At 59.5% G+C, this 114090-nt stretch carries 102 protein-coding genes and 1 pseudogene (2 of these 103 only partly in view); 64 read left to right on the top strand and 39 right to left on the bottom strand.

All coding sequences use genetic code 11. The features are described 5' to 3' along the window. On the bottom strand, positions 1-317 hold the 5' portion of the coding sequence (uvrA, locus tag RSF91_RS05105; RefSeq protein WP_332567395.1) for an excinuclease ABC subunit UvrA. It extends 2725 nt beyond the left edge of the window; only the first 317 of its 3042 coding nucleotides appear in the window; it begins with the start codon at positions 315-317; the stop codon falls past the left edge of the window. A gap of 226 nt (positions 318-543) precedes the next feature. Here uvrA and RSF91_RS05100 point away from each other — a divergent pair, with 226 nt between their 5' ends. The 6 genes and pseudogenes from RSF91_RS05100 (at position 544) to RSF91_RS05075 (ending at position 6865) form a co-directional block, all read left to right on the top strand. Next, positions 544-1719: an MFS transporter gene (locus RSF91_RS05100; RefSeq protein WP_332567431.1), complete on the top strand. Its 1176-nt coding sequence runs from the start codon at positions 544-546 to the stop codon at positions 1717-1719. 121 nt (positions 1720-1840) lie between these two features. Then, positions 1841-2404 carry a single-stranded DNA-binding protein gene (gene ssb / locus RSF91_RS05095; protein WP_332567394.1) on the top strand — a complete coding sequence of 188 codons (564 nt, stop codon included), beginning with the start codon at positions 1841-1843 and terminating at the stop codon, positions 2402-2404. Between the two features lie 313 nt (positions 2405-2717). Further along, positions 2718-3434 carry an FHA domain-containing protein gene (locus tag RSF91_RS05090; RefSeq protein ID WP_332567393.1) on the top strand — a complete coding sequence of 239 codons (717 nt, stop codon included), beginning with the start codon at positions 2718-2720 and terminating at the stop codon, positions 3432-3434. 178 nt (positions 3435-3612) lie between these two features. Then, entirely contained in the window at positions 3613-4095 is a 483-nt protein-coding gene (locus RSF91_RS05085) for a pilin (protein ID WP_332567392.1), read from the top strand. Positions 4096-4121: 26 nt separating this feature from the next. Continuing rightward, positions 4122-5825: a PglL family O-oligosaccharyltransferase gene (locus tag RSF91_RS05080; RefSeq protein ID WP_332567391.1), complete on the top strand. Its 1704-nt coding sequence runs from the start codon at positions 4122-4124 to the stop codon at positions 5823-5825. 113 nt (positions 5826-5938) lie between these two features. Continuing rightward, positions 5939-6865 (top strand): annotated as a pseudogene (locus RSF91_RS05075) (IS5 family transposase). Between the two features lie 227 nt (positions 6866-7092). On the opposite strand, the gene moaC reads toward RSF91_RS05075, so the two are convergent. Next, on the bottom strand, positions 7093-7566 hold the full coding sequence (gene moaC / locus RSF91_RS05070) for a cyclic pyranopterin monophosphate synthase MoaC (RefSeq protein WP_332567390.1): 474 nt from the start codon (positions 7564-7566) through the stop codon (positions 7093-7095). 200 nt (positions 7567-7766) lie between these two features. Here moaC and RSF91_RS05065 point away from each other — a divergent pair, with 200 nt between their 5' ends. Continuing rightward, positions 7767-9398, top strand: coding sequence for a M48 family metalloprotease (locus RSF91_RS05065; RefSeq protein ID WP_442878805.1), 1632 nt, complete (start codon positions 7767-7769; stop codon positions 9396-9398). Here RSF91_RS05065 and RSF91_RS05060 read toward each other — a convergent pair. The 3 genes from RSF91_RS05060 to RSF91_RS05050 all read right to left on the bottom strand — a co-directional run bounded on the left by RSF91_RS05060 (position 9357) and on the right by RSF91_RS05050 (position 11187). Further along, entirely contained in the window at positions 9357-9707 is a 351-nt protein-coding gene (locus tag RSF91_RS05060) for a phage holin family protein (protein ID WP_099740057.1), read from the bottom strand. The two genes, RSF91_RS05065 and RSF91_RS05060, sit on opposite strands and share 42 nt — an antisense overlap. A gap of 116 nt (positions 9708-9823) precedes the next feature. Further along, positions 9824-10297: a hypothetical protein gene (locus RSF91_RS05055; RefSeq protein ID WP_332567388.1), complete on the bottom strand. Its 474-nt coding sequence runs from the start codon at positions 10295-10297 to the stop codon at positions 9824-9826. A 134-nt stretch (positions 10298-10431) separates the two neighbouring features. Further along, complete coding sequence (locus RSF91_RS05050) at positions 10432-11187, bottom strand: TerC family protein (protein ID WP_332567387.1); 756 nt, start codon at positions 11185-11187, stop codon at positions 10432-10434. Positions 11188-11664: 477 nt separating this feature from the next. Between RSF91_RS05050 and RSF91_RS05045 the strand changes: the two genes are divergently transcribed. Further along, positions 11665-12081 carry a DUF3717 domain-containing protein gene (locus tag RSF91_RS05045; protein ID WP_332567386.1) on the top strand — a complete coding sequence of 139 codons (417 nt, stop codon included), beginning with the start codon at positions 11665-11667 and terminating at the stop codon, positions 12079-12081. A gap of 103 nt (positions 12082-12184) precedes the next feature. Here the strand turns inward: RSF91_RS05045 and RSF91_RS05040 are convergent, their stop codons facing one another. The 3 genes from RSF91_RS05040 to purB form a co-directional block, all read right to left on the bottom strand. Further along, positions 12185-13138, bottom strand: a complete 954-nt coding sequence (locus RSF91_RS05040; RefSeq protein WP_332567385.1) for a LemA family protein — start codon at positions 13136-13138, stop codon at positions 12185-12187. A 62-nt stretch (positions 13139-13200) separates the two neighbouring features. Continuing rightward, positions 13201-13761: a YaeQ family protein gene (locus RSF91_RS05035; RefSeq protein WP_332567384.1), complete on the bottom strand. Its 561-nt coding sequence runs from the start codon at positions 13759-13761 to the stop codon at positions 13201-13203. A gap of 143 nt (positions 13762-13904) precedes the next feature. Then, complete coding sequence (gene purB / locus RSF91_RS05030; protein WP_332567383.1) at positions 13905-15284, bottom strand: adenylosuccinate lyase; 1380 nt, start codon at positions 15282-15284, stop codon at positions 13905-13907. Positions 15285-15463: 179 nt separating this feature from the next. Between purB and RSF91_RS05025 the strand changes: the two genes are divergently transcribed. After that, positions 15464-16081, top strand: coding sequence for a glutathione S-transferase family protein (locus RSF91_RS05025; RefSeq protein ID WP_099739426.1), 618 nt, complete (start codon positions 15464-15466; stop codon positions 16079-16081). A gap of 342 nt (positions 16082-16423) precedes the next feature. Here RSF91_RS05025 and glnE read toward each other — a convergent pair whose 3' ends face one another. Then, positions 16424-19213, bottom strand: a complete 2790-nt coding sequence (gene glnE / locus RSF91_RS05020) for a bifunctional [glutamate--ammonia ligase]-adenylyl-L-tyrosine phosphorylase/[glutamate--ammonia-ligase] adenylyltransferase (RefSeq protein WP_332567382.1) — start codon at positions 19211-19213, stop codon at positions 16424-16426. Between the two features lie 183 nt (positions 19214-19396). Here glnE and RSF91_RS05015 point away from each other — a divergent pair, with 183 nt between their 5' ends. From RSF91_RS05015 to RSF91_RS05000, 4 genes are read left to right on the top strand one after another with little or no spacing between them, the layout of a single operon-like run. After that, the gene (locus RSF91_RS05015) at positions 19397-23473 is read left to right on the top strand and encodes a YhdP family protein (protein WP_332567381.1); all 4077 of its coding nucleotides are present in this window, start codon (positions 19397-19399) and stop codon (positions 23471-23473) included. Further along, positions 23470-24285 carry a carbon-nitrogen hydrolase family protein gene (locus RSF91_RS05010; RefSeq protein WP_332567380.1) on the top strand — a complete coding sequence of 272 codons (816 nt, stop codon included), beginning with the start codon at positions 23470-23472 and terminating at the stop codon, positions 24283-24285. The genes RSF91_RS05015 and RSF91_RS05010 overlap by 4 nt, the downstream gene beginning before the upstream one ends. Continuing rightward, entirely contained in the window at positions 24282-26357 is a 2076-nt protein-coding gene (locus RSF91_RS05005; protein WP_332567379.1) for a two-component system sensor histidine kinase NtrB, read from the top strand. Before RSF91_RS05010 ends, RSF91_RS05005 begins: the two co-directional genes overlap by 4 nt. 5 nt (positions 26358-26362) lie before the next feature. Further along, positions 26363-26992, top strand: coding sequence for a response regulator transcription factor (locus RSF91_RS05000; protein WP_332567378.1), 630 nt, complete (start codon positions 26363-26365; stop codon positions 26990-26992). Between the two features lie 64 nt (positions 26993-27056). On the opposite strand, the gene RSF91_RS04995 is transcribed toward RSF91_RS05000, so the two are convergent. Together RSF91_RS04995 and RSF91_RS04990 are read right to left on the bottom strand one after the other, a co-directional pair. Next, complete coding sequence (locus RSF91_RS04995) at positions 27057-27713, bottom strand: OmpA family protein (protein WP_099739415.1); 657 nt, start codon at positions 27711-27713, stop codon at positions 27057-27059. Between the two features lie 199 nt (positions 27714-27912). Further along, positions 27913-28083, bottom strand: a complete 171-nt coding sequence (locus RSF91_RS04990) for a hypothetical protein (protein WP_332567377.1) — start codon at positions 28081-28083, stop codon at positions 27913-27915. Between RSF91_RS04990 and mltA the strand changes: the two genes are divergently transcribed. Next, a complete protein-coding gene (gene mltA, locus RSF91_RS04985; protein ID WP_332567376.1) occupies positions 28082-29257 on the top strand; it encodes a murein transglycosylase A in 1176 nt (391 codons plus the stop codon). The two genes, RSF91_RS04990 and mltA, sit on opposite strands and share 2 nt — an antisense overlap. Positions 29258-29402: 145 nt before the next feature. Here mltA and RSF91_RS04980 read toward each other — a convergent pair whose 3' ends face one another. Beyond that, a complete protein-coding gene (locus RSF91_RS04980) occupies positions 29403-29915 on the bottom strand; it encodes an Lrp/AsnC family transcriptional regulator (RefSeq protein WP_332567375.1) in 513 nt (170 codons plus the stop codon). Positions 29916-30112: 197 nt separating this feature from the next. Between RSF91_RS04980 and RSF91_RS04975 the strand changes: the two genes are divergently transcribed. The 5 genes from RSF91_RS04975 to RSF91_RS04955 all read left to right on the top strand — a co-directional run bounded on the left by RSF91_RS04975 (position 30113) and on the right by RSF91_RS04955 (position 39898). Beyond that, entirely contained in the window at positions 30113-33691 is a 3579-nt protein-coding gene (locus RSF91_RS04975; protein WP_332567374.1) for an indolepyruvate ferredoxin oxidoreductase family protein, read from the top strand. 364 nt (positions 33692-34055) lie between these two features. Next, positions 34056-34388: a preprotein translocase subunit YajC gene (gene yajC, locus RSF91_RS04970; protein WP_332567373.1), complete on the top strand. Its 333-nt coding sequence runs from the start codon at positions 34056-34058 to the stop codon at positions 34386-34388. A gap of 172 nt (positions 34389-34560) precedes the next feature. Beyond that, complete coding sequence (gene secD / locus RSF91_RS04965) at positions 34561-36462, top strand: protein translocase subunit SecD (protein WP_332567372.1); 1902 nt, start codon at positions 34561-34563, stop codon at positions 36460-36462. A gap of 11 nt (positions 36463-36473) precedes the next feature. After that, positions 36474-37430 (top strand): protein translocase subunit SecF, encoded by a 957-nt coding sequence (gene secF, locus RSF91_RS04960; protein WP_332567371.1) that lies wholly within the window; start codon positions 36474-36476, stop codon positions 37428-37430. Between the two features lie 56 nt (positions 37431-37486). After that, entirely contained in the window at positions 37487-39898 is a 2412-nt protein-coding gene (locus RSF91_RS04955; protein ID WP_332567370.1) for a DUF1631 domain-containing protein, read from the top strand. 86 nt (positions 39899-39984) lie between these two features. On the opposite strand, the gene dprA is transcribed toward RSF91_RS04955, so the two are convergent. Together dprA and RSF91_RS04945 are read right to left on the bottom strand one after the other, a co-directional pair. Next, entirely contained in the window at positions 39985-41178 is a 1194-nt protein-coding gene (dprA, locus tag RSF91_RS04950) for a DNA-processing protein DprA (RefSeq protein ID WP_332567369.1), read from the bottom strand. 14 nt (positions 41179-41192) lie between these two features. Continuing rightward, positions 41193-42380, bottom strand: a complete 1188-nt coding sequence (locus RSF91_RS04945) for a LysM peptidoglycan-binding domain-containing protein (RefSeq protein ID WP_332567368.1) — start codon at positions 42378-42380, stop codon at positions 41193-41195. 204 nt (positions 42381-42584) lie between these two features. Here RSF91_RS04945 and def point away from each other — a divergent pair, with 204 nt between their 5' ends. From def to RSF91_RS04905, 8 genes are all read left to right on the top strand, one after another. Next, complete coding sequence (gene def / locus RSF91_RS04940; RefSeq protein WP_332567367.1) at positions 42585-43097, top strand: peptide deformylase; 513 nt, start codon at positions 42585-42587, stop codon at positions 43095-43097. 26 nt (positions 43098-43123) lie between these two features. Next, entirely contained in the window at positions 43124-43621 is a 498-nt protein-coding gene (locus RSF91_RS04935) for a hypothetical protein (protein ID WP_332567430.1), read from the top strand. A 142-nt stretch (positions 43622-43763) separates the two neighbouring features. Next, entirely contained in the window at positions 43764-44729 is a 966-nt protein-coding gene (fmt, locus tag RSF91_RS04930) for a methionyl-tRNA formyltransferase (RefSeq protein ID WP_332567366.1), read from the top strand. Beyond that, positions 44726-45496 (top strand): AzlC family ABC transporter permease, encoded by a 771-nt coding sequence (locus tag RSF91_RS04925; RefSeq protein ID WP_332567365.1) that lies wholly within the window; start codon positions 44726-44728, stop codon positions 45494-45496. The genes fmt and RSF91_RS04925 overlap by 4 nt, the downstream gene beginning before the upstream one ends. Continuing rightward, the gene (locus tag RSF91_RS04920; RefSeq protein ID WP_332567364.1) at positions 45493-45825 is read left to right on the top strand and encodes an AzlD domain-containing protein; all 333 of its coding nucleotides are present in this window, start codon (positions 45493-45495) and stop codon (positions 45823-45825) included. The genes RSF91_RS04925 and RSF91_RS04920 overlap by 4 nt, the downstream gene beginning before the upstream one ends. Before the next feature lie 219 nt (positions 45826-46044). Next, positions 46045-47238, top strand: coding sequence for a phosphoglycerate kinase (locus tag RSF91_RS04915; RefSeq protein WP_332567363.1), 1194 nt, complete (start codon positions 46045-46047; stop codon positions 47236-47238). Between the two features lie 306 nt (positions 47239-47544). Next, positions 47545-48024 carry a Crp/Fnr family transcriptional regulator gene (locus tag RSF91_RS04910; RefSeq protein ID WP_332567362.1) on the top strand — a complete coding sequence of 160 codons (480 nt, stop codon included), beginning with the start codon at positions 47545-47547 and terminating at the stop codon, positions 48022-48024. Positions 48025-48167: 143 nt separating this feature from the next. Beyond that, positions 48168-48851, top strand: coding sequence for a hypothetical protein (locus RSF91_RS04905; protein WP_332567361.1), 684 nt, complete (start codon positions 48168-48170; stop codon positions 48849-48851). Positions 48852-48874: 23 nt separating this feature from the next. On the opposite strand, the gene RSF91_RS04900 is transcribed toward RSF91_RS04905, so the two are convergent. Further along, positions 48875-49432 (bottom strand): adenine phosphoribosyltransferase, encoded by a 558-nt coding sequence (locus RSF91_RS04900; RefSeq protein WP_332567360.1) that lies wholly within the window; start codon positions 49430-49432, stop codon positions 48875-48877. 113 nt (positions 49433-49545) lie between these two features. On the opposite strand from RSF91_RS04900, the gene RSF91_RS04895 reads away from it, so the two are divergent. Genes RSF91_RS04895 through RSF91_RS04880 form a run of 4 tightly spaced genes read left to right on the top strand, consistent with a single transcriptional unit; the run spans position 49546 to position 52512 of the window. Next, on the top strand, positions 49546-50547 hold the full coding sequence (locus tag RSF91_RS04895) for a KpsF/GutQ family sugar-phosphate isomerase (RefSeq protein WP_332567359.1): 1002 nt from the start codon (positions 49546-49548) through the stop codon (positions 50545-50547). Next, positions 50547-51107 carry a KdsC family phosphatase gene (locus RSF91_RS04890; RefSeq protein ID WP_332567358.1) on the top strand — a complete coding sequence of 187 codons (561 nt, stop codon included), beginning with the start codon at positions 50547-50549 and terminating at the stop codon, positions 51105-51107. Before RSF91_RS04895 ends, RSF91_RS04890 begins: the two co-directional genes overlap by 1 nt. Beyond that, on the top strand, positions 51104-51724 hold the full coding sequence (lptC, locus tag RSF91_RS04885) for an LPS export ABC transporter periplasmic protein LptC (protein ID WP_332567357.1): 621 nt from the start codon (positions 51104-51106) through the stop codon (positions 51722-51724). The genes RSF91_RS04890 and lptC overlap by 4 nt, the downstream gene beginning before the upstream one ends. Positions 51725-51726: 2 nt before the next feature. After that, positions 51727-52512, top strand: coding sequence for an SDR family oxidoreductase (locus tag RSF91_RS04880; RefSeq protein WP_332567356.1), 786 nt, complete (start codon positions 51727-51729; stop codon positions 52510-52512). A gap of 99 nt (positions 52513-52611) precedes the next feature. On the opposite strand, the gene RSF91_RS04875 is transcribed toward RSF91_RS04880, so the two are convergent. Then, complete coding sequence (locus RSF91_RS04875; protein ID WP_332567355.1) at positions 52612-53136, bottom strand: RNA recognition motif domain-containing protein; 525 nt, start codon at positions 53134-53136, stop codon at positions 52612-52614. Positions 53137-53367: 231 nt separating this feature from the next. Next, the gene (locus RSF91_RS04870; RefSeq protein ID WP_099739370.1) at positions 53368-53736 is read right to left on the bottom strand and encodes an RNA recognition motif domain-containing protein; all 369 of its coding nucleotides are present in this window, start codon (positions 53734-53736) and stop codon (positions 53368-53370) included. A gap of 497 nt (positions 53737-54233) precedes the next feature. Between RSF91_RS04870 and RSF91_RS04865 the strand changes: the two genes are divergently transcribed. From RSF91_RS04865 to RSF91_RS04840, 6 genes are all read left to right on the top strand, one after another. Further along, positions 54234-54803, top strand: coding sequence for a TMEM165/GDT1 family protein (locus tag RSF91_RS04865; protein WP_332567354.1), 570 nt, complete (start codon positions 54234-54236; stop codon positions 54801-54803). Between the two features lie 215 nt (positions 54804-55018). Then, on the top strand, positions 55019-56182 hold the full coding sequence (gene metX, locus RSF91_RS04860) for a homoserine O-succinyltransferase MetX (RefSeq protein ID WP_332567353.1): 1164 nt from the start codon (positions 55019-55021) through the stop codon (positions 56180-56182). Further along, positions 56179-56763, top strand: a complete 585-nt coding sequence (gene metW, locus RSF91_RS04855; RefSeq protein WP_099739363.1) for a methionine biosynthesis protein MetW — start codon at positions 56179-56181, stop codon at positions 56761-56763. Before metX ends, metW begins: the two co-directional genes overlap by 4 nt. Positions 56764-56999: 236 nt before the next feature. Further along, on the top strand, positions 57000-58541 hold the full coding sequence (locus RSF91_RS04850) for a methyl-accepting chemotaxis protein (RefSeq protein WP_332577349.1): 1542 nt from the start codon (positions 57000-57002) through the stop codon (positions 58539-58541). A 113-nt stretch (positions 58542-58654) separates the two neighbouring features. Further along, positions 58655-60148 carry a M20 family metallopeptidase gene (locus RSF91_RS04845; protein ID WP_332567352.1) on the top strand — a complete coding sequence of 498 codons (1494 nt, stop codon included), beginning with the start codon at positions 58655-58657 and terminating at the stop codon, positions 60146-60148. A gap of 132 nt (positions 60149-60280) precedes the next feature. After that, the gene (locus tag RSF91_RS04840) at positions 60281-61147 is read left to right on the top strand and encodes an alpha/beta hydrolase (protein ID WP_332567351.1); all 867 of its coding nucleotides are present in this window, start codon (positions 60281-60283) and stop codon (positions 61145-61147) included. A gap of 16 nt (positions 61148-61163) precedes the next feature. Here the strand turns inward: RSF91_RS04840 and RSF91_RS04835 are convergent, their stop codons facing one another. From RSF91_RS04835 to RSF91_RS04825, 3 genes are all read right to left on the bottom strand, one after another. Further along, on the bottom strand, positions 61164-61898 hold the full coding sequence (locus tag RSF91_RS04835) for an SOS response-associated peptidase (protein ID WP_332567350.1): 735 nt from the start codon (positions 61896-61898) through the stop codon (positions 61164-61166). A gap of 4 nt (positions 61899-61902) precedes the next feature. Beyond that, positions 61903-62643 carry a 16S rRNA (uracil(1498)-N(3))-methyltransferase gene (locus RSF91_RS04830; RefSeq protein ID WP_332567349.1) on the bottom strand — a complete coding sequence of 247 codons (741 nt, stop codon included), beginning with the start codon at positions 62641-62643 and terminating at the stop codon, positions 61903-61905. Between the two features lie 106 nt (positions 62644-62749). After that, positions 62750-63856, bottom strand: a complete 1107-nt coding sequence (locus tag RSF91_RS04825) for an aminoglycoside phosphotransferase family protein (protein WP_332567348.1) — start codon at positions 63854-63856, stop codon at positions 62750-62752. Between the two features lie 243 nt (positions 63857-64099). On the opposite strand from RSF91_RS04825, the gene RSF91_RS04820 reads away from it, so the two are divergent. From RSF91_RS04820 to rsmA, 3 genes are all read left to right on the top strand, one after another. Then, positions 64100-66445, top strand: coding sequence for an LPS-assembly protein LptD (locus RSF91_RS04820; protein WP_332567428.1), 2346 nt, complete (start codon positions 64100-64102; stop codon positions 66443-66445). A gap of 14 nt (positions 66446-66459) precedes the next feature. Continuing rightward, positions 66460-67890, top strand: coding sequence for a peptidylprolyl isomerase (locus RSF91_RS04815; protein ID WP_332567347.1), 1431 nt, complete (start codon positions 66460-66462; stop codon positions 67888-67890). 103 nt (positions 67891-67993) lie between these two features. Next, positions 67994-68755, top strand: a complete 762-nt coding sequence (rsmA, locus tag RSF91_RS04810; RefSeq protein ID WP_332567346.1) for a 16S rRNA (adenine(1518)-N(6)/adenine(1519)-N(6))-dimethyltransferase RsmA — start codon at positions 67994-67996, stop codon at positions 68753-68755. Positions 68756-68818: 63 nt separating this feature from the next. Here the strand turns inward: rsmA and RSF91_RS04805 are convergent, their stop codons facing one another. Next, positions 68819-70186 carry an aspartate aminotransferase family protein gene (locus RSF91_RS04805; RefSeq protein WP_332567345.1) on the bottom strand — a complete coding sequence of 456 codons (1368 nt, stop codon included), beginning with the start codon at positions 70184-70186 and terminating at the stop codon, positions 68819-68821. A gap of 332 nt (positions 70187-70518) precedes the next feature. Then, entirely contained in the window at positions 70519-70773 is a 255-nt protein-coding gene (locus tag RSF91_RS04800; RefSeq protein WP_332567344.1) for a DUF2061 domain-containing protein, read from the bottom strand. Between the two features lie 198 nt (positions 70774-70971). Here RSF91_RS04800 and RSF91_RS04795 point away from each other — a divergent pair, with 198 nt between their 5' ends. From RSF91_RS04795 to RSF91_RS04785, 3 genes are read left to right on the top strand one after another with little or no spacing between them, the layout of a single operon-like run. Further along, a complete protein-coding gene (locus RSF91_RS04795; RefSeq protein ID WP_332567343.1) occupies positions 70972-71484 on the top strand; it encodes a GNAT family N-acetyltransferase in 513 nt (170 codons plus the stop codon). Positions 71485-71510: 26 nt separating this feature from the next. Further along, on the top strand, positions 71511-72068 hold the full coding sequence (locus tag RSF91_RS04790; RefSeq protein WP_332567342.1) for an NUDIX hydrolase: 558 nt from the start codon (positions 71511-71513) through the stop codon (positions 72066-72068). A gap of 60 nt (positions 72069-72128) precedes the next feature. Beyond that, a complete protein-coding gene (locus RSF91_RS04785; RefSeq protein ID WP_332567341.1) occupies positions 72129-73031 on the top strand; it encodes a DMT family transporter in 903 nt (300 codons plus the stop codon). Between the two features lie 104 nt (positions 73032-73135). On the opposite strand, the gene RSF91_RS04780 is transcribed toward RSF91_RS04785, so the two are convergent. From RSF91_RS04780 to RSF91_RS04760, 5 genes are all read right to left on the bottom strand, one after another. Beyond that, positions 73136-74119, bottom strand: coding sequence for a Bug family tripartite tricarboxylate transporter substrate binding protein (locus RSF91_RS04780; RefSeq protein ID WP_332567340.1), 984 nt, complete (start codon positions 74117-74119; stop codon positions 73136-73138). 65 nt (positions 74120-74184) lie between these two features. Beyond that, positions 74185-75393 carry a tricarballylate utilization 4Fe-4S protein TcuB gene (tcuB, locus tag RSF91_RS04775; RefSeq protein WP_332567339.1) on the bottom strand — a complete coding sequence of 403 codons (1209 nt, stop codon included), beginning with the start codon at positions 75391-75393 and terminating at the stop codon, positions 74185-74187. A 3-nt stretch (positions 75394-75396) separates the two neighbouring features. Beyond that, on the bottom strand, positions 75397-76836 hold the full coding sequence (gene tcuA, locus RSF91_RS04770; protein ID WP_332567338.1) for an FAD-dependent tricarballylate dehydrogenase TcuA: 1440 nt from the start codon (positions 76834-76836) through the stop codon (positions 75397-75399). Positions 76837-77061: 225 nt separating this feature from the next. Further along, on the bottom strand, positions 77062-78444 hold the full coding sequence (locus tag RSF91_RS04765; protein ID WP_332567337.1) for a GntP family permease: 1383 nt from the start codon (positions 78442-78444) through the stop codon (positions 77062-77064). 313 nt (positions 78445-78757) lie between these two features. Continuing rightward, complete coding sequence (locus RSF91_RS04760) at positions 78758-79696, bottom strand: LysR family transcriptional regulator (RefSeq protein WP_332567336.1); 939 nt, start codon at positions 79694-79696, stop codon at positions 78758-78760. Between the two features lie 53 nt (positions 79697-79749). Here RSF91_RS04760 and mnmA point away from each other — a divergent pair, with 53 nt between their 5' ends. Further along, entirely contained in the window at positions 79750-80880 is a 1131-nt protein-coding gene (gene mnmA / locus RSF91_RS04755) for a tRNA 2-thiouridine(34) synthase MnmA (RefSeq protein WP_332567335.1), read from the top strand. Here the strand turns inward: mnmA and RSF91_RS04750 are convergent. From RSF91_RS04750 to RSF91_RS04740, 3 genes are read right to left on the bottom strand one after another with little or no spacing between them, the layout of a single operon-like run. Then, positions 80874-82070: a transcriptional regulator gene (locus RSF91_RS04750; RefSeq protein WP_332567334.1), complete on the bottom strand. Its 1197-nt coding sequence runs from the start codon at positions 82068-82070 to the stop codon at positions 80874-80876. The two genes, mnmA and RSF91_RS04750, sit on opposite strands and share 7 nt — an antisense overlap. 18 nt (positions 82071-82088) lie before the next feature. Continuing rightward, positions 82089-83963: a sensor histidine kinase gene (locus RSF91_RS04745; RefSeq protein WP_332567333.1), complete on the bottom strand. Its 1875-nt coding sequence runs from the start codon at positions 83961-83963 to the stop codon at positions 82089-82091. A 60-nt stretch (positions 83964-84023) separates the two neighbouring features. After that, complete coding sequence (locus RSF91_RS04740; protein WP_332567332.1) at positions 84024-84716, bottom strand: response regulator transcription factor; 693 nt, start codon at positions 84714-84716, stop codon at positions 84024-84026. Positions 84717-85003: 287 nt separating this feature from the next. Between RSF91_RS04740 and RSF91_RS04735 the strand changes: the two genes are divergently transcribed. Continuing rightward, positions 85004-85696: a TerC family protein gene (locus RSF91_RS04735; protein WP_332567331.1), complete on the top strand. Its 693-nt coding sequence runs from the start codon at positions 85004-85006 to the stop codon at positions 85694-85696. A gap of 69 nt (positions 85697-85765) precedes the next feature. Here the strand turns inward: RSF91_RS04735 and RSF91_RS04730 are convergent, their stop codons facing one another. The 4 genes from RSF91_RS04730 to RSF91_RS04715 all read right to left on the bottom strand — a co-directional run bounded on the left by RSF91_RS04730 (position 85766) and on the right by RSF91_RS04715 (position 91181). Beyond that, positions 85766-86191, bottom strand: a complete 426-nt coding sequence (locus RSF91_RS04730) for a barstar family protein (protein ID WP_099739304.1) — start codon at positions 86189-86191, stop codon at positions 85766-85768. Between the two features lie 142 nt (positions 86192-86333). Continuing rightward, complete coding sequence (locus tag RSF91_RS04725; RefSeq protein WP_099739302.1) at positions 86334-86753, bottom strand: ribonuclease domain-containing protein; 420 nt, start codon at positions 86751-86753, stop codon at positions 86334-86336. Between the two features lie 210 nt (positions 86754-86963). Then, complete coding sequence (gene putP, locus RSF91_RS04720; RefSeq protein ID WP_332567330.1) at positions 86964-88454, bottom strand: sodium/proline symporter PutP; 1491 nt, start codon at positions 88452-88454, stop codon at positions 86964-86966. A 165-nt stretch (positions 88455-88619) separates the two neighbouring features. Further along, on the bottom strand, positions 88620-91181 hold the full coding sequence (locus RSF91_RS04715; protein WP_332567329.1) for a penicillin-binding protein 1A: 2562 nt from the start codon (positions 91179-91181) through the stop codon (positions 88620-88622). Positions 91182-91402: 221 nt separating this feature from the next. Here RSF91_RS04715 and RSF91_RS04710 point away from each other — a divergent pair, with 221 nt between their 5' ends. Together RSF91_RS04710 and RSF91_RS04705 are read left to right on the top strand one after the other, a co-directional pair. Further along, positions 91403-91897, top strand: a complete 495-nt coding sequence (locus tag RSF91_RS04710; RefSeq protein ID WP_332567328.1) for a glutathione peroxidase — start codon at positions 91403-91405, stop codon at positions 91895-91897. A 324-nt stretch (positions 91898-92221) separates the two neighbouring features. Next, the gene (locus RSF91_RS04705; protein WP_332567427.1) at positions 92222-93118 is read left to right on the top strand and encodes a pirin family protein; all 897 of its coding nucleotides are present in this window, start codon (positions 92222-92224) and stop codon (positions 93116-93118) included. A gap of 205 nt (positions 93119-93323) precedes the next feature. Here RSF91_RS04705 and RSF91_RS04700 read toward each other — a convergent pair whose 3' ends face one another. Next, positions 93324-93734, bottom strand: a complete 411-nt coding sequence (locus RSF91_RS04700) for a winged helix-turn-helix transcriptional regulator (protein WP_332567327.1) — start codon at positions 93732-93734, stop codon at positions 93324-93326. Between the two features lie 167 nt (positions 93735-93901). On the opposite strand from RSF91_RS04700, the gene RSF91_RS04695 reads away from it, so the two are divergent. From RSF91_RS04695 to RSF91_RS04685, 3 genes are all read left to right on the top strand, one after another. Beyond that, positions 93902-94909 carry a zinc-dependent alcohol dehydrogenase family protein gene (locus RSF91_RS04695; RefSeq protein ID WP_332567326.1) on the top strand — a complete coding sequence of 336 codons (1008 nt, stop codon included), beginning with the start codon at positions 93902-93904 and terminating at the stop codon, positions 94907-94909. A gap of 537 nt (positions 94910-95446) precedes the next feature. Then, the gene (locus tag RSF91_RS04690) at positions 95447-96307 is read left to right on the top strand and encodes a DUF6216 family protein (protein WP_332567325.1); all 861 of its coding nucleotides are present in this window, start codon (positions 95447-95449) and stop codon (positions 96305-96307) included. A 304-nt stretch (positions 96308-96611) separates the two neighbouring features. Further along, the gene (locus tag RSF91_RS04685; RefSeq protein ID WP_332567324.1) at positions 96612-97274 is read left to right on the top strand and encodes a hypothetical protein; all 663 of its coding nucleotides are present in this window, start codon (positions 96612-96614) and stop codon (positions 97272-97274) included. A gap of 749 nt (positions 97275-98023) precedes the next feature. On the opposite strand, the gene RSF91_RS04680 is transcribed toward RSF91_RS04685, so the two are convergent. Then, positions 98024-99088: a sensor histidine kinase gene (locus RSF91_RS04680; protein WP_332567323.1), complete on the bottom strand. Its 1065-nt coding sequence runs from the start codon at positions 99086-99088 to the stop codon at positions 98024-98026. Positions 99089-99612: 524 nt separating this feature from the next. Here RSF91_RS04680 and RSF91_RS04675 point away from each other — a divergent pair. The 8 genes from RSF91_RS04675 to RSF91_RS04640 all read left to right on the top strand — a co-directional run bounded on the left by RSF91_RS04675 (position 99613) and on the right by RSF91_RS04640 (position 106510). Next, the gene (locus RSF91_RS04675) at positions 99613-99996 is read left to right on the top strand and encodes a VOC family protein (protein ID WP_332567322.1); all 384 of its coding nucleotides are present in this window, start codon (positions 99613-99615) and stop codon (positions 99994-99996) included. Between the two features lie 228 nt (positions 99997-100224). After that, on the top strand, positions 100225-100467 hold the full coding sequence (locus RSF91_RS04670) for a hypothetical protein (protein ID WP_332567321.1): 243 nt from the start codon (positions 100225-100227) through the stop codon (positions 100465-100467). Positions 100468-100630: 163 nt separating this feature from the next. Continuing rightward, positions 100631-101242: a class I SAM-dependent methyltransferase gene (locus RSF91_RS04665; RefSeq protein WP_332567320.1), complete on the top strand. Its 612-nt coding sequence runs from the start codon at positions 100631-100633 to the stop codon at positions 101240-101242. 77 nt (positions 101243-101319) lie between these two features. Beyond that, on the top strand, positions 101320-102096 hold the full coding sequence (locus RSF91_RS04660) for a hypothetical protein (protein ID WP_332567319.1): 777 nt from the start codon (positions 101320-101322) through the stop codon (positions 102094-102096). Between the two features lie 85 nt (positions 102097-102181). Continuing rightward, positions 102182-103021: a tRNA-uridine aminocarboxypropyltransferase gene (locus tag RSF91_RS04655; RefSeq protein WP_442878803.1), complete on the top strand. Its 840-nt coding sequence runs from the start codon at positions 102182-102184 to the stop codon at positions 103019-103021. A gap of 173 nt (positions 103022-103194) precedes the next feature. Continuing rightward, entirely contained in the window at positions 103195-104151 is a 957-nt protein-coding gene (locus tag RSF91_RS04650; protein ID WP_332567318.1) for a transporter substrate-binding domain-containing protein, read from the top strand. A 59-nt stretch (positions 104152-104210) separates the two neighbouring features. After that, entirely contained in the window at positions 104211-104972 is a 762-nt protein-coding gene (locus RSF91_RS04645) for a sterol desaturase family protein (protein ID WP_332567317.1), read from the top strand. Between the two features lie 440 nt (positions 104973-105412). Then, the gene (locus RSF91_RS04640; RefSeq protein WP_332567316.1) at positions 105413-106510 is read left to right on the top strand and encodes an acyltransferase family protein; all 1098 of its coding nucleotides are present in this window, start codon (positions 105413-105415) and stop codon (positions 106508-106510) included. A gap of 6 nt (positions 106511-106516) precedes the next feature. Here RSF91_RS04640 and RSF91_RS04635 read toward each other — a convergent pair whose 3' ends face one another. Then, positions 106517-107185 (bottom strand): DUF924 family protein, encoded by a 669-nt coding sequence (locus tag RSF91_RS04635; protein ID WP_442878802.1) that lies wholly within the window; start codon positions 107183-107185, stop codon positions 106517-106519. Between the two features lie 325 nt (positions 107186-107510). On the opposite strand from RSF91_RS04635, the gene RSF91_RS04630 reads away from it, so the two are divergent. Further along, on the top strand, positions 107511-107993 hold the full coding sequence (locus RSF91_RS04630) for a DUF1439 domain-containing protein (protein ID WP_442878801.1): 483 nt from the start codon (positions 107511-107513) through the stop codon (positions 107991-107993). Positions 107994-108059: 66 nt separating this feature from the next. Here the strand turns inward: RSF91_RS04630 and RSF91_RS04625 are convergent, their stop codons facing one another. Further along, positions 108060-108872: a substrate-binding domain-containing protein gene (locus tag RSF91_RS04625; RefSeq protein ID WP_332567314.1), complete on the bottom strand. Its 813-nt coding sequence runs from the start codon at positions 108870-108872 to the stop codon at positions 108060-108062. Positions 108873-109035: 163 nt separating this feature from the next. On the opposite strand from RSF91_RS04625, the gene RSF91_RS04620 reads away from it, so the two are divergent. From RSF91_RS04620 to RSF91_RS04605, 4 genes are all read left to right on the top strand, one after another. Then, positions 109036-109914, top strand: coding sequence for a LysR family transcriptional regulator (locus tag RSF91_RS04620; protein ID WP_332567313.1), 879 nt, complete (start codon positions 109036-109038; stop codon positions 109912-109914). Between the two features lie 51 nt (positions 109915-109965). Continuing rightward, positions 109966-110682: a glutathione binding-like protein gene (locus RSF91_RS04615; protein ID WP_099739269.1), complete on the top strand. Its 717-nt coding sequence runs from the start codon at positions 109966-109968 to the stop codon at positions 110680-110682. Positions 110683-110817: 135 nt separating this feature from the next. After that, entirely contained in the window at positions 110818-111873 is a 1056-nt protein-coding gene (locus RSF91_RS04610) for a pirin family protein (RefSeq protein WP_332567312.1), read from the top strand. A gap of 104 nt (positions 111874-111977) precedes the next feature. Beyond that, complete coding sequence (locus tag RSF91_RS04605; RefSeq protein WP_099740042.1) at positions 111978-112463, top strand: FKBP-type peptidyl-prolyl cis-trans isomerase; 486 nt, start codon at positions 111978-111980, stop codon at positions 112461-112463. Positions 112464-112667: 204 nt separating this feature from the next. Here the strand turns inward: RSF91_RS04605 and RSF91_RS04600 are convergent, their stop codons facing one another. Next, complete coding sequence (locus tag RSF91_RS04600; protein ID WP_332567311.1) at positions 112668-113585, bottom strand: phosphoribosylaminoimidazolesuccinocarboxamide synthase; 918 nt, start codon at positions 113583-113585, stop codon at positions 112668-112670. A gap of 444 nt (positions 113586-114029) precedes the next feature. Between RSF91_RS04600 and hpf the strand changes: the two genes are divergently transcribed. Next, positions 114030-114090: the 5' portion of a ribosome hibernation-promoting factor, HPF/YfiA family gene (gene hpf / locus RSF91_RS04595; protein WP_332567310.1), read on the top strand. 299 nt of this gene lie beyond the right edge of the window; the window shows 61 of its 360 coding nt (coding positions 1-61); it begins with the start codon at positions 114030-114032; its stop codon lies beyond the right edge, outside the window.

Here is a 114090-nt window from a genome sequence, read left to right as displayed (position 1 = left end):
AGGCCTTCGATCAGATCGACATCGGGCTTATCAAGCCGGCCCAGAAACTGGCGCGCATAGGCCGAGAGGCTTTCCACATAGCGACGCTGGCCTTCTGCATACAAGGTGTCAAAGGCCAGACTAGACTTGCCCGAACCCGACAGACCCGTAATCACCACCAGCTGGTTGCGGGGGATGTCGAGGTCAATGTTCTTGAGGTTGTGCGTGCGTGCGCCGCGAATGGCGATACGTGTCTGCGCGAGCGAGCGGCCCAGGTACAGGCTGTCGTCGGTTTCGACGGTCTTGTGAGCAGGGGACGAATCAGGCTTCAGGGACACGGGCGCTCCAGGCGGGGAAAACTCTCCATGATAGTCAGACGAGCCTGCTCGTGACTAGAGGATTCAGGTTCACGGACAATCTACAGTTCTATTTCTTCTCTTTTGCTCAGCAGTGATTTAGTTAACGTGGGCATAAGACTCCGACTCTTGGCAAAATTTGAGCGTGAAAAAAATCAATACATCCCCTAGTGCGGGCACGCAGGGCGCGGAAAAATCCTCTACCACCATGACTTCTCTGGAGCGTCGCTCAAGCGGCGCGCTGGCGCTGATCTTTGCGTTGCGCATGCTGGGTCTGTTTCTGGTTCTGCCCGTCTTCATGCTGGAAGCGCGTAAATACCCCGGCGGCGATGACCCGGCCATGATCGGCTTGGCCATGGGCCTGTATGGGCTGACGCAGGCCCTGTTTCAGCTGCCCATCGGCCTGGCGTCAGACCGCTTTGGCCGCAAGCGCGTCATCGTGGCCGGTCTGCTGGTGTTTGCCGCGGGCAGCTTGATGGCCGCCATGGCCGATTCGCTCACCGGGCTGATGGCCGGTCGCGCCATTCAGGGCGCAGGTGCCGTGTCCGCTGCAGTGACTGCGCTGCTGGCTGACCTGACCCGCGATGGCGTGCGCACCAAGGCCATGGCCATGGTGGGCGGCAGCATCGGGCTGATGTTTGCGCTGGCGCTGGTGCTGGCCCCGCTGCTGAATGCATGGATTGGGCTGTCGGGCATTTTTGGCCTGACTTGCGCACTGGCCATGGCTGGAGTTGCTGTGGTGCTGTGGGTGGTGCCGCCCGAGCCTGAACAGCATGCCAATGCGCCCAAGCGCAAGTTCAGCGACTTGCTAGCCCACCGTGACCTGCTGCGCCTGAACTTTGGCGTGTTCATCCTGCACACCGTGCAGATGTCCATGTGGGTGGCCGTGCCCACCATGCTTGTGCAGTCCGGGTTGGTCAAGGAGCAGCACTGGCATATCTATCTGCCAGCGGTGCTGCTGTCTTTTGTGGCCATGGGCATGCTGTTCTCCATGGAGCGCAAGGGCAAGCTGCGCAAGGCTTTGTTGGGTGCCATCGGTCTGGTGCTGCTGGTGCAGATTGGGCTGGGCATGCTGGCCGCCAGTGGCACCATACCCACCATCTGGTGCATGGCGCTGCTGATGTTCCTGTTCTTCTGCGGCTTTAACGCATTGGAGGCGACCCAGCCCAGCCTGGTGTCGCGCATGGCGCCTGCGCCGCTGCGTGGTGCAGCTCTGGGGGCTTACAACACGCTGCAGTCGCTGGGCTTGTTTGCTGGCGGCGCCATTGGCGGTGCCGTGGCCAAATGGGCGGGTGTACCGGGGCTGTTTGTCATGACTGCCGTGCTCACGCTGCTGTGGCTGGTGGTCAGCCTTCCGCTGCGCCCCGTGGGCCGCCATGGCTGACAGGCGTGACGGGCATAGGGTAATCCCGTGCTCGGCATACTCCGCTTGGGGCAAAATGCGCACTCCATTGGCTCGGGACTCATCATCAATCGCCCGAGCCACTTTTTGAAAAGGCAAATTTATGGCATCCGTCAATAAAGTCATCATCGTCGGTAATCTGGGCCGCGACCCTGAAATGCGCAGCTTTCCCAGCGGCGACCAAGTGGCCAACGTCACCATCGCCACGACAGACCGCTGGCGCGACAAGAACACCGGCGAAAACCGCGAAGCCACAGAATGGCACCGTGTGACCTTCAACGGCCGCCTGGCTGAAATCGCCGGTCAATACCTGCGCAAGGGCAGCCAAGTCTATGTAGAAGGCAGCCTGCGTACCCGCAAGTGGACCGACCAAGCCACCGGCCAGGAACGCTACGCCACAGAAATCCGCGCTGACACCATGCAGATGCTGAGCAGCCGCCAGGGCGGTGGCCAGCCACAAGGTCAAGGCGGCTACGGCAATGACGACGGCTATGGCGAAAGCAGCTACGAAGCTCCCCGCCGCGCGGCACCTGCCCCTGCACCCATGCAGCAGCAACGCCCCGCTCCGGCACCCATGCAACAGCGCCCAGCGCCCGCCCCCATGGCCCCCCCTCCTCAGCGCGCAGCGTCGGGTTTTGACGACATGGATGACGATATCCCGTTTTAAGCTGCTTCAGCACTGGCTGAATCACTGACAAACAAGGCCCGCTATTCGTAAGAACGCGGGCCTTGTTGTATCTAACTGCTTGAAGCTGTCAATGCATGGCAGGAAAACCGGCACGTTTTCTGCTTACAGAAGCCCCGTTGAGAAAATCAATCAGAACCCCCGATCCCATCTAATTCGTGCAATAAGATGTGACATGCGATAGCGTTTCACCAGCGTTACGATTGGTGACTTTGTGCGCAATCGCACGTACAGTGTGAACGGTCCCAGCCAGTGCAGCCAAGTAGAACTTGGCGTTTCCTCAGGAGCTTCGAGCATGCCAACTTTGGTCATCTCAATCGATGGTGCTGTTATCAAGGAAGTGCAGCTCACTAAGGAGCGCACGACCTTGGGTCGTCGTCCCTACAACGACATCGTGATCGAAAATCTGGCCGTCAGCGGCGAGCATGCCGTGATCATTCTCGCTGACGGCAAAGTCAGCATCGAAGACCTGCGCAGCACCAATGGCACTTATGTCAATGGCCGGGCCATCCAGAAGCAGCCATTGCTCAATGGCGACCTGCTGGACATCGGCCGCTACAAAATTCGCTTTCTTGACACTGTGATTGCCGACCCAGATGTACCCGCTGCTGCGGCCATCAAGAAAGTACTGGCTCATATTTCTGAAGAAGCTGATAGCGACTACGCCAAACTGGCCACGCCCTCAGGCTTTGGTGAGATTTCAAGCTTCGCCTCCACCATTCAGGGCTCTCTCTCCGCACTGCCAGAGCGCCATGCCGTGATTCGCATGCTCAGTGGCAGCTTGCAAGGCAAAGAAGTTCCACTCTTCAAGGTTGTCACCACGCTGGGCAAACCTGGCGTAGCCATCGCCTCCATCACCCAGAAGCCCCACGGCTTTGTGCTGACCCAGCTTGAAGGCGCCAGCGAAGACCTCAAGCTCAATGGGCAAGTGGTGGGCCCGCTCTCTGTGCCGCTGCTCAATGGCGATACGGTGGACTTGGCAGGCAGCTCTATGCGCTTTGTCGTGGAGTGAAAATCTCTGACATTTGGGCTGACAAATTTGTCATCTTTGCGGTCAGAGGCGCCAAAAATGTTCCCCGGTTTTCGTTGAATGTAGCCAAACGTGTCAAATTTTGGTTGCTTGCAACTAGCGTAAAAGTTGGCACGGTGATTGCTTAATTAAAAGTACTTCACCAACCTAGGAGTTTTTCATGAAGCGCTCTATTCAAAAGGGTTTTACCCTGATCGAACTGATGATCGTTGTGGCGATTATCGGTATTCTGGCTGCCGTGGCTCTGCCTGCTTATCAGGACTACACAAAGAAAGCAAAAATGGCTGAAGTGATTCTGGCTGCATCAGGTTGCCGCACGAACATCACTGAAGTTTTTCAAAGTGGTTCGGCTTCGAACGCTCCGGCCGCTAATGGTTGGGGTTGTGAAAGCGCCTCTTCCACCAGCAAATATGTCGCGTCTGTTTCCACTGATACCAATGGACGCGTTAGCGTCCTTCCCCAAGGTTTTGGTGATTCCAATATCGATGCTGTAGCTGTAGTACTTGAGCCACGTAATGCGGCAGGTACAGCGTTGGCTCCTTCAGATATGCCCACTCAAGTAAATCAATGGGCATGCGGTACTTTGAAGGCTAACACTGGCTTGCTTAAATTCCTGCCAGGATCATGCAAGACATCGTTCTAATTTTTAAATAATAAAAAAAGCGTGCTTTGCACGCTTTTTTTATTGAGATTTTACAAATGATATATTTTATAGGGGTAACTGCACTTGGGTGGCTTATTCCGAATCATTATTATCCATGGACATCTGCTTGGGGTGATGGGGTAGCAATTTTTGGAATTTTATTTGCTTTGTTTGGAATTAGTGTAAATAGGAATCATGATTTTTATATCTCGTTGAAATTAATTGTTTTTTTTATTTTGTGCTTTTTCATGATCGTTGCTCAATTTTTGTTTGGGAAAATTGTGTATTTCGGTGACGCTTGGATGAGTGCTTTTTATATATTTATATGGCTATCTGCGGTTTTTGTGGGAAATTATATTGCATATCCTATATTTAATAAAAGTGAAGTAATTGATTACGTACTATCAACTTGGATAATTTCTGCAATATTTTCTGTTGGTGTTGCGTTGGTGCAATGGACGGGTGTTTATAGCCTTGGAATTTATGGCGTAGAAATGCCATTTGGCGGAAGGCCATATGCAAACTTGGCTCAGCCAAATAATCTTTGTACATTGTGTTTTGTTGGTTTGTGTAGTCTTTTTTGGATGCATCAAAAAAATGTAGTCAAAGGAGTTTTTTTTTGGATAGGAATCATTTTTTTAATTTTTGGAATGGTGATGACACAGTCGCGTACAGGCTGGTTGCAGATAACTTTACTGGTTGTTTTTGGGTGGGGGGTGCGAGGTAAGGTAGCCTTGAAAATAAGCCGTTTTCAGCTATCGGTAATTGGAGTTGGTTTTTTATTGCTTACCATAGTATGGCCTAACCTATGCGATGCATTGTTTCTATCAACAGGGAGATCGCTTGAGGAGCAAGTAAAACCAGGATCACGCTTGTCGTACTGGTGGTCAATGCTGGATGCTATTAGCCGTGAGCCATTATGGGGCTATGGTTGGAATCAAATTGGTATGGCGCAGCAGCGAGTGGCATTAGATTATCCTGTTGCGGGAGAGTTTTTCGAGCATTCTCATAATTTATTTCTTGATTTTATTTTGTGGAATGGAGTTCTTGTTGGGGGAGGACTCGTTCTAATTTTGATTTCGTGGTTTTTAAAGCATATTTGGATCTGCAAAAACCCAGGCGTCATATGGATGTTAATTTCTCTATGTGGAATATTTGTACATGGAATGCTTGAGTATCCTTTGGAGTATGCTTATTTTTTGATTCCAGCTGGTATTATTATGGGTATAGCTGATGGATTGTCGCCAGACGGTAAAGGTGCTTCATTGAAAATTAATTGTCGGATTTTTTTGTTTCTTCCAATTTTTTTAAGCATTGCATTCTTAATAACAGCTAAAGATTATCTTAAATCAGAAGAGAGTTACAGAACTTTACGAGTGGAATCTGCAAGATTGGGGGTGGATGGAGTAAGTCAAGCTATACCAAATTTAAATGTTCTTACTCAGTTGGATGCATTTTTGAAATTTATTCATACAGAAGCCACTCCGGAAATGACTGAAAATCAATTAAAAAATATAAAAGAGGTATCCGAAAGATTTGGTTATCCACCTGTTCTTTTTCGCTATGCATTAGCATCTGGAATTAATGGGGACTCATCAGCTGCCAAAGATACATTAAACAAAATTTGTCATATTCACGGAAATTTACGCTGTGCAGAAGCACGTGAGAATTGGATTATTCTTCAGTCGAAATATAAAGAATTAATAGATGTGGAATTTCCGAATTATTGAGGTGATTTTTTAATAATTGCTGGTGCGGGATGATTGCGAACGTTCTTGGACGTTGTTGCACTACAGGGGCGTTGTTGCACAAATCGACGCTGCGCAAGCGGTAGGCTAGCTGCATGAGTCAGCCACGTAATCCACGCTACCGCACGACCAACTGGAAACAATACAACGCAGCCCTTAGAGCCCGTGGTTCGTTGACGGTTTGGCTGGATAAGCGCATGGCTTGGTTTGCCGCAGCCAGCGGCAAACGCGGGCGTAGCCCGAAGTTCTCGGATGCAGCCATCCAATTTTGTTTGACGCTCAAGAACCTGTTTGGCCTAGCGCTCAGGCAAACCACGGGATTGGTGCAATCGATGCTGCAACTGAGTGGGCTTGCATGGTCGGTGCCTGACTTCAGTACCCTGTGCCGACGGCAACTCGATCTGAATGTTCAAGTGCCCTACACACGCAGCCAAGCGGGGCTGCACTTGCTGGTGGACTCCACAGGCATCAAGTTCTTGGGGGAAGGTGAGTGGAAATGCAAAAAGCATGGATCTGAGCACCGTCGTCAATGGCGCAAACTGCACATTGGCATAGATGCCCAGACCTTACAGATTCGGGCGATCGCTGTGACGTCCAACAATGTGAGCGATGCATCAGTGATCCCTGATTTACTTGCACAGCTACCTGCAGATGAGGTGCTCAAGAGCATGGCAGGTGATGGGGCCTACGACACGCAGCCGGTCCATGAGGCTGTGATTCGCCGTGGTGCGATCCCGATTATTCCGCCACGCAAGAATGCTCGAATGCGCAAAGGCTCTGCCTTTGTGCATCGCAACGCGGCAATAGCTGCATGCAGGCGGTTTGGGCGAAAGATATGGAAAGTCTGGAGCGGCTACCACCGCAGAAGTTTGGTGGAAACCAAGGTGAACTGCATCAAGCGCCTGGGCGAGCGTGTGATGTCCTGAACCTTTGAACGCCAAGTGAATGAGCTGCATATCCGGGCAGCCATACTGAATCGATTTACTGAACTGGGCCGCCCTCAGACGGTGGCCGTGGCATAGCCACGGCTGGGGTTGGGGTGGTTCGCCTCAAACTGGAGTTATGCAACAGCGCCGGCTGCCCGCAAACGGTCACTGTGGCATAGCTGCGTCTGGGGTCAGGGGAATCTAACCTCGACCGGATTTATGCAACAGCGCCAATCTCCATCGGAAATTCAAGTCAAATCAGCCGCTAGCACAATCCTAGAAAACGTAAGAAGCTATCAAAATTGCTCAGCATGCTGCAAGCTTCAAACCGTCCAACTCCCAGACTTCCCCCCATGCTTCTCTAGCACCCGAATCCCCCCCATCACCATCCCCGTGTCCACAGCCTTGCACATATCGTAAATAGTCAATAGGCCGATCTGCACGGCGGTCAGGGCTTCCATCTCTACGCCGGTCTGGCCTGTCAGCTCAACGGTAGCGGTACAGCGGATGGAGCTGGATTCGGGCTCCAGCGCAAACTCCACGGCCACGCGGGTCAGGGCCAGAGGGTGGCACAGGGGGATAAGGTCACTGGTCTTTTTGGCGGCCATGATGGCGGCGATGCGGGCGATGCCCAGCACGTCTCCTTTTTTGGCGGTGCCGTTTTGCACAATGGCCAGCGTCTCGGGCTTCATGGTGATGCGGCCTTCGGCCACAGCCACGCGGTGGGTGGCGGGCTTGGCGCCTACGTCGACCATATGGGCCTGGCCTTGGGCATCGAAGTGGGTGAGAGAGGACATGTGGACTTTCCTGTGAGGGCTGCTCGCAAGGGGCAGCTCAAATATCTGGGGGCGCACACCACGGCATGCGGGCTTTACCCGGCTGTAACAGGCCGTCATGCGGCGGTGCGAATCAATCAGGGCATCATAGTGGGGTGTTGAACGGCCGGCAGTTCAGAACCCTGAATGCTGGCAATGTCGTGATTGCCATGCCAACTTTGATGCAAAAATTGCCTAAATCCCATGTGTTTAAAGCGCTTGCAGCTTCTATTTTGATAGCTGTTCAGTGCGCTGTGCCTGTGATGTCCTCGGCGCAGGCCGCAGGTTTGCCGACGCTGGGCGATGGCGCGTCGTCGCTGACCACGGGTGATGAGCGTCGGTTGGGCGATTCCATCGTCAAGGAGTTGTACCGGGACCCGGACTATCTGGACGACCCGGTGCTGCAGGAGTATGTGGAGGGCATCTGGCTGCATTTGCAGGATTCTGCGCGCAAGAATGGCGAGCTGTCGCCAGAGCTGGAGGAGCGCTTTGCCTGGACGCTGCTGCTGGGCAAGGATAGGCAGGTCAACGCCTTTGCGCTGCCCGGTGGTTATATGGGCGTTTATCTGGGCCTGATTGGCGTGGTGAGTAGCGGGGATGAGCTGGCATCGGTCATCGCGCACGAAACCAGCCACATTACTCAGCGCCATATTGCCCGCATGATGGCGCAGCAGGGCAAGCAGACGCCGCTGATGCTGGCTTCCATGTTGCTGGGCGCTCTGGCGGCCACGCGCAGCCCAGATGCGGCCATGGCCATCATGATGGGCGGGCCGGCCGCCATGATGCAAAACCAGCTGAATTTCTCACGTGCCATGGAAAGCGAGGCGGACCGCATGGGCTACAGCCTGATGTCGCCCGCTGGCTTTGCGCCCCAGGGTTTTGTGAGCATGTTTGGCAAGCTGCAGCAGGCCAGCCGACTGAATGACAACGGCAGCTGGCCTTATCTGCGCAGCCACCCGCTGACGACGCAGCGTATTGCGGACATGGATTCACGCATTTCACCCGGCAAGCGGGCTACTGAACCCGCACCCACTCTGGAGCACGTGATGATGGCCGCGCGGGCTCGCGTGATTTCTAATCCCGGTGCAGAGGTGCGTCGGCAGTGGGCCACTCTGCCGCGCTCTGGCAGCTTTGCGGGATTGCCGCAGGCGGAGCAGGTTACGCAGTTGTATGCCGCCACGCTCAGCGCCATGTATTTGCGCGACTGGGCCATTGCACGCGAGATGGTGCAGCGCCTGCTGACGGCGACAGCGGGCAATGCGCAGGCGAATATTCAGGCCAAGTGGCTGAATGCCGAGCTGGAGTTCAAAGCCGACAATGCGCAGGCTGCGCTGGCCGCCTTGCCTTTGCAGTCCAGCAGAGCACCTCAAGCGGCTCCCAAAGTTGCAGCCAGCGGCAATCTGTCGGGGCCGAGTCTGGCGACCATTGATGTGGTCGAAAGTGTGGCCCCGCGCAGGCCTGAACTGCTGCTCAAGGCGGATATTCTGCTCAAGCTCAATCAGGCTGGCACCATTGCCAGCCCGCTTCAGACCTGGGTGACAGATCATCCGCGTGATGGCGGTGCATGGCAGATGCTGGCCCGCGTGTGGCGCAGTCAGGGGCAGGAGCTGCGTGCGTTGCGCGCAGAGGCCGAGGCGCAGGTGGCGCATTACGACTACGCAGCAGCGGTGGATCGCTTCAAGGCGGCGCAGGATCTGGCCCGCAAGGCAGGGGCCAAGGCCGATTACTTTGACGCGTCCATCATCGACACACGTCTGCGTGCCGTGAATGAATTACTCAGAGAACAACTGAGCGACAAGGCGATCAATAAGTAGGCCCAGCCCCGAGTAGATCAGCGCGCCCAGCATGGCCGCCCAGAAGCTGGTGACGTGAAAGCCGCCCAGCATGCCTGAGGCCATCCAGAACATCAGGCCGTTGACCACCAGCAGGAACAGGCCCACGGTGATGATGGTCACTGGCAGGGTCAGGATGACCAGAATGGGGCGAATGATGGTGTTGAGCAGGCCGATGACCAGCGCAGCAATCATGGCTGAGCCAAAGCTCTGCACCTGCACGCCACTGTAGACATAGGTGAGCCCGAGCAGCGCTGCAGCACAAAGAAGCCATTTGACGAGGATTTTCATGCTGACCAGCATAGCAGCAGGCTGTTTCCGCAACCTGCGCGTGCCCTGAAACGGCATGAAAAAAGCCTTGCGAGGCTTTTGCCACGCAAGGCTTATATATAGAGCGGTTGGCGCTCTTAAATCGAGAGCGAATCGTCGATGACAAAGCCCATCATGGCGGCAATGGCTGCCATGGTGCCAGGCAGATTCCAGCGGTTGCCTGTGGCGCCAGCTTGTGCGCCTTGCTTGACTGGAGCGGCTTGCATCACTTCTTGCTTGGGGCGGCGTGCATCGATGATTTGTGCGGCGCCGTGTTCCTGTTGCAGCTCGGCAACCAGCTCAGTCAGCGGGCCCTTGGCCAGCACAGGAGTGACTTTGCCACCGGCAGTGGCCATCACGGGCATCAGGGCTGTAAACAGCTTGTCTGCCCATTTGCCACGCCAGTTTTCGCGGGCGCGGTGGCTGACCCACTTGCTCACTCGATGGGTCATGCGCGGAGCACAGGCCACCAGCAACCAGTGAGAGGAAGCCGCCTGGCTAGACCCCGCAAGCGCCTCGAGCATTGGCTGGGCGTATGTGGCGTCATCCACGTAAACAATGATGGGGTTCAAAGTGCGTCCTAACTGGAACGAAGGTTGAAAGATGCGGCATATCTGCAGAGAGAGATGCCGACTTGATAAGTTTGTGATTCGTGAAGATGCAGACAGTTCCGCAGAGCTTCACGAATTTTCAGGCATTAGCTGAATTAGTGAGCAGCAGGTGCTGGGCGGCGGCTGGCAATGAACTTGCCCAGAGCCAGCACCAGCAGAGCGCCGCCGATGTGAGCGGACCAGTACAAGGTTCTGGAGATATCAGCCAGGCCTTGTGCGTCAGTCGTGCCCAGCTTGGGCATCCACAGCCACTTTTCAGTGTTCACGAAGACAGGGTCGGTCACAAACATGCCGCCAGCAATCCAGCCCAGCAGCATGCCGCCGGCCACGATGATCATGGGGAAGCGCTCCATCAGCGTGATAACCAGCTGCGAGCCCCAGACGATGATTGGCACCGAGATCAGCAGACCCAGAACGATCAGCAGCATCTGGTGTTCGCCCGAGCTTTGTGCGGCGCCAGCAATGGCGATCACGTTGTCAACGGACATGACCAGGTCGGCAACGATGATGGTCTTGATGGCGGCAAACAGACGGTCGCTGCCTTCGATGTTGTCGTGACCTTCGTCATCAGGAGCAATCAGCTTGATGCCGATCCAGATCAGCAGGATGGCACCCACAACCTTCAAGAACGGCAGGGCCAGCAGCACCATGGCAAAGGCGATCAGGATGATTCGCAGCACGATGGCACCTGCGGTGCCGTAGATGATGCCCTTGCGGCGTTGTTCGGGAGGCAGCTTGCGGCAGGCCAGAGCGATAACGACTGCGTTATCGCCGCCCAGCAAGATGTCGATGATGATGATCTGGCCCAGCGCGATCCAGAAGGGCGTGTGGGTTAGAAAGTCCAAGTCCATGTGTTGTTTTCCTCGTTGTCCAATGTATCGGAGCTAGTGTGGAGTGAACGCCCCCACTTGCCACCGCTGCCAATTGACCGTTGCGACGTAAGTCAAGGAGCTATCCGGGCGAGGAAAAACCTGGCTCGGGGAGTCACTTTGATCGACCGTCACGGGTCCATCAAAGGTCTTGCTCAACTGCAGCATGACTGCAATCCGAATGGCCGGAAGCGTGAAGCTTCGTATTGACGACCAGTTCGCTGTCAGCACCCTATTGCGGTTCTGACTGAGCTACTCCCCTTCGAAGCATGGGATTTCAACACAGCACGCAGGTGAAGGCAAGCCTCAAAACCCAGGTAGTTCACAGGTTTTATAAATTGAAGGGCTTTCGCAGCCATTGCTGCAGGCCACTTACTTGCTATCGCAACAGGAGCAACCTTGCCGGGGCAAGCCATGGGGCAGCGGCTTATGATTCCTGCGTCCAAGCGTTTTCCCTCCATGACTGCCATTCACATTACTGACATCGAAGCTGCCATCAACTACTGGCGAGGTCGCGCCCCATCACCCGATGGCGTGCTGCTGGCGCCAGAGGTGCGTGCGCTGGCCGAGGTGTATGCGCTGATGATTCATGCACGCGAGCATGAGGTGGCTGTGGAAGGCTTTCCGACCTATGCCATGGCGGCCTGGCTGGTCTGGTTTGACACCATGCCCGATACGCCTTGTATTGCCATCTGCTCCACCAGTCAGGGCGATGAAAAATGCAAGGGCTGCGGCCGCAGCTTTGATGAGGTGCAACTGTGGACGGCCATGGAGCCCGCCGAGAAGCGGGTGGTGTGGCGACGCATCACTCTGGAAGCTGATTCATGGCGTTTTAACCGCTATGCCGAGCGCGCCGCCGAGCGAAAGTCCCGTTAAAGCGAATCACACGCCCCAGCCCACCTGAGGTGGGCGTTGGCGGGCTATGCAGCAGGGGCAACCAGGCGGCGTAACGGCGTATCAATAGCCGTGTTCTTGGCTTTTATTGAGGCTGAGGGCTGGATGTGCGGGCCAGCCAGTCCTGCGCGGGCTGCCATTGCTGGCTGCCTGCGGGTGCAACCTGTGTGCTGTCTGCGTTAAGGCTGCCGTCGGTCAGCAGTTGCTCAAGCTGGGCCTGATCTACTGGGCCTTGGGGAACCCCGCCGGATTGAACATAGAAAAACTGTGGCGGTGTCTGTTGCAGGACCTGGATGGGGGCAGCGGCCGTAATGGACTCACCCACTTCCACTGCTGGGTCTGTGGATTGTGCCACGGATTGGAGGCGCTCTTGCAGCACGCGTCCCGCCTGTACCGTGCCAGCGGCCAGTGCGCGTGAGCTGTCGGCCAGCTTGTTGCCCGCACCTTGCAGCAGTTGCTGCAGGCGCTCGGTATCACCCGTTTTGAATTCGCGCAGTGTGTTGACCTGGGCGACGCCGGAGTGGTCGAACTCCAGATAGGGCGCTTCGCTGAAGCCCATGAGGCCCGCGACAAACACGGTGGGAACGCTGGCGCGAGCGGTGTTGTAGTCGCGCACGGATGCGTTATAGCGCTCGCGGGCATCGAGAATGGCTTGCTCGCTGCTCTGAATACTGGCGGCGAGATTGTTGTATTGGTCGTTGGTGCGCAACTCTGGAAACCGCTGGGCCAGACCCTGGATGCTGGAGAGCACCTGCCCCGCCTGAGACCATGCCTGGCTCAGTCCCTGGGTGTTGTCGCCCGAGATTTTCAAGTGGGTGAACTGCTCGAAGTCCTGGTAGTTTTTGACCAGGTCAATCAGCTGGTTGATCAGCGAGAGTTTGCGGCTGACGGCCACTTCCGTATTGGAAGAGGCTTCGCGCAGGCGCTGGCCCAGAGCCTGCAGGCGGTTATAGGCCTTCAGCGCAACAAAGGCCAGTGCAATGAGAACAAAGAGCGCTATCCAAAACAAACTAGCAAGAAAGCTGAAGAAGCCCGACATGGTTTTCCCTGTGGCAGATGAAGCCGCAGAGCTTAGCGGAGTGCGCTGTTTGTGGCTAGATGTTACTTCCAGCGAACAGGTTCGACGAACACCGTGCCCAGATTGCTGGACAGCGTTAGCTGGCCTTCCTGAATCGTGGCTTGCAGCTGCATGCTGCGCTCGGCCAGAGAGCCTAGTTGCTGGGCGATTTCGGAGTCGATGTAGTGAACTTCTAGCTTGCTCTGGCGAGCTAGTTTGCCTTCCAGGCCTTTCCACCAGATGTGGGCGGCGTGGTTAAACGGGTAGACCAGCATGTGGTCGGACTTGTTGCAGGCCTTGGTGATGGGCTTTTCATCGGGCTGGCCCACTTCGATCCACAGGCGCTTCTGGCCGGTGTAGTCGGTGATGTGCACATCGGGATCGTCCGGGTCGGACAGGCCAATGCCAAAGCCCAGCGTGCCGTCGCCGTTGCACAGGTCTTGTAGCTTCCAGGCGTTGAGCGCCAGGGCGACCAGGCGGACCATCATGCGGTCGTCGGTCTCGCTGGGGTGGCGTGCCAGCGTCATGTTGTGGTCGGCGTAGTAGCCGTGGTCAATGTCGGCAATCGACAGATTGACTTTGAAAATGGTGGACTTGATGGCCATGGCGGTGAGCAGTGCTGCCCGCAGGCAGTCCTTTTAAAACTATCAAAAACAAGAGCTGCCAGCGCCAGTTAATCTTGGCTTTGGCAGCTCTTTAATGCTGAAGCGCTGTTATATCAAGCGCTAGCAGCTATCTTTTTTGCGACTTAGACGCGCTTGGCTAGCTCGGCAGCCTTGCCGATGTAGGAAGCAGGGGTCATGGCCAGCAGGCGATCTTTGTCGGCCTGAGGAATTTCCAGACCGTTGATCAGGCGGTGCAGGTCTTCGGCCTGCACGGTCTTGCCACGGGTCACTTCCTTGAGCTTTTCGTAAGCGCCTTGCACGCCATAGCGGCGCATCACGGTCTGGATGGGCTCGGCCAGCACTTCCCAGGCGTGGTTCAGGTCGTCCTGCAGGCGCTCTTCGTTGAGTTCCAGCTTGTTCAGACCGGTCATCAGCGAGGCGTAGGCCAGCGTGGTGTAACCGAAGGCCACGCCGATGTTGCGCAGCACGGTGGAGTCGGTCAGGTCACGCTGCCAGCGGCTGATCGGCAGCTTTTCTGCCAGGTGCTTGAGCATGGCGTTGGCCATGCCCAGATTGCCTTCGCAGTTCTCGAAGTCGATGGGGTTGACCTTGTGCGGCATGGTCGAAGAACCGATTTCACCAGCCTTCAGGCGCTGCTTGAAGAAGCCCAGGGACACATAGCCCCAGATGTCGCGCGACAGATCGATCAGGATGGTGTTGGTGCGGGCCATGGCATCAAACAGCTCGGCCATGTAGTCATGGGGCTCGATCTGGATGGAATAGGGCTGGAAGTTGATGCCCAGGCCCTTGGGCTCGGCTGCTTCCACCACGTTCTGGCTGAAGCTTTCCCAGTCAAATTCGGGCCAGGCCGACAGGTGGGCGTTGTAGTTGCCCACGGCGCCGTTCATCTTGCCCAGAATCTTCACGCCAGCGATGTTGGCGGCAGCCTTTTGCAGGCGCACGACCACGTTGGCGATTTCCTTGCCCACGGTGGTGGGCGATGCGGTTTGGCCGTGGGTGCGGCTCAGCATGGGCACGTCGGCGTACAAATGGGCCATATCGCGCAGCTTGGCGATGATGCCTTCGACGGCGGGCAGCAGCACGGTGTCACGACCGACGCGGATTTGCAGGGCGTGGCTGGTGTTGTTGATGTCTTCGCTGGTGCAGGCAAAGTGCACGAATTCGGCAGCGGCTTGCAGTTCTGCGCGGCCGTCAAACTTGGCCTTGATCCAGTACTCCACGGCCTTCACGTCGTGGTTGGTGGTCTTTTCGATGGCCTTGATGGCATCGGCATCGGCTTCGGAGAAGTTGGCAACCAGTGCGTGCAGATAGTCACGCGACTCGGCGGACAGGGGTGCGAACTCGGCAAAGCCGGCATCCGACAGGGCGATGAACCAGGTCACCTCCACCTGAACACGGCGGTGCATATAGCCGTATTCGCTCATGATGGGACGCAGTGCAGACAGCTTGGCGGCGTAGCGGCCGTCCAGCGGAGAAATGGCGGTGAGGGAGGACAGGTTCATGGTGGCGCAATTGTAGGTGCGCGGCATCAGTCGCACGCGGTGCTGGGTTGCTCGGCTGCCATGACTGTGATGCTGGTAACAGAGGCTGGAGTCGCCCCGGCGGCACATGGGCTGCGCATAGAATCGACCTCATCACCCGGCCCAGCGGCCGGAACCCTATGTGCCATGGAACAGCTGCTATGAAACTGATCGGCTCCACTACCAGCCCCTATGTGCGCAAAGCTCGCGTTGTGCTGGCTGAAAAGAAGCTCGACTATCAATTTGTCGAAGAGAACCCCTGGGAGGTGGAACTCTCGCCCGGCACCGGCAACCCGCTGGGCAAGGTGCCGCGTCTGGTGATGGAGGGCACGGAGGCCATGTTTGACTCCCGCGTCATCGTCGAATATCTGGACACTCTCTCGCCCGTGGGCAAGCTGATTCCGGGCTCAGGCCGTGAGCGCGCCGAGGTCAAGACCTGGGAAGCGCTGGCCGACGGCATGCTGGACGCCGCCATTCTGATGCGGCTGGAGGCGACCTGGCCCGGTCGCACCGAGGAGCAGCGCAGCCAGGCCTGGATGGACCGCCAGATGGACAAGGTCAAGGCGGCGCTCAAGGTCATGTCTCAGGGATTGGGCGAAAAGCCGTTTTGCTGCGGTGGCACGCATTTGACGCTGGCCGATATCAGCGTCTGCTGCGCTCTGGCCTGGCTGGATTTCCGCTTCCCTGAGCTGGACTGGCGCACTGACCACCCGAATCTGAACACCTTGCTGACCAAGCTGGCAGCGCGGCCCAGTTTTGTGAATACCGTGCCCCACTGAGCGTTGAGCGCACCCAAAGAAAAAGGCCACTTGTCAGTGGCCTTTTTGCTGCGGAATAAAAAAGCTGCGAAGCATCCCGAAACGAATTAAGAGAGGGAGGGAGGAGAAGCGCTCCGGGGATTCTCAATGGGCAGACCCAAGGGCTTCGCAACTGGAAATTGGTGGATGCAGACCTTTTAACTTCATTGCACTTGTCTATCAGATAGAGACACTGTTGCAGAAGTTCCAGCCCTGATGGGTTTCATTTTTGTAACAGTTTGACGCTGACTGTAGGTTTTTCTTGATGAAGTCTGCCAGTGGGCAGAAAAAAAGCACTCACATCCCTCCAATCGCTTGGCTTTTCTACGTGGGCAGCGTGGCAGCCTCACCGCGAAAAACGGTATTCCAGAGCTTGAGCACCGCTTCGCGCTGGGGTTTGGCCAGCTCAGGCTCCAGCTGGCCGGATCGCTCGTCGAGCCGGGCTACGTGCTGCAGACGGCGCAGCTCTCGGTAGGCCTTGGCGGCTTCGTAGCCCACGGTTTGGGGCAGCAGGCCCGCATCTTCGGCGCGTTGCAGCAGGGCGATGTTGCCGACGTTGGCAATCAGCTCTGGGTGAGCGCCGGATTGCGACAAAACCAGGTACTGCACGGCAAATTCCGCATCCACCATGCCACCGGGGCTGTGCTTGACATCAAACAGGCCGCCGCGCACCGGGTGGGCGCTGCGCACGCGTTCGCGCATGGTTTCAATTTCGCTGCGCAAGGCGACCGGGTCACGCGGCGCGGTGATGACGGCCTCGCGCACAGCGTCAAAGCGCTGGTGCAGGTGCAGATCGACAACGGGCTCGCCTGCGGGCGAGGGGAAATCTCGGCTGCCCAGTACAAAGCGGGCGCGGGTCATGGCCTGGTGCTCCCAGGTCCAGGCGGTGTTGCTGCCGCGCTGCTGCTGGTAGTTGGCATAGGACTCGAAGCTGCTCACTAGCAGGCCCGAGTTGCCGTTGGGGCGCAGGGCTGTGTCAATCTCGAACAGGTCGCCTTCTCCGGTTTTGACGGTCAGCCAGTTGATGAGCTTGCGCACATAGGCGGCATAGACCTCGGGCGCGCGCTCATCGTCGTCGTCAAACACAAAGACGATGTCCAGATCGCTGCCGTAGCCCAGCTCTTTGCCGCCCAGCTTGCCGTAGCCGACGATGCCAAAACGTGGCGTATCGCGGTGGCGGTTTTTAAGGCGTGCCCAGCACCACTGGGCGGTGATGCGCAGCACGCTGTCGGCCAGAGCGCTCATATCGTCAGCGACCTGTTCTACGGTGATGCGGCCTTCAATATCGCGCGCCAGAGTGCGAAAGACTTCCGCATGGTGGGCACGGCGCAGCAAGTTGAGCAGGGTTTCGTCATCATCTTCGCCCGTGGACTGCAGCGCGGCCAGACGCATGCTGAGCTCGCGTTCGAAGTCAGCGGCCACAAAGCGTTCTTTCAGAATGGCATCGCTGGCCAGCTCATCAATCACGCCGGGGTGTTGCTGGAGGTAGCGCGCAGGCCAGCGTGCTGCACCCAAAAGGTGTAGCAATCTTTCGTGCACTGCCGGGCGCTCCAGTAATAAAGCCAAGTAGCTTTCGCGGCGCAGCAAGGGCTCCAGCCATTGCATGAAACGCTTGGCAGCTTCTACGCTGGCCTGACCACTTTCCAGCCATTGCGCGGTGCGCTCTACCAGTCGGAACAGGCGGGCGCGGGTTTCATCGCGCAGGCCGTTGATGCGGGCGTTGTTGCGCCAATCCGCTACCTGGCTGGCCAGCACCGGGGGCAGGGCTTCAATCAGGTCTTCAATGTCTCTGGGCGTGTTGCTGCTGGCGGCCGTCTTGGCGCTGCCGCAGCTGCCTTTGCTGCATTGCTGGGCATCGCCGCCGAGCAGGGTGTCGAACTCCTGGGCCACCAGTTCCCGGTGCTCGTCGAGCTGGTGCAAAAAGCCCCGGACATCGGCAAAGCCCAGCGTGCGGGCAATCCACAGCAGATCATCGTCGCGTGTGGGCAGCACATGGGTCTGCTGGTCGTCCAGGTACTGGATGCGGTGCTCCACCTGGCGCAGGAAGGTATAGGCGCGGCTCAGGGCGTCGGCAATCTCGGCGCTCATCAGGTTGGCGCGTACCAGTCGCTCCAGTGCTTCGAGCGTGGGGCGGCAGCGCAGCTCAGGGAACTGGCCGCCGCGCACCACCTGCAGCAGTTGCACGATGAATTCAATCTCGCGGATGCCGCCGCGTGACAGTTTCACGTCATTGGCGCGCTCTGGGTGACCGGCGCTGCGCTTGGCGGCATGGTCGCGAATCTGGCGATGCAGAATGCGCAGCGAATCAAACACCGAGTAGTCGAGGTAGCGGCGGAACACAAAGGGCAGAACCACGCTGCGCAGGGCTTGCACATTGGGCGACTGAACATCGGCCAGCGGCGCGACGATGCGGCTTTTGAGCCAGGCAAAGCGCTCCCATTCGCGCCCGTGAATCTGCAGATATTCCTCCAGCGATGCCAGAGAGACCGCCGGTGCACCCGAGTTGCCATTGGGCCGCAGGGCCAGGTCAACGCGGAAGACAAAGCCGTGCTCGGTGGTGTCGCCGATCAAGCCGAAGATGCCTTTGACGGCGCGGCCAAAGTATTCGTGGTTGGAGAGCACGCCCCGGCCATCGGGCTGACCAGTGGATTCGCCGTCGTGCTCGTAGACGTAGATCAGGTCGATGTCGCTGGAGACATTGAGCTCGCGCGCGCCCAGCTTGCCCATGCCAATTACCCAGAACTGCACAGGCTGGCCTGCGGGGCCTTGCGGTGCGCCGTGGCGTGTGTCGAGTTCTGCGCGCACCTGTGTGCATGCACGGTCTAAAGCCAGCTCAGCCAGCTCAGTGACTGCGCGGGTTACTACAGAAAGAGGAGCGCTTTGCTCGCAGTCCAGGGCAATGATGCGATCCATCACTAGCTGGCGCAGCACGCGCAGAGCCGCCGACAGATCCAGGCCCCGCGATTGCAGCGTGGCCAGGGCCTGCTCCATCAGAGGGCGAACAGGTGCGCCGGGGGGCAAGGCGTCAAACCAGTTTTCGTAACGGCGGTGAAGGCGCTGGACAAAGCGCGAGTACTGGGCCGGGGAAGAAACATTGAGGGCGTTTTCTGCCATGGTTTGCTCTGAGGACTGCATGCGGACCGTAAAAAATGGTGTCAGGCAGGCAGGTAATCAGCTCGGCAACGTATGGTTACCGCCACGTGCGCGGAGGCGCCGGTCATAATTCCTGCCATTCCTGGGCCACCGATGATCGAACCGAAACCACTCCCATCTCGCCAAATCCATAGGCTGGCCAGCGTGGCACGGTGGTCATTAGGACTGGTCCTGAGCCTGTGGCTTTTGCTGGCCACCGTGTGGGGGGTACTCCATTTCTGGATTGTGCCGCGAATCGGAGAGTGGCGTCCCGAGCTCGAAACCCTGGCCTCACGTACGCTGGGTGTACCGGTTTCCATTGGTTCTCTGAGCGCCTACCGCTCTGGGCTGGTGCCCACTTTTGAGCTGGGTGACGTGGCCCTGCACGACCCTGTCAGCCAAAGTGAGGCCTTGCGTTTGCCCAAGGTGGTGGTGGCGGTGACGGCCCACTCGTTAATGACCCTTGGTGTTGAGCAGATTTATGTGGAAGGCCCGGATCTGACGGTGCGCCGCGCGGCGGACGGGCAGATTTTTGTGGCCGGTATTGCCGTGGCCTCAGACCCCAAGCAGGGCGCGGACTCTGACTGGATTTTTTCTCAGCCCGAAATCGCCATTCGCCACGGCAAGCTGCAGTGGGTGGATGAGATGCGCGGGGCGCCGCCATTGCAGTTGCAGGATGTGGACTTGGTGATGCGCAACAAGCGCTGGAGCCATTCGCTGCGCCTTGATGCGACGCCGCCAGAGGACTGGGGCCAGCGCTTTACGGCCATGGGCAGCTTCAAGGAGCCGCTGCTGTCAGTGCATGAAGGGCGGCTGGAGCGCTGGAGCGGTCAGGCTTATCTGGACTTCCCGCACATCGACTTGTCGCAACTGGGCCAGTATCTGGACCAGCAGGACTGGAAGCTGCAGCAGGGCAAGGGTTCTGTGCGCGCATGGGTCGATCTGACCCGTGGCCAGCCTGTGGGCGGGGTGGCGGATGTGGCAGTGCAGCAGCTGCAGCTGCAGTGGAAGGACAAGCCCGAGCCGCTGGCGCTGCAGGCCTTGCAGGGGCGGCTGCGCGCCAGGGATCAGAACGGCTATCAATTTTCAGTACAGGGCCTGAAGTTCACCGCTGATGACGGCCTGCACTGGCCGAAGGGCGACTTCAGTCTGAACTACACACCTGCTGGGGCGGCAGAGCAGGGCGCTCAGGGTGAGCATGGCGATGTGCAGGCCGACGGTATTGATCTGGCCATTGCCGCGCAGATGCTGCAGCGCCTGCCAGTGCCAGAAGCGGTGCAGACCCAGGTCAAGGCGCTGGCACCGGCCGGGCAGCTCAGTGACCTCAAGCTCTCATGGCGCGGGCCGCTGCAGGAGCTGGCGCAGTACAAGGCCTCGGGCCAGTTTGCGCAGCTGGCTTTGCACTCGCAAGTGTCGCCAGATGGGCCGGATCATCTGGGCATTCCGGGTTTCAGGGGTTTGAGCGGCAAGTTCACGCTGGATCAGGACAGTGGCGAGGCGACGCTGGCCAAAACGCCCGGTACCGGGCAGGCCATGATGAGTTTCCCAGGGGTGTTTGAAGACCCCGATGTCCCCTTTGATCAGCTGGAGAGCACGGTGCGCTGGGAGATCAAGGACAAGGGCCAGACGATCAAGGTGCAGGTGCCCAGACTGCGCTTTGCCAATGAAGATACGGCGGGGCAGGCGCAGGCCAGCTGGCAGACCGGCGCAGGCACCAAAGAGCAGCCGCGCTTTCCAGGGCTGCTGGATTTGCAGGGGCAACTGAGCCGTGGCAAGGGTGAGCGTATCTACCGCTACCTGCCCAAGGAGCTGGGCAGCGATGCGCTGCGCTATGTGCGCGAGGCCATTACCTCGGGCCAGGCCAGCGTGGTGAATTTCCGCGTCAAGGGCGAGTTGGAGCAGATACCGTTTGAAAAGACTGGCAAGGGCGACTTTCACATCAGCGCGCAGGTGCATGACGTCAATTACCAGTTTGTGCCCAGCTACCTGCTCAACCCCGGTGAAAAACCGTGGCCACCGCTGACCAAACTCTCGGGCGAGTTGGTGTTTGATCGCAACTCCATGCAGGTGCGCAAGGCCAAAGGCTTTCTTGGCAACACCCCCATCGTGGTGGATGAGGCACAGGCCGGTGTGGCTGACTGGAACAAGACCGAAGTCGAGGTCAATGCCAAGGCCCATGGTGCTTTGAGCGATATGTTGAATGTGGTTCAAAGCTCTGCCCTGTCTGCGCTAACAGCTCATGTTTTAGATAGCAGCCGTGCCACTGGCAATGCCAAGCTCAACCTCAAGCTGCATCTGCCCACCATGCATATGGCGCGCAGCACGGTGCAGGGCGAAGTCACGCTGGCGGGTAATACCTTGCAGCTCATGCCCGATGTGCCCGTGCTCAGTCAGGCGCGCGGCAGCGTGATGTTCTCAGAGACAGGTTTTCAGCTTCAGGGCGTGCAGGCCAAGGCGCTGGGTGGCGATGTACGCATTGAGGGCGGCATGAAGCCCGCAGCGGATGCGGCAACGCCGCCGGTGCAGGTGCGTGTGGATGGCGTAGCCACGGCGCAGGGTCTGCGCGATGCCAAGGAGATGAGCGAGCTGTCGGCACTGGCGCAGCACCTGCAGGGCCAGGCGCGTTATGGCGTGCAGATCAAGGTTTTGCACAGCGTTCCTGAAATCACGGTTCAGTCCGACCTGCAGGGTATGGCCGTGCAACTGCCTGCGCCGCTGGGCAAATCTGCAGACAGCGCCGTGCCTTTGCGCGTTAACCGCATCGTGCCGCCAGTGGTCAAGCCGCTGACTGATCAGATCAGCGTGCAGTGGGGAAGCCACGCAGCCGCCCTGCTGGAGCGCGATATCAGTGGCGAGCAAAACCGCATCACGCGCGGCAGTCTGGAGCTGCTGGAGTCTGGCAAGGCGGAAGTCAGCCTGCCGCCATCGGGCATACATGCCAATGTGCGGCTGCCGGTGCTCGATCTGGATGCCTGGAGCCGGTTGCTGCCCGAGGAGAAGGAAGCCACGGCTGGAGTGGCGGGAAATACGGAAGAGATCTGGAGGCAGTTCGTGCCGCAGCAGCTGACGCTGAAGGCTCAGGAGGTCAAGCTCCACGGTCGGTCGCTGCACGATGCATCGCTGCAGCTCACCCATGCCAACAAGGTCTGGGTCAATCAAATTCAGGCGCGTGAGCTGGCGGGCCGAGTGGAGTACCGCGAGCCATCTACGCAGGAGCCGGGCGGGCTGGTTATCGCCAAGCTCTCGCGCCTGACGATTCCCGATGGGCCTGACGAGGGGCTGGATGCCGCTGCAACCCAGGCCAGTAATGTGCGTGAGTTGCCTGCCTTGCAGGTCAGCGTGGATGATTTTCAGCTGGGTAAGCGCTCGCTGGGCAGTCTGGATGTGGTGGCGCGCAACCACTGGCTTTCTATCGGGCCGGGGCTGTGCGAGTGGCAGCTGTCGCGTTTCAATATCAACACCCCCGAAGCGACTCTGACAGCGCAAGGCTCATGGGGCACGCGCAGCAGCGATACAAAACATCCGGGCCAGACGCGGTTGCAGTTCCAGCTCAACCTGCGTGATGTGGGCAAGCTGCTCACTCGCTTTGACATGCCCGGAGTGGTGGCCAACGGCCAAGGTGATCTGCAAGGGGAGATCAGCTGGACGGGATCGCCTGTGACGCCGGTGTTCAAAACCATGAGCGGAGCCTTGCACCTTGAGGTGCAGAAGGGCCAGTTTCTCAAGGCGGACCCGGGGCTGGCCAAGCTGCTGGGGGTGCTGAGCCTGCAGTCCCTGCCAAGGCGGCTGACACTGGACTTCCGCGATGTGTTCCGCAACGGCTTCTCGTTTGACTTCATGCGGGGCGACGTCACCATTCAGCGCGGTATTGCCAAGACGAATAATATGCAGATGAAGGGTGTCAACGCCGCCGTGCTGATGGAGGGCTCGGCTGATCTTGACAAGGAAACGCAGGACCTGCATGTGGTGGTGGTGCCTGAGATCAATGCGCTGACGGCCTCGCTGGTGGCCACGGCCATCAACCCGGTGGTGGGGCTGGGCAGCTTTTTGGCGCAGATGATTTTGCGCGGGCCGCTAATTGCTGCAACCACCAAAGAATTCCACATTCACGGCAGCTGGGAAGACCCACAAGTAACGGAAATGCCACGCCGCAGCGTGCCCAAGTCCGGCCCGGCCACAGAGCCTGCGGCCAGTGATGCAGGCAAGGAAACTGCCCCCGCAACCTCACAGGAAAAACCATGAAAATTGCTGCCCTGCAAATGGTCTCTGGCCTGAATGTGGCCGCCAATCTGGCACAGGCACGCAGCCTGATGCAGCAGGCCGCAGCGCTTGGGGCTGAGCTGGTGGTGCTGCCCGAGTATTTTTGCGGCATGGGCGCCAGGGATACGGACAAGCTGGCCTACCGCGAAGCCTTTGGCAATGGGCCGATTCAGGACTTCATGGCACAGGCTGCCAAAGAACTGCAGCTATGGGTGGTGGCAGGCACGCTGCCGCTGGCGGCGGATGACGATCAGCATGTGCTTAACAGCAGTCTGGTCTATGCACCCAGCGGTGAGTGCGTGGCGCGCTACGACAAGATTCATCTCTTTCAGTTCGACAACGGGCGTGAGCATTACACCGAAGCCGCCGTGGTGCAGGCCGGGCAGCAGCCCGTGGTCTGTGACATACAGGCCAAAAGTGGTGAAACCTGGCGTCTGGGCTTGAGTGTCTGCTATGACCTTCGCTTTCCTGAGCTGTACCGCGCCCTCAGCGCGCAGGGCGCTGATCTGCTGCTGGTGCCCAGCGCCTTTACCCACACCACGGGGCAGGCTCACTGGGAGGTGCTGCTGCGCGCCCGGGCCATTGAAAACCTGGCCTATGTGCTGGCACCGGGCCAGGGCGGCGTGCATGAAAACGGCCGCAAAACCTGGGGTCACAGCCTGCTGATCGATCCCTGGGGCGAGGTGCAGGCGCTGCAGGCTAGTGGCACGGGCGTGGTGCTGGGTGAACTGAGCCGTGACCGCCTGCAGCAAGTGAGACAACAATTACCGGCTTTGACCCATCGCGTGCTGTGACTGAATCGCTGAACTCCACTCTTGATGAACTTCCCGAGGACCACCCCGCCCATTGGCCCTGGCGGCGCTGGCGCATGGCCTGGAAGCGCTGGTCGCTATGGACTTTGCTGGTGGCGCTGGTGGTCAGCATGCTGGTCACCATGGTGTGGCTGGCCGGACGCTATGAGGCATCGCAGGTGCAGGAAAAGCTGGAGCGCGATACCGCCAATGCGGTGGGCGACATTCGCGCAGCGCTGGGCCGCAATCTGCAGGACTTGCTGGCGCTGAACGCACACAGCAGCAACCATGCCGCATGGCGGGCGCGTGCGGCTGATCTGCTGCAGCAGCGCCGGGACTTGATGCGCATTGAATGGCGCAGCGAGAGCATGGGCATGATTGAGCATGCCGAAACACCTTATCGCACCTTGCTGCTGGAAGAAGAAAACCATGCGCTGGAACTGCACTCCAGCGAGGCGCTGATCTGCTCGCAGGCGCGGCGGGCCAATGGGCCTTCGTACTCTGCGAGCAAGTTTCAGCTGCTGGGTGAAGGGCTGGGCACGGAGACCATGCAAGTCTGCATGCCGCTGACGGAAAACGGGCATGTGGTCGGCTTTGTGCTGGGCACGTACAGCCTGCAGGGCATTCTGATGACGCAGGTCGCCAAGTCCTTGCCGCGCACTCAGGAGGTGTCATTTACCGAGCCTGATGGCACCCGTCTGGCCATGGTGGGCGCGGCGTGGCGTGGCTCGCGCATGTTTACGGCCCAGCAACTGCTGGACTTGCCCGGCAACACGCTGGTGCTGCGCATGGACAGCTGGCATCACGCGCCCAGCGTGTTCCCCAATGTGATGACGGCGCTGGTCACGGCCATGTCTATTGCGTTGATTTCGGTGGTGGTGGTGCTGGTGCGCGATAACCGCCGCCGCCTGCGCGCCGAGCGCGATCTGGGCGATGCGCTGGCGTTTCGCAAGGCCATGGAAGACTCTCTGGTCACAGGCATGCGGGCGCGTGACCTGCAGGGGCGCATCACCTATGTGAACCCGGCCTTTTGCAATATGGTGGGTTTTACGGCCAAAGAATTGCTGGGGCTGAATGTGGCGCCTTACTGGCCGCCAGAGCTGGCGCAGGAATATGTGAACCGGCGCGATCAGCGGCTTGCAGGCTTGCTGCCCATCCCTCGTCAGGGCCATGAGAGTGTTTTTATGCGCAAGAATGGATCGCGCTTTCCGGTGCTGATTTTTGAGGCGCCTTTGATTACCGCTCAGGGCCAGCACACGGGCTGGATGAGTGCCTTCATCGACATCAGCGAGCAGCGCCGCATGGAAGAAGTCTCACGTGCCTCGCATGAACGTCTGCAGGCCACGGCCCGCCTGGCCACGGTGGGCGAGATGGCATCCATGCTCAGCCATGAACTGACACAGCCGCTGGCCGCCATTTCCAGCTATGCCACGGGCTCGCTCAATATCCTAGCGCATGAGACTGCAGGCTCGGGGGATGAGCGCCTCAATGACTTGCGCATGGCCATGGAGCGCATCAGCGTTCAGGCCGACCGTGCGGGCAAGGTCATCAAGAGCGTGCGCGACTTTGTGCGTCGGCGCGATAAATCCAGAGAGGCCGTGCAGCCCATTGAACTGATTGATGCCGTCATGCCGCTGGTTTATCTCCAGGCGCACAAGCTCCATGTGACGGTTCAGCTCGAGCTGGAGCCCGAGCTGCCGGGCGTCCTCTGCGATGCCACCATGGTCGAGCAGGTGCTGCTCAATCTGGCGCGCAATGGCATGCAGGCCATGGATGTTCCGGGCCTGACGGACCGTGTTCTGACATTGAGAGTCCGACGCAGTTCTGAGGGGGATAGCGGGCGTTGGGTAGAATTTTCCGTCATGGACCGTGGATCGGGTATTTCTGAAGAAGTCGCCGAGCTGCTGTTCACCCCCTTCTTCACCACCCGTTCGGAAGGCATGGGCCTGGGCCTGAGCCTGTGTCGCACGGTGGTTGAGCAACATGGCGGTCATCTTGATTACCGCCCGCACCTCCCACAGGGTACGGAATTCGTCTTCACGCTTCCGTCCCACTGGGAACCCACAGAAAACTAGGCTTCATGGAACCTGTAACCGACGCTACCGTCTATGTCGTGGATGACGATGCCGCTGTCCGAGAGGCATTGGCATGGCTGCTGCGTTCGCGCAGATTGCTCAGCGAGTGCTATCGCAATGCCGAAGAATTCGAGCAGGCCGTGCTGCAGACCAACCCCGTGAAGCGCCGCCCCGCCTGCCTGCTGCTCGACATGCGCATGACAGGCATGAGTGGCCTGTCCCTCTTCAATCGCATGCTGGAGCGCAACCAGATCGAGGCCATACCCGTGATCTTTTTGACCGGTCATGCCGATGTGCCCACGGCGGTTGATACCGTCAAGCGCGGCGCGTTCGATTTCTGCGAAAAGCCGTTCTCGGACAACGCGCTGGTGGATCGTGTCGAGCAGGCGCTGGCGCTGTCCGCCGAGCATCTTGCCGTTTTGCAGGAGCGCGAGGCGGTGCGCAGCCGCCTGAGTGAGCTGACTGACCGTGAAAAAGACGTGATGAAGCTGGTGGTGGAAGGCGTGCCCAACAAACTGATTGCCGACCAGCTCGACATCAGCGTGCGCACCGTGGAAGTGCACCGGGCGCGTGTTTTTGACAAGATGCAGGTCAAGTCTGCGGTGGAATTGGCCAACCTGCTGCGCCACGCCTGAAATACAGGCCGCTGAAATGAAAAAGCCCCGAACTTCGGGGCTTTTTGCTGGGCCAGAGCCAGGCTTAGCGAGCGCGTTCGCCCACAAAGATTTCAACGCGGCGATTGCGCGAGCGACCTTCGGCAGTGGAGTTAGATGCTACGGGCTGGCGCGAGCCCATGCCCTGCACCTGAATGCGGGCACCGTTCACGCCGCGTGATGTCAGGTAGTTGCGTGTGCTTTCGGCACGCTGCAGCGACAGAGGGTCGTTGATGGCGTCAGAGCCTGTGCTGTCGGTGTGACCGATGATGCGCACTTCTGCGTTGGGGTTGTTGCGCAGGCCGTCGGCAAAGCGATCGAGGATGGGCGCAAAGTTGCCCTTGATGTCGGAGCGGCCGGTGTCAAAGGAGATGTCGCTGGGGATGTCCAGCTTGAGCTGGTTGTCAGCGGTCTGAGTCACGCCCACGCCAGTACCCTGGGTCGCGGCTTCCATTTCAGCTTTTTGCTTTTCCAGATTCTTGGACCAGATGTAGGAGCCCAGAGCGCCCACGCCCGCACCAATCAGCGCGCCAGAGCCTGCGTGGCCGCCGGCGATGGCACCGATGGCTGCGCCACCCAGTGCGCCCACGCCTGCGCCTGTGGCGGTGCGACGTGTGGTGTCCGACATGCCACCCGTGTTGGCACAGCCGGTGATCAACAATGCAGAGGCCAGAGCGGCCGTCACAGCCATTTGCTTGCGCATAGAAAACTCCTTAGTTAGGTGAGTGACCTTAAGCGGTCGTGCAAAAACCAGCGCTGCTGGAATGCGGCAATGACGCTAGCGTACTGCCAAGAAGCCATGAAAAACGTAGGACGCCCGCTAGCGCATGGTTTTGGATGAAAAAGATTGTCACTGTCTGTGGATGGCGTGGCAACTTTCCACGAGCATGCAGCGCCATGCGCTAATCTGGATTCGGCTTGTCTTGCACCGAGTTTTTATGAGTTTTCGTTGGTGCCATCGCCTCTTCTGACGAGAGTAACTCACCCTTTTTTCGACCCGAGAACATGGTCCACCACACAATAGCGGCCAGAATCGCCAACGCTAGCAGTGCTTCAAGCAAAATCAGACCCATGAATGTCCATCTCCTGCGCCATGCTTTACTGGCGCTGATTGTAGGAACCCTGGTGGCTTGTACCACCACCAAGCAGCAAAACGACCCGATGCCGGTGCCAGAGATGGCTCCGCACGGTGGGGCTGCGACTACGCCCAAGCCACCGTTTACTGCCAATGTACCCACTAAAAGCCGCTGGGTGCCAGTGGAATGGGGGGATTTGCCCGGTGTTCCGCAGGACTCGCTCAATGAAGCCTGGAATGCCTGGATTAAAAATTGCGAGCGCCCCAGCACCGTGTTTGCAGGTCTGTGCGGGGATGTGCGGCGCCTGAGCATTGCTTCAGAGGGCGAACAGCGCAGCTGGATGATGAACACCCTGCAGCCCTTCCGAATCGAGGCTGGCACGGGCAGTCCAGACGGCATGCTGACCGCCTATTACGAGCCCGTGTTCGAGGCGCGCCGCGTGCAGGGCAATGGCTTCAATGTGCCGCTGTACCAGACACCGCAAGGCTTTGGCAAGCGCAAGCCATGGTTTACACGCCAGCAGATCGACACCAATGCTGAAGCGCAGTCTGCGCTGGCAGGCCGAGCCATTGCCTGGATGCGTGACCCGGTGGACATGTTGGTGTTGCACATTCAGGGATCGGGCCGCCTGATGCTGACCGAGAACGACGGTCGCCAGCGCATGGTTCGCGTGGCCTATGCCGGCACCAACGACCAGCCCTACAAGAGCGTGGGCCGCTGGTTGCTGGATCAGAACCTGGTGCGCGATGCGACCTGGCCCGGCATCAGTGCCTGGATTGCAGCCAATCCCTCGCGCGTGAACGAGATGCTGTGGAGCAATCCGCGCTATGTCTTCTTCCGTGAAGAGGCGCTCAACGATTTTGATGCCCAGTTCGGCCCCAAGGGCGCGCAGGGTGTGGCGCTGACGCCCGGCCGATCGATTGCGGTGGACCGCAACAGCATCCCTTACGGAACGCCAGTCTGGCTGTCCACGCCTGGACCAACGGTGTCGCTCAACCGCCTGGTGTTTGCGCAGGACACGGGCAGCGCCATTGTGGGCGCAGTGCGTGCTGACTACTTCATGGGCTGGGGCCCTGAGGCCGGTGATGTGGCCGGCCGCGTCAAGCAGCCGCTCAAGCTCTGGGCTTTCTGGCCCAAGAGCCTTGTCAGCTCTGCGCCGCACCTGCGATAAAGCACAGCCCTTAAATAACAGGAGCGCATAGCGCTCGTCGCATCTGGGTTTCAGCATTCAATATGCCGATAACCTAATGCGGGCGAGCGGTATGCGCTCCTTTTTTATTCCTTCGCACTCGCATCGCTGCGGTGGATGGCTGGCGCTATTTCTTGCCCGCCGCTTTATGGGGCGGCAGCTTGTTGAACAGCGTGTCTGGCAGCGGCAAAGCCGTGCTGGATTTCACTTCACCCAGAGAGAAGGTGGTGTGCACATCCTTCACATTCGGCAGGCGCAGCAGCACATTGCGCACAAAGCCTGAAAAGCTCTCCAGATCCTTGCTCACCACCTGCAGCTCGAAGGTGCCTGCGCCGCTGATGTAGTGGCAGGACGTGACCTCGGGTAGCAGGCGGATGGACTCCTCCATGCTCTGCGTGATGTCGGCCGTGTTCTGCGCCGCATCCACGCGCACAAAGGCCAGCACGCCAAGGCCCAGCTTGTGCCGGTCCAGCGTGGCGTGATAGCCGGTGATATAGCCCGCTTCTTCCAGCGCCCGCACACGCCGCCAGCAGGGCGCGGCGGACAGGCCCACGCGCTGGGCCAGTTCGGCATTGGTGAGGCGGGCATCCATTTGCAGCTCATTCAGGATGGCCCAATCGAAACGATCAAGTTGGTTCATTGATTGAAATTTACAGCAAGATTCTTTCAAAAACTAGGTTAATCCCGGCAATAAAAAGAAAGCTCTATTCAGGCGGTTTTCCTTAAACTTTGGCAAACAACTGGCGTTCACTGCATATGGCGCAGTAATGCTTAAAGCAATATGCTGCTCTGGTAGCCACCAGCTTCCAGGGCTGGCAACCCACATGGAGACAAGCCATGAATGCCCCTTTGCCTGATGAAGTCCGTCGTGCACTTGAGTCGGTGACTCTGGACGACAAATATTCCCTAGACCGCGGCCGCGCCTTTATGAGTGGCGTGCAGGCACTGGTCAGGCTACCCATGCTGCAGCGGCTGCGCGATGCGCAGGCGGGGCTCAATACCGCAGGTTTCATTAGCGGCTATCGCGGCTCTCCGCTGGGCACTTACGACCAGTCGCTGTGGGCCGCCAAGAAGCACATGGAGGCGAATCACATCGTCTTTCAGCCGGGAGTGAATGAGGAACTGGGCGCTACCGCCGTCTGGGGCACGCAGCAGCTGGATCTCTACCCCGAAACCAAGAAATTCGATGGCGTTTTTGGCATCTGGTACGGCAAGGGGCCGGGCGTGGATCGCTGCTCTGACGTGTTCAAGCACGCGAATATGGCGGGCACGGCCAAGCATGGCGGCGTGATTGCGATTGCGGGTGATGACCACATCAGCAAATCATCCACCGCCGCGCACCAGAGCGACCACATCTTCAAGGCCTGCGGCACGCCGGTGTTCTTTCCCAGCAATGTGCAGGACATTCTGGACATGGGTCTGCACGCCTTTGCCATGAGCCGTTTCTCGGGTCTGTGGTCGGGCATGAAAACGATTCAGGAAGTGGTGGAGTCTTCGTCCTCCGTCCTCGTGGACCCGGACCGCGTCAACATCATCATCCCCGAAGACTTTCAGATGCCGCCCGGTGGCCTGCACATTCGCTGGCCCGATCCGCCGCTGGAGCAAGAAGCGCGGCTGATGAACTACAAGTGGTATGCGGCACTGGCCTATGTGCGTGCCAACAAGCTCAACCACAACGTGATTGAGGGGCCGAACGATCGCTTTGGCATCATCGCCAGCGGCAAGGCCTATAACGACACGCGCCAGGCGCTGGTCGATCTGGGGTTGGACGAGTACACCTGCCACCAGCTGGGTATTCGCTTGCACAAGGTCAACGTGGTCTGGCCGCTGGAGGCGACCATCACCCGTGACTTTGCGCGCGGCCTGCAGGAGATTCTGGTGGTTGAGGAAAAGCGCCAGGTCATCGAGTACCAGGTCAAGGAAGAGCTCTACAACTGGCGCGACGATGTGCGCCCCAATGTGGTGGGCAAGTTCAGCGACGAGCATGGCGGCGAATGGTCGCTGCCCAACCCCAGCACCGACTGGCTGCTGCGCCCCAATGCCGATCTGACGCCGGCCCTCATCGCCAGAGCGATTGCGGCCCGCCTCAAAAAGCTGGGTGTGCCCGGCCATGTGGAAGTGCGCATGCAGCAGCGCCTAGCCGTACTCGATGCCCGCGAAGCCGCGCTCCAGCTGGCCAAAGAAGCATCAACCGGGGACCGCACGCCATGGTTTTGCAGCGGCTGCCCGCACAACACCAGCACTCGCGTGCCCGAAGGCTCACGTGCAGTGGCCGGCATCGGCTGCCACTACATGACGACCTGGATGCCCGACCGCCGGACCAGCACCTTCACGCAAATGGGCGGGGAGGGCGTGACCTGGGTGGGCCAGGCCCCGTTTACCAACGAACCCCATGTATTCGCTAATCTGGGCGATGGCACCTACTTTCACAGCGGGCTGCTGGCCATTCGCCAGAGCATTGCGGCGGGCACCAACATCACCTACAAGGTGCTCTACAACGACGCTGTCGCCATGACGGGCGGCCAGCGTGTGGGTGAACGGCCCGAAGGTCATTCGGTGCTGCAGATCATGAACAGTCTGCTATCTGAGGGCGTGAAAAAGCTGGTCATCGTCACCGACGAGCCTCAGAAGTACGACGGCGTAAAGCTGGGTGACGGTGTGACCGTGCATCACCGCGATGAGCTGGATGCGATTCAGCGCCAGTTCCGTGAACTTCAGGGCTGCACAGCCATCATTTACGACCAGACCTGCGCCACTGAAAAGCGCCGCCGCCGCAAACGCGGCACGCTGGCCACGCCTGATAAAACCGTGGTCATCAACGAGCTGGTCTGCGAGGGCTGTGGCGACTGCTCGGTGCAGTCCAACTGCCTGTCGGTGGAGCCGGTGGAGACCGAATTCGGCCGCAAGCGCCGCATCAACCAGAACAGCTGCAACAAGGATTACTCCTGCGTCAACGGCTTTTGCCCCAGCTTTGTGACGGTGGAGGGCGGTGCGCTCAAAAAGCCCAAGCAAGAGAAAAAAGGCAATCTGGCGGCACTGCCCAGCATTCCCGACCCCGTGCTGCCTGTGGCCGAGCAGGCCTGGGGCATTGTGGTGGCGGGCGTGGGCGGCACGGGCGTCATCACCATCGGCTCGCTGCTGGGCATGGCCGCGCACCTTGAAGGCAAGGGCGTGATCACGCAGGATGCGGCCGGGCTGGCGCAAAAGGGTGGCTCCACTTGGAGCCATATCCAGATCGCCAACCGCGCCGATGCCATCTACACCACCAAGGTGGATATTGCCAAGGCTGATCTGGTCATTGGCTGCGACCCCATCGTGGCGGCTACGCCCACTACCTTGTCCGTCATGCAGCCGGGGCGCACCTATGTGGCGCTTAACAGCCATGCGGCGCCCACGGCCACGTTTGTGGGCAACCCCGACTGGCAATCGCCTGCCGCGCGCTGCGCCACGGTGCTGGCTGATGCGGTGGGCTATAACGCCTTGGGTAGTTTTGATGCCGAAAAAGCCTCTTCGGCCTTGCTGGGCGACAGCATTTATGCCAACCCCATGATGCTGGGCTATGCCTGGCAAAAGGGCAAAGTGCCGCTGACCCATGCATCGCTGATGCGCGCCATGGAGCTCAACGGCGTGCAAGTCGCCCGCAACCAAGAGGCTTTTGAATGGGGCCGCCGCTGCGCCCATGATCTGGAGGCTGTGCGTGCGCTGTATCAGGCGACGCAGGTGATTCAGTTCGTTAAAAAGCCATCGCTGGCTGAAATGCTGGAAAAGCGTGTGGAATTCCTCACGGCTTACCAGAACGCTGCCTACGCCAAGCAGTACCGTGACTTTGTGGGCAAGGTGCACGCGACGGAGGAGTCTCTGGGTGGCGGAACGCGCCTGTCTCAGGCCGTGGCACGTTATCTTTTCAAGCTCATGGCGTACAAAGATGAGTACGAAGTGGCGCGTCTGCACACCGATGCGGCCTTCAACCAGAAGATCAGCGCAATGTTCGAGGGTGATTTCAAGGTGGTGCACCACCTTGCGCCCCCTGGCCTGGCCAAGAAGGACGAGCAGGGGCACCTGAAGAAAAAGTCCTACGGCCCGTGGATGCACAAGGCCATGGGCTTGCTGGCGGGCATGAAGGGCCTGCGCGGCACGGCGTTTGATCCGTTTGGCCGTACAGAGGAGCGCCGAACCGAGCGCGCCCTGATCGGGGAGTACCGCGACTGCATCAACACTTTGCTGAGCGGCTTGACGGTTGAAAAGCTGGCGCTGGCTGTAGAGATCGCCTCTATTCCCGAAGACATTCGCGGCTACGGCCATGTGAAGGAGCGCCATCTGGCTGCGGCACGCACCAAGTGGCAGGCGCTGATGGCGCGCTGGAATGAGGTGCCTGAGGCCGTTGCTGCGCCTGCCAAGCCGGCGACAGTGAACTAATTGCGTTAAGGTGCATCACAACAAGGCCGGGGTAACCCGGCCTTTGTGTTCATGGCTATGGCTGTGGTGCTGTGTTGGGTTATCTAATTTGATAGCTGCTAGCGCTTGTATTGGCTGATATTCAAATATAAAACAGTCAAAAAACAATACAGGTAAGGCGCTTGAAGCTATGTTTTTTGCAGGCTTTGTTGATGTGCGCAGGGAGGCCTCATCACATCAGGGAATGCCTGTGCTATCCAGCGGCCTATGCCAATCGTGGGTGCAAGCTAGCCGAATACAATGTTCTATTGACCCGGTCAATTCGTGCAACTGCGCGCTTGGCGGGACCTGTTCCTGACAAATTCACTCTTTCGGAGTCTTTTCCGTGTTCATTTCTTCTGCTTTCGCCCAGACCGCTCCTGCCGCCGCTGCTGAAGGCGGCTTCATGGGTTCGCTCACCGGCATGCTGCCTCTGGTGCTGATGTTCGTGGTGCTGTACTTCGTGATGATTCGTCCCCAGATGAAGCGCCAGAAAGAGCACCGCTCCATGATTGACGCACTGGCCAAGGGCGACGACGTGGCAACCGCTGGTGGCATCATCGGCACCGTGACTCGCATGGCCGAGCAGTTCATCTACATCCAGGTCGCGTCCGGCGTGGAAATCCAGATTCAGCGCTCTGCCGTGACGCAAGTGCTGCCCAAAGGCTCTGCCAAGTAAGCTGGTCTGTTCAAGACCCGCCGAGACCGCCATTGACGTTGCTGCCTTGCACATCGTCTCGAACGCAGATCATTGACCTGCCCGGCGGATCCGGTGTTTCTCATCAGGGGTACGGCGCTCGACCAGAGTGCGCGTACCCGTTGTGCGTTGCTGTAAAACAAAGAGCGCGATCATGAACCGTTACCCGGTCTGGAAGTACGCGATCCTCGTGATCGCGCTGCTGGTGGGGGTGATCTACACCCTGCCGAATTTCTTTGGTGAAGCGCCTGCTGTGCAGGTGTCCTCGGCCAAATCCACTGTGAAGGTGGATAACGCGGTGCTGCAAAAGGTGGAGTCCGCCTTGAACGCGGCCAGCGTCAAGCCGGATTCGCTGTCGCTGGAAGGCACTTCGTTGCGTGCCCGTTTCAATACGCCCGACGAGCAGCTCAAAGCCAAGGACGTGATCCAGAAGGCGCTGATTACCGACCCTTCGGACCCCATGTACATCGTGGCGCTGAACCTGGTGTCGCGCTCGCCTGACTGGCTGACGGCCATTGGCGCCAGACCCATGTATCTGGGCCTGGACTTGCGCGGTGGCGTGCACTTCATGCTGCAGGTGGACATGGCTGCGGCCCTGACCAAGAAGGCCGAGAGCTATGCGGGCGACCTGCGCTCGTCCATGCGCGACAAGAACATCCGCCACGGCGGCGTGAACCGTGATGGCAACAGCGTCATCATCCGCGCGCGTGACGAAGCCACGCTGACCGCTGCGCGCAACCTGATCACAGATCAGTTTCCTGACCTGACCACGACTTCGGCACCTGACGGCACTGGCTTCAAGCTGGTGGCGACCATCAAGCCCGAAGCCCTGCGCAAGGTGCAGGAGCAAGCGCTCAAGCAGAATATTGTGACGCTGCACAACCGTATCAACGAGCTGGGCGTGGCCGAGCCGGTGATTCAGCAGCAGGGTCTGGACCGCATTGTGGTGCAGCTGCCTGGCGTGCAGGACACGGCCAAGGCCAAGGACATTCTGGGTCGTACCGCCACACTGGAAGTTCGCATGGTGGACGAGTCCTCCGAAGCGCGTTCCGCTGAACTGGGCTCTGGCCCCGTGCCTTTTGGCTCTGAAAAGTATCTGGATCGCAACGGCCAGCCCATCATCGTGCAAAAGCAGGTGACGCTGACCGGCGAGAACTTGACCGACGCCCAGCCTGGCTTTGACGGCCAGACACAGGAGCCCACCGTCAATCTGACGCTGGATGCCAAGGGCGCCCGCATCTTCAAGGACGTGACCCGCGAGAACGTGGGCAAGCGCATGGCCATCATCTTGTTCGAAAAGGGCAAGGGCGAGGTGGTGACGGCTCCCGTGATCCGTGGCGAAATCGGTGGCGGTCGTGTGCAGATTTCCGGTCGCATGACGACCCAGGAAGCCAATGACACCTCGCTGCTGCTGCGCGCTGGCTCGCTGGCTGCGCCTATGGAGATCATTGAGGAATACACCATCGGCCCAACGCTGGGTGCTGACAACATCAGCCGCGGTATTCACTCCGTGGTCTGGGGCATGGTGGCGATTGCTGCCTTCATGTGTGTGTACTACATGCTGTTTGGCGTGTTCTCTACGATTGCTCTGTCGGTGAACGTTCTGCTGCTGCTGGCTATCTTGTCCATGCTGCAAGCCACGCTGACTCTGCCCGGTATTGCCGCCATGGCTCTGGCACTGGGTGTGGCGATTGACTCGAACGTGCTGATTAACGAGCGTATTCGTGAAGAACTGCGCGCTGGTGCTTCGCCTCAGGCGGCCATTCACGCGGGTTACGAGAACGCCTGGCACACCATTCTGGACTCGAACGTGACCACGCTGATCGCTGGTCTGGCCCTGCTGGCCTTTGGCTCGGGTGTGGTGCGCGGCTTTGCCGTGGTGCACTGCATCGGCATTTTGACCAGCATGTTCTCGGCCGTGTTCTTCTCGCGCGGTCTGGTGAACCTCTGGTACGGCGGCAAGAAAAAGCTCAAGAGCATTTCCATTGGCCAGGTCTGGAAGCCAGCCGAGGGTGACGGACACCGCTCCGTGGCCAACCGTAGCAGCAACAACTAAGGAGGAAGATCATGGAATTCTTCCGCATCAAAAAAGACATCCCGTTCATGAAGTACGCGTTGTTGCTCAACGCGGTCTCCTTCGTCACTTTTGCGCTGGCCGTCTTTTTCCTGTTTTCTCGCGGGCTGCACCTGTCGGTGGAGTTCACGGGCGGTACGGTTATGGAAGTGGCCTATAGCCAGCCTGCCGAGATTGGCAAGGTTCGCGACACCATCTCCAAGCTGGGCTACCAGGACGTGATCGTGCAGAACTTTGGCACGTCTAAGGATGTGATGATCCGTCTGCCCGTGCAAAAGGGTGTGACCACTGCGCAGCAAAGCGAGCAGGTGCTTACTGCGCTGAAGGCGCAAGACGCTGAAGTTACGCTGCGCCGCACCGAGTTTGTCGGCCCTCAGGTGGGTGATGAGCTGATGCACAGCGGCCTGATGGCGCTGGGCATGGTGATTCTGGGCATCATTATTTATCTTGCCTTCCGCTTCGAGTGGAAGTTCGGTGTGGCGGCCATCATCGCCAACTTGCACGATGTGATCATCATCCTGGGCTTCTTTGCCTTCTTCCAGTGGGAGTTCTCGCTCTCGGTGCTGGCAGGCGTGCTGGCGGTGCTGGGCTACTCGGTCAACGAGTCGGTGGTTATTTTTGACCGTATCCGCGAAGCCTTCCGCAAGTTCCGCAAGCTCAATACGCACGAGGTGATCGACCACGCCATTACCTCGACCATGAGCCGCACCATCATCACCCACGCTTCTACCGAAGCCATGGTGCTGTCGATGTTCTTCTTCGGTGGTCCCAGCCTGCATTACTTTGCGCTGGCCCTGACGATTGGCATCTTGTTCGGTATCTATTCCTCGGTGTTCGTGGCGGCGGCCATTGCCATGTGGCTGGGCGTCAAGCGCGAGGATCTGATCAAGACCTCTGGCAAGCCTGCGTCGCAAGACCCCAACGATCCCAACTCTGGAGCGGTGGTCTGACGGCTTTTAAGGGGTGGCGGGGCGCACAAGTGCCTGCGCCGCCTTACACTTAGGCAATGGCTCTCTCGCAGTCTTCTAACAACGCGCCTGCGGCCCAGCAACAGCTGGGCTGGCAGGCGCGCTTGCGTTGGGTTCATGGCATTTGCCAGGGCCTGCCTAAAGTTGCTTTGCAACTGGATGAGTTTCTCTCCAGCCAGAGCAGCTCCGTCGCTGTGCAAAAAGAAATGCAGGAGTGGCGCGAGGCTTGGCAGAACTTTCAGCCCAAGAAAGATGCCTGGGTACAGGCCAGCGCAGCTGCTCTGCAGCAGGCGGTGCGCAAGCCCCCTCTGGGCAGCGGCGAGAGCGTGACTTCGACTTCCGCACCGCTGACGTTTGAGCTGCTCAGCGACGATGTCGTTGAAAACAAAATTCTGGTCTCTCGCATGGCGCTGGCCATGGGGGAGACGTTGCAGCCCGGTTTTGACGCCATGCGCTTGCGCATGCAGGCGCTGGAAGACCATGAGCTGCCTCCCCAAGACATGTTCCGCGCCGAGAGTATCTGTCTGCATCTTGTCGAGCAATGGATGGCCTGTGGGCTGGAGCGCAAGCACCTGCTGCAGGTTCTGGAGCCTTTGCAAAACGCCTTGGCACCGTTGATGGAGTCTGAATACAGCATCCTGCATAAGCTGCTGGATGCCAAAGGCGTGAGCAAGGCGGCGGATGCGCCTTTGCGTGTGCGACGCACTGAAAGCGGTGCATCTACGGGCGCCATGAATCTGGGTGCAGGTGTGAACAGCGGTGCTCATAGTGGTTATGGCAACACGGCTGAATCGGGCTGGGCGCAGTCGGCGATTCATCAGTACATGCCTGCCGGCATGGGTGCTGGTATGCCGGGTGGTATGGGTGTGCAATTGCCGCCTGGCGCCAGTGCGGGGCTGGGCATGCTGGCCCGTGCGCGTCACCGTGCACTGGATGCCATGAACCAGTTGCGACAGGTGCTGAGTCAGCCTTCTGTGGGTATTTCGGGTCTGATGCCGGGGGGGGCTGCGATGTCGCCCATGCCCCCTGCGTCAGCAGCACTGGTGCAGGCGCTGCAAGAGCAGCAGCACATGATGTTGACCCAGTTCAACACCCAGTACCCGATGATGGCTGGCACCGTCATGGCTATGCCTGCCATGGATTACAGCCCGGCTGCGATTGGCCAGCTGGTCAATCAGGTGCGCGAGCGCTCGGCTGACTGGAAGGAAAAGGCCGAAACCAAGGGCGAAAAAGCCACCATCGAGGTGGTGGCGCTGATGTTCCAGAGCATTCTTTCGGAAGATCGCCTGCCGCCATCGATCCGTGTCTGGTTTGCGCGTCTGCAGGTGCCTGTGCTGCGCGTGGCGCTGGCAGAGCCGCAGTTCTTCAGCGACTTGAATCACCCGGCGCGAAAGCTGATTGACCGCATGGGCTCCTGCGTCATGGGCTTTGATGCGAGCAGCATCAGCGGTAATGCGCTGGAGATTGAGATTCGCCGCGTGGTGCAAGTGATCGAGCAATACCCGGAAACCGGGCAAAAAGTTTTTGCACTGGTGCTGCGCGAGTTTGAGGAATTCCTCACCAAGCATCTGACGAAAAGCCAGACCACGTCCAAGATCACGAGCGTGGCGCAGCAGGTCGAGCAAAAGGAAACGCTGGCGGTTCAGTACACCATCGAGTTGCGCAACATGCTCAACGATATGCCGGTGCGCGAAGAGGTGCGTGACTTCCTCTTCAAGTCCTGGGCCGATGTGCTGGCCATGGCGACGGTGCGCTATGGCGCCAAGGATGCGCGAGCCATGCGCTTCAAGCAGGCTGCGAGCGAGCTGGTCTGGTCTGCCAGCGCCAAGCCATCGCGCCAAGAGCGCTCCCGCGTTATTCAGGGCCTGCCGACCTTGTTGCAGACCTTGCGTGAAGGGCTGGAGCTGGTGAACGTGATGGGCGATGAGCAATCGGTCGCGATCAAGGTGCTGACCGATACGCTGGCCCAGGCCTTCATGTCCAAGACCGCAGCGATTCCTGTGGAGCGCATCGAGGCCATGGCCAAGCGCCTGTCGGAGCTGGAGAAATACATCAGCGACGATGGCAAGCTGGACGATATGGCGCTGTCCAACGAAAGCATCGAGCTGATGCTGGGCGTGGATACGGCAGGGCTGCACGTCATTCCCAATACCGACACGCCCGTGGAGCCCGCCATGCTGGAGTGGGCCAAGACGCTGGAAAGCGGTCGCTGGTTCACGCTGGACCACAACGCTGCGCGTGTGCAGGTTCAGTACGTCTGGCACAGCCGCCGCAAGCAGCTGCATCTGTTTGCATCGCTGGATAGCCACTGCTATCTGCTGCAGGCGCAGCGTATGGCGACCTATCTACAGGCCGGGCTGCTGACGGTGCATGACGACGAAGCGCTGACCGTGCGTGCGACGCGTGATGCGTTGCAAAAGATTCAGGCGAATCCGGAGAGGTTGGCATAACCCCTGAGGCGCTTTGCGCATTCCCCTTCTCTCCGGAAAGGGGCGATGCCTTCGCCGCGAGGCGGTTCTGATTTTGGGTTTTGTGATCAGCTATGTGTAATGCGCTGGTACAACCCACCGGGCAGGCGGGCGACCATGCCGTCGAGTTCTAGCTCCATCAACTGCGCCTGCAAGTGTGCTGCATCCCAGCCGGTGCGGGCCATCAGCGTGTCCAGCGTCATGGGGTCATGGCCCAGTGCTCGCAGCAGCTCAGGTTCTTTCTCTGACACTTCGTTTTTAATAGCTAATTGCGCTTTATGAGTCTGCGATGCAGGCATGTTTAAGCCTTGAAGTTCGTCCAGAATATCTGCAGCTGTTTCCACCAGTTTTGCGCCTTGGCGCAGCAGCGCGTGGCAGCCCTTGGCCTGTGGGGCATGAATGGAGCCGGGGATGGCGAATACCTCGCGACCCTGCTCGCTGGCCAGCCGTGCCGTAATCAGCGAGCCGGATTGAAGTGCCGCTTCCACCACTAGCGTGCCTTGCGACAGGCCAGAGATGATGCGGTTGCGCTGCGGGAAATGTCGGGGCAGTGGCTCGCTGCCCAGTGGATATTCACTGATCACCAGCCCATGCAGCGCAATCTGTTGCGCGAGGGCGGCGTGAGCGCGTGGATAGACTTGATCCAACCCTGTACCCACCACAGCAATCGTACAGGGCGCTTTGCTTGTTTTGCTTTTGAGTGCTCCTTCATGCGCCGCAGCATCAATACCGCGGGCCAGGCCTGAAACGATGCATAGCCCTTGATCAGCCAGCGCATGCGCCATGTCGCGGGCGTTGATGATGCCCTGCGCAGAAGGACTACGGCTGCCCACCATGGCCAGAGCGGCGGGGTAGGGAAACCAGGCTGCGTCTGAATTCAGCAGCGGTTCAGGCCCTTGCACAAATAGCAGCAAAGGTGGGTCTTCGGTCTGCAGCAGGCTGTCCGGGTATTGCGAGTGGCCCAGATAGATCAGTGCGTGCCGGGTGCCTGTTGCTGGCGTGGTCAGCCAGCGGGCGAGGGTTTCGCAATGCAGGGGCCAGTCGGGAGGTAACTGCGCCAAGGCTTTGATCTGGGCCTGTGTGCCGCATTCAGCCCAGGCTGACAGAGGTAACTGCCAGATTTCTTCAGCACCACCGGCCTTGGCCAGCAGTTTGCGGGCTGTGATGCGCCCAATGCCGGGTGTCAGCAGCAGGCGCAGCCAGGCCAGCGTTTCGGCATTGGGCGGGGCAGGGTGCGTATCGTTGTGAAGTGACTGCACCATGCTTGCTCCTCGGCTTAGTTCTGCGGCGACTGCAGGCTGTCACCGATGTTGACGGGGCGCTGGATCGTGGTGATGAGGGCGTAGGAGACGCGGTCAAAGACCTTGAAGACCATGGCATAGCCATTTTGCTCGTCAGGCAACTTCACGGAGTCGCGGGCGGCGCTGGTCTTGTCCACAATGACATTGCCCTTGCTGATGAGTTCAAGCACCGTACCAATGTCCATGCCGTTCTGTGCGCCCTTGTTGATGGCGATCACCTGATTCTGGGCGGCGTTGACGCCCACCGAGTCACCATAGATAGACACCACGGCTGCATTGACGGCAGTGTTGGGAGCATGGGGCGCATAGCTCAGGTATTGCTGCTCGGGGGCGGGCAGCAGGCGGTCGCCAGCGCGGATTTCGTTCTTGGAGCGGGTGATGTCCACCGTGCCGGGCGTGCTTTGCACGGGCTTGCCTTCGGGCGTTTCGATCAGCGTCTCGCCACGCACCACGGCCGCATTGCCTAGATACTTGGCTTCATAGCCCAGGATTTCGCCGTTGATAGGGTCCTTGAGCGGTGTTGCTTCGCGGAAGATGCGGTAGCTCAAGGGTTGGCCCTTGGCGGTGCTCACCAGTGCGCCGCCGGAGTTGCGGACATAGGCGCGGTCACCATTGGCCATCAGCACGCGCTTGTCCATGGTGGCAATGATGCGCGGGGCTTGCGACAGCGTCAGGCGGTCTACCACCAGTGGCTCGGCCAGGAAGGGCTCGATCAGGTGCGGGGGCAGTGTAGGCAGGGCCAGGTCGTTGAGCGACGATTCACGTGTTTGCGGCGACAGGCGCACTACGCCAGAGTCCCCGTTGGGCGCTGTTGTGGACAGGCGGGCATAGCCATTACTGCGCGCCAGATACAGCACCTGACCAGGGAAGATCAGGTGAGGGTTGGAAATGCTGGAGAGATTCATGCCCCACAGATCGGGCCAGCGCCATGGCTGACGCAGATACATGCCTGAAATACCCCACAGCGTGTCACCGCGCTTGACGGTGTATTGCGCGGGTGCATTGGGTGCCAGTTCTGTCTCGGGGATGCCTTGCTGAGCGACTTGCTGGGCTGTTGAGCGCTGAGTGGCGGTCACGGGGTAGCTCTGAGCGTGGACCGTAGTCAGGGCTGCAAGCATGCTGGCCCCAATACTCAAGGCGCGTGCAGTGGCAAATGCGGTCATGAAATTCCTTCTTGCGGGATTCGTTTACTGCAGCGTCCCTCACGTCGCCGCACCGTGGTCGATCTTGGCATAACCGACCCTACAAGTCTTACAAATGTGACGAAATTCTCGGCGCAAGGCCTCGATAGATCAATGTTTATTGGGTTTGAGCCCAGCGTTTAGCGTCAAATGTTGGGACAATAACGACAGATTTACCGAGATACCATGGCCATTCTTCCCATTCTTTGCTACCCCGATCCCCGTCTTCACAAGGTTGCCCAGCCCGTGGCGCAGGTGGATGAGCGCATCCAGACACTGGTCAAAGACATGCTCGAAACCATGTATGACGCCCATGGCATTGGTCTGGCCGCCACGCAGGTCGATGAACATGTGCGCGTTGTCGTGATCGATGTGTCTGAAGAGCGCAACGAGCCCATGACGCTGATCAACCCCGAGATTCTCTGGGCCAGCGAAGAAAAGCAGCTGGGTGAAGAAGGTTGCCTGTCCGTGCCCGGTATTTATGACGGCGTGGAGCGATCCACCTCCGTCAAAGTGCGCGCCCTCGACGAAAACGGTAAAAGCCGCGAGATTGAAGCCGAAGGCATGCTGGCCATCTGTATTCAGCACGAGATGGATCACCTGATGGGCAAGGTTTTTGTCGAATACCTCTCGCCCCTCAAGCGCAATCGCATCAAGACCAAGCTGGTCAAGGCTCAAAAGCAAGCCCTCAAAGATTAACTGGAGCCGTCATGCCCCTGCCCCTCCTGCTTCTGCCCCGTCTCAGAATTCTGTTGACTGCCAGTTTGCTGGCCTTGGGGCTGGCGGGCTGCATGGTGCCGCAGTGGCAAAAGCCCGGCATGCCGCAGGCCGAGGTAGAAAAAGGCATGGGCAAGCCCACGCTGGTTGTTCCTTTGCCGGATGGCGGTCAGCGCTTGGTCTACAGCCAGCAGCCGGCGGGGCAGCAGGTCTACCATATGGACTTTGACGCCCAGAAGCGCTTGGTGCGCGTTGAGCAGGTTCTGGATGCGGCCCACTTTTTTGCATTGCGCAACGGCGTAGATACCAAAGATGCTGTGTACCGCGAGTTTGGCCCACCCGCCAAAGTCGAGAGGGTCTACAGCTTCAAAGGTGACATCTGGACTTACCGTTTTCTGGACAATACCTTTCCTCGGCGTGCCCATGTGCACATAGACCCGCAAGGTGTGGTGCAGAAGGTCATGTTCACCGATGAGAGCATGTACATCAGAGAACCGAACCGGTAACCACTCCCCCTGAGGCGCTGCGCGTCTTCCCCTTCGCTTGGGGAGGTGGACGACGCCATTGCCGTGAGGGGGCTCTTGCCAAGCGTTTTTGATGTGAGCTGCGCCGGAGCATGAGCTTCTCGCCGAGATATACGGAAAGCATATGAAAGTCATTTTTGCTGGCACGCCCGAGTTTGCGCGCGTGGCCTTGGAACGCTTGCTGGCTGCAGGCTTTGAAGTACCACTGGTCTTGACCCAGCCTGATCGCCCCGCAGGTCGCGGCATGAAACTGCAGGCTTCCCCCGTCAAGCAGTGCGCGCTGGAGCATGGCATTGCCGTCGCCCAGCCCATGAGCCTGCGCCTTGATGGCAAGTACCCCGAAGAAGCTGCTGCTGCTAAGGCCGCAATTGATGCCGCTCAGGCCGATGTGATGGTGGTGGCCGCTTACGGTCTGATCCTGCCGCAATGGGTGCTCGATACCCCGCGTCTGGGTTGTCTGAATATTCATGCCAGCCTGCTGCCGCGCTGGCGCGGTGCAGCGCCTATCCACCGGGCGATTGAAGCGGGCGATGCCGAGACTGGCGTCACCATCATGCAGATGGATGCGGGGCTGGATACCGGCGATATGTGCTTGGTCGAGCGCTTACCTATCGCCCCCGACGACACCACGGCCAGCCTGCACGACAAGCTGGCAGAGCAGGGCGGTCGCCTGATTGTGGAAGCGTTGAAGCTGGCCGCCTGCGGTAGCCTCAATCGCACGCCACAGCCCGCCGATGGTGTGACCTATGCTCACAAAATTGAAAAGGCCGAGAGCCTGATTGACTGGAGCGAAAGTGCCGAAGTCATCGCTCGTCGCCTGCGTGCCTTCAATCCCTTCCCCGGTGGCGCCACCAGTCTGGGCAGCGAAGCTATCAAGGTCTGGGGCGCTGTGGCCGAAGAGGGCTCAGGCGCCGCTGGCACCGTGCTGTCAGCCGATGCGCAAGGCGTGCGCGTGGCCTGCGGCAGCGGCGTCCTCAATATGCAGCTGCTGCAGCGTGCGGGCGGCAAGCGCCTGGCTGCTGGCGATTTTCTGCGCGGCTTTGAGCTGCCTGCAGGCGCGGTGCTGGGCGAGGGCTCTGAAAAGGTATGACGGACAGGGCGCTCACGCTGAGCCAGCGTGCGAAATCGATAGTCAAGGACCCCTTCTTCTGGCTGGGCGCCAAAGAGATGAGCGGCACGGCGCTGGGCATTGCGGCCTGGGGCCTGGTCACCGGCGTGGCCATGGTCAAAAGTGGGCTGTCTGTGCCCCTGGCGCTGCTCATGGGTTTTACCGCCTATGCAGGCAGCGCCCAGCTGGCCGTTCTGCCCCTGATTGCCGTGGGCGCGCCGCTGTGGGTGGTCTGGTTCACGGCAATCTGCGTGAACCTGCGCTTTGTGATTCTGTCGAGCATGTGGCGAAGCTATTTTTCGCACCTGAGCCTGCGCCATCGCTTGACGGCAGCCTACTTCAGCGGCGACGTGATTTTTGTGAACTTCATGCGCCGCTACCCCGATGCCAAGCCGAAGCCAGAGCAGTTGCCTTACTTCTGGGGCGCCGCAATCACCAACTGGGTGGCCTGGCAGATTCCATCCACGCTGGGCATTTTTCTGGCCGATCAGATTCCGCTGTCCTGGGGGCTGGGCTTTGCTGGCGTGCTGGCGCTGCTGGGCGTGCTGCTGTCTATGCTCAATGATCGTGCGACCTGGGTGGCTTCCGTTGTGGCCTGCACGGCGGCGGTGGCGGCGTTTGCGTTGCCGCTCAAGCTCAATATTCTGGTGGCGATTGCGGCTGCCGTTGCAGCGGGTCTGATGGCCGAGCAGCTGCAAAAGCAGGCGAGCCAGCTGCCTGCAGTCACGGACAAGGAGAGCCGGTCATGATGAGCAGCTTCTGGATCGTCATTGCCTGCATTGGCTTGGCCATCATCACCTTGGTGACGCGCGCCTTTTTCATGATTCCCGAGCGGGAAGTGCCCCTGCCCAACTGGCTCAAGCGCGGCCTCAAGTACGCGCCGCTGGCGGCCCTTGCTGCCGTGATTGCGCCCGAGATTGTGATGAGCAACGGCCAGCTCATCAGCAGTTTTGCCGATGCGCGGCTGCCTGCACTGGCGGTTGCGGTGGTGTACTTTTTTTACAAGCGCAGCATTCTGGGGACCATCGCTTTGGGCATGGCGATCTATCTGCCGCTGCACATTGGATGGGGCTGGTAGCCCCATCGCTAGATATACAGGAGCTCAGTGCTCCTGTTTTCTTATTGGTTACAGGTAAATGGCCTGAAACCCAGTTACCACGTGCGAGTGATGCTCCTGTTTTTGAGTCGAGTAAGCAGGTAAACGCATGCGCTTAACAGGTTGAACACCCTAAAATACCGGCAGATTTTTCGTTTTCCAACCTTTGTATGGGCGACTTTCGGGTCGCTTTTTTGCTGCATGAATATCATCCGTTTCTCCGATCTGTGCGCCCAGGACAAAGTCCAGGGTCAACGCGTTTTCATCCGTGCCGACCTGAACGTTCCCTTGAACGACGCCGGTGAAATCACCGAAGACACCCGCGTGCGTGCTTCGGTGCCTGCGATTGAAATGGCGCTGAAGGCCGGAGCTGCCGTGATGGTGACCAGCCACCTGGGCCGCCCCACCGAAGGCGAATTCAAGCCTGCAGACTCGCTGGCTCCCGTGGCCAAGCGCCTGTCCGAGCTGCTGGGCCGTGACGTGCCTCTGGTCGCCAACTGGGTGGACGGTGTGCAAGTGGCTGCAGGTCAGGTCGTGCTGCTGGAAAACTGCCGCGTGAACGTGGGCGAAAAGAAGAACAAGCCCGAACTGGCCCAGAAGATGGCCAAGCTGTGCGACATCTTCGTGAACGACGCCTTTGGCACCGCCCACCGTGCTGAAGGCACGACTTATGGCATCGCTGAGTACGCCCCCATCGCCTGTGCCGGTCCGCTGCTGTCCGCAGAGATTGATGCCATTACCAAGGCGCTGGCTGCGCCTGCGCGCCCTCTGGCTGCCATCGTGGCTGGCTCCAAGGTCTCGACCAAGCTGACCATCCTCAAGTCGCTGGCCGACAAGGTCGATCAGCTGATCGTGGGCGGCGGCATTGCGAACACCTTCATGCTGGCTGCTGGCCTGAAGATCGGCAAGTCTCTGGCTGAAGCCGATCTGGTGGCTGATGCTAAGGCCGTGATCGACGCCATGGCTGCACGCGGTGCTGATGTGCCCGTGCCCACCGATGTGGTGACTGCCAAGACTTTTGCTGCCGATGCACCCGCCACGGTGAAGAAGGCCACTGAAGTTGAAGACGACGACATGATTCTGGACATTGGCCCAGAAACTGCCGCCAAGCTGGCCGAGCAGCTGAAGAAGGCTGGCACCATCGTCTGGAACGGCCCCGTGGGCGTGTTCGAGTTCGATCAGTTCGCTGGCGGCACCAAGGCTATCGCCACGGCTGTGGCTGAGTCCAGCGCCTTCAGCATTGCTGGCGGTGGCGATACTCTGGCGGCCATTGCCAAGTACAACATCGAAGACAAGGTGGGCTACATCTCCACCGGTGGCGGCGCCTTCCTGGAAGTGCTGGAAGGCAAGACGCTGCCCGCCTTTGAAATTCTGCAAAAGCGCGCGAACGGTTGATTCACGGCTGAATTTTTAGTCAAATGCAGCGCCCGCCTAGATGGATAGAGCGCTAGCAGCTATCAAAAAAGGATCGATTTATCGATCCTTTTTTACTGTTTTTGATGAAAATGCAGACACTTCGAGTTGGTTAAAGTAACTCTACCTAGTAAGTGATTGGCGGGATTGCCAGAGTCGCTTAGCATTCACCCTGCGTTGATGGTGTGCCATGGCGCAATGAATTTGTTCTATCCATGAGCGGCCGCGTTGCTAATCAAGAGTTGCCCGCTCTGATTGCATGCGGCGGTCGCGATCTAACCATTGCTTATGTCTGCTTCAACATCCAAGGACCTGTCGGCGCTGATTCAGGCGATGACAACGTCAGTTGCCACTGATACCGCGCAAAGCATGCTCACTGCTGCTCAGTGGGAGTTGCTGGCGCCGTATCTGCAGCCGATCACGCTTGCGGCCAGTGAGGTGTTGTTTGCCGAAGGTGCGCTGGATCGCAACCTTTATATGGTGGAATCTGGCTCGTTGAGCGTCCACTATCAGGATGCCAAGGAAAGAATTCGCCTCGCGCTGGTCGGGCCCGGCTCTATCGTGGGTGAAGGTGCATTCTTTGCCCACCGTCCTCGTCGCGCTACGGTTCAGGCCGCAGCGCCTAGCCGCCTGTGGTGCCTGACGGCAATGCGTTTTACGGAACTGGCCAATCGCCAGCCCGTTCTGGGCCTGGCACTGGTCACCATGGCTGGCCAGGTGCTAGCCCGGCGTGCCGGTGATAGCCGACGCCGCGTTGCAAGTACTTGATGGGCTGATATTTAGCGTTTGCGCTGGATTTTGCACTTGATCCATGTCGGACAAAGGCTAATATTCCCGCAGATAACGCAAGCTGCCTCAGGCCTGGAGGCAGAATGTGTCTTGTTGTAAATTTTGCTTAAACGAGTGTGCTCATGTCCCTGTTTCGATGGTTTTCTCGCGGGTCTCGCCAAGACGGTGGCACGCAAGCGCCTCGCCACGAGGATGAGTCGGGCGCGCGCCAGACGCAACGCAGAGAGCGCTCCGCAAGGCGCGAGCAGCTGTATGTCATCGTGCGTGAAGCCATGGTGCGGGTCGGCATTCTCTCTGCAGGCTACAAATTCAAGGTGCTTTCGCTCGACAGCAGCGGGCAGCGTTTTGTCGTAATGGTTGATCTGGCTCCGGCCTATGCGGCAGATGCCTCGCAGCAAAGAAGCATTGAAGCCTTGATCGCCGAACTGGCCAGAACCCGCATGGAAGCGGGCGTTCATGCCGTGTACTGGCGGGTCAACGGGCAGATTCAGGCGGCTGCACCGGCGCCGAATTTTGCCGCGCCGCAGGGTGCCTCTGTGGCAGCATCTGTACCTGCGCAGAGACAGGTGCCCGTTGCCGCCACTGCACAACCCGCGTTTGCCGGCCGCGCTTTCGAGCCCATTGATTCGCTGGAAATGGATGCCTTCAAGCAAGCGGTGGCGCAGTCGGGTGCGACACCTGCCGGTGCACACCCATCGCGCCGCGGCCCCTTGCTGGGGCCGGGTTCTGGGCAAGAAGAGGGTGGCGAATTCGCCGTGTCTGGTCTCGGCTCTCTGGGCGTGACGCAGTACGGAGAGCTGCGCTAAGTCCCTGGAGCTTGCGTCCGGGCTCAGTGCCCGGCGAAGTCGACCAGCGTGAACAAGGGCAAGCCACTGTCCTTGAGGTGTTTGGAGCCGCCTAGTTCTGGCAGGTCAACAATGGCAGCGCCCTCCACTACGATGGCGCCCAGTTTTTCCAGCAACTTCTTGCCGGCCATCATGGTGCCGCCAGTGGCAATCAGGTCGTCAATCAGCAGCACGCGCTGGCCGGGTTTGACGGCATCGGTGTGCAACTCCACCGTGGCACTGCCATATTCCAGCTCATAGGTTTCTTCCACCGTCGTAAAGGGCAGCTTGCCTTTCTTGCGGATGGGGATGAAGCCCACATTCAGTTCGTGCGCAATCACCGCTCCCAGAATGAAGCCGCGGGCATCCAGACCGGCGACCACATCGGGGCGCAGCGCTGGGTCCATATAGCGCTGGACAAAGGCATCTGTCAGCACGCGGAAGACCTTGGGGTCCTGCAGCAAAGGCGTAATGTCGCGAAATTGCACGCCCGGAGCCGGCCAATCCGACACGGTACGGATGTGGTCACGCAGATAGTCGTTGACGCTGGTAGAAGTTTGCATGGGACGGCCTCAGGGGTTCGGAACGGAGGTCAGTGTATGGGTTCAGGCCCAAAATGCAGGCAAAAGGGATGTTGTCCACAGGCTAGTCGGTGCGGGTTGGCTAAAATCCAGCTATGAATTCTGATGCTGCCCATTCGCGACTGATCGACGCACCGCGTGCTCTGAACCTGGCCCGTGAGGCTCTGGATATTGAGGCGGATGCCTTGCGCGCCATGTCCGCTCGCCTCAACGGCGCATTCACCGAGGTCGTGCAGCGCGTGTTGCAACTGCCGGGCCGTGTGGTGGTCATGGGTATGGGCAAGAGCGGGCATGTGGGCCGCAAGATCGCCGCGACGCTGGCGTCGACTGGTACTCCCGCCTTCTTTGTGCACCCGGCGGAAGCAAGCCATGGCGATCTTGGCATGCTGACGGCCGATGATCTGGTGCTGGCACTGTCGAACAGCGGTGAGACGGATGAACTGACAGGCGTTTTGCCCGCCATCAAGCGCATGGGCGTGCCACTGGTGGCCGTCACTGGCGGCTTGCAATCCACATTGGCTAAGCACGCAGACTGGGTGTTGGACACCCGTGTCGATAAAGAAGCCTGCCCGCTGAACCTGGCACCGACTGCCAGCACCACGTCGCAGCTGGCCATGGGCGATGCACTGGCTGTCGCTCTGCTGGATGCGCGCGGCTTTGGTGCCGAAGACTTTGCCCGCTCGCACCCCGGCGGTGCGCTGGGCCGTCGTCTGCTGACTCATGTGCGAGATGTGATGCGCCACGGGGCAGATGTGCCTCAGGTTGCACAAGACGTCAGTACCGTAGTGCTGATGCGTGAAATGAGCGCCAAGGGGCTTGGCTGCTCTGCAGTGGTCAATGCTGCGGGCGAGCTGCTTGGCATCTTCACAGACGGTGATTTGCGCCGCTGTGTTGAGGCGGGCATCGACCTGCGCACCCAGACTGCGCAAGATGTGATGCACGCCAATCCTTTGACCATCAAGCCTGACCTGCTGGCCGTTGCTGCAGCTCGCATGATGGAAGAGCGCGGTGTGACGGCCGTGCTTGTCACGGATGAGCGCAAACAACTGCAGGGCGTGGTGCATATCCGCGACTTGATGCGTGCCAAGGTGATTTGATGAACCGACCTGCTCTGACCCCCAGCCAGCAATGGGACCCGCAACTGCTGCTCAAGGCGCAAGAGGTTCGTGTTGTCTTCTTTGATGTGGATGGCGTGCTGACCGATGGCGGTTTGTATTTCTCTGGCGAAGGCGAGGTGCTCAAGCGCTTTCATACGCTGGATGGCCATGGCCTGAAAATGCTGCAAAAGGCAGGTATCACGCCTGCTGTGGTGACAGGGCGCGACTCCGCACCGCTGCGTTTGCGACTGAAGCAGCTGGGCATTGAACATGCGCGCTTTGGTACCGAAGACAAAGTGCCTGCCGCCGAGTCCATTCTGGCCGAGCTGGGTTTGCAATGGGATCAGGCAGCCGCCATGGGTGACGACTGGCCTGATCTTCCCGTCATGCGACGCAGCCGTTTTGCCTGCGCGCCAGCCAATGCACACGACGAGGCTCTACATGTTGCGGACTGGGTCAGCAGCCGGTGCGGTGGAGATGGCGCGGTGCGGCAGTTTTGCGACCTGTTGCTGGCGGCCAATGGTGCTTACGCAGGTCTGCTGGCGGGGTATGGCTCATGATTGCGAATTGGCGCCGTGTGGGTGATAAGGCATCGATGTACTTGCCGGTGCTCATCATGGGTTTGCTGGCGTTAGGTACCTGGTGGCTGGTGCGCAATGCCCCCAAGCCCATTGCAGTCGGCACTGAGAGGGTGCTGCAGCATGACCCGGACTATTTCTTGAAGGACTTTGTCATCAAGAATTTCGAAGCGTCAGGGCGCCTCAAAAGTCGTTTGAACGGTACAACAGGCGAGCACTTTCCAGACACCGATACGCTGGAAATTGACGATGCGCGCATGCTGAGCTTTACGCCGGATGGTCGTAAAACCATAGGCAGCTCCAATCGTGCCTTGAGTAACGGAGATGGCTCGGAAATTCAAATGTTTGGTCAGGCCGTCATCACGCGCGAGGCCATGGCTGCAAGCGCTAACCAGAAGGCATTGCCTGCCATGCAGCTTGAAAGTGAGTTCCTGCATATCTGGCCCAATGAAGAGCGCGTCAGCACTAACAAGCCCGTGGTCATGACCCGTGGCAGCGATAAATTTACCGGCGACAGCATGCAGTACCACCACCTTGATCAGATCTTGCAGATGCAGGGCCGTGTCAAGGGTGTGATTGAGCCGGGCAAGGCCAAGTAACAATGACAAAGCCGGGGCTGGTCTACATCACGGGCGCCTCCAGCGGCATTGGTCAGGCACTGGCCCAGCATTACTATCAGCGCGGCTGGTCATTGGCATTGGTGGCCAGGCGCACGCAGGTCATTGAGCAATGGGCGAAGTCCATAGGCATGGATGAGCAGCGCTATGCAGTCTATGAGGCGGATGTATCAGTCATCAACAGCGCTTGCCGTGCGGGGCAGGCATGTCTGGAGCGGCAAGGTCTGCCCGACATCGTGATTGCCAATGCAGGCATCAGCTGGGGCGTGGACACCTCACTGCGCGAAGACCTTGATGTCATGCAGCAGGTGCTCGCTTGCAACACCATGGGTTTGGCGGCCAGCTTTCAGCCATTTATTGCTCCCATGGTGGGGCGAGGCTCTGGGCGCCTGGTGGGAGTATGCAGCGTGGCTGGTATTCGTGGCTTACCCGGCCATGCAGCATATTCAGCGAGTAAGGCAGCGGCTATTTCCTACTGCGAAAGTCTGCGTGTAGAACTGCAGAAAACAGGGGTGTCCGTAACCAGTTTATTGCCTGGCTATATTGATACTCCTCTGACGCAAAATAACCCCTATCCCATGCCTTTTTTACTCGCTCCAGCTGAGTTTGCGAGGCGTGCCTATCGCGTGATTGAGCGCAAGGCGCGATATGTTGTGATTCCCTGGCAGATGGGTATTGCAGGGCGGGTGATACGGCTGCTTCCGGCGTTGATCTGGGACAAGATGACGCAGGGGAAAACGAGAAAACCCCGTTATCTGAAAGAAGATTGAAGTTAATAAATTGGCGATATTTGCCTATACATTTTAATATCAAGATTAATAAAAAAGGCACTTAAAAGTGCCTTTTTTATTTGCGATGAGATGCGGAATTTATTCGCCGCGGTTATCACCACCGCCATAGCCGCCGCGACCACCATGACGTGGGCCGGAGCCGTAGGGGCTGCGGAATCCGCCATCGCTGCGGCCACCGTAGCCACCGCCGCCTTCGCCGCCACCACGGTTGTAGCCACCTTCGCTACGACCGCCGCCATAGCCGCCGCCATAGCCGCCGCCACCACCACCGTAGCCGCCTTCGCGGTTACCACCGCCAAAGCCGCCTTCATTGCGGAAGCCGCCGCCGTAGCCGCCGGTACGAGGAGGACGGGGCTCCATGGGACGTGCTTCGTTGACCACGAGGCTGCGACCGCCCAGTGGTTGACCATTCATGCCCTGAATGGCTGCTTGTGCCTCGGCATCATTTCCCATTTCTACAAAGCCAAAGCCTTTGGAGCGGCCCGTGTCGCGTTCCATCATGACGCGTGCGCTGGCGACTGCGCCAAATTGACCGAATGCCTGCTCCAGATCATTGTCGCGCACACCATATGGAAGGTTGCCGACATAAAGCTTATTGCCCATTAATAACTCCTAGCTCCTCAATGCCTTTAATTTGCGATCGACTTCAGGACGTCGGCTGCAAGAAAACACGCACAAAATCCTAAACACCTATACGCTTGCGACTGGGAAATCCCAGAGTGTCGAATTATGGGGGAGGTTAATGGAAAAAATAAATGCTCGAAAACCGCGGTGATAACGTTTAGCAACAAAAAAAGGATCCGAAGATCCTTTTTTATTATGGGCGATAACTAATTAATAGCTATTGCGACGGCCGTAACCGCCGCCATCGCCACGGCCGCCGCCGAAGCCGCCACCGCCTTCACGGCCGCCACCGAAGCCGCCGCCGAAGCCGCCGGAACGGGGAGGACGTGGCTCCATGGGACGTGCTTCGTTCACAACGAGGTCACGGCCACCGTGGTTTTGACCGTGCAGGCCTTGGATAGCAGCTTGTGCTTCAGCATCGCTGCTCATTTCGACAAAGCCGAAACCCTTGGAACGGCCGGTGTCGCGCTCCATCATGACCTTGGCGCTGTTCACAGCACCGAATTCGCTGAAGGCTTGCTCCAGATCTTGGTCGCGGAAAGAATAAGGCAGATTGCCGACGTAAAGCTTGTTGCCCATGATGGACTCCTGAAAAAACTTGAAAACGCGATGGAGCCCTAGGGAGTCAACCAGCGATGACAACGGTAGAGACGCTAACGCACTCGCCTCCATCTAGAAACATGATCTCTAAACAAAGACTTGAGCATTATGAGTCATCAGCGATACCGCTGTATTCTGAAAGCTTGAAATTTCGTGTTGGTAACAACATTGAAGGGGCGGGAATTACCCTAAAAGACACAAATTTGAATATCTATATGCGCTGTTGTCTTACAAGACTAAAGAGCTAGAATGGCGCCTTACTGTCTTTGGGGAGTAGGCCGTTCGGCAACCACATGCCGGATGTATGCGTCAACAGACTTGGATCTTCGCGATCTATGGCGCATGCGACACCGTGAGCAATTCAGGGTGTGACTGGCCGAGACCATTGATTACGTACCGAGCAAACCTATGGACAAATAGGCCGGAGTCGGTGCGTGGTCAATGCGTTATCAGCCCACTCCGGCCGTTCCCACATCATGGAAGCTTTTCTCGTATCTACCTCCATCGTCGCTCTGGCCGAGATGGGGGATAAGACCCAACTCCTGTCGTTGGTACTGGCTGCCAAGTTCCGCAAGCCCTTGCCGATTGTTGCGGGCATTTTTGTGGCGACTGTCGTCAATCATGCGCTGGCAGGCGCGGTCGGCAACTGGATCACCACGGTGCTTGGCCCCGATATGCTGCGCTGGATTCTGGGCGTTTCCTTCATCCTGATGGCGGGCTGGATGCTGATCCCCGACAAGCTCGACGATGACGACACTGGCAATGAAGCGGGCCGCTGGGGCGTGTTTGGCACCACGCTGCTGCTGTTCTTCATCGCCGAGATGGGGGACAAAACACAGCTGGCCACCGTGGGCCTGGCTGCCAAGTACCCGCTGTCTTATTACTGGGTGGTGCTTGGCACTACGCTGGGCATGATGCTGGCCAATGCGCCGGTGGTGTGGTTTGGCGACAAGATCACCAAGAAGCTGCCCATCAAGACCATTCACCGGGTGTGCGCCGTGATCTTCCTGGTGCTGGGTGTGGCTGCACTCCTGACCAAAGTGTGAGGCTGCTAAAAGCATAGCTGCCTGCGTATGACTCTAAAGGGCTTGACTGCTGTAACAGTCACCTTGTGAGTCCGCCGTAGTGGATGCAGTACACTGCCCTTTCACGCGCCGATTTGCCAAAGCTTGCGGGCGCTTTATAAATCCAGCTAAAGACCCGTCCGCGAAGTGAAAGTACACCGACCCGGCCTCGTTTTTAGCGATGCCGGGTTTTTCGTATGTCCTTCATCGCCACACCGCAATCCATGCACTTTGACGAGGCGCTGCCCTTGCAAAGTGGTGGTTCCATTGCCAATTACGACCTCGCTTTCGAGACCTATGGCCAGCTCAACGCCGACAAGAGCAACGCCATCGTGGTCTGTCATGCGCTCAATGCCTCCCACCATGTCGCAGGCAGCTACGAAGGCCAGCCCAAGAGCGAGGGCTGGTGGGACAACATGATCGGCCCGGGCAAGGCGGTTGATACCAATCAATTCTTTGTCATTGGCATCAACAACCTGGGCTCCTGCTTTGGCTCAACCGGGCCCATGCACATCAACCCGGCCACCGACAAGCCTTACGGTGCTGACTTCCCTGTGGTCACGGTGGAAGACTGGGTAGATGCGCAGGCGCGTCTGCTTGACCGTCTGAGCATTCACAAGCTGGCCGCTGTGCTGGGCGGCAGTCTGGGCGGCATGCAGGCGCTCTCATGGTCGCTGCGCTACCCCGAGCGCATGGGTCATGCCGTGGTGGTGGCCAGTGCGCCCAATCTGAACGCCGAGAACATTGCCTTTAACGAAGTGGCGCGCCGCGCCATCGTGACGGACCCGGACTTCAACGGAGGCCACTTCTACGAGCACGGCGTGGTGCCCGCGCGTGGCCTGCGCATTGCGCGAATGATTGGCCACATCACCTATCTGAGTGATGACGTGATGAACCAGAAGTTCGGTCGCCAGCTGCGCGATGGCATGGACCTCAAATACAGCACGCAGGATGTGGAATTTCAGATCGAGAGCTATCTGCGCTATCAGGGTGAGAAGTTCAGCGGCTACTTTGATGCCAACACCTATTTGCTCATCACCCGCGCGCTGGATTACTTTGACCCGGCTCGCAGCCATGGCGGTGAGCTGACGCCGGCACTGGCCGTGGCCCAAGCCAAGTTCTTGCTGGTGAGCTTTACGACGGACTGGCGCTTTGCCCCGGCGCGCAGCCGCGAGATCGTCAAATCGCTGCTGGAGAACAACCGCGATGTGAGCTACGCCGAGATCGATGCGCCCCATGGACACGATGCGTTTTTGCTCGATGACCCGCGCTACATGAGCGTGATGCGCTCCTATTTTGAGGGCATCGCCCAGGAACTGAAAACCGCCAACCGCGCAGAACGCACAGGAGATGCCGCATGACCGAGCTGACCACCATGAAAGCCATTGCCGAGCTGGTGCCCAAGGGCGCGCGCGTGCTGGACCTGGGCTGCGGCGACGGTGCCTTGCTGGAGCATCTGGTGCGCGAGCGTGGCTGTACGGGCTACGGCGTGGAGCTGGACGATGCCAATGTGCTGGCCTGTACCCGCCGCGGCGTGAACGTGCTGCAGCTCAATCTGGAAGACGGCCTCGCCATCTTTGGCGACAACAGCTTTGATGTGGTGCTGCAGATCGACACGCTGCAGCACTTGCGCAATGCCGAGACCATGCTGCGTGAGACCGCCCGCATCGGCAAGCAGGGCGTGGTGGCCTTCCCCAACTTTGCGCACTGGCAAAACCGCCTGTCCGTGCTGCGCGGGCGCATGCCGGTCACGCGTCGCCTGCCTTATCAGTGGTACGACACGCCCAATATCCGCGTGGGCACGTACAAAGACTTTGAGGTGCTGGCCACCAAGAACCGCCTGCGTATTCGTGACTCTTTTGGCCTGCAGAACGGGCAAGTCGTACGCAGTCTGCCCAATCTGCTGGCGACGACGGCGGTGTTCCACATCGAGCACGGCTGATGGCTGCTCTTTAAACAGTAGCTGTCTGCGCATGATTAACGTGGGTTTTCTTTTGAAAACTCACTAAAACCCATGCTTAAAAAACGCTAACAGCTATGAAATTTAAAGATAGCGGGTGGTTCCCATGCTGCTTGGCGGGTACATTGCAAAAAAATGTAAGTGTCTGACTCATAATCAATCATTCCCTTTTTTGATATGAATCAACGCGCGGACCGCTCTTGTCTGCGCGCATTGCCATGCGTTTTAGTTCCCGTCTGATTTTTTGCTCGGCTGCACCTGCAGCCTTGTTTGTTTTGGCCCTGCTCAGCAGTCAATGGGGGCTCACGCGCACCCAGTCTGACTTCAACGATTACCTGAAGAACAACCAGGCCGTGGTAGCGCAGCTGCAAGAGCTTTATGCGCAGGGTCTGCAGTCTGGTCAGGCGCTGCGCAACATCGTGCTGGACCCGTCGGACAAGCAGGCCGTGCAGAACTTGGGTAATGCCCGCCAAGCCTATGACGCGGCCTATGCCGACCTGCGCCAGCGCGTGCAGGGCACAGCTATGGAGGCGGGCGTGGGCAATATGCAGGCTCTGCGCCAGGCGCAGTCCGCAGCACAGGACAAAATCGTGCAGCTGGCGAGCGAGGACTACGACACCGCCGCCGCAGCCCTGAAGAACGAGGAAACCCCAGCCTGGCGCAAGCTGCGCGAAGCCTTGCTGCAAGACCTCAAGGCGGCCCGCGATGCGGCAGAGGCTTCACACCAGGAAACCCGCAGCAGAGCCCAGCGCACGCAGCTGTGGTCTGGCGTACTGGCCTTGCTGGCCGTGGTGGTGGCGGCGGCCATGCTCTTGGTGATGGTGCGTACCCTGCGCCGTGAGCTGGGCGGTGACCCGGCTGAAGCCCGCCAGGCACTGCGCCGTGTGGCGGATGGAGACCTCAGTAATACAGGTCACAACATGGCGGCTCAGGGCCTGATGGCTGACCTGCAAACCATGCGCCAGTCGCTGCGAGAACTGGTGCAACGCGTGCAGGGCGCATCGGTGGAGATGCACCATGCATCCAGCGAGATTGCGCAGGGCAATGCCGACCTGTCCGCCCGCACCGAAAGCCAGGCCAGCGCGCTGGAAGAAACAGCGGCCAGCATGGAGCAGCTCAATGCCACCGTGCGCCAGAACGCCGACAGTGCCCAGACGGCCAACCAGCTGGCGCAAAACGCATCGCAGGTGGCGCAGCAAGGCGGCGACGTGGTGGCCCGCGTGGTGGAGACCATGCAGGACATCAATGCCAGCAGCGCGCGCATTGCCGACATCATTGGCGTGATTGATGCCATCGCTTTCCAGACCAATATTTTGGCGCTGAACGCTGCGGTGGAAGCCGCGCGTGCCGGTGAGCAAGGCCGTGGCTTTGCTGTGGTGGCGACCGAGGTGCGGGCGCTGGCCAAGCGCAGCGCGGATGCGGCCAAGGAAATCAAGCAGCTCATCACTGCCAGCGTGGAGCGCGTGGAAGACGGTAGTGCGCTGGCCGATCAGGCTGGCAGCACCATGGGCGAGATCGTTCACGCCATTCGCCGCGTCACAGACATCATGGGCGAGATCAGCGCCGCGAGTCACGAGCAGAGCGCGGGCGTGGCCCAGGTCGGTGAAGCCGTCACGCAGATGGATCAGGCCACCCAGCAAAACGCTGCGCTGGTGGAAGAAAGCGCAGCGGCTGCAGAGGGCCTGCGCCAGCAGGCCGAGGGCTTGCTGCACGCGGTATCGCGCTTTCAGCTGGAGCGGGGCGCGGTGGCGCTGCGCTAAGCCTTCACCGGCCATGCCAATGTCTGCGGCGTAGCCTGCGGGCATTGGCGCACAATCACGGGCATGGCGCGGGCCTGTCATGGCTCGCCGCCCCCTCATTGAAGGAGCCGACCATGAACGCACGCACTCCCGCCAATCTGCTGCAGCCGCAAGATGCACTGCAGCACATCACCCAGCAGTGGGATCAGAGCATCCTGCCCGAGCTGACGAACTACATCGCCATCCCGGCCAAATCGCCCATGTTTGCGCCCGACTGGGAGCAGCAAGGCCATATCGCCACTGTGCTGCGCAATGCAGCCACCTGGGTGGAAGCGCAGAAAGTCGCCGGGCTGAAGCTGGAAGTGATTCAACAGCCGGGCCGCACGCCGCTCATCTTTTTTGAGGTGGAAGGCACGGCGGAAAAAGCATCGACCAGCCCCACGGTGCTGATGTACGGGCATCTGGACAAGCAACCCGAATTTGAAGGCTGGCGCAGCGACCTGGGTCCGTGGACGCCCAAGTACGAAGACGGCAAACTCTATGGCCGTGGCGGTGCCGATGATGGCTATGCCGTCTATGCCAGCGTGGCCGCGATTCAGGAACTCAAGCGGCAGAACGTGGCCCACCCGCGCATCGTCGGCATCATCGAGACCTGCGAGGAAAGCGGCTCTGCCGACCTGCTGCCCTATGTGGATGCTCTGCGCCCGCGTCTGGGCGATGTGGGTCTGGTGATCTGCCTTGACAGCGGCGCCGGCAACTATGACCAGCTGTGGCTGACCACCAGCCTGCGCGGCATGGCCAGCGGCACGCTGAAGGTGCAAATTTTGAGCGAAGGCGTGCACTCGGGCGATGCCTCGGGCGTGGTGCCCTCGTCGTTCCGCATCATGCGCCAGGTGCTGGATCGTCTCGAAGACAGCAAGAACGGCCGCGTGCTGCCCGAGAGCTTTCACTGCGACGTGCCCGCTGACCGCATGATGCAAATTCGCGCCACGGCGGATATTCTGGGCGAGGACGCCTATGCCCGCTTTCCCTGGGCGCACTATGACTGCGGCGGCTCGGCGCGAATCTCCTTGCCCACAACTACTGACCCAGTCGAAGCACTGGTGCGTCGCACCTGGGAGCCTACGCTGAGCGTGACGGGCGTGGAAGGCATGCCCAGCCTGCAGAACGCGGGCAATGTGCTGCGGCCCTACACGGCCTTCAAGCTCAGCCTGCGCCTGCCACCGCTGGTGGATGCGGCGGCCTGTGTGCAGGAGATGAAGGCCTTGCTGGAAGACAACGCGCCGTATGAAGCCAAGGTGACTTGGGAAGGCTTGTCCAGCTCCAGTGGCTGGAATGCGCCGGGGATGGATCACTGGTTTGAAAAAGCGCTGAATTCAGCGAGTCAGGCGCACTTTGGTGCGGGCTGCGGCTATATCGGCCAGGGCGGCACGATTCCGCTGATGAATATGCTGAGCAAGGGCTTTCCAAAGGCGCAAATGATGGTTTGCGGCGTGCTGGGCCCCAAGAGCAATGCTCACGGCCCTAACGAGTTTCTGCATGTGCCTTACGCCAAGAAGCTCACGGCTTCTGTAGCTGAAGTGATTGCCGCCATGGCGCGTGCGCAGGCAGAACCTGAACAGGCCTGATTTCAGTATCAAAACAGGCTGCAGCTCAATGTTTTCAGGCGGTATATGCTATCTAATTTGATGGCTTGCTAAGCGAAGGCGGCTGCGTCTTTACGGATTGACGCGCCGCCCGGCGGCTTGCATGCTGCTTGCATGAATGCCGCCCTTCCAGCCATGCAGATCAGCCATCTGGCCGCCCCCGACGGTACACAGCTTTGCCTGCGTGACTGGCCGGTAGCAGCCAGCACCCGGGCACGGGCCACGGTGCTCATCGTCCACGGGCTGGGGGAGCATGGTGGGCGCTACGAAGCGCTGGCGCGCACTCTCAACGAATGGGGCTTTGCGGTGCGGGCCTATGACCACTACGGTCACGGCCTCTCCGGCGGGCCGCGTGGCGGGCTGAGCAGCGATACAAGGCTGCTTGACGATCTGGCCGTGGTGATGGACGCCACGCGTGCCGCCATGCCGTATCAACAGCCTTTGGTGCTGTTAGGCCACAGCCTTGGAGGGCTGGTAGCTGCAGATTTTGTAGCGGCAGGCATGCGCCATGTCGATGCGCTGGTGCTCTCATCGCCCGCGCTGGCGCTGCATCTGTCTGGGGTGCAAAAAGTCTTGATGGAATATCTGCCCAAGCTGCTGCCGAATTTGCGCATTGCCAATGGCGTGCAATCGCGCCATCTCTCGCACGATGCCTCAGTGGTCAAGGCCTATGACGACGACGCCTTGCAGCACAACCGCATCAGCGCCAGATTGGCGGGCTATATGGGGAGTGGCGGCGGTCGTGTGCAGGCCAAGGCACGCCACTGGAGCGTGCCCACGCTGCTGATGTGGGCCGGGCAGGACAAGCTGGTCAACCCCGCTGGCAGCGCCTTGCTGGCCGAGCATGCACCCGCCGCCGTGCTGCAGGCCCAGTGCTTTGACGAGGCCTATCACGAGATCTTCAATGAAAGCCCCGAGCTGGCCGCGCCGGTGTTTGCGCGGCTGGAGCAGTGGTTGAACCAGCAGTTTCCTGCTGAATAACGACTCTTGGCGTCTTTTAGAACTGCGAAGGCGGCTGCTTGCGGCCTTTTTCCACAGGGTTGGCGCGCAGCTTTTCTGTGGGGTAGGCGCGCAGAAACTCTTTGGCCTTATTGACCTTGGCATTGAGCCATGCGTCGTATGAGCCTTCGTTCAAGATGGCGGGCATGGCCTTGTCGTTACCGGCGTGGCCGTAGCGGTTCATCAGCGCATGGGCATTGGCGTTGACGGTGATGATGGCGTAGCTGGTGATGATTTCACCGTCTTCGCCCACCCAGCGTGCCCAGACGCCTGCGGCGCCCATGGGGTTGTTGTCCACGCGGGTGATGCGGGTGGGCACGGGCTTGCCGGAGCGCACGTCATCGACCTGGAACGATTGCAGAGGCACGATGCAGCGCTGGCCAGCCAGCCACGCATCGCGAAACGCTGTGCCGGTGGTCAGGCTATCGATCTTGGCGGTGACCAGTTTGAGGGCGCGCAGGCGGCCGTCCGAGGCGGACTTGACCCAGTGCGGCACCAAGCCAAAGCTTGCAGGCACCAGAGCGCGCTCTACGGGCAATGCGGGTGCTCCTTCTTCAGGAGCTGTAAACGTACGCCCTAAAAGCGCTGCAGAAGATTCTGCGGCTGCATTGACGATGACGCAGCCCGAGCGACGCGGGGTGATGATTTTTTCGGGCAGAGTCTCTGGCGCATCAACGCGAAAGTTCTGCGAATAAAACTCGGGCTTGGCCAGAGAGAGGTGACAGCTGCTCATTGATTTACTCCAGTGCCAGCAGGGAAAGGGCGGCGACAGAGGCCGTTTCGGCGCGCAACACGCGGGAGCCGAGGCTGGCAGGCTTCCAGCCTTGTGCCAGCGCCCAGTCTTCCTCTTGCGCGGTCAGACCGCCTTCGGGGCCGTGAAGCACCCAGACGGCCTTTGCATCGCCAACGGCCAGTCGCAGTGGCTGGTTGCCTTCGCGCAGGGACAGCACGAGGCGGGTGGCGTCGGCTGGGGGCGCATCTTTGCTGCGCAGCCAGTCGGCCAGTGATTGAGGGGGGTGGATGACAGGCACCTGATTGCGGCCGCATTGTTCGCAGGCCGAAACGGCGATGGACTGCCAGCGCTCGATTTTCTTGTCAGCGCGGTCGCCCTTGAGCTTGAGCACGCTGCGCGCAGCCATCACGGGCTGAATGCTGGCCACGCCCAGCTCGGTGGCTTTTTCCACCAGCCAGTCCATGCGCTCATTGGCGGGCATGCCCACGACGAGGTGGATGGCACGCGCGGCTTCGCGCTCTACAGGGCTGTGGCTGTCTACGCGCACGCCCACATCGCTGCGGCCCATGTGGGTGATGGAGGCCTGAAATTCACCGCCGGTAAAACCGTTGCCGGTCTGGCCTTCAAACAGGGTGATGACATCGCCGGGCTGGTGGCGCAGCACTTGCACATGGCGAGCTGCGCCTGCGGGCAGGTCCAGCTCGGCACCCAGGAGCAAGGGCGTGGGGCAATGAAAACGGGGCATGTTCTTCAAAAGTGAAGCGGCTTGCGCTCTTTGAATAATGACCTCAGACCTTTTTGATACTGAAATTCATACTCAACAAACGCTAGCCGCTATTGTTTTATGTTGCTTACATCCGGCCGTAGGCATAGCCCACCTGCGTCTGGATTCCCTCGATCTCATCGATCAGCTTGAGAAACGGGCCCAGAGCGCGGTAGCGGTCGCAGGTGGTACGGATGTAGTGGATGAAACGCGGGGCATCGGCCAGATATTTAGGCTTGCCGTCGCGCAGCGTGAGTCGGGCAAAGATGCCGGCCACTTTCAGGTGGCGCTGCAGACCCATCCATTCCACGCCGCGGTAGAACTCGCCAAAGTCATCACCCCAGCCGCTGGCGCTGTTGGCGCCGACGAGGCCCGCTTTGCGGGCTTTTTCCCAGTAGCGGATGGTGATGTCGATGATGAAGTCTTCTTCCCAGCTGATGAAAGCATCGCGCAGCAGGCTGGCAATGTCATAGGTGATGGGGCCGTAGACCGCGTCCTGAAAGTCCAGCACGCCCAGTGGCGCACCGCTGGTAACAGGCTGCATCAGGTTGCGCATCATGAAATCACGGTGCACATAGACGCTGGGCGCTTGCAGGTTGTGGGCGACGATCTGGTCGAAGGTCTTGCTTATCAAGGCCTGCTGTTTGTCGTCCAGCGTGAACTTGCGGTGCTGGCCAATGTACCAATCGGGAAACAACTGCAACTCGCGGCGCAGCAGTGCTTCATTGTAAATCGGCAGATTGCCCGTATTGCCGGCCTTGGAGGCCAGCTGCCAGTCGAGCAAGGTCTCAAGGGCAGAGCGATACCAGCCTTCGGCGTCCTGGGGCTTTTCGGGGTTCAGTGCTTCGATGACGGTCTGGCTGCCCAGGTCGTTGAGCAGCATGAAGCCATTGGCGGCATCCCATTCCAGAATCTGGGGCACGCACAGACCGGCCTGGGCCATCAGGCCTTGGACCTTGACGAAGGGCGCGCAGTCTTCCTTGTCAGGAGGGGCGTCCATGACAATCAGGCTGCTGCCGTCGGCGCGATCCAGCCGCAGATAGCGGCGAAAGCTCGCATCGGCCGAGGCGGGGCGCAGAGTTGTAGGAAGCACCTGGTGCTTTGCAGCGAGCGGAGCCAGCCAGGCGTCGAAAGCAGCGTGGCGGGCAGAATCTGCCCAGGCAACGCCGTCTGTGGGGATGATTGAAGCGGTCATGGATAATCGGATTTTACAAACCGATGCCAACCTGTCTGCGGACAGTGGTGCTAGGCTCTCGGTTTTCTGTTGACGTATGCCTGCGCATGCGCGCTTTTGACGCTTTTGATCATCGTGCCATCCCCATCCCATCCACGAGATTTTCAACCCGCCAGCTCCGCTCGTTTGACGCGCGTGGGAGGCACTCGGCCGGTGATTCGCCCTCTGGCATGGGCTGTGGCACTGGCATGGGCCGGTGCGGGCATGCAGGCGTATGCGCAGCCCGCAGCACCGGCAGAGTCGTCCGCTTCCAGCGTTGGCGACGCACTGCCTGCGCTGCAGCTCAAGTCCAGCAGTCTGCTACAGGAAAGCTATCCGCAGGAAGTGCGCGACCAGCAGCCGGTCTATCTCAAGGGCGATAGCCTGTCTGGTCAGCCGGATATCAAGGCCTCGGTGCATGGCGATGCTGAACTGCGCCGTGGCGATACCTCGATTCGCGCAGAGAAGCTGGATTATGGTGTTCCGGATGACAAGGTCAACGCCGTGGGCTCGGTCCGTATCAATCAAGGCGGCAATGTCTACGAGGGCACGGCGCTGGACTTGCAGGTCGATGCCTTCAAGGGCCAGTTTGATAACGCCAACTATCGTTTTCTGGCCAATGGCGGCCATGGTGACTCGTCACGAGTGGATTTTGTCGATAAAGACCATTCGATCGTTCACGATGCCACCTACACCACCTGCCAGCGCGATGACGAAGCCAGCTGGGAGCCGAGCTGGATGCTCAAGGCCAAGGTCATTCATCTGGACATGGCCGAAGACGTGGGCGTGGCTGAAGGTGCCCGACTGCAGTTCAAGGGCGTGACCGTTCTGCCTGTGCCGCGCATGAGCTTTCCGTTATCGGACAAGCGCAAGTCTGGCCTGCTGCCGCCCATGATTGGCATGGACAAGCTGGGTGGTATCGAATATTCGCAGCCTTATTACTGGAATATTGCACCTAACCGCGACATGACCATCATTCCCACGCTGATGACCAAGCGCGGCGTGAATCTGACGGGACAATTTCGCTATCTGGAGCCAGGCTACTCCGGCGAAACCTATGCCAGCTACATGCCTGGCGACAAGTTGCGAGATCGGGATCGCTGGGGCTACTCGTGGCAGCACCGCACGACCTTTGATACGCCTGTGGGTGGCCTGGGTCTGAACATGAACCTGAACCGCGTCAGCGACGGTGATTACTGGCGTGACTTCCGCCTGGCTCCTGTGGCACTGCGCCAGCGCCTGCTGCCCAGCACGGCCAATCTGAGCTGGGCCAAGGGCGACGGGGTGCTGAGTTTGAATGTGCAGCGCTATCAGGTGCAGCAGGATGTGACGACGCCGATTGCACCGCCCTACAGCATGATGCCGCAGCTGCAGTACCGTTACACACCACTGGACCTGCCGCATGGGCTGGACTTCACTCTGGTGGCAGACACGACTCGCTTTGAGTTGATCCGGCCGATTGCTGGGCAAGTCGGCAATAACGGTCAGCGCAGCTATGTGCAGGCTCAGCTGAGCCGGCCCTTCCTGTCGCCCAGTGCCTTCATTACACCCAAGGTTCTGCTGCATACAGCGATGTATCAGACAGATCAACTAATGAGCGATGGCAGCAAGAGCGCTAATCGTACGCTGCCTACTTTCAGTCTGGACAGTGGTCTGTTTTTTGAGCGTGACACCTCCTGGTTTGGCAAAAATTTGCTGCAGACCTTTGAGCCGCGCGCCTTCTACACCTACACGCCGTACCGCAACCAGAGCATGCTGCCGCTGTATGACACCAGCCGCAGTGACTTCAACTTTGCGAGTATTTTTTCCGAGAATGACTACGTCGGGCAAGATCGTATCGCCGATAACCATTTGCTGACACTGGGGGCAACCTCGCGTTTTATCGACCCGGAAAGTGGTGCGGAAAAGCTCAAGTTTGCGATTGCCCAGCGTGTGCGTTTGTCCGATCAGCGCGTGCTGCTGCCCGGTGAGGTCGCAGCCACCAGCAAATTGTCTGATGTTCTGCTGGGCGCGGCCTTCAACTGGACCGATAAATGGTCGCTGGAAGGCACGACCCAGTACAACAAGGACATTGGCCGTACGGTTCGTACCACGGCCACGGTGCGCTACAGCCCAGGCAACTACCGTACCTTCAATATTGGCTATCGCACCCAGCTTGATACACAGACCAGAAAGCCCTCCAGTGAACTGGTGGATGTGGGCTGGCAATGGCCCATCAATGATCTCTGGGGCGACAAGGGCAAGGATCTGGGGGCTGGCCGGGGTCAGGGCGGTGGCCGGTGGTATGCCGTGGGGCGTCTGAATTACTCGATCAAAGACAGCAAGCTGGTCGATACCGTCGTGGGTTTTGAATACGACGGCTGCTGCTGGATTGGCCGCGTGGTGCTGGAGCGCCTGCAAAGCTCGGTCATTCAGTCCAATCTGCGTTTGCTGTTTCAGGTCGAGTTCGTCGGCTTCTCGCGCCTGAGCTTTGGTGCGGATCCCACGACCAGTCTCAAGCAAAATGTGCCGCGCTACCAATATCTGCGTGAGGCGGTGACTCCGCCCAGCCGCTTTACCAATTACGATTAATCAAGGCTTTTTTCATGCGTTTTTTCTCCAAGACAACCAATGCATGTGCTGTGGCCATGGCTTTGGCTGTGATGGCTGCCGGTGTGCAGGCTCAGGGCCTGAAGACTCCCGGCAAGGCCAAGACTGGCAATGATGCGTCGCTCTCGCGTGCACTGGAGGCCACTGGTAAGCCTTCGGCTCGACAGGCTCCTGCCACGGCAAGCGGTATTCGCTCGGCTGATTACATCGTGGCCGTGGTGAATTCTGAACCCATCACCAACAACGAAGTGCGCGCGCGCATGGAGCGTGTGGCGCAGAACGTGACTGAGCAGGGTGGTCAGCTCCCGCCCCAGAGCGAACTGGCCCGCCAGGTGCTGGAGCGTCTGGTGGTCGAGCGCGTGCAGTTGCAGGAAGCCCGGGACACCGGCATCAATGTGGACAAGCTGACTGTTGATCAGGCCGTGGCCAATGTGGCCCGCCAGAACAATACGGACATGGCCGGTTTGCTGGCTCGCCTCAAGGCCGATGGCATCTCGGAGGCGCAGTTCCGCGCTGAAATCGGCGGCCAGATGCAGATGCAGCGCGTGCGTGAACGTGATGTGGATGGCAAGGTCAAGGTCACGGAAGCTGATATCGACCGTTACCTCAAAGAGCAAAAGCGTCCCGGCGATGCCGTTGCTGCGGCTGCCATGGCCAATTGGGGCCACATCCTGATCACCGTGCCTGAAAACGCCAGCGCTGCGGTGGTCGCCGAGCGTGAAGCCAAGGCCAAGAAAGCCGCAGCAGCCGCTCGCAGCAACGCCGACTTTGTGGCTGCCGTGAATGAATTCTCGGATGTGCCTAACGGCCAGGGCGGCGGTGCCATGGGTATGCGCCCTGTCAGCGAATATCCTGAGTTGTTCGTTCAGCAAGTGGGCTCTGCCGCTACGGGTACTGTCGTGGGGCCATTTCGCTCCGGCGCGGGCTTTCACGTGCTCAAGGTGCTGGAAAAGTCGCAGGCCGGTCCAGCAGCCACCTTCATCACACAAAACCATGCACGCCATATTCTGTTGACCGTGGGTGATGGCATGACGGAAGCGCAGGCCGCCAAGCGCCTGGAAGACTACAAGCGCCGCGTGCAGGCGGGTCAGGCGACCTTCCAGCAACTGGCGCAGGAGTTCTCCAAGGATGGCAGCGCACGCAATGGTGGTGATCTGGGCTGGTCTTCGCCTGGCCAGTATGTGCCGGAGTTCGAACGTGTGCTCAACAACTTGCAGCCCGGCGAGATCAGTGCCCCTGTCGTTTCGCGCTTTGGCGTGCACCTGATTCAACTGATTGAGCGCCGTCAGGAAAAGCTGACCGAGCGCGAGCAGCGTGAAATGGTGCGTAACGTTGTGCGTGAGCGCAAGGCCGAGCAAGACTATGACACTTGGCTCAAAGAGCTGCGAGGCAAGGCCTTCGTTGAGTACCGCGAGCCACCTCAATAAGCCCATGTAGTTCACTTGAAGTGCCCGCTAATGTCATCATTCGGCATCGGGCACTCACAATCCCACAGTTTTCAAGCGGTGCTCAGGCACCGCTTTCGCATTCATGAAACATATTCCACGCAAGCGTTTTGGCCAGAACTTCCTGACGGACGGCGCCATCATCGACAGCATTGTTGAAGCCATCAACCCCGAGGCTGGCCAGCCCATGGTCGAGATCGGCCCCGGCCTCATGGCGCTGTCGCAGCCGCTGGTTGAGCGTCTGGGCAAGCTCACCGTGATCGAGCTGGACCGTGACCTGGCGGCCCGTCTGCGCCTGCGCGATGATCTGGATGTGGTCGAGTCCGACGTGCTCAAGGTCGATTTCCGGGCTCTGGCTGCGCGTCTGGGCGTGCCCAAGCTGCGCGTGGTGGGCAACCTGCCCTACAACATCTCCAGCCCCATCTTGTTCCATCTGCTGGAGCAGGTGGATGTGGTGCAAGACCAGCACTTCATGCTGCAAAAAGAGGTGATCGATCGCATGGTGGCCGATGCGGGCAATTCCGCCTATGGCCGCCTGTCGGTCATGCTGCAGTGGCGCTACGCCATGGAAGACGTGCTGTTTGTGCCACCCGGCAGCTTCAACCCTCCCCCCAAGGTCGATAGCGCCGTGGTGCGCATGATTCCGCGTGAGAAGCCTGCTGAACTCAACCCCCAGCTGCTGGAAGAGCTGGTGCGTGTTGCCTTCAGCCAGCGCCGCAAAATCTTGCGCAATACGCTGGGCAAGTGGCTGGAAGACAAGGGCTTCGCGGGCGACTTCGACGTGCAGCGCCGTGCGGAAGAAGTACCGGTGGCTGAGTACGAAGCGCTTGCCGCACAGCTTTCCTGATTGAGGATAAAAATAGCTTCTCGTGCTTATCTGATAAGCGCAAGAAGCTATTGATTTGATAGTTCAGTCAGTCGCTTGCAGCGCGTCGCCTAAGGCGTTAATCAGGCGCTCAATCTCCGCTTTTTCGCTGATAAAAGGCGGCGCCAGCTGAATGGTGTCGCCGCCATAGCGCACGTAAAAGCCGGCATCCCAGCACTTCATCGCAATCTCGTACGGGCGCTTTGCGGGCTCGCCGGGCAAGGGCTCAATCGTCAGCCCGGCGGCCAGGCCGATGTTGCGAATATCCAGCACATGCTTTGCGCCCTTGAGGCTGTGCACGGCCTGTTCAAAAAACGGGGCCAGCGCCTTGACGCGGCCCGGGCCGTCTTCCTTCTCCAGTAAATCCAGCGCGGCAATGCCGGCGGCGCAGGCCACGGGGTGGGCGCTGTAGGTATAGCCATGGGCAAACTCCAGCATGTACTCGGGTCCGCCTGCGGCCATAAAGCTGTTGTAAATCTCGGGCGTCACCACGCAGGCGCCCAGCGGCTGTGCGCCATTGGTCACTTGTTTGGCGATGTTCATGATGTCGGGCGTCACGCCAAAGGCCTCGGCCGCCGTCATGGCGCCCAGACGACCAAAGCCGGTGATGACTTCATCAAAAATCAGCAAGATGCTGTGCTGGGTGCAAATCTCGCGCAGGCGCTGCAGATAGCCTGCGGGCGGAATCACTACGCCGCCAGAGCCGGACATGGGCTCCACAATCACGGCGGCGATATTGCTGGCGTCATGCAGGGCGATGAGGTCCAGCAGGCGCTCGGCGAGCGCCTTGCCATCCGTCTGCGGCATGCCTTGGTAAAACGATCCCGGCGGTGGCTGGGTATGGGGCAGATGATCGGCCTCAATGCCTTGGCCAAAAGTCTTACGGTTGCCCACCATGCCGCCGACGGAGATGCCGCCGAAGTTCACCCCGTGGTAGCCCTTTTCGCGGCCAATCAGCCTTGTTTTTGTGCCCTGACCCTTAGCCCGCCAGTAGGCGCGGGCCATTTTGAGTGAGGTGTCTGCGGCTTCTGAGCCTGAGCCAGTGAAGAACACATGCTCTAGTCTATGGCTTGAGCTTTGGGGCATCAGCTTGATGATGCGATTGGCCAGCTCGAACGATGTAGGGTGGCCAAACTGAAATGCCGGGGCGTAATCCAGCTGCAGCGCTGCTTTGCCCACGGCCTCGGCAATCTCACGACGGCCATGGCCCAGGCCGCTGCACCACAGGCCCGAGAGGCCATCAAAGATACGGCGACCGTCGGCATCCGTGTAATACGCGCCCTGTGCGGCGGTAATGATGCGCGGCCTGGCCTTGAAGTCGCGGTTGCCGGTGAAGGGCATCCAGTGGGCGGCCAGCCACTGCGCATCATGGGGCGTGGCGGATGCCGAAGTCTGGGTATCTGCAAGCTGCATGGGAACTCCTAGAGTTCTTCGCATTGTTGGCAGCGTGCTTGCTTTGTGAAATAGCCGCAAACCCATAGGCACTGATCTGGCAGAGACTTGCGCGCTAGTTATCCACAGATAGGCCTTGTTTCTGATGGCTGTCCTCAGAGTTTCTCAGCTGCTTTAAATGAAGAACTTGAAAAAACCGGCTGAATCCGTAATTTATCAAGAGGCTCAATGCAGGCTTATACACATGATTTCTACAGGTCGGCAAGCTGCCCGTTGCAATCGCCCAGCGTGGCCAGTGACTGCAGCAGCCAATGCGTAAAAGTGGGGGTGTGGCTGGTCTTCATAAGAGCCTTTTAAGCGGTTGTGGCTTGTGTAGCAGGCGCTTGCTGCTCCTGTTTTTTCAGGCGGCGCTCCCAGGCTTTTTCATGGAAGAAAAAGGCAAAGGCCTGAATCGTGGGCTCCAGCAGGCTGAGGGTGAGCGAGGCCAGCAGGTTTCCCGTCACGGCATAGGCCACGCAGGCGGCTACGGTGATATGAATAAAGTAGTAGCTGATGGTTTTGCTCAGCGTGAGCTTGTTTTGGCGCATGGCCTGAATCAAACGTGTCATGGCATTTTCCTGAGTCGATAGCGCGATGTTATGGATTCAGGCAGGTTGAATCCAATTGAGAATCATTATTATTGCGATAGTGCCTGCGCCAGACAGTGACATGACGAGCTTGCTAAGCTGTTAATAGAAGGTTTGGGTGAAATTGGCCTCTAGCCCTTGATGGAAAGGCGCTAGTAGCTATTGATTTAAGAGTGTGAAATGTCAGAGTTGATGCCAATTCAGCTGCGTGCGCTGGGCGCAGCGGATGTGAATGCGGTGCTGCGCATACAGGCCCAGTGCTATGGCGATGGTTTTGTGGAGCCGCGCGAGGTGTTTGCACGCCGTTTGCAGGGCGTGGGGCATTGCTCCTGGGCGGCTGAGCGGGGCGGTGAACTGGTGGCCTATCTGGCCGCCTATTGGTCGCGCCCCGGTGCCATTACGCCGCTTAACGGTGACTTTGCCGACTATGCAGACGCCAGCGTGCTGTATCTGCACGATATGGCGGTGTCGTCAGTGGCCGCAGGCCAGGGGCTGGCGCAGCGTTTGGTGCAGGCAGTCAAGACGCAGGCCCGGGCGCGCGGTGTGCAGCGCACGGCGCTGGTGTCGGTGCAGGGTTCACAGCTTTACTGGGAACGTCAAGGCTATAAAGCTGACAGTGTGACAAATGCAGCGCAGCAGCAACATTTGGCAAGTTATGGAGAGGGTGCTCTCTATATGGTCGGAATAATCTGACCAGTTTTCTGGGCAGGGCAAGGATAATGCCGCCCATGCCCAATCGCTGGAAACCCAATGTGACAGTCTCGGCCATCATCGAGCGCGATGGCCGCTTTTTGCTGGTGGAAGAACAAACGGCGGATGGTTTGCGGCTGAATACGCCTGCAGGTCACCTCGACCCAGCCGAAAGCCCCGTCGATGCCTGCGTGCGCGAGGTGCTGGAAGAGACCGCCTACAGCTTCACGCCCACGGCGCTGGTCGGCATCTATATGAACCGCTTTGTGCGTACACGCACAGGCTCTGACATCACTTATCTGCGCTTTGCCTTTACGGGTGATCTGGGCATGCACAACGCCCAGTGCCATCTGGATGAGGGCATTGTGCGCAGCGTCTGGCTCACGCTCGATGAGCTCAAGGCCACGGCCCATCTGCACCGCAGCCCCATCGTGCTGGAGTCGGTGCAAGACTATCTGGCTGGCCAGCGCCATGACCTGGGTCTGGTTCATACGGACTCCAGCATCTACCGGCCCCCGCAGCCCACGCCGGCCGTGCCGCAGGATGCCGGTGCCACGCTGGACGATGTGCTGGCGCAGATTCATTGATCGCTGCTTGAAGCTGTCGTGACAGGCTGAAAGGCACAAGGCTGTGCACAATGCCCAGTCATGACCTTGAGCAGCCTGATTCGACTGATTGCGCTCGCCGCCCTCTGGGGCGGCAGCTTTTTGTTCATGCGTATAGCGGTTCCCCATCTGGGCGCAGTGCCCACGGCGGTGGGGCGCGGCCTGTTTTCCACGCTGGGGCTGGGCGCTGCCTTGTTCATTCTGGGATACCGCCCACGGCTGGGGCGCTATCTGTGGCCGCTGCTGGCGCTGGGTGTCATCAACTCCGGCATTCCCTTTCTGATGTACTCGCTGGCCGCACAGGTGCTGCCCTCGGGTTACAGCGCCATCTTCAATGCCACCACGCCGCTGGTGGCCACCGTGGTAGGTGCGCTGGTGTTTGCAGAGGGCATCACCCGCGCCCGTATTGCCGCCGTGCTGCTGGGTATCTGTGGCGTGGCGGTGCTGGCGCAGGCCGGGCCGCTGGAGATCACCACGGCCGTGCTGGGCGGCATGGCCGCCTGCTTTGTGGCCACGGTCTGCTATGCGTTTTCCAGCTTTCTCACACTCCGTCTTGCGGGGGCCAATGCGCCGGTGGATATGCGCGCTGCCGTCTTCATCAGCCAGTTGGGGGCGCTGCTGGTGCTGCTGCCCGCATTGCTGGTACACCTGTTTCTGCACCCGCAGGCCATGACGGAGCTGCAGGCTGCGCCGCTGCTGGCCTGGGGCAATGTGGCGCTGCTGGGCCTGCTGAGCACCGCGCTGGCCTATGTGCTGTACTTCCGCCTGATTACCGATGAAGGCCCTCAAAAAGCATTGACGGTGACGTTTATCGTGCCGGTTTTTGCCGTGCTCTGGGGCTGGCTGCTGCTGGGCGAGCCACTCAGCCTGGCCCATGCGGCTGGAGGTGGACTGATTGCGCTTTCGCTGTGGCTGGTGTTGCGGCCTACTGCACCGGAAAAATAAGCATCAAAAATGCATCTGACGCTTATCCATAAAGCGCGACAAGCTATGAAAAAAGGACTGCCTGCGCAGTCCTGAAAGCAAAGAAGTCTGGAGTTTCTCGCAACTTAGTTGGAAGAGATCTTGCGCTCTTTCACCACCTTGCCCCATTGCTCGTATTCCTTCTTCATGAAGGACGCAAACTCGGCGCGCGTGGTGGGCTGGGGTGTCAGGCCATGGTGCTTGAGGGCTTCGGCCACGCCGGGGTCCTTGAGCACCTTGACGATTTCTGCATTCCAGTGCTCCAGCACCGGTGTTGCCGTCTTGCCGGGTGCGACAAAGGCGTACCAGTTCAGCGCTTCAAACCCGGGGTAGCCGGCTTCGGCCACGGTGGGAATATTGGGCATGTACGCCGGGCGCGTCAGTCCGGTGGTGGCCAGCGGGATCAGCTTGCCAGTTTCAATGTGCGGCAAAGCCGTGGGCGGTGCGGCAAAATACGAAGTCACGCGCTCACCCAGCAAGTCCTGCAGCGCAGGGGCTCCGCCCTTGTAGGGAACATGCACCATCTCAATGCCCGCCCGCTGGTTGAACAGCTCACCCGCCAGATGCGAGGCGGAGCCCGCGCCAGTCGATGCGTAATCCACGCTGCCCGGTGCTTTCTTGGCCTTGGCCACGAACTCGGACAGATTCTTTACGCCAGCGCCCTTGTGCACCACCAGCACGTTGGGAAAGTTCACCCCGCCCGAGATGGGTGCCAGATCGTTGAACGGGTTGTAGCCCACTTTCATGATGTGGGGCGCAATGGTCAGTGGGCCGATGGAGCCGAACAGCAGCACCGTGCCATCTGCGGGGGCCTTGGTCACAAACTGGTGGGCAATATTGCCGCCCGCGCCGCCCTTGTTGTCCACCACCACGGTCTGGCCAATGTTCTCGCCCAGCTTCTTGGCAATCAGGCGCGCTGCCGCATCGGCTGCACCGCCTGCAGCAAAGCCCACGACCAGGGTGACGGGCTTGTTGGGCAGCCAATCTGGCGCGGCCAGGGCTGCAGAGCCAAGACTCAGCATGGACGCGGCCACAGCGGTGGCACGCAGAAAATAGCGTTTATTTAGCATGGGATGTCTCCTTGTAGGGATGTGGGGCGCCCCGGATCGATGTGCCCGGGGTCGGTGGTTTTTTCTCAGTCGGCGCCCAGGCCGATGGGGCTGGGCTGGCGCTTTTCAGCGTTGTGGCGCAGCAGTGATGCGGTACGGAACATGCCGTGGGCAAACTTGCCGTAGGGCAAGGTGGCAAACAGCGCAATCACCGCACCCAGGTGCAGGCACAGCAGCAAAGCCAGTGCAGGCGTGCCGCGGCCCAGCCACAGCGCGAGGCCGCTGGCGGCCACCACAAACAACAGGGCGATAAAGCCGAGGTCCATGGGCTTTTGCTTGGCATCGCCATGCAGCGGGTGGCGGGTGCGGTTCAGATGCCACAGGCCTGCGGTGCCAATCATCAAGCTCACGCCACCCAGAGCGCCCAGAATCTTGGGCAGGCTGGGCAGCTCATAAGGCGCGGGCAGGTTGAAAACGTAGTGGTACACCGTTGCCAAACCGGTGGCGGCAAAGCACAGCATGAAGCCGTAGAACGTCAGGTGATGAAAGCGGCGACGCTTAAGCGTGTACGCGTCGTCTTCGTTGTGGCAGCCGTCGCCGTGGCCGCCATCCAGATACTTCAGGCGCAGCACATCGTGCGTGGCCTCGGCAGCGGCCGGGCCGCTCACATCCACATTGCTGGTGGCGGGCTTCACATCCCTCCAGAAGCGGCGCACGCCCATGAAGAGCGCAAACACCACAAACAGAAATACAGGCGCGAAGATGCTGACCAGCAGGTTGTGCGGGAACAGGTTGTAGAAGTTATTGCCCAGATTGTGGTTCCACAACTGGCCCAACCCGCCTTGTGCTGCCACAGCCAGCGCGAGGAACAGGAACAGGCCCGCCACCAGCGCCAGTGACAGCGTCAAACCATTCTTTTGGTACAGCTTGCCCATGGCGGGCGGCCAAGCGTAGTCGGCATAGGTCTGGCCGCGTACCTCGGCCATGGCCTTGGGGATGTTGATGGCAAATTCATGCGGCGGCGCGTACTGGCAGGCGTGCAGGCAGGCACCGCAGTTGTGGCAGAGGTTGGCCAGGTAATGCACATCGGCCTTACCAAATTCCAGCCGGCGCGTCATGGCCGGGAACACGGCGCAAAAGCCTTCGCAGTAGCGACAGGCATTGCAGATCTGCATCTGGCGCGCCACTTCGCCTTCGGCTGCGGTCTCTGTCGGTGCTGGAAGGATGGGGATGATCTTGCCGGTGGCCAGCGTTTGCGCTTCGTTGGCGAGGTCTTGCAGGGATGGGATGCTCATGGTTCAGACCTCGTCTTTCACAGCGCCGCGCACGGCGGGTTTGCCAGCGGCAGCCAGCGCGGCGTTGCGCCCGGCAATGCGGCCAAAGGCCGTGCCAATCGACATGCCCACGCCTGCGGTGTAGCCCTTGCCCAGCACATTGCCAGCCATCATTTCGCCCGCCACAAACAGGTTCTGGCTGGGCTGGTCGTTAAAGCGCACGGCGGCGGTGTCATCCACCTTCAAGCCCAGATAGGTAAAGGTGACGCCGGGGCGCAGCGCGTAGCCGTAGAACGGCCCGGTATCCAGCGGGCGTGCCCAGTGCGTCTTGGCCGGGGTCACGCCTTCGGTATGGCAATCGTCCAGTGCGGTGTGGTCGAACTGGCCCACCTTGCAGCTGCCGTTGTAGGCATCCATGGTCCGCATGAAGGTGTCTACATCCAGACCCAGCTTCTGGGCCAGCTCTGGCAGGCTGTCAGCCTTCACACCAGGGAAGACCGGCGGCATAAACCTGCCAATGGCCTTGCTGTCGATGATCGAATAGGCAATCTGCCCCGGCTGCTGGGCCACCAGGCGGCCCCAGATGGCATAGCGCTTGGGCCAGAAGTCTTCGCCCTCGTCATAAAAGCGCTCCGCAGCGCGGTTCACCACAACGCCCAGCGATACGCAGTCAATGCGGGTGCAAATGCCACCGTCATATAGCGGCGCGCGGGCATCAATCGCCACCATGTGCGCTTGCGTCGGGTCGCCAATGCGGTCGGCACCTTGCTCGTCGAGCATGTGGCGCAGCAACACGCCCTTGTTGAAGGCCGTGCCACGGATCAGAAAGTTGTCCGAAGGCCATTCCCCGCGCTCGCTCTGACCCCAGGCCTCTCGCAACCATTCGCGGTTCGATTCAAAGCCGCCCGCAGCCAGCACGCAGCTCTTGGCAGTGATGCGTTGACCGTTCACCCAAGCGGCTTTGAATTGGCCTTTGTCGATTTCGATACGGTCCACAGGCGATTCGTAGCGAATCTCCACACCCAGCTTTTCAGCACTGCGGAAATAGGCGTTCACCAGCGCTTTGCCGCCGCCCATGAAAAAGGCATTGGTACGCGCCACATGCAGCGCCCCTGACAGCGGTGGCTGAAAGTGCACGCCGTGCTTGCGCATCCAGTTGCGACAGGTGGAAGACGCACGGATCACCATGCGCGCCAGGTGCTCGTTGGTGATGCCGCCGGTGACTTTCAGCAAGTCCTGCCAGTACTCTTCTTCGGGGTAGGCCTCGGTCAGCACGTCTTGCGGCGCATCGTGCATGCAGCGCAGATTGCGGGTGTGGCCCGAGTTGCCACCACGCCATTCGCGGGGCGAGGACTCCAGCAGCAGCACGCGGCTGCCCGCTTCGCGAGCCATAAGAGCGGCGCACAGGGCAGCGTTGCCACCACCGATGATGAGCACATCGGTGTCAAAGGCTTCAGTTTTCATGATGGGCTGCCATCAGGCGGGGGCCTGTGGCGGTTCAACGTGGGTGAGTCTTGTCTTGCTGATCGTCCGGAAAGCAGAGCTTTTCAGAGAGCGTCAGCAAGTGTTGAACCGGACTGTAGAGAGCGCCGCCTCACCCGTGCAGAGGGGTGAGGGGATGGGGGTATCACGATTTGTGATGAGGTCTTGATGCCAAGGCCTGTCGCCGCTGGAGGCGACAGGGATGGTTTACTGAACGCTCAGCAGCGCATTGAAGATCAGCACCATGATCAGACCCACCACCGCCACGATGGATTGCACCACCGAGATGGTCTTGGTGGCTTCGCTCATGGTCATGCCAAAGGATTCCTTGACCATCCAGAAACCGGCATGGTTGGCGTAGTTGAAGAACAGCGAGCCGCAACCGATAGACAAGGCCAGCAATGGCAGGTTCAGGCTGGGATCGGCCCCGGCCAGCGGTGCCAGCAAGCCCGCCGCGCCCACGATGCCGACGGTTGCCGAACCGGTGGAGACCGACAGCAGCATGGCGATCAGCCAGCCCAGAATCAGCGGTGGGAAGGCAAACTGCTGGGTCAGGTGCACGATGGCATCGCCGACTTTGGCACTGGTCAGCATCTGCTGGAAGGCACCGCCACCGGCAATGATCATGATGATGGAGGCAATGGGCTTGAGGCTCTGACCCAGTGCTTCACGCAGCTTTTCCATATCACCGCCGCGCGCCAGCACCAGTGCCACGATGGCGAATAGCACGCCCAGTAGCATGGCGATCAGCGGATTGCCCAGAAAGCTGGCCACATGCATGGCCGAGGAGTCCTTGGGCAGCAGCATTTCCGCGACGGCATGAACCAGCATCAGAATGGCTGGCAGCAGTGCGGCCAGAACGCCGATCGCAATGCCGGGCTGCTTGCCATCGGCATTTCCCGTGATGGTGAACTGATCCAGCAGAGTCTGGTCAGGCTTGGTGTTCATGCGCGGTGCAATGAAGGCACCATACAGGGGGCCGCCCAGAACCATGGCGGGGATGGCCGCCAGAAAGCCATACAGCATGGTGGGGCCGACCGTGGTTTTGAGGGTGGCAATGGCGGTCAAAGGGCCGGGATGGGGCGGCACCATGCCGTGCATGGCAGCCAGAGCCGAGATCACAGGAACACCCACGTACACATAGGCCGAGCCTTTGAAGCGTGCCTGGCTCTCGAGCTTGCGCGCCACGCTGAAGATCAGCGGCAGCATGACGACGAGGCCGACCTCGAAGAACATGGGAATGCCGACGATAAAGGCCACCAGGGTCATGGCCCAGGGGATCATGCGATCCGAAGCATGTTTGAGTATGGCTTCGGCGATTTTTTCGGTGATGCCAGCGTCGGCCAGAATCTTGCCCAGCATGGCGCCAAGTGCGATGACCACGCCCACGGCACCCAATGTCTTGCCTGCGCCGTTGCTCAGCTGTTTGACGATGCTGCCCGGCTCCATGCCGGTGGCAAAGCCCACGCCAATGGAGACGACGAGCAGAGCCAGCAGCGGGTGCATCTTGATGCGCGACACAATCAATGCAACCAGTACCAGCACGCTGACCAGCGCGGTCAGCAGCAACTGAATATCTAGAGATGTCATAAATGAACCTTGGTTTTGGCTGGCGGTCCTGAAGCGCACGTCGCATCCAGCCCTGGGCAAGGCTCATATTAAAAAAGCACGCTCACGCCGGCTGTAGTCTGTTGCCGCTGGTGTGATGCGAGATGGATGACGAGATGCAGCGAGGGACCGCAACAGCAATGTTGTAATGAAGATCTAGGTTTGCCATGAGGTGAGAGCGTTTCAGCACAACAAAGTTGCTGTGGAAATTACGTAAGAAGCACGCTGCAATTCAGAACTTGCATTTCTGGCTCTTGCTGCATTGCAGCGGCCGAGGCAGAGCCAGAGCCATATCTCAATCGGTGAGCGTAGCCCCCACCCAGCCCCCTGACTTCACCAGTTGGCGCGCGCAGTCCATCAGCACCACGCGTGCGGCCAGAGCGGCAGGGGAGAGTTCATCGTCCGACAGGCTGCACAGCGCAGCCTTGCGGCGCACGGATTCATCGGCAATTTGCGACCACTGAAAGCGTTCGGCGGCATCGCGGTACATGCCCACGGCTGACCAGGGCTGGACGGTGGCACCCATGCCGGCGTCTACGGCTTCCATCAGCAGGGTCAGTGAGTCGATTTCCATGGCCATCTGTGACTGAAAACCCGCGCTGCTGAACGAGGCCATGATGGAGCTGCGCAGGCCATGGCTGCCCGAGGGCAGGATGAGGGGCACTTGCTGCAGCTGCTGCAGGCTGATGGGTGCTTCATGTGTGATCTGCGGCGCCACGGGCTGCTGGCGCGACTGGATGAGGAAGAGCCGCTCTTCCAGCAGCGGCAGCACGCTCCAGCGGCGGGCTGACTGCGTATCAAAAAGAATAGCTAGATCCAGTTGTCTGGCGTTGAGAAGACTCGTTAAATGCCCCGAAAGTGCAGACACCATGTGCAGGCGCACATCGGGGTAGCGCTCGCGCATGGCGCGCATCAGCGGCAGGCCCAGCACATTGGCGATGGTGGGGGACAGGCCCATGCTGACGGCGCCCGACAGCCGCGCCTGCTGGGCGGCGTGAATGGCCTGCGTGGCGTGGCGCAGGGTGAGCTGGGCTTCATGAAAAAAGGCCTGGCCCGCCTCGGTGGGGATGACGCCGCGCGGCGTGCGCTGCAGCAACCGGGTGGAGAGTTCGGACTCCAAGCGGCTGATCTGCTGGCTGAGCGCGGACTGCACCATGTCCAAATCCAACGCAGCGCGGCTCATGGAGCCGAGTTCAACAATTCGTACAAAGTAGCGCAGCTGGCGCAGTTCCATGGCAAATCCTCACACCCGCAGCAGTTGACGGGCGCTGGGATAATCGCATACCTATGAGCAACAAGCAGCGTGTCGTGGTGGGTTTGTCGGGCGGTGTGGATTCCGCCGTGACCGCCTATCTTTTGAAAAAGCAGGGCCATGAGGTGGTCGGCATCTTCATGAAGAACTGGGAAGATGACGACGACAGCGAGTTCTGCTCGTCCAACATCGACTTTGTGGATGCTGCGGCGGTGGCGGATGTGATCGGCATCGAGATTGAACATGTCAATTTCGCTGCTGACTACAAGGACCGCGTGTTCGCCGAGTTTCTGCGCGAATACCAGGCAGGCCGCACGCCCAACCCGGACGTGCTGTGCAATGCCGAAATCAAGTTCAAAGCCTTTCTGGACCACGCCCTGCGACTAGGTGCCGAGAAGATTGCTACCGGCCACTACGCTCGCGTGCGGCAGAACCCCGATACGCAGCTGTTTGAACTGCTCAAGGGGTTGGATAACAGCAAGGATCAGAGCTACTTTTTGCACCGCCTGAATCAGGCGCAGCTGTCAAAAGCCATGTTCCCTGTGGGCGAGCTGGAAAAGACCGAGGTGCGCCGCATTGCGGAAGAGATTGGTCTGCCCAATGCCAAGAAGAAGGACTCCACCGGCATTTGCTTTATCGGTGAGCGTCCATTCCGCGACTTTCTGAATCGCTACATCAGCAAAGAGCCGGGTCTGATTCTTGACGACCGCAACCGCAAGCTGGGCAAGCATGTGGGCCTGTCGTTCTACACGCTGGGTCAGCGCTCGGGTCTGGGCATTGGCGGTGTGAAGGAAAAGGGCGCGGCCCGTGGCGCGGGTGAGCATGCTCCCTGGTTTGTGGCGCGCAAGGAGATGGACAAGAACATCCTGCGTGTGGTGCAGGGGCATGACCATCCGCTGCTGCTGTCACACGCACTGGTGGCCGATCAGGTCAGCTGGGTGGCAGGCCATGCGCCGGCCGAAGGTAGGCCATACGGCTCCAAGACCCGCTACCGTCAACCGGATTCGCCCGCGTTGATTTCCAAGGCGACGGCGGATGGCTTCCGTCTGGACTTCCCTGAAGCGCAATGGGCTGTCACGCCCGGCCAGTCTGCCGTGCTGTATGACGGCGATGTCTGCCTGGGCGGCGGCATCATTGCGCAGGTGGATCCTGACGCGGCTCAGTAATCACGGTTTTCGTCAAACCATTGCTGGGCCTGTTTGTCCGTCAGGCCCAGTGATTGGGCCGCTTGCAACTGCGCTAGCTGGTTCACGGCCTGCCCCAGGTCTTCGCGCTCAGTGGTTTCGATGCCTTTGACGGTGTTGAATCGGCAGGTGAAGCCGGCCAGCGCCGTTTGCACATCGTTAAGGCTCTGGGCCACGCTCAGTTGCTGTTCTGCCAGATCGTAGGCTGCATGGCCCATCTTGGCGCGGGCTGCGGGCCAGCCGCTAAACGGCCGCCCATACTCTTTGGCCCACCACTCAGGCTTGCGCAGCTGGCCGACGGCTGCATGCTCTGCCCAGGGGCGTTCTTTGGCGCGGTCCTTGAGCTGCTGGCGCAGGCGTTTGCCGGTGGCTTCTTCCACGTTGTAGGCGACAAAGAAGTCCAGCTCAGGCCATGTCTGCAATGCGGGAAGCCCCTGCAAATGGGGCATTAAGCGCAGTGATAGCGCCTTGAGCTGTGCGCAGCTTGAAAGCAGCGCTAAATCACTGTGATTGCCCCACAGAGCAAGCGATTCCAGCTCTGAAAATTGCAGCAGGCTTTGCAGCGAAATGGCCTGCTTTCCCGCGCCGTTGCCCAGCTCCAGTGTGCTGACTTTCTTCAAAGCGCCCATATCTGGCAACTGCAGTGGTGCATCGGCGGGGTTCTTGCTGGTGGCGGGGTTCAGACTCAGGCTGTCAGGCAGGCCGCCTGTCACTGTGATCTGACTCAGTTGGCCATGCAGATGCAGTCGCAAGCCTTGCTCTGGCAGTTTCAGATGGATATGGCCGAGATTGCCCTGTTGAAGGTGGATGCTCAGTTCACGGATTTTCGACTGGCTGGCATCGATATGCACGTCTTGCTGCAGCTGCGGGTACCAGGTGAAGCCTTCGATGGGGCGGTGCTGCGCCCAGGCAAAAAAGCCGCTGTCATTGCCTGCATAGTAAAAATTGCGCGGCCATGGCGATCCTGCGGGCGTGGCAAAAGGGTCAAAGCAAGGCCACAGCACGGGGGCATCGGCGGCCAGCCACAAATCTGCTTTGGGCAACTGCTCTTTGGGGCCAAAGCTCAGGCTGCCCTGGCCGGGGCTGGTCTTGAGTTTGTGGGCGGTACCTTGCGTCAGCTGCAGGGGGAAGATGCCGTCTTCATGCGGGGTTCCATCGATCAATATGGGCATTTGGCCAGCTTAGCGCAGTTACCAGACGGACTCAGGTGACGATGGTGTCTGTGGCGCAGTGATATGAGGTGCTAGCTTACCGTGCAGCGGTAGGTGAGCCCTGAGCTCGGTACCACCGGGGCTGGATTGCACATCCAGCGTGCCCTGCAGACGCTCCAGCCGCGCCAGCATGCTGCGCATGCCCACTCCCATGCTGTTGATCTGTGTGCTGTGCACATCAAAGCCCGCGCCGTTGTCCACGATCTGTAATTGCAGCGCTTGTGAGGCAGGAATATCCAGGCGTATCTGGACTTTGCTGGCATGGCTGTGCTTGATGACATTGATCAGGGCTTCTTCCAGTACGCGGGTCAGCGTCAGGCATTGAATGGGGCTGGGCGTACGGCTCCAGTGCATGGGCAGCTCCCATTTCACCTGAATGTCCAGCTCCTCAAACAGCCGCGCAAAGCGGTGGCGCAGCGGTGCAAGCCATTGCGTCGGGGTTTCGGGTACCTGAATGGCGGCGCTGGTGCCCGCGTCAATCAGTTGGCGCAGGTCATCACGCATGAGCTTGAGCATGGACAGAACCTGCTTGTTGGGCAGGGGCGTGCTGGTTTGCTCCACCAGCGCAATAGAGCGCACCAGAGATCCGCCCAGACTGTCGTGCAGGTCTTGCGAGATGCGCAGTCTTTCTTGCAGGCGGGAATGGCTGAGCGCCAGCATGTGCTCGCGCTCCAGCGTCTGGCTCAGGTCGTCGCAGGCCTGTGTGACGGTAATGCTCAGCTCGTGGTTGAAGCGCTCGATGCGGCGCATGTTGAGCATGATCTGCCGCCCCAGCACACAGGCCACTACCAGCATGTTCAGCAAGGTGGTGTAGGGGATCAGCGGGCGGTTGTGCTCCAGGGCTTTGTGCAGCATCAAAATGTCGTGCAGACCGATGACCAGATAGAGCAAAAAGCAGGCGCTGAAGATGATGTGCATGGGTGCGCGCGTCTGCATGGCCCGCAAGGGAAACAGCAGGCAGACCAGAAAGCAGATGCCTAACATCACAAGCCAGATAAGGCTGGCTTTGGCCATTTGATCATCGGGCAGCAGCAGAGTCAGCAAGGCTGCAAAGCCGGATAAACCTGCCAGCACTCGCTCGATCCGCGGCAGTCGTAGCTCGCCAAAACGCAGCGTAAAAAGGCAGAAGGTGTAGGTAAAAGCGATGAATGTCAGTAAATTGGCGCGGGCAATGGCCTGCGAACTGGGGAAAATCCAGGGCTCTGTCATCAAGATGTGGCACAGCATCAGCGCCCAGCACAGCAGGTTGAGCGAATACCAGCCATAGACCTTCTGGCCGCGGTTATAGAACCAGGCAAAGGCAAAGAGCAGGGACAGCACGGCGCAGACCGTGAGGCAGATCAGGTAGATCGTGCGCAGATTCCAGGTGGCAGAAGTCGTCCACTCCTTGAGCTCTTCCGGGTGGCCGATGCGAAGCCGGCTCAGCCCCGGCGTCTGCGAGCTGATGCCGTGAATGCGTACCCAGACACTATTGCCCTGTTCTTTGCGCAAGGCCTCGGGCAGCAGCCAGTAGCGCGGCATGTTCCAGCTGCGGCTCAGTGGCTCTAGCAGCGACCTGTCGCGCCAGATCAGCTCGGAGTTGACGAAGACCTCGCCTGCCAGCGTCATGTTGATGATGGCCAGCGCCACGGGCTGATCGCGTCCGCAGGGGCTCTCCCAGTCCACGCGGTACCAGGCAGCGCCGTCATAGCCGGGCCAGCGCTGGTTCCAGTCGTCCAGAAACCCCACATCCGTCCATTGCAAGGTGGCTGCACTGGGTGGTGGCCCCTCTTGCAGGGCCTTGGCGGATTGCCGGGCCACGATTTTGGGCTCGCAAAACAGGTTCAGTGACGTAGCGTCTTGTGCCCACGCCATGCAATGGCTCAGTCCCAGCATGAGTGCAAGTAGCAGGCGAAGCATGTGAGGGCAGGGGCCTTAGCTCAGCAAACCGCGAGCTCTTGCTTCGCTGATTGCCTTGGTGCGTGATGGAACGGCGAGCTTGCGGTAAATGTTCTTCACATGGCATTCCACCGTGTAGCGCGACAGGAACAGCGTTTCGGCAATTTCGCGGTTGGTCATGCCATCGGCCACCAGCTTGAGAATCTGAATTTCCCGGGAGCTGAGCACTGCTTCGGGCGGTACGTCTTTTTGCGCCTCGGTGGAGGCTGGCGCCTGCAGCTCAGCAATGATGCGCCGCGCAATGAAGGGATCTATCGGTGCGCCGCCGCGCAGCACGCTGCGGATGGAGAGCATGACCTCCAGATCGTCGCGCTCCTTGAGCACATACCCGTTGGCCCCGGCGCGCAGGGCCGAGAGAATGGCATCTTCCGTGCTCCAGGCTGAGATGACCAGAATGCCCATGCTGGGGTCAGCGGCTCGCAGCTGGCGAATCAGGTCAATGCCGTTGCCATCAGGCAGGCCTAGATCGACAAGCGCCATGGCCACCGGATGCTCTGCCAGTTGCGCGCGCGCCTGCGCCAGGCTGGCGGTAAAAATCAGAGCCTCGTTGTCATAGCCCAGGCTGCGCAAAATGCTCTCCAGCCGATTGCGGATCAGGGGCTCATCCTCCACCACGATCAAGGGGCTGGGGAGGGTGGATTCAGTTGGAATGGGAAAGCTCTCTGCCATGAAGGAATCCATCTTTATATTTCTGACACGAACTGTTACCGATATCAGGAATTCTGGGAATCACTGAAAACTGGTAATTTCAAAAAATCGACGAGTTTCGTGTGCTTTAAACGCCTGAAGTGCTTCGCAAGCCTGAAATTCCCATGATGCAAGAAGCAATACGCCGACAGCTCATTTTGATACCGGGTAGCTAAACTTTCCCATATTGCTATTCGCGCCTGGCCCCTGAATGTCCGGCGTTTGTCCGGTCAAAGTGGCTTGGACATAGAAATCAGGAACATTTCCCCATGGATGCTTTGCTTGGCGCCGCTTTCTGGATCGGCCTGTTCAAAATTGTCTGGATCGACATCATCCTCTCTGGCGATAACGCGGTGGTGATTGCGCTGGCCACGCGCGGTTTGCCGCCTGAACAGCAAAAGAAGGCGGTGATGTTCGGCTCAGGTGCTGCGGTGCTGTTGCGGGTTGCGCTCACCGTGATCGCTGCGAAGCTGATGCAGCTACCGTTTGTGGAAGTGATTGGCGGCCTGCTGCTGCTATGGATAGGCATGGGCCTGCTCAAGAGTGAAGATGATGCCGCAGACTCTGGCAATGCGGTCAAACAAGGCATGCTGGCGGCGGTACGCACCATCTTGCTGGCAGATTTTGTGATGAGTCTGGATAACGTGATTGCGGTGGCCGCTGCCGCTGGCGGCAATGTGCTGCTGCTGATTCTGGGTCTGGCCATCAGCATTCCGCTGGTGGTCTTTGGCTCCACGCTGATGATCAAGCTCATGGCGCGCTTTCCGATCATCGTGACTCTGGGTGCGGCGCTGATTGGCTGGGTGGCTGGTGAAACCATTGCCAATGACCATGTGCTGCAAGGCTTTGTGCAGGCCCATCCATGGGTGCACTACGCGGCGGCAGCGGCGGGGGCTGTACTGGTGATTTTGCTGGGGAAGTGGATGCAGACCAGAGCGACAGCTCAGACCAAGAACGGCTGAACTTCATCAGACTCTGAAATCAAAAACGCCCGCATTGAATGCGGGCGTTCTGCTATGTATTTCGATAACTCAGAGGAACGAGTAAAAGCAGCGGAAACTGACCTTGCGCTCGGCCCAGAACTCCGCAGTGTCACGGAACACGTCCAGCAACTGCTCGCGCACTTCCTTGTCGAATTTGGGCGTAGTGGGAATCTGATCGAGCACCACGATAAAGCCGGGCTGTGGGCCGGATTTATGAATTGGGTCGGTCATGCAGTCATACAGCGCGTCCCAGTTCTTGCCGAAATGGGCAGGCAGGAAGAATTGCGTCGCCAGCAGCTCGAAGATATCGGCCTTGGTCTGCGCATGCGCGAGATTGGCATAGAGAAAGTGAGCGCCCAAAGTCTCAGCGGCGGCTTGTAAATCAGGGATGCGATAGGCGCGAATGGATTGAACAATGTTCGTACGAACATTGCGCAAAGGGGTATCCGACGGCTTACGAAGTGGCGTGTCCATCTCCGTGATTCTTTCTAAAAACATCAATACTGGTGGCAGCAGCGGTACTGACAGATCTGTAGGCGATCTGCGCAAACCACTGCTGCGGAATTCAAAAGGGCAAAAGCCGGGGGGTGAAAGGCTCGCAGGCCGTCTTCAAGGTTCATTGGACGATCTGTTGAAAGCTGTTGTAGTGGTCGCCGGTATAAAAACAGGCATCTGGCAACTGGGGCTCCAGCCCTCCGCAGACGATGCGCCGCGCACCGCGGTTTCTGGCGCCGGGAGTGCGTACCGTGTATTCGCGGTAGTAGCCCCGTGACTGGCGCGGCAGTATGCGTTCGCGGTTGCCGAAGACCGAGCCATCTTTGTCGCTGCTGAAGGGACCACCCTGCAGAATGCGAGCATAGGTGGTGCGGCCATCGCGCGGCAAATCGGCCAGGGTAATCGTTTCAAACCCGGGGGCGGTGGTGCTGACCTCAGGCGCTTTGCGCGCCAACGCCGAGGGAGATGCAAGCGCAAAAGCGGCACCCAACATCAACGCTAAACCCGTCTGATACACCTTGGCTGCAGCGGCCTTGAGCATTCACTAAACCTTTCAGAATCTCAGGTAATGCCTGAAATTTCGACCCGCAAGTGTGACGGATAGGCATCAAAATTGCAAGGCGTGCCTGTTTTTTATACAGCGCGAGGGTGGCTGTTTGCTGTCGATGAATGAGCGTCTTCTGATTGCCTGCCCTGGAAAAAAGCCCTGCAGGCGTGGGCCATGCAGGGCTTGTGCGGATCTCGAAAGCGCTTATTCGCCGTGGGCGGCGATCTCGGCCTCTACCTCTTTGTGTTTGGCAGCGATGCTGGCGGAAGGTGCTTTGTCCAGCAGGCTGAATACTACGATTGCGATAGCAGACAGCGCAAACCCAGGAACGATTTCATAGAGTTTGAACCACTGAAAGTGCTGCCAGATCAGCACTGTGACCGCGCCGACGATCATGCCGGCCAGCGCGCCATTGCGCGTCATGCGGCTCCAGAGCAGCGAGATCAGCACCAGCGGGCCAAAGGCAGCACCAAAGCCCGCCCATGCGTTGCTGACCATGCCCAGTACCTTGGCGTCGGGGTCCTGGGCGATGACGATGGCAATCAAGGCAATGGCAAACACCATGGCGCGGCCAAACCAGACCAGTTGCTTCTGGCTGGCGTTCTTGTTCAAAAAGGTTTTGTAGATGTCTTGCGTGAGCGCGCTGGAGCACACCAGCAACTGGCAAGACAGGGTGCTCATCACGGCAGCCAGCACGGCGGCCAGCAGCACGCCAGCAATCCATGGGTTAAACAGCAGCTTGGTGACTTCAAGGAACACGTTTTCGCTGTTGGCATTCACGCCTGCGGCCAGATCAGGGCGGCTGGCAAAGAAGGCAATGCCGAAGAAGCCCACGGCCACGGCTCCGCCAAGGCACAGCACCATCCACGTCATGCCGATGCGGCGGGCGCTGGGGATGGTCTTGAGTGACTCGGCCGCCATGAAACGCACCAGAATATGGGGCTGACCGAAATAGCCCAGACCCCATGCCAGCAGCGAGATGATGGCAATCGCGCCATGGCCCTGGAACATGTCAAAAGCGCCGCTGCGTGCGGTTTCAATGATGGCTGTGCTGGGGCCAATGCCGCCGTCGGAATAGATCACCATCAGCGGGGCCAGAATCAGCGCCGTAATCATCAGCGCGGCCTGAATGGTGTCTGTCCAGCTCACGGCCAGAAAGCCGCCGATGAACACATAGGCCATGGTGGCCACGGCACCCACCCACAGGGCGGTCTGGTAGCTCATGCCGAACATGCTTTCGAACAGGCGGGCACCGGCCACCACGCCCGAGGCGCAGTAGATGGTGAAGAACACCAGAATCACCAGTGCGGTCACGATGCGCAACAGGCTGCTTTGGTCTTCAAAACGGTTGGTGAAGTAGTCGGGCAGCGTCAGCGCATTGCCCACCTTCTCGGTATAAACGCGCAGGCGCGCCGCCACAAAGCGCCAGTTGAACCATGCGCCAATGCACAGGCCAATGGCAATCCACGAAGCGGACAGCCCTTGGGTAAACACCGCACCGGGCAGACCCATGAGCAGCCAGCCGCTCATGTCCGATGCGCCCGCCGACAAGGCGGTGACCACCGGGCCCAGACTGCGTCCGCCCAGAATGTAGTCAGACAGATTGGTCGTGGCTTTGTAGCCTGCCCAGCCGATGAACAGCATGCCCAGCAGGTAGATGGCAAAGGTGACGAGGGTTGGCGTATTGGCGGTCATGTCGGCTCCGGATAGGCGCTGCGCGCTATCAACATGTGAGTGTTATGTTGAGCGAAAACAAATCCGCCAGGGGGCCTCTGGGTGAGAGGCAACCTGGCGGATGTCAGACGTCAATTGGACCAGCTATTCGACAGCCCAGTAGCGTATGTGGCTGAAAGGCAGTGCCTACCTTGAATCGGCTGGTGCATTCAGCGGCACAGCAGGCGGCAGCGCCGTGCCTATATCGCTCCAGCTGGAAGGTGCTGGCATTCTGGCGGGCGCAGGGGGCTGAGCAGGCGCTGGGGTTGGTGCAGGCAAGGCATCGCTGGGCGCCAGCCCCGGGCTGCTGTCCAGATCGGGCGGCTGGCCACTGCGATCAGGGCTGGCTGGCGGGGTGGAGGACGAGTTGGCAGAGGGCGGCGCAGCAGGTGTGCTCTCGATGATGTCAGCATCGCTGCCCTTGTTTTGCGGCGCAGGGGCAGAAGGCGCTGCTGGCGCAGCGCGCTCATGCTTGTCGCTGACTTCTTCATCGCTGCTGCTCCACTCCTGGACCTTATCGCGCAGGCGGCCCACCAGATCGCTCCACCAGTGCGAGGTATTGGGCTCTGTAAAGTGGGCCTTGGCATTGAGCATGGGACTGCGCAGCGCGCGCGACATGAAGTCGCCCACCATGGGCAGGGCGCTGCGCGAGCCTTGGCCCCACTGGTCGCTCTTGAGGCTGATGCGCGAGTCATTGAAGCCCGCCCATGCGCCGGCCACTATCTGCGGGTGCATGAGGATGAACCAGCCGTCCGCATTGCCCTGCGTGGTGCCGGTCTTGCCCGCCACATCGGCGCGAATGCCGTACTGCTTGCGAATGGCGCGGCCCGTGCCTTTGTCGATGACGGCGCGCATCATCTCCAGCAGGCCGTAGTTCTCTTCCTCGTCCCAGACCGCATCGGGCTTGGGTGGGGTGAACTCGGCCAGCAATTCTCCATCGGCGTTCTCAATGCGTGTGACCAGTTGCGGGGGGGTGTAGCGGCCCGAGTTGGCAATGCTGCCGTAGGCGTTGACCATCTCCAGCAGCGTCACAGGGCTGGAGCCCAGCGCCAGCGAGGGCACAGCCTCCAGCGGGCTCTGGCGCACGCCGAGACCACGGGCCAGCTTGATCACGCGGTCCATGCCCACTTCTTGTCCCAGCTCGGCGGTGATGGTGTTCTTGGAGTAGGCCAGCGCATCGGTCAGCGTGATGGGCATGCCCGTGGGGGCCACGGCATCGCTGGGACGCCAGACCTCGCCGCCGGGCAGCTTGATCTCCACTTCCTCATCCTTGCGCGTGTCGCTCGGCTTGGCACCTTGCTGCAGGGCTGCGCCATACACAAAGGGCTTGAAGGTGGAGCCGGGTTGACGGCGGGCCTGTGCCACATGGTCAAACGCATCCAGCGCATAGTCGCGGCTGCCTACCCAGGCCAGCACGGCGGATGTACGCGGGTCCATGGCCAGAAATCCGGCTTGGATGCGGGTCTTGTCCTCGCGCAGCTTCTTCATGAAGGGCTTATCGGACTGCAGCTTCTTGATGGCCTCTTCCTCGCTCACCGTTTCGGCTTTGCCCGTGCGGGTGAGCTTGCGGAACTCATCGCTCTCGTGCACCAGTTGCAGCACCAGTGGGTTGTCGGTGCTCCAGCCATCGCGGTGGCTCCAGTTGGTGTTAGCAATGCCTTGCAGCGTGTTCATCTGGCGGTTCACCGCCTGCTGCGCCCAGTTCTGCAGGCGCGAATCCAGCGTGGTGCGCACCACCAGACCATCGGTGTAGATGTTGTAGTCGTGCTTGTCCGCCCATGCGATCAGCCATTTGCGCAGCTGCTGCGAAAAATGGGGGGCCATGCCTGTGGGCTCTTCCTGGCGCTCAAAGTCCAGCCGCATGGGGCGCTTTTTCAGGCGCTCAAACTCTTCGTCTTTCAGTTCGCCGCGCTTGACCATCTGGCTCAGCACCGTGTTGCGCCGGGCAATGGCACGGTCCGGGTTGATGACGGGGTTGTAGTAGGCATTGCCCTTGAGCATGCCCACCAGCGTGGCGCTTTCCAGCACCGTCAGCTTGGCGGCTGGTTTGTCGAAATACGTGCGCGCTGCCATCTCAATGCCGTAGGCGTTATAGAGAAAGGGCACGGTGTTGAGATAGGTCTCGAGAATCTCGTCCTTGGTATAGAGCGCCTCAATCTTGAAGGCGGTAATCGCCTCCTTAAGCTTGCGGTTCACATTGCGCGCGCGGCCTATCTCTGTGGGGTAGAGATTGCGGGCCAGCTGTTGCGTGATGGTGGAGCCGCCCTGCGGATTGCCGTTGAGCGTATGAATGACCGATCCCGCCGTGCGGGTGAAGTCCATGCCATGGTGCTCATAAAAGCGGTGGTCTTCTGTGGCGACCAGCGCCTTCACCACGGCGGGTGAGATTTGCTCCAGCGATACCCACTGGCGGTTGCTGCGCTTGAACTCGCCCAGTAGCTTGCCGTCTGCGCTCAAAATTTGGGCAGGCTGATCGAGCTTGGCCTTGCGGATATCGCTGATGCTGGGCGTGAACGGAATCAGCAGCAGCACATAGACGATGAACAGCAGCGGCAGCGCCACCGCCAATCGTAGCCACTCGCGCCTCGTGGGCCAGCGACGCCACCAGGGCAGGGCCTCAACGCGCTGACCCAGCGCAGAAGCACGAGCGCGTGACCACAGTGCCGAGACACGCGGAACCCATTTTTCTTTTAATTCGTTCAAGGACAAACGCACGTTGCATGGTGGCCCGCCAAGGGCCGCAAGAAGGCAAGACTGCGAAGAATGCCCAAAAAACAGGCGCTCTGCTTGCGGTGATCGGTTTTTCTATGGTCGCAGCCCCGGTATTGTCTGCCTAGCCTGCGCAGACAGGGTTGTTTCTGGCTGTGAGAGCCAATACAAGCTGCATTAAGCTTGGCCCTTCACATCGCAGCAGCGACAGGAGCCCCAGCATGAGCAACACCGCCCACAGCCTCTACGACTTTGAAGCCACCGACATTCAGGGCTGCAGCGTGCCCCTGTCGCAGTACAAGGGCAAGGCGCTGCTGATTGTGAACACCGCCAGCGCCTGCGGCTTCACGCCCCAGTACAAAGGGCTGCAGGCCTTGCATGAGCAATATGGCGACCAGGGCTTGGTGGTGCTGGGTTTCCCCTGCAACCAGTTTGGTGCCCAGGAGAAAGGCACGGACGATGAAATCGCCAGCTTCTGTGAGCTGAACTTCGGCGTCAGCTTTCCTCTCATGCACAAGATCGACGTCAACGGCGACGGCGCGCACCCGCTGTACCGCTGGCTCACGGCGCAGGCACCGGGTGTACTGGGCACCAAATCCATTAAATGGAACTTCACCAAATTTCTGGTGGGTCGTGACGGCCAGGTGATTCGCCGCTACGCACCCCAGGACAAGCCCGAAAAATTGGCTGCCGATATTCAGACGGCACTGGCCTGATTTATCAAAATTAATGGCTGCATCGCTTTTTGCACTATTGCTGCTAATTGCCAGCAGGTAATACCTTGCGCGCGAATGCAGCGAATTCGCTGTCAGCACACTTAGGGTGGCTTTATCCGTCAAATTTTGATATTCGTTTAATCATTGTTCTAAAAATAGAACTGTGAATAGAATATTGTTGACTTTTTCCTTCTTTGTTCTGAATTTATACTTTGTACCATGTTTAATTGATCGTTAACGTCTATCGGTTGACGATCTTCAAAAGCGATTGACTTATTGATGCTTGGCGTGCGCTCTGTTGGTCGTGCAAAGGAGAATGCCGTGCTGAAAAAAATTCTGGGTGTTTACGAAGCTCCTCGTCCCCACTGGGTCGGCAATGGTTTTCATGTCCGCTCGCTGTTCAGCTATGGTGATCATGGTCGGGCACTCAGCCCCTTTTTGCTGCTGGACCACGCGGCTCCCGAAGACTTTACGCCCACCACCGAGCGTCGTGGCGTGGGCACCCATCCCCACCGTGGCTTTGAAACCGTGACCATCGTCTATGACGGTGAATTGGCGCATCGCGACTCCACTGGCGCGGGCGGTACCATCGGCCCCGGCGATGTGCAGTGGATGACGGCTGGTGCAGGCATTCTGCACGAAGAGTTCCACTCCGACGCCTTTGCCAGCACCGGCGGCCCCATGGAAATGGTGCAGCTCTGGGTCAACCTGCCTGCCAAGGACAAGATGTCCCCGCCCGGCTACCAGACCCTGCTGAACGCCGACATTCCCCAGGTTGAACTGCCCGATGGCGCGGGTTCACTGCGCGTGATCGCCGGTGACTACGCTGGGGCCCAGGGTCCTGCACGCACCTTCACGCCCATCAATGTCTGGGACATGCGGCTGAAAGCCGGTGCCAAGGCTGAATTCAAGGCCCAGCCCGGCCACACGCTGGCGCTGGTCGTGCAGCACGGCACTGTGCTTATCAACGGCAAGGAAGTGGCGCGCGCCGGTCAGCTGGTGCATCTCGATCGTGATGACGACACCGTGCAGTTTGAAGCGAATAACGACGTCACGCTGCTGTGGCTTTCGGGTGAGCCGATCAACGAGCCGGTAGTGGGTTACGGCCCATTCGTGATGAACAGCGATGAAGAAATCGCTCAGGCCATGGACGACTTCCGCAGCGGCCGCTTCGGACGTATTCCTGCTGCTGAGCGCACCAGCGCGGCTACCAACCATTAATAGTGCAGTGCCAGCTCGCGCAGCTGGTGCAATGACAGCTAAGGTCTGGGCGCACTGTTCAGTGCCCGCATCCTTGACGATCGCAACCTGATCAGCAGCTACCCCCTTGACCTGAACAAAAGCCCGCAAGCTGCTGCAGTCTGCGGGCTTTTTTTGCGGGTGCTTATTTCAATTTGATAGCTGACAGCGCTTGTATATCAAAGGCCTAAGCCATTTTTTGTGCGATATCTGGGGCGCAAAGGGCTGATGCCTCTGCATTGGCCTCTGCATCGTCATGCAGCGGCTCGGTTGCGTCAAAACGCTGGCTGTAGCCCTGGCCCCAGTTGCGCATGGCAATCAGCACCGGCTGCAGGCTGCGGCCCAGCTCCGTCAGCTCATAGTCCACGCGCGGCGGCACCTCGGCATACACAGTGCGCTGGACAATGGCAGCCTCTTCCAGCTCGCGCAGCTGCAGGGTCAGCATGCGCTGGGTGATACCGCCGATGCTGCGGCCCAGCTCGCCAAAGCGCTTTTTGCCGTGCAGCAGGTGAAAGAGGATGATGGGCTTCCACGTTCCGCCCATGACTGCCAGCGTCACCTCTACGGCGCAGCCGCTCTTGCTGTTCAGGCGTTTCATGGGGCCTCCGCTGCTCGTTCAAAAGATAGCGCCATCCTAGCGTCCGTCTGCGTTGGCGCATTACTTACATTTTTAATACTACCCAACAAATATGTTGGTGCTGGCGCGCTGCAACCTTTGGCGGCACCATGCACGGCATCTGTACTTCACGCCCTTGAGGAGCCTCCATGAAAGTCATGCAACTTGCCGCCCCCGGCGGATTCGAGAATCTGAAGCTGGCCGATCTGCCCGCGCCTTCAGCCCCTGCGGCCGGTGAGATTCAGGTGCGCATTTACGCCAGCTCGCTCAACTACCACGACCTGGGCGTGGTGCGCCGCCCCGGCGCGGCCGCCGATGGTCGCATTCCCATGGCCGACGGCGCAGGCGTCGTCACCGCCGTGGGCGCAGGCGTGAGCGAATTTGCCGTGGGTGATGCCGTGGTCTCCACCTTCTTCCCGCAATGGCTGTCGGGCCGCAAGGTGCCGTCGGACTTCCAGTTGGTCCCCGGTGATGGTGTGGACGGCTTTGCGCGTGAACTCGTCAATCTTCCCGCCACTAGCTTCACCCACTCCCCCAAGGGTTGGAGCCATGCCGAAGCCGCCACGCTCACCACCGCTGGCCTCACCGCCTGGCGTGCGCTGGTGGTGGATGGCGGCATTCAGGCTGGCGACACCGTGCTGGTGCTGGGCACGGGCGGCGTCTCCATCTTTGCGCTGCAAATGGCCAAGAGCATGAGCGCGCAAGTCATCGCCACCACATCCAGCCATGCCAAGGCCGAGCAGCTAAAGGCTCTGGGGGCCGATGTGGTCATCAATTACCAGGACACCCCTGAGTGGGGCGACGCGGTCCTTGCCGCCACCGGCGGGCGCGGCGCTGACATCGTGGTCGAAGTGGGCGGCCCCGGCACGCTGCCCCAGTCCATCCGCGCCTGCACCGTGGGCGGACATATCGCGCTGATTGGCGTGCTGACCGGTATTGCCGGTGCCGTGCCAACTCTGGAGCTGATGCGCAAGCAGCAAACCCTCAAGGGCCTGATCGTCGGCAGCCGCGAGCAGCAACAAGACATGGTGCGGGCGCTGGAGAACTTTGGCTGGAAGCCTGTGATCGACAGCCGCTACCCTCTGGAAAAAATGGTGGATGCGTTTACGCATCAGGCGGCGGGCAAGCATTTCGGCAAGATTTGCCTGGAATATTGATCGCTAATGGCGCTTTGTGCGCCTTGATTGAGAGCAGATCGGGCATGTGATTCCTTTGGGGTCACATGCCCGATTTGTTTGCCGAGGCCTTGCAGGCGAAGTTTCTACCCTTGAGGACCAAGCTGAATATATTTTGATAGCCGCCAGCGCTTGATGTGATTACGTTAGAAGCGGATTTGTCTTGAAACCGTTTTTTGACGACTCGTCTTCTGTCAAAGAAAAACGCATCCTGAATATCAACCGCAATCAATATCCGAAATAAAGCCAAAACCGCATTACAGCCAATGTGAGCGACAGCTTTAATCGTTTTTGCAAGATTCAAAAAGGCTTAATCGGCTATAAACACCTCATTCTCGAAACAAGAAGATACAAGTAAGAGGTGGAGGCAATGGCGGTATTAATACCCGCGCTCGGCAGTTGCGCGGGGCGAATGACCAGCGGTGAAATTGGGTGCGATGGGTCTGCTAGTGGGCAGCTGATGCACTGCTACCCAGGCTGTGGCAGCTTGTCGCAATCCCTGCCGGCGTGGAGAAGCGGATGGATGTAAGCAGTATTTCCCTGGGGATCGGTTCGCTAGGGCAATGGGCTACTTTCGCCTCATTGGCGCTACCGGTGGTGTTTGCTCTTAGCTTGATTTTTGTCATGTGGCGCACGCAATCGCTGCACTTTTTGGTGCGCCGTTTCTGGCTGCTGGTTCATGGCAAAAAAGACATTCCAGACGCAAACATCCGCGCCTTTGTCGAGGAGCAGACCAGTCTTTATGCCTTCCGCCTTTTCTCCGGTGTCAAGGTTGGTACTTTGGAAAGTGCCAAGCAACTCATGGCTTGGTGCCAGCAGCACAGCGTGCCCATGGCACAAATCAGCCTGTGCGGCGACTGCTTCGATCCGGATAAGCGCAAGGTGGTGGAGAAGCACATTCCTCCCAGGTGGCGGATCATCGGTAAATTTTGTCTATGTATGTGCTTTGTTATTTTTGGTGTGCTCAGTGCAGGAGCTACCTTTGTGAAGGCCTCTGTGCTTCAAATCAAGGCCACAGATCGCTTGGTGCTCATGAGTGAAAGCCATGCACGAGTGCTATCTCCTCTCCCAATGTTTAGCGGCCGCCTTGATATTGGTGATTGCAGCAAGCAGTTTCCTGCGCGCATTGAGCGTACGCATTTGACAGCTCAGGAGGTCGAAATTTTGTGCGGGATCATGAAAAATCCTGAATGGGGAGGTCAGGTCAAACCTTTGATTTCAGAGCAGCGCTGGATTTTTTTCTGGCTGATGCTGATGTTTGTTGGTCTGATTTATTTGGATTTCCTCAAACTTTCCAAATGGCAGGCCGCAAAGGCTTTGCTTGAGCGAAATCTCTCGGAGGAAGGGCCAGCTTGTGTGGGTTTATCAGAGAAACAGTGACTTTGTGCTTGGCCCCTCAAAGCGAAATTTCAATCTGAAAAGCAAAGACTTGCCGCAACGCTCTAACAAACACGCGGGGGACTTCAAGCCCGAAAAGACTCCATTAAGGTCATGACCATGCATGGTAGCAAAGGGCTGGAGTAGCCGGTGGTGGCAGTTGTGACTTCTGATTAAGAGCGCAAGGCATGGGATGTGAAGAAGGATGGGTCGTTGGAGGCTAGGTTGGTTTATGTGGCGACAACTCGCGCAACATATAAAGCAATTCAAGTTTGATTTTGATGTGTTTTTTTAAGAGGAGGTATGTATGGAACCTAAGATTACGGCAAATAAACTTGGTGAATATCTGACAGCTTCAGCCCGGAGGAGAAGAAGCATTATTAAAACTCTTCAAGAGGAAGGTGGATTTGCAGCAATGCATTACACAGATGCACGAAATGCAATTTGTGATTATTTGTCTGGAAATATATCATCCAAGCAGCTCTTGGAAAAATCCAATGAACTTAAAAATTATGTATCAGATAATAATTTTACACAGAGCACAAAAAATGCATCAGGTGCAGCTATTGAAGATTTTATTGATCTAGAAGACGAAATAGTTGTTAAAAATTGCATAATTAAAAAAGGCTCTGAATTTCAAGAGAACTCAATTGAAGTATCTGGTGTAAAGGTTGGAGCAAAGCCGGATTTAATGCTAATCTCTGCAGAAACGGAAGAGGTGGTGGGGTGCATTAAATTTCACTTTTCACAAAGTGCTAGCTTAGATAAAGATGCTGCCGAATATACTGCCACAATAATGAAAAAGCATTTGGAAGATAATTATGCTAGTGGGAATAAAATTGATCCCAAAAAAGTATTAATAATTGATAATCCCACGGGCGAAATTTATGAGGCTCCAAAATCTACAAAAAGTCGCTTAAAAGATATAGAAGCAGGGTGTGAAGAGATTTTTGCAAGATGGGATGCATAAAGTTTCTTTTTAATTGAGGACAGAGGGCGGGTCTCGGCCCGCCAGCCGACCTACTTTCTGGCGTGCCAGAAAGTAGGCAAAGAACACAGCCCCTACTTCCCACGTCCCTCCGCTTCGCTGTGGGCAACCTGCGTCGCCAACCTCTTGGGACTGTGCGGCAAAACTCACTGCGTGCCTTCAGCACTTCGTTCAAACAGGTTGCCGCAAGTCAGATCATGAAGCGGCTGCACTCTGCGGTGCAGCCGCCAGCCCCAAGAGGCCGCCGTCGCAGGCGTGGGCACAAGGGGCGAGATACCGAATGCGGGATAGCTTCTTTAATAAATTGATAGCTGCTTGCGCAATATGAGTAAGCGCCAGAGGCTAATTTCGTCACAAATCTGGCGGGCCGTCCGTACCCGTCCCCACCCGTGTGTCTGCGCCTGCGGCACGCGGTTCGGGCTGTGGGCATTGGCACCGCAGAGTGCCAATGCATCGTGATCTGACTTGCCGCCGTTTGTTTGAGCGAAGCGCTGCAAGCGCGAAGCGAGTTGGGCGGCACCGCAGACTGAATGGCGTGACGCAGGTTTTCCCGTAGCGAAGCGCAGGGACGCAGACAGTCGGGTCGCATTCTTTGGGTTACGTTTCTTGTGCGAGCAAGAAAGGTAACTCGCCTGCCGGGGCGACCCCCGGCCTCTGTCGTGAACGGCGATAAAGCGCTAATTTTGATAGCCACCAGCGCTCAACCAATAAGCGCTACAGCCCAAAACACCTTAATCCTCAGAACCCAGCACCACCCGAGCCGTCAACGCCGTCCGCCCGGCTTGCGAGTCAATTCCCAGCATCCCGCCGACCCGCGCAACCCGCACGGCCATGGATCGCATGCCTATGCCCAGGCCCGATGCATCCACGGCCTGCACGTCAAAGCCCACGCCGTCATCTTCGATCTCCAGCACCAGCGCATGGGGTTGACGCTGCGTCAGCAACAGGCGCACATGGCGGGCCTGGCTGTGCTTGATGATGTTGGTCAGCGCTTCTTCAATCAGCCGAGTCAGCGCCAAGTATTGCAGCGCATTGGGCGGTGTGCTCCAGTTTTGAGGAAACTGCCAGTCACAGCGGATGTCAATGGCCTCGAACAGGTCGTTGAAGCGGCGGCGCAGGGGGGCCAGCCATTCTTGCGGTGTGGCGGGCACGCGCACCTGGGCTGAGGCGTTGCTGTCAATGCTCTGGCGCAGGTCGCTGCGGATGAGTTTGAGCATGGAGAGCACCTGGGGCCGGGTCAGAGAGGCGCTGCCTTGCTCGACGGAGGCAATCATGTGGACCAGCTCGCCGCCCACGCCGTCGTGCAGGTCGTGGGTCAGGCGCAAGCGCTCTTGAAGGCGGGCGTTGGAGAGCTTTTCGGCCTCCAGCTCGGCCCGCAATTGCTCGTTTTTCTTCTGCTCGGTGATGTCGAAGGTGAAGCCGATCAGGGCGGTGGTCTGGCCCTGTTCGTCGCACAGTACATGCACGACTTCCTTGACCCAGACAAAGCGGTTGTCGCTGGTCTGCGCGCGGTATTCGGCTTCGTGATCGACCCCGGCGATGCAAAGCTCCACGCAGCGCGAGACGGTTTGTTCGCGCTCGTCGGGGTGGATGCGCTCGGCCCAGTCATTGACGGTTTCCCAGCTTTCGGGGCTCCAGCCCAGCAGCTCTTCGATCTGAGGGCCGATATAGCTGTACTTCTTGCTGGCCCAGTCAATTTTGAAGGGGATCGCCAAAGTGGATTCCAGCAGGGTTTGGTAGAGGCCGTTGTCTGTGTCGGGCTCCAGGGTGCGCAGGCGGGGGGGGCGATCAAGCATGGGGCGCTCCTGTGGGGTCAAGAGGTGAGTGGATGGAGGGCAGCTCGTTCCAGAACCTGTAGACATAGCGGTACTCGGTCTGCAGCCGGGTCTGGGTGTGTGGTGGCCGCTACCTTGTGCGTAGTTATGGCCCTGGCAGTCATTGGTTCTTATATGTAACCAAGTTGTAGCAGTCTAAATCAAGGAGGAATGATGGCCTAGGGGGGTATGGGGGCGCGTGGTGAGTGTTTGCTTGTGCGGGTTTGTAACTGTGGTGCGCAGTGCTTGGAGCATCAGGCAGGGCATGTATGGCGTGGGGCGGTGATGCGCATGAATGTGCGAGCGCAGCATCTGCACAGGCAAAAACAAGCGGGGTATGCCATGGCGTTTTGTGGTTTTGATAGCTGCTGGCGCTTATTCAGAAAGCGCTGTAGCCCTTTTTTCATCAAAGAAATAAGACGACTGCTCCCACGAAAAGCCCGTTACGATGGCCCCCGGATTCCCCGTTATCGGCCTGAAACCGGGCTCACCAAGGAGACACAACCATGTTTAGTCACATCATGTTGGGCGTGAATGATCTGGAAGGCGGAAAGCGCTTTTATGACGCACTGCTGGGCCAGCTGGGCATTGCGCCTGGCGTTGCCAACAAGAACCGTTTTTTCTACCGCAGCCCCACGGGAACATTTGCGATCACGACGCCGATTGACGGTTCTCCCGCCACAGCGGGCAATGGCGCAACCACGGGTTTTGCGGCGCAGTCTGTTGAGCAGGTGAACGCCGCCCATGCAGCGGGTGTGGCGGCTGGCGGCCAATCGATTGAAGATGCTCCGGGCTGGCGCGGTGAGGGCGTGGGTGCGCTGTATCTGGCGTATCTGCGTGACCCATCGGGCAACAAAATTTGCTTGTTGCATCGTCCGGCGAAGGCTTGACCTCCTGAGGCGCTGTGCGCCTTCTCCCTCCAAAGGGTAAGACACCGTGGCTGTGGGGCGGCCCTTGCTAGCTGCCCCTGGGGGCAGGGCGGTAAAGCCTTGAGAGACTGAGTTGCAAGCGGTGATGCTGACCCTGTCGCCGGTGAAAAATCGGGGCAGGCGGCACAATGGCTGCTTTGCAGCGCGGGCATGTGTCCGGGTTCTGCACCACATTCCAGTAGCTTTTTCATGACCAACACCACCAATCCTGCCGAAGACCATCTGTGCGCCAGCTGCGCCGGCATTCAGCGCAACTGGCGCAAAGCCCCCGGCCATGCCGAACTGATGCAGCACGGCAACCGCAAGGAAGATCGCGGCTCCAACTCGGTGACGGTGACCCGTTATGTCTGCGAGCGTTGCGGCACGGTGTGGGATTACGAAAACAACAAGCAGGATCAGCGCAAGGGCTGGTCTGTGATTGGACGAATTTAATCCCCCTGAGGCGCGGCGCGCCTTCCCCCTTTCTCGCTTCGCGGAAGGGGGACGACAGCGCAGCGTAAGGGGCTGCCCTTGCTTGCTGTCTCCTTGCTGAGTCAGCGTCGGTTTTTGAAGTTTCGGCGTCTTCGGGCGCCGTTTGTTTTTTGAAGGAGGCTGCGTGCAATCTGCAAGTAACGAGTGGTTTGACGAGGCGTATTACCAGCGCTTTTACTTTGACAAAAAGACCAGCGTGATCGACCCCGAGCACGCCCGTCGGCTGGGTGCGTTTGTCTGCTCGTATCTTGCGTATCTGCGCGTGCCTGTGCAGCGCGTGCTCGATGTGGGCTGCGGCATTGGCCTGTGGCGCGAGGCGGTGGAGGCGCACTTTCCCGGCGTGAGCTATCACGGTGTGGAATTCAGCCCCTATCTGTGCGAGCGTTATGGCTGGGAGCAGGGCTCGGTGGTGGACTATCGACCTAAGGATGGCCAGCCGTTTGACCTGGTGATTTGCCAGGGCGTTCTGCCGTATCTGAGCCCGGCTGATCTGAAAAAAGCGCTGACCAATCTGGGTCGCCTCTCGCGTGGCGGTCTCTACATCGAAGCCGTGGCCAAAGAAGACTACGAGCGAGACATCATCGATGAAGACCTGACCGATTCGCGCCTGTACCGCCACCGTGCCGAGCTGTATCGCCGTGGCCTGCAACCCCACTTCAAGGAGCTGGGCGGCGGCGTGTGGCTGAGCCGACAGGCTGAGTTGCCGCTGTTTGAGCTGGAGTGCGTCGGCGGCTAGCCTCTGCGTCGCCTTGGTGTTTTGAGTGCGCCCGCATATAGTGCGCGCTTTGTTCAAAACACTGAGAGGGAAAAGCCGTGAGAGCTATCAAGAACACAGGCGCTAAGGCTGCCGTACAGAAACTGGGTCTGCTGGCCTGTGCGCTGCTGCTGGCCGCCTGCGGCAAGCAGGAAGACAAGCCTGCCGCCGCGACTGCGCCGCAGACCGAAGCAACGGCTGCAGCCCCTGTGGCGGCCCAGCGCGTGGTCGATCAGCTGATGAACAGCGACACCATCGGCATGAATCTGGCCTATGTGGAAAAGCTGGCTGGCCCGGCCATGCGCTCTGAGCAGCATCGCCACCTGTTCAAGGTGGATGGCTGCGAGCTGACGCTGCGCACCGATGATGCCGACAAGGTGGTGCAGGCCGTGGAAGTGGCGATCACGCCCAGCTGCAAGGTTTCGCTGGAGCCGGTGCTGGGCAGCTTTGCGGGCACACCGCCCAAGCAGTTGCATGAGCTGACCATGGGCCAGTTTGAACAGATGCTGGGTGGCTCTTATTACGCCGACTGCCTGACTATGTGCGGCAACGCGGCCGACCCTGAGGTTCAGTTGATTGCCGAAGGCCCGCGCGCGCTGCAATTCATGGAGTTCGCTCTGTCCGTGCAACTGGTGGGCGATGCCTCGCTTGCCGCTGCAGACAAGTGGCGCGATGGCATGAGTAAGGCAGAGTCCGAAGACTATGTGCTGGATACGCGCTTTAACTGCGAACCCCAGCGCTTCAGAGAGCTTGTGTCTCCTGCCTTCGCTGCCATCCAGCCAAGCCGCTTTGTGTTTGGCAGCGGTCTGGGCTTTCAGAATGGCGAGTGCGACTGATCTCACGAGGCCATCGCGGGTGCTGCTGCAGCACTGAGGGCGAGAGAGGACAATAGGCCGACTTTGTTGTTGCCGGTGCCCTCTCTTGTCTGAATTTACGCCCTTGTCGTCTTCTGCTGCCGAGCCGCAGAGACCCCTTACCGCTCTGCGCAGCGTGGAGTCTGCCGTTGCGCCCCACGCCGTGTCGCGCCTGCGCACGGCGCGGCTGGCGCGCAGCACGCGGCCGTTTCTGGCGCGTGGCGGCCCCAAGGGCGAGCGCTGCGAGGGCTGCCGCCTGCGCCCCTCGCACTGCATGTGCGCGCTGCGGCCTGAGCTGACGACGCGTGCGGCGTTTTGCGTGCTGATGCATGACGCCGAGCCGCTCAAGCCCAGCAACACCGGCTGGCTGATTGCCGATGTGGTGCGCGAGACCTATGCCTTTGGCTGGTCGCGTACCGAGGTGGATCCGCAGATCGAGGCCTTGCTGGCCGACTCTCAGTGGCAGCCTTATGTCGTCTTCCCCGGTGAATATGCACAGTCGCCCGAGCGCGTGGTGCAGTCGCTGGATGAACCGGGCAGGGCTGCGCTGCAAGCGGGCAAGCGCCCGCTGTTTATCTTGCTGGATGCGACCTGGTCCGAGGCGCGCAAGATGTTTCGCAAGAGTCCATATCTGGATGGATTTCCGGTGCTCAGCCTGCACCCAGATTTGCTCTCGCGCTATCAATTGCGCAGATCCAAGCGCGATGACCATTTTTGCACCAGCGAGGTGGCGGCGCTGTGCCTGGAGCTGGTTGGTGATGCACCCGATGTGCATGCCGGTCAGGTACTTGAGAGTTATCTGGGCGTGTTTACCGAGCGCTATCTGCAAGCCAAGCACCAGCAAAACGCCGATGAAGCCAGCAGCTCCCACCAGCGCCTGCGCGAATTAATGGGGTCAGCCCCGTGAAACGCGACGTATAGAGCCCGGTGTGGAATAAGCATTCCACTGAAAGCAATAAGTGAGCAACGACAATCAGACAAGGGCCTTGTGTACATGGACATGAGGTGTTTGCCGGATTGGGTTGGTGATAAGCGCCGATGGCCATAGGTCTCGGCGCTTTTGTTTTTGGAGTGTGGGTGATGAGCAAGTCGTTGAAATGGGGTTGGCTGGCAGCAGCGCTGGTGTGCGCAGGTTCGGCCATGGCAGCGGGCAAGCCTGTGAAGGCAGAGCTGGGTGCCAACATTGATACGACTGTTGATGTCTCCGCATCGCCCACGCTGCAGCGCTGGCAGGCCGGCGGAACCGTGGTTCTGGGCACGCGTGAAGCGGCCACGCCTATGGTCTATGCGCTGGGTGCGAACGAGAAGTTTGTCGGCTATCACATGGAGCTGTGCGAGCGCGTGGTGCAGGCGATTGCGCCCAAGGCCCAGCTCAAATACATGGTGCTGACGCCGCAGAACACCATGCCGCTGATCCACAACGGCACGGCTGATTTCAACTGCGCCAGCATGACCAACAACCTCACGCGCCAGAAGCAGGTGGCCTTTGGCCTGACCACCTATGTGAGCGAGGTGCGCATGGCCGTGCGCGCCGATTCGGGCATCACCTCCTTCAAGCAGTTGCAAGGCCGCAATGTGGGTGCCATCACCGGCACGACGGCGGTGCAGATTCTGCGCAAGTACGCCAGTGACAACGCGCTGGATTTCAAGACGCTGATGAGCAAGGACCAGTTCGAGAGCTTTATGCTGCTGGAGTCGGGCCGCGTCGATGCCTTTGTGCTGGACGACAACATGCTGGCCGGCGTGATTGGCCAGAGCAAGAACCCCAAGGGCTACAAGATCGTGGGCGAGGTGATTGGTGCCGAGCCCATCGCCATCCAGTTCAGCAAGAACGACCCGCAGATCAAGAAGGCCGTGGATGGAGCCATCCTGCAAATGATCCGCTCGGGTGAAATTCACAAGCTCTACGCCAAGTGGTTTATGCAGCCCATTCCACCCAAGAACGTGAACCTGAATCTGCCCATGGGCGAGATGCTGAAGAAGCAGCTGGCAGCGCCTAACGACACGCCGCTGGAGCAGTTTGTATTGCCCCAATAAAGCGGCAAAGCCACATCAGCCGATAGACTGCAAGGCATAACTCAAGGGGAGTGATTGCCGTGCTGGAGTATCTGGTCTACCCACTGATTGCGCTGATGTTTGTGGCGGTCTTCACCCGCGAGGTGATTGCGCCCGCGTCGCGCAATCTCTGTGACCGGCGCTGGCTGATTTACAGCAGTGCCTTGGGCGCGCTGACGCTGGTGTGCACGCTGGCGCTGGGCTGGGTGCTTGAAGCGCGCATTCGGCAGCACGCGCTGCTGGATGTGGGCGCGCGCTGGAACCCGCTGCTGGTGGGGCTGCTGAGCTTTTTCATCACCAGCTTTGTCTTTTACTGGTGGCACCGCGCCACCCATGCGTCTGATCTGCTGTGGCGCATGTTCCACCAGCTGCACCACAGCGCGCGTCGCATCGAGGTGCTGACCTCGTTTTACGCCCACCCGCTGGATTCTGCTGCGGCCATGCTGTTGAGCGTGATCTCCAGCTACTGGGTGCTGGGTGCCAGCCCTGCCGCAGCGGCGGTGGCACTGGGGCTGACCGCAGCGTTCGATCTGTTCACCCATGCCGACCTGCGCACGCCGCGCTGGCTGGGCTATGTGCTGCAGCGCCCCGAGATGCATACCGTGCACCACCAGCATGGCCACCATGCGCAGAACTATGGCCTGCCGCTGTGGGACATGCTGTTCGGCACCTGGGTCAACCCGGCAGAGCGCGCGCAGAAACTGGGGTTTGACGACGATAAGTCCGAGCGCATTGCCGAGATGCTGCTCTGGCGCGATGTGCACCAAAGCGCCCCGGTCTGCGGGCGCAAAAAGCGTCTTTGAAATTATCTTTGCATTATCAAATTTGATAGCTGCTAGCGCTTGCAGATGTTGCGAAGCAGGGCATTTTTGTTCTTAATTGTTAAAACAGCTTTCGAATATCCATCCCTTGGACAATCGCCGGGGTTTTTGGTTTTGGATATTCGAAAAAATCTGTTTAAATCCCCCGAATCTGTTCACTTGTCAACAGATAACCAGCCGCCTGGCTGCGGGCTCGCGCCATTTTTTGCTGCTTGATTGCGGTGGATGAAGGACAGCGAGGCCTGCACAGTTCAGGCGCTTTGAGCGTGCTCCGCGCGCTCTGCGACCTCGGGTCGCTGCAAAGAGCTGTTACTGCCTCTTTGCGCAAACTCTGAATACTGCAACAGCCGTGCATGGGCATGGCTGTGTTTTGTGGATCGCAAGCTCGGCCTGTGCCTGAGCGAAAGGAAAGGTGTCCGGTTTTGGTGGAGTCAGCTTTCAAGCTGCGCTACAACCCAGCGCTTGATGGGTTGAGAGGCATTGCCATTGTGCTGGTGCTGCTCTCGCACGCACATGCGCCGATGTTTGATGGCGCGTTCTTCGGTGTCGATCTGTTCTTTGTGCTCAGCGGCTTTCTGATCACATCACTGCTGCTGATGGAGTTCCAGCAGCATGGCAAGCTGGATTACTGGCGCTTTTACCGCCGCCGCTTTTTCAGACTGATGCCGGCGCTGGCGCTGTTTCTGGGCACCTACTGTGTGGTGGCACCGTTCCTCTGGCCGGATTTGACGGACATCTACTCAGACGCACTGGTCTCCATCCTCTACCTCGCCGACTACGGCATTGCTTTCTTCGACAGCCCGGACACGCTGCTGCACATGTGGTCGCTGTCAGTGGAGGAGCATTTCTATCTGGTCTGGCCGCCGCTGCTGGTCTTGCTGCTGCGCAAGGCCGCGCCGGGCCGGGTGTGGGCACCGCTGCTGGCGCTGTGGGTGTTGAGCACGCTGTGGCGCATCTTCTGGGTTATGCAGGACCAGAAGTTCTACGAGATTTTCTTCCGCTTTGATACCCGCGCCTCGGGCCTGCTGGCCGGTGCATTGCTGGCGGCGCTGACGCTGGAAAAGCCCAAGTGGATTGAGAGCCTGCAATCCCTGCGCGCCTACACCATGTGGTTTGTGCTGGCCGTGCCGCTGATCATGGAGCTGGAGTGGGACAACCAGCACGCCATGGTCTGGGGCATTACGGTTGTGGAGTGTGCCGCACTGGTCGTGCTGCTGGCCGTGCAAAAGCCCACGGGGCTGGTCTATGAAATGCTGACAGCGCCGCTGTTCATCAAGCTGGGCCAGCTGTCCTACGGCATTTACCTCTGGCACTACCCGGTGGTGCGCTATTTGCGGGCCGATTACTCGTGGCCGGTGACGGTGGTGCTGGGCCTGCTGATTTCGACGGCACTGTCTGCCCTGTCGTTCTATACGGTAGAGCGCTGGGCCATGCGCTACCGCGATGCGGGCAGCAAGCCTGCGCGTCAGCCGCAGCCGCGCAAAGAGCCCGCGCTGCGCGAGGCGACGCGCGGCTCGTAAAGGTCGTCAGAAGCCAGAGCCGGGCTGGGCCAGATACGCGGCTTCTTCCGCCGTGCTGGCACGGCCCAAAATTGCGTTGCGGTGCGGAAAGCGGCAGAACTGCTCAATCACCACCTGATGGCGGTGGGCGTAGTCCAGTGACCCGGACAGGTACTCGCGCAGCTCTGCATCTTCGGCGGCCTGATGCATGGCATCAAATGCCGCTACGCAGCGCTGCTGCATGGCAGGGTCTTCGGCATGTTCCAGCGGCAGGTACATGAAGACGCGCACCACCTCGGGCAGTTGCTGGTCAGCCCCGGACTGCATGGCCTGCAAAGCCAGCGTCAGCGCCTGCGGGTCGCCCGAAAAGCTTTTGGGTGTGTTGCGAAAGATATTGCGCGTGAACTGGTCTAGCAACACCACCAGCGCCAGATGCTGCCACGGTCCTTGCGTAGACCAGTGCTGCAGGCCGCCACCCAGGGCCGCCTCAACCGCCACACCAAAGCGTTCGCGCAGCTCCTCATCAAACGCTGGGGACTTGGTAAACCACCGGCTCTTGTACTGCAAAGCCTGTGCGTTGCCGGGTCTGGCGCTACCAAACCATTGGGTCAGAACCTGATCGGGCAGGGTGGCATCTGCGGCCGCTGCTGCCAGGGCCTCATGGGTGGGAGTGGGGTGAGCATTCATGTAAGTCATTGTGCATGGAGCGCTGCGGCGGCTTTTGCGTCAACCTGCGCGCAGGCGGGGCGTTAAACAACAGACTTTTACCTGCAGATAGTAAGAAATGGGGAACCTCAAACACCCATCGAGACTCTGTGGAATAGCAAGCGAGAGACAATGGATGATTCAAAAACCATAGCGTTAAGCACTGGTTGATCAAGCGTTCCCATTGTTTTTGAATCAGATTTTACGGAGTTGGGTGGTCGTGATGAATCGGCGCGCATGGTTGATGTCGGCAGCAATGGGCCTGGGTATGGTCGCTGCAGGTTGCTCGGGCAAATCAGTGCCTAGCAGCGTAAGTGTGAGTCAGCAGAAACTGCAGGAGATGCTGGCCAAGCGTTTCCCCATGGAGTTCCCCGTGGCGGGGTTGCTGCATCTCGATTTGAAGGCTCCGCAGCTGAGCATGCGGCCCGAGCGCAATATGCTCAACGCCGTCATTCCGGCAGAGCTGAGCGGCAAGGTGCTCAAGGAGCGTTTCAGCGGTCTGCTGGATGTGGATTTCGCCCTGCGTTACGAGTCCTCGGACCGCACGCTGCGCGCTCACCAGATCAAGGTCAACCAGCTGAGCATTGATGGCCTGTCGCCCGCGCTCAGCGATATGCTGGGCACTTATTCCACGGCACTGGCCGAGCAGGCCATGGGCCAGGTGGTGCTCTATCAGCTGACGGATCAGGATTTGGCGCTGGTCGATGCGCTGGCCATGGAGCCCGGTGCCATCACGGTCACGGCGCAGGGCCTGACGGTGGCGCTGGTGCAAAAAGCGCCGCAAGGCATCAAGCGCTGAGTTTCTCCAGCTGAAATACCAAAGCCCGCACGGCCTGCCTGCGGGCTTTGTCTTTTTCGGAGTGGATTAGCGGGGCTTGGCAATGGGCTCCAGACCCGTGTCGCGAATGGCTTTGGCGGCGGCGGGTGAGGTGTAGAACTTCAGCAACTGCTCCAGCCCCTGCGGGTTGGTGGAGGTGCTGGCCGTGCCCGCCGAGAACAGTGTGTAGTGTTGAACCGAGTCAGGCAGCGTGCCGGCATAGCTGATGCCTTCAATGGGCAGCAGCTCGCTTACCTGCTGCAGGCCGATTTCTGCCTCGCCTCTGGCCACGATGGTGCCCACGCGCTCAGTCACGATTTTTTTGCTCTTGGGCATGACCTGATCGTGAATGCCCAGCTTCTTGAGCATCTGGGTTTCGTAATAGGTACCGCTGGCGCTGGCCGAGTAGGCAATGCTCTTGGCATTCAGCAGTACCTGGCGCAGCTTGTCCTCGGTGCTGATGTCGGGGAGGGGCGCGCCTTTCTTGACGGCCACGCCCACGGCGGAGCGCACCAGATCGATCTGCGTGCCTTGTTTGACCAGCCCCTTGGCCGCCAGATCATCCAGCGCACCGCGCGCCAGAATCACCACATCGGCCTTCTCGCCCTGGCTCAGACGGTTGGGAATAGAGGTGGGCGATGAACCCATGGAGGAGCCATAGGCAGATTCCACCGCAATGCCGGTCTGTGCCGTGAACTGCGGTGCCAGCAGCTTGTGCGCTGCCGTAAAGCCGCCCGAGGTCATGAGACGTACGGGCTCTTTGCTGGTCTGGCTACTTGGCTGCTGGGCGCAGCCAGCGACCAGGGCAACAGCGCTGATCAGCAGGGCACGGCGGGCAGTGAAAAGGGCAAAGGCTTGCATCTTGTCTCTCGGTTCTTGATTAGGTTCAAATGGCCTTGAACCCTTATTGAATAAGCGCAAGCAGCTATGTTTGTCATAGCTTTTGCGGCTGATGGGATTGTGAAAAGTCACGGTCTTTCCGTCCAATACCGTTTGCGTCTGGACTTGATACGAAAATCGTCCTATGGATTTGCGCCGCCTCACTTGTTTCCTGGCCGTGGCCGATGAGCTGAACTTCAGCCGCGCCGCCCAGCGCCTTCACATGAGCCAGCCCCCGCTGAGCCAGCAGATACGCCTGCTGGAGCAGGAAATGGGGGCGCAGCTGTTTGAACGCTCGCGCCGGGCGGTCACGCTGACGCCTGCGGGCCTGCTGCTGCAGGAAAAGGCCAGGCAGATTGTGGAGCTGCACCAGCAGGCCGGTGAGCTGTGCCGCATGGCAGCCCATGGGCTGGCGGGGCGGCTGCGCATTGCTTTCACCGCCTCGGTGCCGCTGTTTGACGAGTTCTCGGCCATGCTGCGCGACTTCCGCACCCGCTACTCCGAGGTAGAGCTTGATTTGCAGCACATGACCACGGGTGAGCAGATTGCGGCGCTGACTGCCGGGCAGATTGATATTGGTTTTATGCGGCCCTCGCCCGCGTTTCGCATTCCCGTGCCCATCCGTGAGCAAACGCTGTGGCGCGACGAGCTGATGCTGGCCTTGCCCGCCAGGCAGGCGGCAGATTCGCTGCCCGTGGCGCTGAGCGCTCTGGCCGATCAGCCCTTTGTGCTGCACCCCACCGTGCTGGGCGGCGGGCTGCACGAACATATTCTGGCGCTGTGCAGCGAAGCCGGCTTTGTGCCGCGCATCGCCCAGCCCGCGCGCGAGACCTCGACCATGCTGGCGCTGGTGGCCGCAGGGCTGGGACTTTCCATCGTGCCCAGTGTGTATGAGCGCATCTGCCCGCCCGGCGTGGTGCTGCAGCCGCTGGCCGATGCCGCGCGCCACTCGCGCATTGCCATGGTGAGCATGCAGCAGGCACCATCGCCCTGTGTGCAGATGTTCTGGCAGCTACTGCGCTGAGCAAGCTCTGCCGTTACGATGCGGCAAAGCATTTTTTCAGGAGACCGCCGCATGACCCGCACCCTCGCCGACTTTTCCGTCACCCGCAAATGGCCTGCTCAGCACCCCGAGCGCATTCAGCTGTATTCGCTGCCCACGCCCAATGGCGTGAAGGTGTCGATCGCGCTGGAGGAAATGCAGCTGCCTTATGAGGCGCATCTGGTCAGCTTTCAGACCAATGACCAGCTCACGCCCGAGTTCGTGGGCACCTTCCCCAACAACAAGATTCCCGCCATCATTGACCCGCAAGGCCCCGGCGGTCAGCCGCTGGCGCTGTTTGAGTCGGCCGCCATCCTCATCTATCTGGCAGAAAAGACCGGCAGCCCGCTGCTACCTGCAGACCCTGCTGCGCGCTATGAAACCCTGCAGTGGCTGATGTTCCAGATGGGCGGCGTCGGCCCCATGTTTGGCCAGGTGGGCTTCTTCCATAAGTTCGCGGGCAAGGATTTTGAAGACAAGCGCCCACGTGACCGCTATGTGAATGAATCCAAGCGTCTGCTGGGTGTGCTGGAGCAGCGTATGCAGGGCCGAGAGTGGATCATGGGCGAGCAGATCACGCTTGCGGACATTGCCATCTGGCCCTGGGTGCGCAATATGGTGGTGGAGGCAGGTTACAACGCCGCTGAGCTGGTGGGCTGGAGCGACTTCCCCGAACTGCAGCGTGTGCTGGCCGCCTTTGTGGCCCGGCCAGCCGTGCAAAAAGGTCTAAACATGCCGCCGCGTGACTGAGCGGCTGCGATCTTTGTCGCTGTTGCAAAACCTGAAAACACTGTCCTGCCAGTGATGTCTTTCAAACAGGTGGTCAGGCCTTATCTTTGAGACTCAGGCCCTGCAGATGGCAGCGGCCCTCAAGAGGAGAATTCCATGACCACGAATCGCAAAACCATTCTCGAAAGCGCTCCACTCGGCCCACGCTGGCCCTGCCTGGATCCTTTCCTGTTCTGCGCTCACCACGATGACACCTACCCTGCCAGCAACGGCAAGATGGGTGTGCAGGCCGTGGAGTTGGAGGGCCGCGAGATGGGCAGCGATTTCAGCGCCAAGGACGGCTTTTCCATGTACCACGGCGAGCCGATTCCCGGCTTCCCCGGTCACCCGCACCGTGGCTTTGAGACCGTGACGCTGGTGCGCAAGGGCCGTATTGACCATGCCGATTCGCTGGGCGCGGCAGCGCGCTTTGGCGGCGGTGATGTGCAGTGGCTGACGGCCGGCAAGGGCATTCAGCACTCTGAGATGTTCCCGCTGCTCAACAGCGACAAGCCCAACCCGCTGGAGCTGTTCCAGATCTGGCTGAACCTGCCTGCCAAGAACAAGATGGTGGAGCCGCACTTCACCATGTTCTGGAACGAGCAGATTCCGCGCGTGACCTTCAGCGATGCTGCAGGCAAGAAGACCAAAGTGACCGTGGTGGCTGGCGTGCTGGAAGGCGTGGACAAGACCTTGCCGCCTCCTCCAGAGTCCTGGGCTTCGGAGGCTGGCAGCGATGTCGCCATCTGGACGCTGGAGCTGGAGCCCGGTGCCCGCTGGACCATGCCCAAGGCCGCTGGGGCTGAAACCCACCGCATGCTCTACTTCTTTATGGGCAAGAGCCTGTCTGTGGGCGGCGAAGCCGTGAAGCAGCACCTGGCCATGCACATCGATGCGCAAAGCGACGTTGAGCTGGTCAACACCGGCGACGACGTGGTGGAGCTGGTACTGCTGCAGGGCAAGCCCATTGGCGAGACCGTGTCGCAGTACGGCCCCTTCGTGATGAACACGCAGGAAGAGATCATGCAGGCTATGCAGGACTACCGCCGTACCCAGTTCGGCGGCTGGCCCTGGAAGGACAACGACCCGGTGCATGGCGCTGAGAATCGTCGTTTTGCCCGCTACCCCGGTGCCGCCGAGGATGATCTGCCGCCTGTAGTGGCAACTGCCTGAAAACGCGCCCCCTGCGGCGGTTGTTTAAACGCTGCCACAATGTGCGCCTGACCGCCACGACCTTTGCGGGCCGTGGCGGCTTTGTTTTGACCGAACGCCAAGCCATGAACATCACCAAAGACACTGCTGTCACCATCAACTACAAGATTCACGAGCTGCTCGCGGGCGGCGTGGCCGTCAAACTGCTGGACAAGGGCGATGTCGCCTTCCTGCACGGTGGCTATGACAATATCTTCGCCAAGGTCGAAGCCGCTCTGGACGGCAAGCAAAAGGGCGATACCGTGACGGTGGATCTGGCCGTGGAAGACGCCTTTGGCGCCCGCGACGAGAGCCTGCTGCGCACCATCCCCAAGGGCGAGTTCCCTGCGGGCGTGAAGGTCGGCGGCCAGCTGCGCGGTGCCAACGATCAGGGCGAGCCCCAGATCTACAACGTCGTGAAGATCAAAGGCCCTGTGGTGCAGCTGGACGGCAACCACCCTCTGGCTGGTGTGGCACTGCGCTTTACCGCCGTGGTCAACGAAGTGCGCGCTGCGACGCCCGAAGAAATTGCCCACAAGCACGTACACGGCGGCCACGGCCACCACCATTAATTAGTTCGCCGCAGTGGCGCTGATACGTCGTTGCAGCCGTTTGCCGTGGCGCTGCCACTGTCTGCACGTCTCAGCACTGGATAGCTGCTGATTTGTAGTGTTTCAGGGCCTTAGCCCAGGTACAACAGGCGTTGGCAGCTATCAAAAAAGAATGGCCCCCGGATTTTTGTCCGGGGGCCATTCTTTATTCAGCGCTTAGTTTGCTCAGGCAGTCAGGCGTTCCAGCGCTTCGCGGTACTTGGCAGCGGTCTTGTCGATCACTTCCTTGGGCAGGCGGGGCGATGGAGCCTTCTTGTCCCATGGCTTGCCGTTGACCTGAGCCTGTTCCAGCCAGTCACGCACGAACTGCTTGTCGTAGCTGGGAGGGTTGGCACCAGCGGCCAGTGCGTCGGCATAGCCTTCCACGGGCCAGTAGCGCGAGCTGTCGGGGGTCAGCACTTCGTCCATCAGCACCAGCTCGCCCTCTTCGGTCAGGCCGAATTCGAACTTGGTGTCGGCAATGATCATGCCCTTGGTCAGAGCGATCTCGGCTGCTTCCTTGTAGATGCGGATGGCCGTGTCGCGGATCTGGGCGGCCAGTTGCTCGCCCACCATTTCCACGGTGCGCTCGTAGGTGATGTTTTCGTCGTGGTCACCCATCTCGGCCTTGGCGGCGGGGGTGTAGATGGGCTCGGGCAGCTTGGCGGCATTGGTCAGGCCTGCGGGCAGCTTCACGCCGCACACAGCTTGCGACTCCTGGTATTCCTTCCAGCCGCTGCCGGCCAGGTAGCCACGCACCACGGCTTCGATCAGCACGGGCTTCAGGCGCTTGACCAGCATGGAGCGGCCTTCGACCTGCTTGACTTCCTCGGGCTTGACCACGGACTCAGGCGATTCACCTGTCAGGTGGTTGGGGCAGATATGGCCCAGCTTGTCGAACCAGAACAGCGCCATCTGCGTCAGCAGCACGCCCTTGCCTGGAATGGGCTCGCCCATGATCACGTCAAAAGCGGACAGACGGTCGGACGCCACCATCAGGATGCGGTCATCGCCCACGGCGTAGTTGTCGCGGACCTTGCCACGTGCGAGCAATGGCAGCGAGGCAATGTTGGAAGTGTGCAGGGCAGAAGGCTGGGTGGTCATGGTCGAGATAGAAGGCTGTCAGGCAATTCAGGCGAGCAGTCGGTCAGCAGGCGCCTGAAGCCACAGGGGGCTGCCAGCGTCGCAGGCTCGATAAGCGGCTGCGTAAAACGCGATTTTACTGGCGCGGGCAGGCGTTTGGACGGTCACGGTCTTTGAGTGGGCAGGTATGCCGCGATACAAGCCTTGGAGACATGAAAAAGTGCCCCTCTCATGCAGCGCAAAGCCACTCATTGTGTAGCCAAAACAGCATGTCATCAAACTGCCATACAAGGCCCCAGATGAGACTGCGCTATCAGCGTTTTTTCTTTGCCTTTGGCCGAGGCCGGGCGCATAGTGGATTCACAGGCAAAGACGAATGCGCATTCAGAACTGCAAGGCTGCGGCACAGCCATCAAGGGCTGCGAGACCGCTGAGATTTCACTGAGAGCTAAGGAGTGTTTTGTTATGAATCTGACGATTAGCGGCCATCACCTGGAGGTCACTCCCTCGCTGCGTAGTTATGTCA

Origin of the sequence: Comamonas sp., from assembly GCF_036643215.1 — a bacterium.
Classification (GTDB): domain Bacteria; phylum Pseudomonadota; class Gammaproteobacteria; order Burkholderiales; family Burkholderiaceae_C; genus Comamonas.
This window is presented reverse-complemented; position numbering and strand designations above follow the sequence as displayed.

Coding starts and splice junctions, on each gene's coding strand:
- RSF91_RS04735 (WP_332567331.1), top strand. CDS start 85,004: ATGGATGCTTTGCTTGGCGCCGCTTTCTGGATCGGCCTGTTCAAAATT.
- RSF91_RS04845 (WP_332567352.1), top strand. CDS start 58,655: ATGAACGCACGCACTCCCGCCAATCTGCTGCAGCCGCAAGATGCACTG.
- RSF91_RS04915 (WP_332567363.1), top strand. CDS start 46,045: ATGAATATCATCCGTTTCTCCGATCTGTGCGCCCAGGACAAAGTCCAG.
- RSF91_RS04925 (WP_332567365.1), top strand. CDS start 44,726: ATGACGGACAGGGCGCTCACGCTGAGCCAGCGTGCGAAATCGATAGTC.
- RSF91_RS04750 (WP_332567334.1), bottom strand. CDS start 82,070: ATGCCCATATTGATCGATGGAACCCCGCATGAAGACGGCATCTTCCCC.
- RSF91_RS04875 (WP_332567355.1), bottom strand. CDS start 53,136: ATGGGCAATAAGCTTTATGTCGGCAACCTTCCATATGGTGTGCGCGAC.
- RSF91_RS04955 (WP_332567370.1), top strand. CDS start 37,487: ATGGCTCTCTCGCAGTCTTCTAACAACGCGCCTGCGGCCCAGCAACAG.
- RSF91_RS04780 (WP_332567340.1), bottom strand. CDS start 74,119: ATGCTAAATAAACGCTATTTTCTGCGTGCCACCGCTGTGGCCGCGTCC.
- RSF91_RS04675 (WP_332567322.1), top strand. CDS start 99,613: ATGTTTAGTCACATCATGTTGGGCGTGAATGATCTGGAAGGCGGAAAG.
- purB (WP_332567383.1), bottom strand. CDS start 15,284: ATGAACCTGTCCTCCCTCACCGCCATTTCTCCGCTGGACGGCCGCTAC.
- metX (WP_332567353.1), top strand. CDS start 55,019: ATGTCCTTCATCGCCACACCGCAATCCATGCACTTTGACGAGGCGCTG.
- mnmA (WP_332567335.1), top strand. CDS start 79,750: ATGAGCAACAAGCAGCGTGTCGTGGTGGGTTTGTCGGGCGGTGTGGAT.
- RSF91_RS04795 (WP_332567343.1), top strand. CDS start 70,972: ATGTCAGAGTTGATGCCAATTCAGCTGCGTGCGCTGGGCGCAGCGGAT.
- RSF91_RS04740 (WP_332567332.1), bottom strand. CDS start 84,716: ATGGCAGAGAGCTTTCCCATTCCAACTGAATCCACCCTCCCCAGCCCC.
- RSF91_RS04905 (WP_332567361.1), top strand. CDS start 48,168: ATGTCCCTGTTTCGATGGTTTTCTCGCGGGTCTCGCCAAGACGGTGGC.
- RSF91_RS04800 (WP_332567344.1), bottom strand. CDS start 70,773: ATGACACGTTTGATTCAGGCCATGCGCCAAAACAAGCTCACGCTGAGC.
- RSF91_RS04870 (WP_099739370.1), bottom strand. CDS start 53,736: ATGGGCAACAAGCTTTACGTCGGCAATCTGCCTTATTCTTTCCGCGAC.
- RSF91_RS04745 (WP_332567333.1), bottom strand. CDS start 83,963: ATGGCGTGGGCACAAGACGCTACGTCACTGAACCTGTTTTGCGAGCCC.
- RSF91_RS04760 (WP_332567336.1), bottom strand. CDS start 79,696: ATGGAACTGCGCCAGCTGCGCTACTTTGTACGAATTGTTGAACTCGGC.
- dprA (WP_332567369.1), bottom strand. CDS start 41,178: ATGGTGCAGTCACTTCACAACGATACGCACCCTGCCCCGCCCAATGCC.
- RSF91_RS05060 (WP_099740057.1), bottom strand. CDS start 9,707: ATGAAAATCCTCGTCAAATGGCTTCTTTGTGCTGCAGCGCTGCTCGGG.
- rsmA (WP_332567346.1), top strand. CDS start 67,994: ATGAAACATATTCCACGCAAGCGTTTTGGCCAGAACTTCCTGACGGAC.
- secD (WP_332567372.1), top strand. CDS start 34,561: ATGAACCGTTACCCGGTCTGGAAGTACGCGATCCTCGTGATCGCGCTG.
- RSF91_RS04620 (WP_332567313.1), top strand. CDS start 109,036: ATGGATTTGCGCCGCCTCACTTGTTTCCTGGCCGTGGCCGATGAGCTG.
- RSF91_RS05040 (WP_332567385.1), bottom strand. CDS start 13,138: ATGTCGGGCTTCTTCAGCTTTCTTGCTAGTTTGTTTTGGATAGCGCTC.
- RSF91_RS04865 (WP_332567354.1), top strand. CDS start 54,234: ATGGAAGCTTTTCTCGTATCTACCTCCATCGTCGCTCTGGCCGAGATG.
- RSF91_RS04625 (WP_332567314.1), bottom strand. CDS start 108,872: ATGCAAGCCTTTGCCCTTTTCACTGCCCGCCGTGCCCTGCTGATCAGC.
- tcuA (WP_332567338.1), bottom strand. CDS start 76,836: ATGAAAACTGAAGCCTTTGACACCGATGTGCTCATCATCGGTGGTGGC.
- RSF91_RS04830 (WP_332567349.1), bottom strand. CDS start 62,643: ATGCCCCGTTTTCATTGCCCCACGCCCTTGCTCCTGGGTGCCGAGCTG.
- RSF91_RS04725 (WP_099739302.1), bottom strand. CDS start 86,753: ATGCTCAAGGCCGCTGCAGCCAAGGTGTATCAGACGGGTTTAGCGTTG.
- RSF91_RS04895 (WP_332567359.1), top strand. CDS start 49,546: ATGAATTCTGATGCTGCCCATTCGCGACTGATCGACGCACCGCGTGCT.
- RSF91_RS04765 (WP_332567337.1), bottom strand. CDS start 78,444: ATGACATCTCTAGATATTCAGTTGCTGCTGACCGCGCTGGTCAGCGTG.
- RSF91_RS04850 (WP_332577349.1), top strand. CDS start 57,000: ATGCGTTTTAGTTCCCGTCTGATTTTTTGCTCGGCTGCACCTGCAGCC.
- RSF91_RS04920 (WP_332567364.1), top strand. CDS start 45,493: ATGATGAGCAGCTTCTGGATCGTCATTGCCTGCATTGGCTTGGCCATC.
- RSF91_RS04945 (WP_332567368.1), bottom strand. CDS start 42,380: ATGACCGCATTTGCCACTGCACGCGCCTTGAGTATTGGGGCCAGCATG.
- RSF91_RS04635 (WP_442878802.1), bottom strand. CDS start 107,185: ATGACTTACATGAATGCTCACCCCACTCCCACCCATGAGGCCCTGGCA.
- RSF91_RS05065 (WP_442878805.1), top strand. CDS start 7,767: ATGCAAAAATTGCCTAAATCCCATGTGTTTAAAGCGCTTGCAGCTTCT.
- RSF91_RS04990 (WP_332567377.1), bottom strand. CDS start 28,083: ATGGGTCTGATTTTGCTTGAAGCACTGCTAGCGTTGGCGATTCTGGCC.
- RSF91_RS04805 (WP_332567345.1), bottom strand. CDS start 70,186: ATGCAGCTTGCAGATACCCAGACTTCGGCATCCGCCACGCCCCATGAT.
- fmt (WP_332567366.1), top strand. CDS start 43,764: ATGAAAGTCATTTTTGCTGGCACGCCCGAGTTTGCGCGCGTGGCCTTG.
- mltA (WP_332567376.1), top strand. CDS start 28,082: ATGAATGTCCATCTCCTGCGCCATGCTTTACTGGCGCTGATTGTAGGA.
- RSF91_RS05050 (WP_332567387.1), bottom strand. CDS start 11,187: ATGGACTTGGACTTTCTAACCCACACGCCCTTCTGGATCGCGCTGGGC.
- RSF91_RS04790 (WP_332567342.1), top strand. CDS start 71,511: ATGCCGCCCATGCCCAATCGCTGGAAACCCAATGTGACAGTCTCGGCC.
- RSF91_RS04695 (WP_332567326.1), top strand. CDS start 93,902: ATGAAAGTCATGCAACTTGCCGCCCCCGGCGGATTCGAGAATCTGAAG.
- RSF91_RS04980 (WP_332567375.1), bottom strand. CDS start 29,915: ATGAACCAACTTGATCGTTTCGATTGGGCCATCCTGAATGAGCTGCAA.
- glnE (WP_332567382.1), bottom strand. CDS start 19,213: ATGGCAGAAAACGCCCTCAATGTTTCTTCCCCGGCCCAGTACTCGCGC.
- RSF91_RS04900 (WP_332567360.1), bottom strand. CDS start 49,432: ATGCAAACTTCTACCAGCGTCAACGACTATCTGCGTGACCACATCCGT.
- RSF91_RS04820 (WP_332567428.1), top strand. CDS start 64,100: ATGCAGGCGTATGCGCAGCCCGCAGCACCGGCAGAGTCGTCCGCTTCC.
- RSF91_RS04600 (WP_332567311.1), bottom strand. CDS start 113,585: ATGACCACCCAGCCTTCTGCCCTGCACACTTCCAACATTGCCTCGCTG.
- RSF91_RS04730 (WP_099739304.1), bottom strand. CDS start 86,191: ATGGACACGCCACTTCGTAAGCCGTCGGATACCCCTTTGCGCAATGTT.
- RSF91_RS04910 (WP_332567362.1), top strand. CDS start 47,545: ATGTCTGCTTCAACATCCAAGGACCTGTCGGCGCTGATTCAGGCGATG.
- secF (WP_332567371.1), top strand. CDS start 36,474: ATGGAATTCTTCCGCATCAAAAAAGACATCCCGTTCATGAAGTACGCG.
- RSF91_RS04605 (WP_099740042.1), top strand. CDS start 111,978: ATGAACATCACCAAAGACACTGCTGTCACCATCAACTACAAGATTCAC.
- RSF91_RS04840 (WP_332567351.1), top strand. CDS start 60,281: ATGAATGCCGCCCTTCCAGCCATGCAGATCAGCCATCTGGCCGCCCCC.
- RSF91_RS05010 (WP_332567380.1), top strand. CDS start 23,470: ATGAAAATTGCTGCCCTGCAAATGGTCTCTGGCCTGAATGTGGCCGCC.
- RSF91_RS04975 (WP_332567374.1), top strand. CDS start 30,113: ATGAATGCCCCTTTGCCTGATGAAGTCCGTCGTGCACTTGAGTCGGTG.
- moaC (WP_332567390.1), bottom strand. CDS start 7,566: ATGTCCTCTCTCACCCACTTCGATGCCCAAGGCCAGGCCCATATGGTC.
- RSF91_RS04825 (WP_332567348.1), bottom strand. CDS start 63,856: ATGACCGCTTCAATCATCCCCACAGACGGCGTTGCCTGGGCAGATTCT.
- RSF91_RS05100 (WP_332567431.1), top strand. CDS start 544: ATGACTTCTCTGGAGCGTCGCTCAAGCGGCGCGCTGGCGCTGATCTTT.
- RSF91_RS04835 (WP_332567350.1), bottom strand. CDS start 61,898: ATGAGCAGCTGTCACCTCTCTCTGGCCAAGCCCGAGTTTTATTCGCAG.
- RSF91_RS05085 (WP_332567392.1), top strand. CDS start 3,613: ATGAAGCGCTCTATTCAAAAGGGTTTTACCCTGATCGAACTGATGATC.
- RSF91_RS04615 (WP_099739269.1), top strand. CDS start 109,966: ATGACCCGCACCCTCGCCGACTTTTCCGTCACCCGCAAATGGCCTGCT.
- ssb (WP_332567394.1), top strand. CDS start 1,841: ATGGCATCCGTCAATAAAGTCATCATCGTCGGTAATCTGGGCCGCGAC.
- RSF91_RS04610 (WP_332567312.1), top strand. CDS start 110,818: ATGACCACGAATCGCAAAACCATTCTCGAAAGCGCTCCACTCGGCCCA.
- RSF91_RS04880 (WP_332567356.1), top strand. CDS start 51,727: ATGACAAAGCCGGGGCTGGTCTACATCACGGGCGCCTCCAGCGGCATT.
- RSF91_RS04710 (WP_332567328.1), top strand. CDS start 91,403: ATGAGCAACACCGCCCACAGCCTCTACGACTTTGAAGCCACCGACATT.
- RSF91_RS04650 (WP_332567318.1), top strand. CDS start 103,195: ATGAGCAAGTCGTTGAAATGGGGTTGGCTGGCAGCAGCGCTGGTGTGC.
- RSF91_RS04685 (WP_332567324.1), top strand. CDS start 96,612: ATGGAACCTAAGATTACGGCAAATAAACTTGGTGAATATCTGACAGCT.
- RSF91_RS04785 (WP_332567341.1), top strand. CDS start 72,129: ATGACCTTGAGCAGCCTGATTCGACTGATTGCGCTCGCCGCCCTCTGG.
- RSF91_RS05045 (WP_332567386.1), top strand. CDS start 11,665: ATGACTGCCATTCACATTACTGACATCGAAGCTGCCATCAACTACTGG.
- RSF91_RS04815 (WP_332567347.1), top strand. CDS start 66,460: ATGCGTTTTTTCTCCAAGACAACCAATGCATGTGCTGTGGCCATGGCT.
- RSF91_RS04995 (WP_099739415.1), bottom strand. CDS start 27,713: ATGCGCAAGCAAATGGCTGTGACGGCCGCTCTGGCCTCTGCATTGTTG.
- RSF91_RS04670 (WP_332567321.1), top strand. CDS start 100,225: ATGACCAACACCACCAATCCTGCCGAAGACCATCTGTGCGCCAGCTGC.
- RSF91_RS05025 (WP_099739426.1), top strand. CDS start 15,464: ATGAAACTGATCGGCTCCACTACCAGCCCCTATGTGCGCAAAGCTCGC.
- RSF91_RS05000 (WP_332567378.1), top strand. CDS start 26,363: ATGGAACCTGTAACCGACGCTACCGTCTATGTCGTGGATGACGATGCC.
- tcuB (WP_332567339.1), bottom strand. CDS start 75,393: ATGAGCATCCCATCCCTGCAAGACCTCGCCAACGAAGCGCAAACGCTG.
- RSF91_RS04700 (WP_332567327.1), bottom strand. CDS start 93,734: ATGAAACGCCTGAACAGCAAGAGCGGCTGCGCCGTAGAGGTGACGCTG.
- RSF91_RS04680 (WP_332567323.1), bottom strand. CDS start 99,088: ATGCTTGATCGCCCCCCCCGCCTGCGCACCCTGGAGCCCGACACAGAC.
- def (WP_332567367.1), top strand. CDS start 42,585: ATGGCCATTCTTCCCATTCTTTGCTACCCCGATCCCCGTCTTCACAAG.
- putP (WP_332567330.1), bottom strand. CDS start 88,454: ATGACCGCCAATACGCCAACCCTCGTCACCTTTGCCATCTACCTGCTG.
- RSF91_RS04690 (WP_332567325.1), top strand. CDS start 95,447: ATGGATGTAAGCAGTATTTCCCTGGGGATCGGTTCGCTAGGGCAATGG.
- RSF91_RS05035 (WP_332567384.1), bottom strand. CDS start 13,761: ATGGCCATCAAGTCCACCATTTTCAAAGTCAATCTGTCGATTGCCGAC.
- RSF91_RS05090 (WP_332567393.1), top strand. CDS start 2,718: ATGCCAACTTTGGTCATCTCAATCGATGGTGCTGTTATCAAGGAAGTG.
- lptC (WP_332567357.1), top strand. CDS start 51,104: ATGATTGCGAATTGGCGCCGTGTGGGTGATAAGGCATCGATGTACTTG.
- metW (WP_099739363.1), top strand. CDS start 56,179: ATGACCGAGCTGACCACCATGAAAGCCATTGCCGAGCTGGTGCCCAAG.
- RSF91_RS04890 (WP_332567358.1), top strand. CDS start 50,547: ATGAACCGACCTGCTCTGACCCCCAGCCAGCAATGGGACCCGCAACTG.